This window comes from Candidatus Dorea massiliensis AP6, from assembly GCF_964245105.1.
Classification (GTDB): domain Bacteria; phylum Bacillota; class Clostridia; order Lachnospirales; family Lachnospiraceae; genus Laedolimicola; species Laedolimicola intestinihominis.
Map to the genome: position 1 here is coordinate 57,672 of NZ_CAXTKW010000010.1, position 101,852 is coordinate 159,523.

The window sequence follows — 101,852 nt, forward strand, 5'->3', positions numbered from 1 at the left end:
CTGCCATTCCATCACCTCTTTATCAGGGCAGCCCTTATCCTTACTGATTTGTTTTTGTACTGCACGTTATCAACGAATGTAATATTATAAAGTCTTCCACGGAAAACTATGCGGTAATGCTCCGTATCAAGTCCTGACACCTCACTGCAGTACCGGATAATAAAATCCAGTTCTGTTTCTGCATTGACCTGTTTTGCTTCCCAGTATTCCTTACCGGACAGATTGTTTGCATAGGAAAAACACTTATAATGATCTTCCCACACAAGCATGTGGTTTCCCGTCTTATCTGTTTTGGTACTGCTTTTCTGTATCGTGATCCTCTCACGCATGAGTTCAATCATTAGAATCTCTCCTTCCTGATCCCAAAGAGCAGATATTTCAGTGTTTCCGTCATTGTCTTATGATCGGCTTCTTCCCTGTGCTCATACAGATAAGCAATGGCATACAGTTCCGCAGTACGGATAAGTGCCTCATGCCGTTTTAGTCCTGCCCGTGTACGTCTTGTCACATTTAAGATCAGGCTGTCGGATGTCTCCATCAGACGGAGGATGAGATCATCCTCGTCTGACGAATCGACCCTGAGATAACCTTTGGCTTCCTCAAGCGTTACGAACATCCGTCCACCTACTTTCCGGCAGCCTTGATATCAAGTGTCTTAACTGCCTCGGAAAGGATCAGCTTGCCGTCCACACGCTCGGAAGCAAGGAATCCGACCTGACCCGTTGTAGCATAAAGCTCATTCAGTCTCTTGAAACTTCTGCCCTGACGATCAGCAATCCAGTAATAACTGTAATCACCAAATGCCATGACACGGCTTCCTGCTGCAAGCTCCGGCACATAAATGGATGTGCGGTACGGACGGTTGAGGATCCTGTCCGGCTCTCCTTCCCTTACGGACGGCTGCCAGATATAATTTCCGTTTCCATCCTTCAGCTTTCTGATTGCCTTTACGGTCGAATCATTAAGAAGCCACACTGCCTTGTTACGGTATGGAGCACGCAGGGAGTAATAAAGATCCATGACATCATCAAATGTAATGGAAGTATTATTGGCAGTAACCCCTGTCTCTGCACCGCCTGTGGCATTGAAGATTCCGGTAGGTTTTCCCTTGCCGTCACCGATAAAGAATGCTTCCTCTTCCTTTGTACCGATTCTTCTTCCGAACTCCCTTGAAATATACTGCTCAATATTGAACACACTGTCATTTAAGAGTTCATCGGACACCTTGATCATGGTTGCCAGCTTATAAGCACTGATGGATGTCTGACCGAAGCTGTCATCAGATTCAGGGAACTGTCCGCCCTCATCGATCCATGCAGCCTCGCCCTTTGATGTGACGATAGGGATCTTGCGGTCACCGCTTGAAGTCTTGATGACGGTTGCAAGGTTACGGAAAAATACTTCCTCTTCCAGTGCTTCCACGAGTTTCTTCTCATACTCATCCGGTACGAGATATCCGCCCTCGGAATCCGTACCAATGGAAAGGGCATTCTGTACTTCGTATGACATCTTGTTTCTCATACTGTTCCAGAATGCCTTTTTATACTCATCCGTTGCCCTTCCTGTCTTTGTATCACCGTCAGTCTTTGAATTCGGCTGATTGGTGATCGGTGTGCTTGTTGCCTTTGCAAGCTCTGCATCGATGGCAGCCTGTCTTTCCAGTCTCTCGATCTCTTTTCCGAGATTTACGACATCTGCTTCCATCTTGTCATAAGTGGCTGCATCCTCTGCGGATACAAATCCTTCCTGCGTTCTCTTGGCATCAAGGAATGCCTTTGCAGCATCCCAGGCCTTTGCTCTCTTTTCTCTTAACTCTAAAATCTTACTCATCTTGAAATCCTCCTTAATGTGTTAAAAGACTCAGTCTTTTTTCCAACTGGTTAACTGGTATCATGGCATCCGTATGGGATACCTTGGAAAGGAACGATTCATTCATCGCCTTTGTGGAAAACATCATGGAATCCTGCTGGAACGGGAGCTTCTTTTTCTTCTCCTTTTCCCCGTCATCCTTTTTCTCCTCTTCCTCTCCTTCACTGCCTTCGTCCGGCTTTTTCTCCGGCTCTTCCGGCTCTTTCTTTTTCTCATCCTCATCGGAATCAAAAAGGATCTTATCTGCAAACCCAAGCTCCACGGCTTTCTTGGCATTAAACCAAGTCTCGTCATCCATCATGTGCGAGAGCCTTGCACGGGTAAGCCCGGTCTTGGACTCATAAGCATTTAAGATGGACTCCTTGACTTCATTCAGCATTACGATTGCCTTCTGCATATCCTTTGCCTCACCCATTGCCATAGTCGCAGGATTGTGGATCATTATCATTGCCACAGGAGATACACATACTGTATTTCCCGCCATCGCAATAACGGATGCTGCCGAAGCTGCAATGCCGTCGATCTTGACGGTCACGCTTCCCTTGTAGTCACGGAGCATGTTGTAGATCTGTGCTGCTGCGAACACATCACCGCCCGGAGAATTGATCCATACCGTGATATTTCCGCTTCCGGCATTCAGCTCATCCTTGAAAAGCTGCGGGGTAACTTCATCCCCGTACCATGTTTCATCCGAGATCATGCCATTTAAAAAGAGCGTCCTTTCCATATCAGGCACGCTCTCATCTTCATTCTTTATCCAGTTCCAAAACTTCCGCTTCATCGTTTACCTCTCTTTCTGCTGTTTTCCTGTGCCGGGAGTTTTTCTTCTTCCTTCTGCTGTCCGTTGTCCGCTCCCGCAAATGCCTCTGCATCCGCAAGTTTGGTCATTGCACCGTTCACAAGATACAGGTTGCCTCCTTCCTCATCAGGGATAGGGTTCATGTTCTCCATTTCACGGATGTCATTGGCAGAAAACCAGCCGTTCTGTCTTCCGACTGCATAGCCGTTCATCCTCGACTGATAATCCCCACGGAGAAGTCCGTCCACATTCAGCTTAATGAAATACTTTCCCTTTTCTCCCGGCAGAAGGAGCGATCTCTGGAGCGACTGCTCCCACCGGATCACCCAAGGGTCCAGTGTGTATTTCACAAACTCCAAGGACTGCTGCTCTATATTCGAAAAGCTCGACTTATCAAGGTCACCGACCATGTGTGGCGGTATCCTGTAAAGTCTTGCTATTTCATTTATCTGAAATTTCCTTGTCTCAAGGAACTGTGCTTCTTCCGGCGGTATTCCTATCTGCTGGTACTTCATGCCTTCCTCAAGCACTGCGATCTTGTGTGCGTTATTCACACCACGATATACGGAGTTCCAAGATTCCCTGACCTTGGACGGATCCTTCAGCACTCCCGGATGTTCCAGAACACCGCCCGGATTCGCACCGTTTGCAAAGAAACTCGCACCGTATTCCTCACAGGCAAGCGTCATGCCGACAGCATTCTTTGCCATCGCAATCGGTGAATAACCGATCAGTCCGTCAAATCCAAGTCCCGGAATGTGAAGTACATCCTCGGCTTTCAGCTTGATGTTGCCGTATTCCTTGAACATGGGATTTTCATCACTGTTTCTGGAATACACATAATAGATATTTCCCCTGTCATCCCTCTGCACTTCCATCTTGTCAGGGAGAAGCGGATACAGACCAAGCACCCTTCCGGCACCATCCCTTATGATCTGTGCATAGGCATTTCCCCATATTAAAAGATGACTCATCAGAGTTTCCCTGAACACAAATGAAGTCATCTCCGGGTTCGGCTCATCATGGAGCAGATAATATAAAGGGTGGTCATGCACCAGCTTCTTGCCTCCGTCATCCTGATACTCATATACATGAAGCGGTAAGGATGCAATTGCTTCCGCAAGAATCCTGACACAGGCATATACTGCCGTTGTCTGCATTGCAGTTCTTTCATTTACGGGCTTTCCGCTTGTTGTCCGTCCGAACAGGAACGAATATCCGGCATCAGCCGCCTTATCCACAGGCTTATCCCTCGCCTGTCCGAAACCAAATAAACTTTTTATTCCCATTGCTTCAACCTCCGATTTCTGATATGATTTTTATGACACACGGAGTGATTCAGAATAATTTATTATTGCTGTTTCCTTGCTACACCTCCGTGTGTCTTTTTATTCTTAAAAGACCAGAATGCCGCGGTCATCATACACACTTCCGTCACTGCCCTCATTTCTGATTGCACGGTCAAGTGCCATGACGGTTGCAACGGCCCCGTCAATCTTCTCCGTGGATTTTTCCTTATCCATTTTGATATTCCCTGCCGGATCCTGACGGACAAATACATTATCCATCATCCACCGCAGCACCTTATGTCCGCCATGTGCTATCCTCTCTTCCAGTGTCAGCTTCATCAGCTCCTTGGTCGGAGGACTCATATCCTTATACCCCTGTCCGAACGGAACAACGGTAAATCCCATGCCCTCAAGGTTCTGTACCATCTGCACGGCTCCCCACCTGTCAAATGCGATCTCTTTGATATGGAATTTTGTTCCAAGCTCATCAATGAACTGCTCGATAAATCCATAATGGATGACATTGCCCTCTGTGGTCTGAAGACATCCTTCGGCTGCCCATACATCATACGGGACATGATCCCTTCTGACACGCAGCCTCATGTTATCTTCCGGTATCCAGAAATACGGAAGTATCATATATTTTTCCGTATCATTTCTTGGCGGGAACACCAGCACGAATGCCGTGATATCTGTAGAACTTGAAAGGTCAAGTCCGCCATAGCATTCCCGTCCGAGAAGTTCTTCCTCATTTACGGCAAATGCACAGGCATCCCATTTATCCATCTGCATCCATCGTGTGCTCTGCTTTACCCACTGGTTAAGACGGAGCTGACGGAATACATTCTCCTCTGCTGCATTTTCCTTTGCACTGATATAAGCATTCTGTACTTTTTCAATGTCTATCGTATAGCCGAGCGAAGGATTCGCTTTATACCACACATCCTCGCTTGACCAGTCATCATCATCGGAAGCACCATATATCACGGGATAAAATGTCGGGTCAATCTTTCTCCCCTCAATGATATCCAGAGCCTTCTGATGCTGTTCAAAACACACCGAATTTCTGTCTGTTCCGGCTGTCGTGATCAGGAAGAACAACGGCTGTGTTCTCGCATCACCGGAACCCTTGGTCATAACATCAAACAGCTCACGGTTCGGCTGTGCATGCAGCTCATCAAAGATTACCGCATGGACATTCAGACCATGCTTGGTATATGCCTCTGCCGACAACACCTGATAGAAACTGTTGGTCGGTTTATACACAAGTCTCTTTACGGACATGACAGGCTTTATCCTCTTTTTCAGTGCCGGACACTGATCCACCATGTCCACCGCAACATCAAATACGATGGAAGCCTGCTGTCTGTCGGAAGCACATCCATATACCTCTGCTCCCCACTCACCGTCACCGCATGTCATATACAGTGCGATGGCTGCTGCCAGTTCGGACTTTCCGTTTTTCTTTGGTATCTCACAATAACAGGTGTTGTACTGCCTGTATCCGTTTTCTTTTACTGTTCCATAGATCGTGCGGATGATCTCATCCTGCCAAGGCAGAAGTTCAAAAGGAACTCCCCTCCACCGTCCTTTGGTGTGTTTCAGGCAGTTGATAAAATTCACCGCATGATCTGCTTTTGCTTTATCAAACATTACTTTGCACCGCCTTTCACAAGCAGAAGCTCCATTTCATCGTTCTGCTTGTCTTCCCCGTTATCCGTTGAAATACGGCTTCTTGCAGACGGTGTAAGGCCGAACTGCTCACAGAACTTATTCATGATCTTCAGATAGGTCTGGGCTATGGATACCTGTGGTACCTGCTGCCAGTAACCGCTCGGAGTCTTCACGATTGCACCGTGCTGTGTGATGAATTCCTCTGCTTCTTTCCATCTTGCATATGCCTGACAGTATCCTGCGAATGCTGCCATGTCTATTTCAGTCAGGATGCCGAGATGCTCCAGTTGTTTCGCCATCCTTTTCCATTCTTTCTTTGCCTCATCCTCAAGCCATGCCGGACAGCGCGGGGCCTTTTTTTCAGGCTTTGGTTCGCCCGTGTTAAGGCTTCTCTTGCCCGGATTTCCCTCAAGCACCTTTACTGCCGTAGGCTTTGGTTTTCTTCCTCTCTGTGCCACTGTCCTCACCTCCTCGTAAAAATGGGCATAATAAAAGACCTCCGGAGAGGTCCTTTGCTTTGTTATCCGTGTGTTTTTAAAGTGTCATTCTGATTGCCGGGATCCTTGCTTTTTCCCCGGTCATAAAATCTGTGTATCCTGCATTCACCTCGGTAAGTCCCGCCATCTTTATTCCTTCTTTTTCAAAAGCTGCAAGTGTTTCGATAAGTCCTGAAAAGGTGCTGCTTATCGTAAATTCCTTGATTCCGTTTTCCCTTAAGGTCTCTGTGATCTCTGCAATGTCGTGATCCCAGATGGTATCCGCAAAATCGAGGTCTTCGTTTCCTGTGTATTCAAGGTTTCTGTATGCTGCAAACACCGTTGCATTGATTCCGTAATCCTTAAGGCTTCCTCCCTCTTTGATGGCTCTTTCAAAAATTTCAATCTTCTTCATGGTTTTGTTCCTCCGTTTTCTTTGTTTTCCCTTTCGGTAGGTACATATTCGCTCTAAACACTGATTATATCCAGTGATTTCATCACCATAATGTACACAAAGATAACGGCAGTACATTGTGACAATGTACATGATAAAAGGCAGGGGGATTATGCCCTGCCCTTCCTGTTATTTTACCTTGGTGAGTGCCCATGCCATCGCATGTCCGGCATCCTCAAATCCTTCTTTTCTTTCGATCCTTGAAATTCTGCACTCGCATCTTCCAAGTCCGGTTTCTTCCGGGGTCTCGACCAGCTCGTAAATCTCTGCAACGCTTCCCTTAAAGCAGTGGTCCCATACCGCAACCGTGTAATCCCCGTAATCAAGGACTGCTGAATTCATGCATCCGTAAAGTTCCATTCCTAAATTCTCTGCTGTTGTGATTTTTGTTTCCATCATATGTTCCTCCGTTTTCTTTTTTCCCTTTCGGTAGGTACATATTCGCTCTGAATGCAGATATTATCCAGTCATATCTGCCCCGTAATGTACACAAAGATCCGCCGGAGGAATTGTACATATTACCGCTGTGACCTGTGGATGGTTTCAAGGATCTGGTCCTGTTCCGTTGCCCCGACACCGATGCTCTCAAGAGCCTCACGTGTGCCACAGTCGGGGCAGATAAGCGTTGTTCCGTCAGTCCTTGATAAGGCGGGCGGTGCTGCGTATCTTTCTCCGCACCGTGGGCATATCCGTATCCGCAGTATTTCACTCTTCATGTCCTGCCACCTCCACCGCTTTTATCTGTGCTTCGGAAAGGTAGTGCTCATCAAATCCGAAACTGACATACCCCTGAAGGCATATGCTTACATAGGAAAGGGAAGGTACTCCTATCTTCCGTTCTTCATGCATGATATACACAAAGCACTTCCTTCTCCGTATCTTTCCCGTGCGTATTCCTTTGATATCCAGTTCCATTTCCTTTTTGTAATAAAATGTCGGGAATCCTTCGTAGCGGTCAAGTTCCGCCTCATCCGATTCCGTGACCTCCCATGCCGCAACGGGAACCTCTCCGCCCTTCTTGGGTTCTATCGTAAGATAGGCACCCGTAAGGCTTCCCTTGAAAAGCAGTTCATAATTTTTAATGACTGCAGTTCCGATCACCCTCGCATGCGGGCATCTCATCCGCATCTGTCTGATGTTTAGGTTGCTGCCGTAAGCAATGTAATATCTTTTCTGCATAATGTTTCCATCCTTTCCGAAGGGAACACCCTTCTACCACCTTAAGACCGCACATGGCGGTCAATGCTCCAAGGTGGCAGGAGGCTGTTCTCTTCAAGCAGCCCTTCCGCTTCTGAATGCGGTGTCTCCTGCAAGTCTCTTTGTGAGGATGTCCCTTGCCGTCTTGAATTCATCCCCGATGAATCCGAGTCTTAAAAGCCATGTCCTCATTGCGTATTTTGGATTTTCTGTCTGCTGTGGTTTCGGACTTGCCGTCCTTACTTCCTTTGCCATCTGGCTGAGTGCAAGACAGAGCTGGATGTAACTTTTAAGCTGTCCTGCATGCAGTCCGTTCAGCTTTCCATCTGCCGGGGCATCAAATTGAAAAAGTCTGAATTCAACCGTCCCCTTTGTAAAGGTTGCATGGTAGTTCAGCATATGGTATCTGCTGTCATTGTAATGCTGATTCCGTCCGTAGCTTGCACCGTTTGAGGTGTACCAGATGTCTGCAAGAGCAGCCATCGTCTTTGGCTTCTTCTTGTTGAGTTCTTTGAGGAATTTTGGGTCTACCGTTCTGCAGTAGCGGTTCATCCTTCCCCTGTCAAGGTCTAAGGCATCCGCCAGAAGGTTCTCATGCCCCGCCATGATGTTTGCAAGATTTCTGAGTGTCTGCGGTGTGTGCCCTTTTGCACCGATGTGGATGTGTACTCCGCATCCCCTTGTTGCATCGCTCTTTGCTCCCGCATGTCTGAGCTTTCTGATAAGTTCCTGCAGTGTTTCAATATCGTTGTAGGTAAGGATCGGTGTCACCAGTTCGCATTTCTTATCATCTGGTCCCGCAATGCTGACGTCCTTCTGGAATTTCCATTCCCTTCCGTCCGCATCCCATGCTGACCATGTATAATATCCGTTTCTGGAAGCCGTGTTTTCAAATCTTCCCGTTCCAAAGAATGCGGCTGCAAGCTCTGCTGCCTTATCCCTCCTGATGTTATTCATCTCGACCTCAACTCCGATGGTCTGTTTCTTCATTTCCTCAATCTGTCTTGCAATCCTTTCGTTCATGGCTTGTACCTCCGTTTGTTTTCTACCCTTTCGGTAGGTACATATTCGCTCTAAAACACACATATATCCAGTTATATATGAGCCATAAACTGCACAAACATCTGCGGTTGGAATTGTGTATATTATGACTTCTCCTGTGGCAGTTCTTCCTTTAATTTTTCTGCAAATTCCGCAAGTTCATCAAGGCTCATTTTTCCGATTGCTTCAAAGGCACGGACCTGTTCTTCCGTCTTCGGTGTCGGCAGCGGATAAGGATAATACCCAAGCAGATAATCAAGGGACACATTGAATCCATCCGCAATCTTTACCGCTTCAACAACACTCATCCTTGCCGTGCCGTCCAGCAGATTCTTTACCCTGCGCTCCTTCAGGCCGCACTGTTCTGCAAATTCTGCAGGAGTTGTCTTGTGTATCTTTGCTATCGTGTTCAGGTGCTCCGTCACCATCTTATGAAACTCCGTATTTTCCATTTCTCGGACTTCGTCCATTGGAAGGGGTTCGATATCAAACGCTTCTTCCATCGTCTGGCCGAAGGCTGCTGCGATCTGTACCGCCTCGGCCGGTGTAAGCCTTCCCCTGCTGTGAAGGATCCTTTCAAGCCTTCCCTCTTCCATACCGCATTTCTCTGCAAATTCCGTTATCCCCATCTGATGCTTCTTCATCAGTGCCATCAGCTTTCTTCTGATTTCTTTCATTATCCACCTCGTTTAAAATTCTTCATCCGTGCAGCAGGTCATCCCCATCTGCAGTTTTATGTATATATTTGTATACCGGTCCCGTTCACTTCCGTCAGAACCCATCATGGCCTGAAGGAAGAACTGCTCCGCAGCTTCCTTCGTTTCCCATGTATCTTCCTTACCGTAACATACGGTCGTTATCTTATTCATTGGTATCCGCCTTTCTCCATTCATCCACTCCGTAGATCATTGCAAGAGAACCGTGTCCCTCCCACACCGTGTGGAGCTGTCCCGCATCATCCACGAACTCGACCGTTCCTATGGTTCCTGACGGTATCTTTCTGTATGGGTCATCAAGGCGGATAAGTTCCACCTTTGTTCCCGCAGGATATTCTTTTCTGAGTCTTTCAAGTGTCTGTCTGCTTACTCCGAACATACCGTTGTCCCCCTTTCTGCCCTGCGGTTGGCTTTCCATTTTTCCGCATCTTCCGGGGTTCTGAATGCCGTATGTCCTTTCAGTCCCTTAAGGAAGAAATTTCTTACTTCCTTTCCTTCGCTTCCGCCAAATCCGATGGAAACAAGCCATGCCCTCATGTAATATTTTTCATTTTCTTCAATGGTCTGTTTCGGATTTACACGTTTCTGTTCCGATGCCTTCTTTACCATAGCTGCTGCCAGTCTGCAGTAATTCATCATGCTGTCCGTATGCGGGAATCCCGTAAAATCAATGTTTCCATCCTTAAATGCGACTCCCCTGCATCCGCCATGTTCCATAATGAAATCCGCAGCTTCTTTTGTATTTTCAAAGGTTCTTTCGGCAAGCGCATCCGTCAGCGTATCCGTAATGGAAATGCATTCCCTTCCGGCTGCCCTGTTGATAAGGTACTGCTTGGAATGCATCATGTTTATCAGGTTGATGATTCCCTGTGGTGTCATATCACCAATTGGTATTTTTATTTCCGCTTCTGGTTCTTCCGTCTGCGGTTCCTGTGTTTCTTCTGCAACATCGTTCTGAAAAAGCACTCTTCTCACCTCATCTTCCATACTGTCATCTTCGAGGATGACCTTTGCGTCCCTGTCCACCGTTATGCTTCCGATGCGGTATGCAAAACTTGGTGGTCCAAGGTACTCCGACCTCTGTCCGAAATGCCCGGATAAGGCTTTTACCAGTTCTTTTCTGTTTTCAGCGTTTGTTATAATCTCCATTCTGCTGATCTCCTTTCCTTTTGGTAGTACCATATATCACTCTGAACGCCCATATAGTCAAGCAGATAATGGTACTTTCCAAAAGAAAATGTAAGGTCAGTTTCTGGACTCCGGCAGGGACATCGCAACCGCATATGCCACGGTTGCCGTCACCGCATTCCCCGCCTGTTTATAAAGCTGTGCATCGGAGTTGACAGCTGATGCACGGTCAAACAGCTCATCGGAAAATCCCTGTAACCGGAAGCACTCCCTCGGTGTCAGTCTTCTGATGCGTCCGCCCCTCATGAGCGTACCCATCTGACCGGAACAGTCCAGCGTCTGGGAGCATCCCTTGCCTACACGGCCCCGTCTGGTCGTACTGTCTGGATACGCAAGATTGATACCGTCACCTTCACTGGCAACATCGTATCCTGTCTTTGTGGCATTCCTGACTTTCACGGAATCTGCCTTCTTACAGACATACACACCATGCCTGTCCTGGGAGGTCAGCGTGAACATTGGCTCTCCGTCATCCTTCATGCGTCTGCCGTTCTGTCTTTTCTCCATACGTTCCGGTGTCAGGACCGGATGAACCTCAAGCACCGCTGAGTTCATTGCCGTGTGGTTCGTCATCCCGGCAGTGTACCGTGCAGTCAGGCATCTTGCCGTGTCCGTGATCTTCGGATCATGGTTGCTCTGGTCGATGAAATAAAGCCCTGTCTTTGCACCCACGCCTCCGGCATTGCCGACAAGCGTTGCGGAGATGCCGTCCGTCCCGTAAACACGGTAACCCTGCATACCGCCTATAAGCTGGTTAAGAGCTGCTGCGTTTTCTCCGGTGAGAGGTAATATTTCTCGTCTACCTCTGCTTCTAAGATTTGCGATAATGAACACACGCTCACGGTTCTGTGGCACTCCGAAGTTTTTGGAGTTAAGCACCTGCCACCGACAGTCATACCCTGCTTCGTCCATTTCAGACAGAACTGAGGCAAAATCGAATCCTGCATTAATCGATAACAGGTTCTTAACGTTCTCAACAAGTAAGTATGTGGGTTTAGCACTTTCTTCTTTGCCTTTGAGGAGGTCAATAATGTTGTAATATATTCCACTTCTTTTTCCGACCAGTCCCCGCTGTTTTCCGGCAACGGAGATGTCCTGGCATGGGAATCCGAAGCACCAGATGTCTGCATAGGGGACATCTTCGGACTTGAGTTTTGTGACATCATGAGCTTTCCACTCTCCTTCCGTATCATACATTGCCTCATAGGAGGCTCTTGCAAATTTATCATATTCACAGTATCCGATGCACTTATGGCCGGCAGTTTCAAGACCGAGCCTGAAACCGCCTATGCCTGAACACAGGTCAAGAAATGTCATCTGCTTCATTATACATCCCTCCCCTGCATAAATCCTGATATGAAATTTTCATATTATCACGGAGCACATATACATCAGCATCCGAACCGCATTGTTCAATGTAGCGGTTCACGATGACATCCACAAACTTCTCATCCAGTTCGATGCCGTAGCAGATACGGTTCGTCTGCTCACAGGCAATCAGTGTGGAACCTGATCCGAGGAACGGGTCAAGCACGATACAGTTGCTCATGCATGAGTTCTGTATCGGATATGCCATAAGTGCCACGGGTTTCATGGTCGGATGATCCTTGCTTGCCTTCGGACGGTCATATTCCCAGATGGTTGTCTGCTTCCTGTCGGAATACCACTGGTGCTTACCGCCCTTCTTCCATCCAAACAGGCACGGCTCGTGCTGCCACTGGTACGGACTCCTTCCAAGCACCAGTGCATTCTTTTTCCAGATGCAGCAGCCGGAAAGGTAGAACCCGGCATCCTTAAATGCCTTTCTGAAATTCAACCCTTCCGTATCCGCATGGAAAACATAAATGGAAGCATCCTGTTCCATCGACTGCTCCATGTTGACGAATGCTGCGAACAGGAATTTATAGAAATCCTCATCCGGCATATTGTCATTTTTTATCTTTCCGGCTGTCTCCTCAACATTTACATTGTATGGAGGATCCGTCAGCACAAGGTTGGCTTTCCGTCCATCCATCAGTGCATCGTAAGTTTCCGGCAGAATGGAATCACCGCAGATGACACGGTGCTTTCCGAGCATCCACACATCACCCGCCTTGGCAACGGTCGGTTTTGCAAGCTCCGCTTCCACATCAAAATCGTCTTCCGTGATTTTCTTATCATGCACGGAATTGAAAAGCTGCTCTATCTCCGGTGGTTCAAAACCCGTGACACCGACATCAAAATCGGAATCCTCAAGGTCTTTGATAAGATCTGCCAGAAGTTCCTTATTCCATTCACCCGTGATCTTATTAAGGGCAACATTGAGTGCCTTTTCCTTGGTCTTGTCGATATCGACCATGATACACTCCACTTCAGTATATCCAAGGTCTGAAAGAACCGTGGCTCTCTGGTGTCCTCCGATAATGGTCATGTCTGAGTTGATGATGATCGGCTCGACATATCCGAACTCTTTAATGGAGTTCTTGATTTTTTCATATTCCTTATCACCCGGCTTCAGCTTCTTTCTTGGATTATAGGAAGCGGAGATAAGGTCTGCTATCTTATAACTCTGAAACTGCATCTTCCTGATCCTCCTCTGCTAAAAATCTGTGCCGGAAGTAACATTCACGGCCACAGTATTTTCTGTTCTTGTTTCCATAGGAAATAAATGGCTTCCCACACTGCTCACATACAAGCGTGTAAGAAGCCTTCTCGCTTTTCTTCACTGCTTCGGGATGTGCTTTCCACCATTCCCTTCTGCATTTTTCACAGCAGAACCGTCTCGGTCTGCCAGTCTTCGGCTGTTCGATTGGATTACCGCAGAAGTGGCATACCTCTTTACCGTCCACCATGAGTTTCATATTTTTTGAAACCACCGTGGCATATCCGGCAAGGTTATGCCGCTTGCAGTAATTCCTGACGATGTCACGGGACAGTCCGATTGCCATTCCTATGGCTTTATATCCCATGCCCCGCATACGCATCTCATTGATCTGCTTTGCCTGTGTGTCCGTCATCCTTTCTCACTCTCCTTCCGGCACACGAAAAAAGGCCGGAAAAACAGTGTTTTTACACTGTTTTCCAGCCTTAAATATTGCGTTTTTCATAATTTTCTGGCAAAAGAAAATACCCCTTTTTGCCGTGTTTTAAGTACATTCTGCGAAAATTATCCTGTCTGTTTTATATCCCCCCTGTTTAATTCTGCGAAAATTCACGCAAAGGGGGCCATCGGTCTTCAGCGGCTCGCTCCGTAGAGATTTTGATACCCCCACGGTCTGCCGTCAGAACCGATACTCAGGATTGTTATCCTCGTTCCATGTCTTTTTATCATGACAAGGTTTGCATAAGCTCTGCCAGTTCTTCTCGTCCCAAAACAGAACAGGATCACCACGGTGCGGCTTCACATGGTCGACCACGGTGGCGTTCACAGCCTTTCCTTCCTTCATGCACTGCACGCACAAAGGATGTGTTTTTAAGTACCTCACCCTTGCCTTCTGCCACTGCCTGTTGTAACCACGCTTGCTGCTGCTCGCCCTGTCACCACGGTGCAGTGCTTCATGCTCCTCACAGTACAGACCGTCTGTCAGCTTCGGACATCCGGGGTGTCTGCACGGTTTCTTTGGTTTCATCGGCATCTGCCATTCCTCCCTTCTATGTACACGGGCGGTGTGAAAGGATTGGAAAGACACCGCCTCCGAGCATAAAGAAAAGGAGCATTTCTGCTCCCTTCCATTTTTGCCATCTTAATCATAGCACCTGTAAAATAAAAAGTCAGTACACCATTAGTACACCTTTAGTGCACCTCTAGTACACCTATGCTTTCCGCTTCTCCTCCTTAGGTCCATATGCTTGATTTGCCATATCAAGAACCTTATCCACTTCTTCCTTCGGATATCCTAATTTTCTCATAGCCCACATAACAGCTATTTCTTTCTTCTCCATTCCAATTTCGATTGTTTTATTTTCCTGCTCAATCATCATCTGAAGTTTTTTCAACTCTTGTTCAGGGTCAATCTTTGGCTCTTTAAGCTTCTTATATCTGTCTGAAATCCAATCCTTAATATCTCGAAGCACCACTTTGACAGCTTCATTTCCGGCATTGGTTATTTCATCCGTGGCCGTATCCAATAATGAATTTTTAATTTTATCCCTGCGATTATTTTCTTCCATGTCCCGCTCCTTGCCTTTCAATTATTCTTCCACATCAACACAGTTGCCTTTCTTATCAATCCAGAAATAGCCTTCTTTCTTAGAAATTGCACGGCTTCCGCATTTTGGACACTGACCAAGATCCTTATACTGATTCAACGTATAAATACTTCCATAAGCAGCATTTGAAAGATTTTTTAGCTTATCGTAATCCCCATAATAAAAAACATGCTGGCACGAAGCACATACACACTTTGTCTGTTTCTGCTTTTTGCAGCCTGAATGCTTGGCTGCCTCTTCCATGCCTTCCTTGAAATTCTGCTTCACGCTTGTTTGTACAACTCCCAGTTCTTTTTTGAAATCAGCATTGTACTTTTCCACTCTTTCAAGCTGGGCATCTAATCTCGGCTGTGCTTCCGGATGGATTTTAACATATTTTTTCAAAACACCAGTATTGCTGTTAAATCCGGCACTCATGAAATTTTTGATTCCTAATTCAGCAGCACACTCCCTGCATATATACCTTGGACCGATTTTGGCCGACAGTTCAAAATATTCTTTTTTATTATCCGACTCTCTGCCACAGGTAACACATTCTCTTAACATTGTCCTGCCTCCTCGCTCTGATTCATAACATCATTTTACCATAGTACAAACAAAAAAGACAGCCGTCTGACTGCCTTAATTGTACTCTGCATATGCACCTATCTGTATCTGAAGTGCCACGGTGATCTGTTCCATGACCATGTCATCCAGCACTTCCCCGATTCTGTCACCAAGCCTTGTCTTATCAAGCGTTTCCACCTGTTCCGCAAGTGCCATGCTCGGTCTGCTTAACCCGCTGCCTTTTGGAATCTGCACATGGGTCGGAAGATACTTTTTCTTCCACACCCTTGCAGAAAGCGGAACGACCGTAACAACAGGGGAATGCCTATTTGCCTTATTGTTGCTTACCACCAGTGCCGGACGAATACCGCCCTGTTTGCTTCCTGCCTTCTCTCCAAAATCCACATAGTAAATATCTCCACGCTTACACATAAAACCTCCTATCCAAGAACAAAGGCTTCCACCTGTCTGTCCCTAAGTTCATACTGTTTATCAAGTTCCTTTAATGCTGCTTTTCTGTACTTTGCTATCATCGTGTGGCTCACATGGTATCTGTCCATCATGATGTCCCATGTCATATCCTCATCCAGAAGATCCGTGATGATGCTTCTATGTTTTTCTTCCAGTCTGCTTACCGCATGCTCAAAAAATTCCAGTTCTTCCTTCAGGAACATATATCTGTGGAAAAGGAATTCATACCACTCGTCATTCTCCCTTTCGATTGCTGTCCTGTACTTGATTGCTATGTTTGCCGTCTTATCGGAAAGAGTGCTGGTCTGCACCCTTTCCCCTTCCGGATGGGAATAGAGCATGGAATCGATCATGTCCTGTTCGCTCACTCCCTGAAACTGACAGAGCTGGAACTCAGTCACGGTCAGTTCCTTTTTCATGTTCTTATATTCCTTCATCATTACTTCTGCCGTCATCCGCCATACCTCCAATCCTTGCCTTTACTGCTTCTATCATTGCATTCTGTGTATTGTCCTTCCTCTCGATTGCACGGAGGATATCCTCATCGACCGTCCCGTCCGTTACCAAATGCTCTATGACAACCGTGTGTTTTTGTCCCTGTCTGTAAAGTCTGGCATTAAGCTGCTGATATAACTCAAGGGACCATGTAAGCGAAAACCATACAATGGTTGAACCGCCCTCCTGAAGATTCAGTCCATGTCCTGCCGATGCCGGATGGATCAGTGCAACGGGGATCTTTCCGGCATTCCAGTCATCAATGTCTTTCTTTGTATTGATATCCCTTGCCGGAAATCTCTTTAATATCCTCTCCCTGTCATGCTTGAACCAGTACGCAACCAGAAGCGGTTTCCCGTTTGCCGATTCGATAAGGTCTTCCAAAGCATCCAGTTTTCTGTCATGGATATTTCTGACATTGCCGGATTCATCATAGACAGCTCCGTTTGCCATCTGCTGGAGTTTGTTGCTTAAGGCTGCTGCGTTTACCGCATCGATGTCCTGTCCTTCTCCGTATTCAAGGATCATCTCATCTGCCATCCTGTCATAAAGAGCCTGTTCGGATTCCGACATGGAAACAGACACCCGGTTGCTTATGCATTCCGGCATATCAAGATAGTCCACGGCTTTCATGGAAATACTGATATCTGAGATCAGTTCATATATTTTTTCTTCTGCCCCTTCCCTCGGCTTATACGAAAAGATGATCTCACGATTCCGCTTATCCGGCACAAAGAACCTGTCACGGTAGCCTCCGATATATCTTCCAAGCCTCTGTCCCATATCAAGGATCCCGATTTCTGCCCATAAGTCCATGAGGTTTCCCGGTGTTCCCGTAAGCCCGACCACACGTTTTGCCATCGGTCTTACTTTTTTCAGGTCTTTGAACCTCTGTGCCTTTGGGGACTTGAAGCTCGACAGCTCATCAATGATGACCATGTCAAAATCAAAAAACATATTTTTTGTCATCCATGAAACATTGTCCCTTCCGATGATGGTCACATCGGATCCTGACAGAAGTGCTTCTTTTCTCTGTGCTGCAGTTCCCATTGCCACTGCAAATGTCATGCCGTAAAGATGCTCCCACTTTTTTATCTCTGCCGGCCATGTGGTCTCAGCTACACGTTTTGGTGCGATCACCAACACCCGCCTTACTTCAAAATAATCAAACAGCAGAATCCACAAAGCCGTAAGCGTGATGACCGTTTTCCCAAGTCCCATGTCAAGGATCAGGCAGCTCACAGGATGTTCGATTATAAAATCTGTTGCATACTGCTGATAATCATGTGCTTTGTATTTCATCAAGGATACCTCCGATCTGTTCGATGTTATCAACTACATAAACAGGAAAACCTAACCTCTCAAACATTCTCTTTCTCTTCAGCTGAAGCGGTCTCGGCTTCTTCCCCGGTGCTTTCAGTTCCACAAATGCCATTTTTCCGTCCGGCATCAGGACGATGCGGTCAGGCACTCCATTCATACCGGGTGATACGAACTTCAGTGCCATGCCTTTCCGCTTTTTTGCTTCTTCCCTCAAATGTCTCTCTACTGTACTTTCTAGCAAAACCAGATACCTCCTTTGCCGATTGCGGTTGCCATATGCCTTTAACTCCTATACGCGCATATACACATGAATTGCTCTTTTTATCTTTATTTTTAATTCTCAACTGGATTTAATGGGAAACTGGGAAACTAAGAACCGCAACCCCTTATTTTCCAAGGTGTCAACACGGTTTCCAACTACCGTTGCCCATCTGCATTTGGGAAACCCCGGAAACCGCCTAACGGGTTTCCAGTGGTTTCTCATCCATTCTTACAAAAGTCTTCTGCACTCCGTAAAGGGGGACTTTGGTCTTTCCAGTGGTGTTGGAATCATACTTCTTCCATCCCCCGATCTTGTTTAAGATGCCTTCGATCTCATAGGAATCCGCCTTCTTTAAGTTCTGGCGTTCCTTGCCGAAGCACTCCACCCATATCTCCATAATGCAGACACGCTCACGCACGACCGTTCCTTTTACACCTACTGTTTCAAACTCACCGCCTCCGAGGAATGCCCTTCTCTGGTAGATGTCCATTGATGCCCAGTTATCCGGCAGAAGCCTGTCAAGATAATCCTGCACGATGCCCTCACGGTCATCCGACTCCATTGCCTCCTGCTGCATCTTATAGGCTTCTTCTGCCTCCGCACCTTTTAAGAACAGCGCCTCGCCTTCGTTATACAGATGGATTGCCTCCGCCCAGATCTGGTCGACACAGTCAAGCTGCCACGGATGGTGCTTTCCCGTTCCCGGCACATGCACCGGCCAGAACCTTCTGTTTCCGGTCACATCACGTAAGAATCCGCCTTCAGAGTTGGTGCTTCCCACAATGATGCATTTTCTTGGGTGGGACTCCACATTTACACCGTATGCCTGACGGAACTTATCGTCCTGACGGGTGACAAAGGACTTCACTACCTCGACCTCAGTCTTGCGGATACCGTTCATCTCACTGATTTCGAGGATCCAGTTGCCGAGCAGCTTCTCGGCAGCAGTCTTATCCCTCATATCCGAAATGGATAAGGAATCCGAAAACCACTGCTTTCCGAGTATGGAAAAGAAGGTTGATTTTCCCATTCCCTGCGGACCGTTCAGCACGAGGATGGAGTCAAACTTCACTCCCGGCTTATAAATACGTGCTACCGCAGCCACCAGTGTCTTACGGATGACCGCCCTCGTGTAAGGTGTATCTTCTGCACCAAAGTAGTCGATGAGCAGTGTGTCGATACGCTCCTGTCCGTCCCAGTTAAGTGTGGCAAAATAATCCTTGATCGGATGATAAAGCCTGTCGGATGACACTACTGCAAGCAGTGCATCCTTGAACTTGGTCGGTGACCAGATCCCGTACACCCTCTCGAAATACACCTTTGCATTGGCAAGGTCTGAGTCATTCCATCCCGGCTTTACCTGTTTCCAAGGAAGAGGGCCGATAACATCAATGGTATCCTTGAACTCGTTGTATACGATATTTTTGAAGTTCTCATCATTGCGGATGATCAGTGCGATGTTCTGCAGTGTGTCCTTGATGTTTCCCCTGCGGTCGAGTGCCAGTTTATTCTGCCAGTCCTCATCCGGCTCTGAGGAAAATTCCTGTACTGCCAGCTCCTGTCTTTCTTTTGCAAGCGTGTTCTTTACTTCTTCATCTGCAGATACAAAATCCTGCATGGCTTTAAAGGACGGGAGTTTTCCGGGTTCTGTCCCTTCGGCTGCCCTTGCATCCTTGTCACCGAATTTATGAAGCCTTACCACATCAAACGCATTCATCAGCTTTCCGCAGCACGGGTCTGTTGCATGATGGCTGTATACGAACAGGTCATCATAGACAACGACTCCGGCTGCCGAGTCTGCCGGGATATAATCATATCTTCCGGGGATTGCCCTCGAATGCCTGTACACCTCCGGGATGAACTTATCGATAGCCTGTGTCACCGTGTATGTCCGGTTGAATGCCCCGATCAGTCCGTCCTTGGAAAGCGGGTCTGCCTGTTTCTTTATATCCCTCTGTACCACGGATGCCTGACGGTTGCTTACCGGCCATGCGGATACATCATGCCAGTCCTTATAACGTGCCAGCACTTCATCCGGATCCACCTCTGCCCCATCAATCTCCTGAAACACATACTCACCGTCACTTGAGGTGCTCGGCCAGTACATGAGTCTGGAAGGCTCATAGGTGGAATCATCGAAAAGTTCAATGCCTATATCCGATGCAAGCATACGGCTGACCGCACCATATTCATCCGGAGTCACATCCCTTGTCAGGAATATGATGATACGCAGTCTCGGCTTTTCCGGTGTATGCTTATGGGTGGAATACACCACCATCTTCATGTCAAAGAATATTTCCAGTTCATCAATGATGCCCTGTGTCCCGTAATCCATGTCAAGCGTGATGGCGGATCTGGATATCACGCAGTCTTTCTTTCTCCGTCCGCCCTTCAGCTTTCCAAGTACAAAGCCTCCGACATCCTTGATATTGTCCTGCTGTCCCTTCGGCATCTTCCTGTACTGCTCCATTGTTTCTGCAGTATGCTTTGTCTTGGACAGACGGCTGACAAAATCTTCATATGTCATATCCGTGCAGTTAAACTTTTTGTCCATTCTTGAGTTTCCGATTGATACGAACATCTTTTCCTGCCTCCTTCTTTTTCTTCTTTTCTTCCTTTGCCACCCTTCCGACCGCAGTATTTGCAGTCGGGTCAGGATAGCCTTCCGTATTTCGTCCTCCCATGCAGCACCTCCTAATCTTTCTTGTAAAACGGACTTTCAAATCCGGCTGCCCTAAGCGGAAGCCCCTCACACCAGTCAGGGCATACCGCCATGATCTCATTTACTTCTTCCACCGAGGATGTTCCTTCCGGCACTTCAAGCACCACTTCATCATGGATATGGCATACGATGTCAAAGCCTTTCTTTTCCAGCCTGAGCATTGCTTCCGCCAGCACATCCCTTGCGGTTGCCTGAACGATGTTCTCACAGAATTTTGCACCGTAGGATTCTATCCTTGTCCATTTGCGGTTCGTACCGACACCTTCATAGCTGACGCTTTCCGAGCCGAAACGGTTCACGGTCATCCTCGGCCTTACATATGACAGCACCCTTCCTGACGGCAGTGCGATCTTTAACATCCCGGACTGGTAATATACCGTCACCCTTCCGACCGTGGTCATCTTCCGTTCCTTCACGGCAGCCTTTACCGCACCGTCAATCTCATACCAGTAATTTACGATGTGCGGATTTGCTGTCCGCCATGACTGCACCAGACCTTTCAGTTCATCCTCTTCCACAAAGTTCAGTGCTCCCATGCTGATAAGCGCACCTTCCGCACCGCCATACTGACAAGCAAGCGATGCCACCTTTCCCCTTGCACGGTACGGGCTTCCTTTCGTGATCTCCTCTATCGGGATATGGAACATCTTCGATGCCGTCTGCTCATAGATCTTTCCGGCACAACGGAACTCCTCCATTACCCATCCCTCTCCGGCAAGGTAGCCCATGACCCTTGCCTCGATCGCGGAAAAATCGCTGACGATGAATCTGCATCCCGGCTTTGCCACAAATGTGGTACGGATCAGTTCCGAAAGCACATCCGGTATGGAATCATACAAAAGCTCCACAAGGTCATATCTGCCTTCCTTTACGATGGAGCGTGCAAGTTCGAGGTCTTCCATATGGTTCTGGGGAAGGTTATGAATCTGCACCAGTCTGCCGGCCCACCTTCCTGTACGGTTGGCCCCGTAAAACTGCAGTAATCCATGCACCCTTCCGTCCGGACAGACGGAACGTTCCATAGCTTCATACTTTTTGACTGACGTTTTTGACAGGGCAAGACGCAGCTTCATCATTTCCGCTACATCACCGTCCGTGTTTTCCACCAGTTCCTCCACGGCTGCCTTTGCAAGGGAATCGATCTCGATGCCTTTTCGTGCAAGCCATCCCTTAAGCTGTGCCACGCTGTTCGGATTCTCAAGTCCTGATATTTCATATGCCTTCTTTGTTGCCGTTTCCTTATACAGAATGTCACAGGCCACTGCATGTGTAATAAGTTCCGGATCCACCATGATGCCCCTGTCATTTATCCTCTGGTCCATGCAGTACAGTTCCTGCTCCCTGTCCGGTATGGGAAACTTCGAGAGTTTATTCCTGATCTGCTTTTCCACATCCACGTCACGGATACAGTAGGTCTTGAACAGCTCCCACTTCTCCGGCTCATCGGATGGAAGGTTTCTTGTCCTGCCGCCGTTTGACTTGGACGGCTTACACGGCATACAGAAGAACCGGATCAGTTCCTTGCCTTCCGACATCTTTTTCTTATCAAGGTTCAGTGCTTCTCCCACGCCTTCCAGTGACAGCGGAAGCGACAGCATGGATGCCTGAACGAGCGTACATCTCCACCCTTCCGGCTTTAAGGAAAGACCAAAGTAACGGTTAATACAGTTACGCTCGAATGCTGCATTATAGGCAGTCTTTATCACGGAATCATCCGTAAGCAGCTTCATGATCTCATCCGGCATTTTCTCCCCGGATGCAAGGTCAATGATCTTGGTCGGCTCATCGTTCAGACTGTATGCAAATAAAAGGATCTCAAACTGCTCCGATGCAGCATATCTATGTACCCCGCAGTCCGGGAGTGATACATCCGAGTAGGTTTCAATGTCAATTGCAAGTGTGTCCATAAGCCTGCCCCTCCGCTTTCTTCTTTATTCTGTTGATCCCCGTTCTCGCAGCATCCACGTTGCCGGACTTTATCTGTCCTTTGATGGTGCGGAACCTATTATATGGAATATATTTTTTTATGCTGTTTAACTCTTTCATCAGTTCCTTCATGGCATCTCCTTTATGTATCCGGGCGGTGTATGCCACCGCCCTTCCTATGGTTTACTGGTTCACTCCTATGAAAGGAAATCGTCCTCTGCATCCACTGCCTCGAACTCATCCTTGGCATTGGCTCTGGAACCGAGAGGCTCTCCGTCCTTTAACTTCTGGACATTGCCGAGTCCTGCTGCCACGCCTTTGTTGCCGTTGGAATTGTAGGCATAAAATGTAATGGATACCCTTCCGTAACAGCCGGAATATACCTCGCTCTGGTCAAGGATCGGCTGCACCTGTCTGTCCACGATCTGAGGGGCCTGTTTTGAATTGGCATTCAGGAACATGCTGTTCTGGTACGCTTCGTCTTCAGGTCTGTCGATGTCACCGTCTCTGAGCGGAAGTTTCAGGTTTGCCGGGATCTTGCCGCCCCACTTGCCCTTTCCTTCATCCTTTGCCACCTCGATTGCCTTCCTGATCTTAGCAATGGTCTCCTTATCATCCTTATCGATGATGCAGGATACGGAATACTTTGGTTCGCTTCCATTGATGGAATCCGGCTCCCACAGGTGTGCGTAGCTCAGTCTGCAAGGTACGATTACTTTAGTTAAGTTTGCTGTTGTCATAGTCTTAGTCCTCCTTAAAATCCGCTTCTGCGGTTGCTGTTTTAACTGCTTCTCTTTTATCTGAATCCGGCACCAGTGTGACCTTGCCGTCAGGCTTGTACACCAGTGAACCAAGGATCTCATTAAATTTCTTTTTGCCCATCAGCCTTTCCATCTCGGTAATGCCGATCAGGCTCTTTTTGAAGATATCCGTGTACCCGGCTTTTACTGCTGCCTCTGCCACATCATCTTCATCCGTGTATCTTCTGTTGCTTCTTCCGAGAACGAGCTTATACCCCGGCCATGCCTTATGATTGACCACCGCCTCGTTCTGTGCATAGGTGTAAACTTCCTCTGCCCACTTCTTCAGTGCATCCGCCTTGGAAAGCACCTCTGCGATCTCTTCATCAGACATAAGGTCCGGTTCCTTGAATTCCATCTGGGCAAGTTTCAGATATTCCTCTGCCCTTGCACGGCATGTGAATCTTGCCTTGCAGAATCGGCAGTGGTCTCCGGCTTTGAACTCGCCCTCTCCGGCAAGTGCCTTTGCTGCACCCGGTTCAAGAACGTCCTTTCCCCATGCAAGCAGCTCTCCGGCTGAAATCTCCCAGGTGGAAAAATGCTCGATTCTCGGCTGGACAATGGTAAGCTCCACCGTGTCGATCTCATATAAGAAACCGAGCATGTCCAACACTCCCAATCCATAGATCATAAGTTGGACATTCTGTTCTGCATCGACCACCACACCCTTGCCGAGCTTCAGATCGATAATATGGATCTTATGGGAATCGACCACCACCATATCTGCAGTACCGAAACATCCTTCGATCCTGTGTGCCAGGCTGACCTTCAGTTCCACTCCGATGAATGGTTCATCACAATCCTTCCTTGCCTGTTCGATCTGGGTGATGTTATATTCCACGTAATCATCCACGGCTTCGAGCAGTTCATCCGAATAATAATCAGATACAGGTCTTTTAGTCCTTTTCTTCAGATACTTATTGATGAGGTACTCTGCCATCGCATGTCCGGCACTCCCTTCTGCTGCGAAGGGAGATTCTTCATCCGGGAACTGCTCCTCCAACAGTAATGATGGAGGGCATTCCAGACGTCTTTTGCCGGACGATGGGGAGAACCTTGCGTGTCCGCCCATTAAAGCACCTGCGCTTTCTCATACAGTTCCGGCAGTTTCTCATCAGGAACATCTGACAGCTTCTGGAATCCAAACTGCTCGATCAGGTTCTTGACCTCGGATGTTTTTCCTGCTCTGGACTTTTCCGCAAGGAATGCACGGACCGTCTTTCTGTCCACTGTTTTCTCCTTCGGGGCAGCTTCATCTTTCGGTGTATCTGCCACAGGAGTTTCCTTCTTTTCTGCCTTCTTCACAGGCTTTTCTTCCTTTTTAGATATATCATTCTGTGCTGCGACCATCTTTCTGATTCCGGCAGCAATCTGCTCATAGCCCTCGGCTACTAATAACAATGCTTCACTCATAGCGGTTCTCCTTTCAAATGCGTGCCAGCTTCACATCACCTGTATACACATCGATTTTGTTTACACTGGACTTGTACTTTCCCCAGTCCATCAGAATATGAAATGGGTACTCCTTTACTACGGTTGCTCTCTTCTTTTTCTTTCCGGCAGTGACCATAAGACGGTCACCCAGATATAGTCCGTAACGGACATTAACTGCTGACATGGCGGACCTCCTACTTCAACACCTTCAGATTTCTGATGATGCCTTTGTATCTGGCATCCGCACGTTCATCCACAGGAATGGTTCTGACATTCACGGGATTGAAATCCGTATCATAAAGCCTTACAGGCTTTCTTGTTTCTTTTGCATGGTCGAGTTCAAACTTCATACCTTCCGTGATGTCGAAACCGAACACATACACCTCATCGCACATATCCATGAGTTCAATCCCCATTGCGATGCCTGTCATTCTCTCGTTTGGAATATTGTCATCGAGGAATGATGGGAAATAGAGATGTGGTACGATTGGAACGTCACCTGACATGGCAATAATCCTTGCGTAGCTCACTGCATTCTTTTTGTTTTCCTCGACTCTGCCCCGATAAGGGCTGCAGATAAAAATTTTCTTTTTCATAATAAAATCATCCTTTCTCATTCGGCTCTCATGGCCGTGGGGTACTCGTCAATAATGTACTTGGATGGCAGATCGTCATCCGCCTGTCCTAGACTGCAGGACTATACTTGTTAGAGCCGTATTCACGGAGCATCTGGTCAAGCACTTTTTTCTGTTCATCATCAGCCTTGTCCATCAACTGTTCCAAAACCGAAATCTGATCCTGTGAAAAAATATTTTTATGTGGATGATACCAGTCAGCGATACGGACACCGCCTCCGTTACCTCTAGTAGTTTCAAGAGGATACTCAGCCGTAAGCACAAGAATGTCATTTCGGATAGTTCTATCCGTAACACCAAGCTCAGCAGCTAAAACCTGCATATTCTCTTGTCTTCGTGCGACCATGATTCGCATGATCTCAGCTCTTCGCTCATTTGCACTCACAGCTTTTCACCTCCCTTCGTCCTTGTCTGATAGAAATATAAAATCCAAATAGGAAGACTAATTTCCTATTCGATTTTTTTCTTGAAATTTTTTTCCTATTACCTTCTTCTCTTTATTCGCTTTTTTATTTTGAAAAAAATCGTGTTTTGAATTTTTCAAACGGAGAATATATAAGGTTAAGTATTTTTATCTCCAATGCTGAACTGAATCTCATCGGTCAGAAGAACATCCATACTACCCAAATGCGTATCGTAATCAGGTATCTATATACTTGTTCTCCCTTCTGTTCCTGAAAATCTTTAATTCTTTGTTCACTGCAATGGAGAAAATTATCTGTGTAATTAACCTAATTCGTCAGCTTTTCATTTTTTTGAAACAAAAAAGCCAACAGGCTGTCACACAAACAGGCTGTTGGCTAAAAATGGCTGACTTTAAGAAAGCCACTAGAATCTCCGATTTTTTACAGCATTCTACTAACATCCCTGTTTCGTAGGCTACTGTAATATCAGCACATCCTAGTGGCTGTCTCTACAAGCTAGTCCGATTATTAAGTTTACTGTTCTGCCCATCATAAAACACAGGCATTTTCTGCTTTTCTTATCTGAATCGGAATATCCTCTTTCGTAACTGCACATTTATGAAGCACCACAACATTCCCTGATACTTCCGTCTCGGTTTTGCATACAAAGCATTTTTTGTTGTATGGGCACTCCTTGGTGCATCTATGTATCACTCCATCTGCCATGTGTTCTCACCTTCTTTCCATAATCTGACATCTTTCTTTTTATGATATGCCTCGTGTCGAAAAGTTATAACAAAAAGTATGCATATTTTTTCAATTCCTTCATATCTTATTCTGAAACCTATATTTTTGTGTTAATACTGATTAACCCTGTAATATATTCCATGAAGCAATATAATATTTATATTTTCCTTATGTTCATTTGTTCGCTAACTTGCTAACACATAGACCAAAAAAATATGCGGATCATTCTGTAATCCGCATACTTCAACCTTCTGCTAGTAATTACAAGCCAAATCAAAAGAAATCATGTTAAGGATATCTGTACTCAGTTGTGCCTCCTGTGGAATATATCCAAGCTGTTTCAGTCTGTATCCTGCTGCTTCAAATGAGACATTAAATACGGAAGCCACTTCTTCAGCCAGTGCATAATGACAAAAAATCTGCTGCAGTCCGGGCCGTTTAAAATTTTCAGCTACCACCCGCACCATTGAAACAGGCATCAGAACTGCAGATGATAACGCATTCGCCTGCCACTCCATCCAGTCCCTGTCTGTCCAGCTTTTCGATGTCCGGCAGTCCATCTTCTTTGTGTCCACACGGCACTGAACCATTGGTGCCGGAGTTTCTCCCATCAGGTCAAACAGTGTTATCTGGTCAGGATCATAGGCAAAATATTCTTTATGTAAAAACTCATGCCCTGCCTCGTGTCCCATCGTAAAACGATATCTGTGTTCCTGATTTTCTTCCAAGAGCATCTTGTCGATTATCACGGTATGTGCTTTTGCGCTGATATAATCTGCACAGTTATTCTGCGGATCATACACGGGTACTTTGTCCGTGTCATTGAACACCGTCATCCCAAGATAAACACCGCAGTGCGACAGGTACTGAAAATCCTGATCCATTCCCAGATAATCCTGTGCCAACAAATCGATATCTATTTCCTGTGGAGATTTTAATGCTTCCGGCATAAAATCCCCGACAATATTCTGTCCGATAACATCAATCTCTTTTCTGCTTAACACTGGTGCCCCAGATCTCTTTCTTTTAATTTCAGGTCTATACATATATAGGTTCTTACCCCTTTCGCTTTCTCAGTTCCTCGACAAACTGGTTCCATTCTTCTTCTCCTGCATCCAAGTCCCTTGCTGTCCTCAAAGCTGCACTGACATAGTCCCGTTCCATAATATATTCTGGAAGGTCCGGTGCTACGGCATTTCTCTTCTTTCCAGCAAGATCAAGCATCTGTGCGTTTTCTTCTTTTGACAAATTCAGTATCTGTGCGAGTTGTGTAAGTTTTTCCATATCGAAGGGGTTGCGTCTATCTTTTTCTACATCAGTTAAAAATGGTGCTGATACGCCTAACATATCTGCCATTTTCCTCAATGTAATTTTCTTTTCAACTCTCTTCCTGCTTATAAATTCTCCAAAATTCGCATACATCATAATTTTCACCTTTTCTTTGTTTTCACTTTTCTTTTCGTTTTCGCTTTGTTTTTCGCTTTTTAACTTTTTCGCATTTTCACTTTTATATCGGTGTTCATTTATTAGCACGCTTGCTTGTTCGCTAACTTGCTAACTAAAGTATATAAAATTTGAAGGGGATTGTCAATCACATTTTTTGCAAAATTATCCCCTTCCATTCACTTTAGTGTATGTAGTCATATGGAGAACGATATCCCGTCCTTTTTTCTGTCTTTTTATGTATGGAAGAATCCGCATCTTCATAGCTTGCAAAAAGCCTCTTGCTTCTCACTTGGATGCCGCCTCTTGTGCCAAACCGGATTATATAAAAATCTCCGTTCCGCTTAACTATAGTCACTTCACGGATAATCCGGTTGCTCTCGACAATATAAGCTGTCGAACCGATTTCAAATGTCATGTAACCATCGCCTCCTAATACTGTGGTCAGTCAAGGGAAAGTGAACCAACCTGATAGTGTTACTCTGCGATATGTATCCTAACGTAGCGATGATTTTATTATAAGAACACTTGTTCGATTTGTCAAGTTGTAAATCGTCTTCCAAAGATACTGCAGACAAATTTCTCCAGTATGGAATCAAACGTACCTCCAGCAACATCACCATTTATAACTTCTTTCCGCTTATCAGTATAAGTTATCTGAAGTTCATAACTGCATCCATCGCACACTTGACCTTCTACAATGTTCTTTTCCCACAATGGAGCACCTATGATTTTCTGTAGGGAGCATGCAAGTCTGTATGTCTTCTTTTCGGAGACCTTTTCATCAGTTTTAAACTGATATTTCCGGCTCTGCCCTTGATAGATATATTCTTTACATCTTCCATCTGGATATATTTCATACACCCATGACTGTTGGGAATCTATCGTACACGGACCATTCTCCACAACCTTGTATCGTATTTTTGTAATCTGCGTTGCTGGAAGAAGTTCCTTTGACCATCGGTATCTGCAGTCAAGGCAGCCATAATCCTCGTGTGGCATTCCGTCTATCATCTCACATCCACCCAGGATAAGTTCTCCTCGTTCCTCTGCTTCAAAGGCTTCATGAGACGGATAACCATATAATATTGGTGCAGTCCTGTCTGATCTGCATTTTGGACAAATAACCATACTGCTGTCACCTTCTGCTTATAAAATACTAATTTTCTATTTCACAGTTTTCAATTTCCCTTAAAGTGCGACCATTTTCATCTTTCCATCGAGTCAATCCATTATCACTTTTACCAACAACAAACATCGCAGCACCTGATGGGCTTGAAAAAAGCATATCATCTTGCAATATACCATCTACAATATTACTGGTACGTCTTTGCTCTTTTATTGTGTCAGGAACAGTGCTATCATCTACTGGAGATATTTGGCTTCCTTTTAGTACAATAAATCCTTCAGATGTGATAGTTCCCTGTGCCTCAATTTTCCCTATATTTTTTATGACACGCTCCAGATATAGTTTTAAATTTTCCTTTTTCTCCGTTTCACCAACTGCATCTTCTTTTGGAATAGCATTAGTATATGCATCCAATACCTTATAGCCAAGTGCATTAATTAGTACTTTTACATTATCAACAAATTCTTCCATACTTGCAACTTGGGATTCTTTTAGCACAGTATTTTTATATGTGTTTTTTGTGAGAACCTCATATCTATTACACTTTCTTGCAATTTCAACAAAGCGATTTTCAAGATACCTAATCAATGCTTTATTAAGGTCTCTTCCAATAAATATAACTGCTGTATTCCAGTAATATTTTTCTTTCTCTGCTTGTGCATCCCTTAAATGCTGAACTAATCGTTCCTTTACGTTTTCTGCTTCTCCTATATATACAGAATCTTTCCCGTTATCTTCTTTGCAGAACAAAAAATATACTCCAGCTTGCTTTATATCGTCTCTATTGCATGCAGATACCTCAATCCGTGGAATTTTGATGGCTTTACCATTCCAGTTTGACAATTCTGCCGTTATTAAGCTATCTGCAGTGCCATTGACCAGAAATAGTTCTATTGATTTACCATATGCCATATCTTAAGCCCTCCGTAATTTTTAATTAGTAAAGGTAGATGAACCACCGATACCAAAATACTTTTCAAAAAAAGTCTTCAGCTTGTCAATGACACCCTGTTTCTTCTTGGCTCTGCCACCACCGCCAAAGCGTGAAATCGGTGGCATAAGTTTATCTATGTCCGTTCCGGCTGTTTTGATTTCTCCGTCACGGAACGCATTCTCCATAAACTTCCGTGTGTCTTCCGGCTTCAGCTTTTCTTCCGTGATAATCGTATTAAGGTCATGGTCTCGCTGTTCCACCACATACTCATGCCATTCATTCATGACATCATCCACATCATTGATTCCTGCAATAAAGGTTTCAATGAGCTGCTTTTTGCTGCGCAGTTCCGGACTAGCATCAATCGCCTTATTAATGGTAATCAGGACTTCCTTATCTTCGCAATGAGTATCATGGTACTTCTTTACAAGCATGAGAATATAATCAATGTTAATTTCTATCTGCCGGATCAGTTCAATCTCAAATACTACATCATCCGTAATATCCGCACTTTCCTGACGCTTGCGTTTCCACTCATCACGCAAGTCCTGATAGCGTCCAAGGTAATCCTGTAAATCACGTTCGGAAATTAGCTCTTTCCCCTTGAAATCATCAAAGGAAAGCAACAGATTTCTCATACGGAGAATTGCACCAAACAAAGCAATAAAATCCTTCTGATTCTGTTCTCCGACAATCTGTGGCTCTAACAAAGGAAACTTATTATTCAAATCTTCCATCATGTCCACATACCCCGGCATTGGCTTACCATCCACAGATTCATATCCGTAATAATAATCCTTAAAGCTCTGTAACAGAACAATGCCTCCGGCATTCTTGTCTCCAAACAGGGAAATGGCACTATCCACTCGCTTTTGCAGATTTCGGAAACATACAATATTTCCAAAAGTCTTGATGGAATTCAAAATACGGTTGGTACGAGAAAATGCCTGTATCAGCCCGTGCATTTTTAGATTCTTGTCTACCCACAATGTATTCATGGTTGTAGCATCAAAACCCGTCAGGAACATATTTACTACGATCAAAATATCCAGTTCCTTGTTCTTCATGCGAAGCGACACATCTTTATAGTAATTTTGGAATTTATCACTTGAGGTATCATAATTCGTATGGAACATTTCATTATAATCCTTGATGGCTTCTTCCAGAAATTCTCTGGACGGCTGATCGAGTGCAGAGGTATCCTCTGAATTTTCTTCATCCAGAATACCATCTGATTCTTCCTCATTTGCACCATAACTGAAAATAGTTGCGACACGCAGTTTCTTGGTCGGGTCTGCTGCCATCTGCTTTTTAAATTCCTGATAATATAGTTTTGCCATCGGAACACTCGATACTGCAAAAATAGAGTTAAAACCGCTGATACGCTGTTTCTGTTTGATTTCCTCTACCTCATCCCGTTTGGCAGAAGCCACCTCTGCAATATTAGTCAGCGTATTATATATGTAAGTTTTATCCCCACGATAGGTCTTCTGATCAAAATGATCCAGTATATACTGTGTCACAATCTGAATTCGTTCAGGAGCCATCATGACCTTTTCACGGTTGATGTCCCAGACCATCTCGTCTGTGATTTCTTCTTCCACATCCATCGTTTTAATATAATCCACCCGGAATGGAAGAACATTTTTATCATTAATAGCATCCACAATCGTGTAGCTATGGAGCTGGTCTCCAAAGGTCTGACCTGTAGTAAAGAATTCTGGATTTTTTGCTCTGCCGGAATTAATAGAAAAAATCGGTGTTCCTGTAAATCCAAACAGATGATATTTTTTGAAATTCTTCACAATCGCAGTGTGCATATCCCCGAACTGACTACGATGGCACTCATCAAAAATAATAACGATATGTTTCGTATACACTTCATGCCCCGGATTCTTCTTTATAAAGGTAGCCAGTTTCTGAATGGTAGTAATAATGATGTGTGCGTCCGGGTCTTCCAACTGCCTTTTTAATATAGTAGTCGAAGTATTGCTGTTAGCTGCCCCTTTTTCAAAACGGTCATATTCTTTCATGGTCTGGTAGTCCAGATCCTTACGGTCAACCACAAACAGCACCTTATCAATATAAGGCAGCTTCGATGCCAGTCTTGCCGTCTTGAACGAAGTCAGCGTCTTGCCGGAACCTGTGGTATGCCAGATGTAACCTCCACCCTCGACACCGCCGTACTTCTTATAATTATTGGCAATTTCGATACGATTGAGAATTCTCTCCGTAGCCGTAATCTGGTACGGCCGCATGACCATCAGCATATCCTCAGATGTAAAAATGCAGTACTTCGTAAGGATATTCAGAATCGTATGCTTTGCGAAAAAAGTCTTTGTAAAATCAATCAGATCTGGAATTACACGGTTATTGGCATCTGCCCAGAAGCAGGTAAACTCAAAACTGTTACTGGTCTTGGTCTTACTTGCTCCCCGTTTCTCATGCTCCTTTTCCGCATTCCGTCTGGTGCTGTTGGAATAATACTTTGTATTTGTACCATTGGAAATGACAAAAATCTGAATGTACTCATACAGTCCGCATCCTGCCCAGAAGGAATCCCTCTGGTAGCGGTTAATCTGGTTGAAAGCCTCACGGATGGCAACACCTCTGCGTTTCAGTTCAATATGCACAAGAGGCAGACCGTTTACCAATACTGTAACATCATAGCGATTGTCATGCTTCGCACCATTCTCTGTGCCAACCACATATTGATTGATGACCTGCAGCCTGTTATTATGGATATTCTTTTTATCTATGAGTGTAATATTCTTGGAAGAACCGTCATCACGGGTCAAGACTTGTACATTATCCTCCTGTATCTTCCGGGTCTTTTCCACGATATGCTCATTAGGATTAGCAACGGCATTTTTGAAGAAATCATCCCATTCTGTGTCTGAAAACTGATAGTTATTCAGTTCCTCTAATTTTTTACGGAGATTGGCAATCAGGTCTTTCTCCGTGTGAATAGGCAGATATTCATATCCCTGTTCACAGAGCAGACGGATAAACTCCTGTTCCAGTTCTGCTTCGCTCTGGTAACTGTCAGAACGTTTCTTGACTGGCTCATATTCTGTGACAACGGTATTCTCCGATGTCTCCGCTATAATATTAAAGTACGGCACACTCTCGCCTCCTTACTTTGGTAATTCTTTAAAGGATAACAGCTTATCCCTGTAATATTCATATTGCTTCTGACGTGCTTCGATTTCTGCTGGAAGTCCTGCGGACAGGTCATTGCAAAGGCTATGAAATTTATTCAACACATTTACAATCTCCTGCTGTTTTTCTATACTCGGAATAGCAAGCTGATATTCTGCAATCGTTTTTCCCGTTAAGGATGCTCTGGTTGTAAATGCACAATGGCTTGTAACATACTTCCTGAAGTCTTCCGTAGCAAAGCAAAATGCACAATATTCCGGCAACAAATAATTTGTTTTTGGAGTTGCCTTAATTGTAAATCCATTAAATACACAATCGCCAATATCATCAAGCATTACCGATGACCAACCAACATCTTCTGCTGTCTCTGACGTTCTGGTAAAAAACACATCTCCACGGTGAACTCCCAACTTTTCAATTTCTGCAGGAGTGCATTCAACCAGTGCGGTAATATCCTCTCCCTTAAGAAATCTGTTATTATAAACATCCGTATATCGGATAAAAGGAATACCTGAACCAAAGAAATCCTTTCCCTTGCTCAGTCCATTACGGAAATCAAATAAACTTCCCATTGGCAGCGTAACATAACCAAACACATATTGAATGAGCTTAATTGTGCTCAGCTCTGTCTGTCTGTCTGTCTGTCTGTCTGTCTGTCTGTCTGTCTGTCTGTCTGTCTGTCTGTCTGTCTGTCTGTCTGTCATGAGCGTGCTGCCCGTTTCAGCAAATGTCAAGAGCAAATCTCGATAATATTCATATTGCTTCTGGCGTGCTTCGATTTCGGCTGGCAAGCCAATATTCAAGTCAGTACAAATAACATCAAAATGTTCGATTACCTGTACCAACCTTTTTTGCGTATCAAGCGGTGGAACAGAAATAAGCACTCTTCCAATATCATCCTTATTTATTTTCGTAGGTGTTGCATCCCACAATATCCATTTACTTAATTCTCTTCTGCCCCAACCACTTTCCAAATAATACTTCAAATATTTGCTATCAAGAATGTCTGCATTTGGACGCAACAATGCCAGCGAAACATAATAAGCTAAATCATCATTTCGCTCTACTACTGTACATTTTCCAATAATCCCTGCAGTAATCCTTGTCATAAAAACATCACCTATGCGGGGTTTAATTTTATATTTCGCATAAGCTTCTGTCGAAATGAATTTCTGTGTTCCATACAAATCATCAATGTTTTCTACACTCACAAATGGTATTCCACTGTTAGTATATTTCGGTGTTTGATGTGTTCCGTCATAAATTTCACAAACAGTATTCAGCTTAACTTTTTCAGATTTACACTCTTTTTGTATTAAAGTGTCTCTGTAAAAACTATACTGTTTCTTCCGAGCTGTAAGCTCGGCTGTAAGCTCGGCTGTAAGCTCGGCTGTAAGTAACGTGAAAGAGTCCAAAATATGGACTATTTCACGTTGTACCTCCAGAGGAGGTACAGGGAGCATAAACTCCTCTATCATAGGCTTTCTTATAGATTTCACGGTCGCACTTACGGCCTTACGCATAATAAAGTTCTTAAAAAAGGTGCGAAAATAATGATAAGCGAACTTAACATCGACTGAATTATCAGTAAAATGTATACGATACACCCTTTGATGAATAGCATATTTGCCATTCACATAATGGTATATTTCTCCAATCCCACCTTCTCCAGGTATAATAATTGCTTCTTCATCATATTCCCATTCATTTTTTCTTTTCACTGTTTGTGAACGTATAAAAAATGGATACTTTCCATCTTCCTGTGCTTCATTGCCATTACTGCTTCCAGTTCCAACTTCTGCCAATTTTTTTATTGGTTTATATTCAACTCCGTCAGGACAGAATTCTTGAATCAAATTATCAATTTTACTCATTTTTCTGCCCTCCACTTAATTTATGATATTGTTTTTTCCATGCACGAGACGGCTTTCTACAAATACCATCTTCAGATGTAAAAGCACAAATATTTGTAATGGAATTATTAGCACATATATCTGGATTATTTGCTCTGCATCCATATGTCTGCACTTCCGTGTCAAGTTCATTTAACGGGGCATTAAAAGACACTTTTAATTCTTTTGTACTCATGAGTTCACCTCGATTTCTGCGATGATCTTATCAATCTCATCACGGAGCACTTGCTCACGAACAACAATTTCCTTAATTTCTGCATTCAATTTCACGATGTCAATTTTCTCTCTTGTATCTTCTGCTTCTACATACGTGGATACAGACAAATTATAATCATTGCCAGATACTTCTTCGTAGCTTGCCAAATGCGCAAAATGTTCCACTTCTTCACGCTTAGCAAACACATCTACAATCCGATCAATGTTTTCTGGTGTCAGCTTATTATTGTTAGTCACCTTCACGCATTCACTTGTGGCATCAATAAACAGGGTCTTGTTGTCTGTCTTATTCTTTTTCATTACCATGATACAAGTCGCAATCGAAGTTCCAAAGAACAGGTTACTCGGCAACTGAATAATACAGTCGATATAGTTGTTGTCTACCAGATATTTACGGATTTTCTGCTCTGCACCGCCACGGTACATAATTCCTGGGAAACATACAATGGCAGCCGTTCCATTAGAAGCAAGCCATGATAAACTGTGCATAATAAACGCCATATCTGCTTTGCTCTTAGGTGCCAGAACTCCAGCCGGAGCAAAGCGAGGATCATTGATGAGCAATGGATTTTCGTCTCCTGCCCATTTGATAGAATAAGGCGGATTAGACACGATCAACTCAAATGGCTCATCATCCCAATGTTGTGGACTGAGCAGTGTATCTTCACAGGCTATATCAAATTTATCAAATCCCACATCATGCAGAAACATATTAATACGGCACAAATTGTAGGTTGTGATATTGATTTCCTGCCCATAAAAGCCATTACGGATAGCATCTTTTCCCAGGATTTTCTCAGCCTTCAAAAGCAATGAACCCGAACCACAAGCAGGATCATATACCTTATTGATTTCTGTTTTACCTACAGTTCCAAGCCGTGTGAGCAGTTCAGATACATCTGCAGGAGTAAAGAATTCCCCACCAGATTTTCCGGCATTTGATGCATACATAGTCATAAGGTACTCATATGCATCCCCGAAGGCATCAATGGAATGATCCTTCACATCTCCTAGATTCATCTCTCCTACACCATTCAACAGTTTAACAAGTTTTTCATTTCGCTTTGCAACTGTAGAACCCAGTTTATTGCTGTTTACATCATAGTCATCGAACAATCCGGCAAAGTCACTCTCTGCTTCACTGCCTTTTGCTGATTCTTCAATGTGACGGAACACGCACTCCAGTGTTTCATTTAAATTTTCATCATTTACAGCTTTGGCGCGGACATTACAGAAAAGCTCACTTGGAAGGATAAAAAAACCTTTTTCTTCTACCAATCCAGCTCTTGCTTCTTCTGCATCCTCATCCGGCATTTTTGCAAAATCAAAATCCGTGTTGCCCGCATCAATTTCACCATTGTTTATGTAATTACACAGGTTTTCGGAAATATAACGATAAAACATCGTACCAAGAACATAATTTTTGAAATCCCAGCCATCAACTGCTCCACGCAGTTCATCTGCAATCGCCCATATTGCACGATGAAGTTCCTCTCGTTCCTGTTCCTTTTTGGTATCAACCATTCTCTTTTCCTCCGTCATTTTTAATGTCAGACAGATCTTCCTCTTTATTCATTATACGTCTTGGATCTATCGGTTTTTCTGCATCCTTTGGTATCATCCACATTCGCCCGATAAGAACAGCGCCTTTAACTCTGCCTTCCTTGCAAAATACTGCAACTCTTCTTTGCGAAACATTCCATTTTTTTGCTATTTCCGCTGATGATAAATAATCCATTCGTTTTCCTCCATCAATTCCAACAAATGATATTAAGATTATTATATTCGAGATTGCGAATAGTTGCATGCTAATTCATGTCCCATATTTCGTTTGCTTTAGTTATAATCAATCTCCCATCTTCACACTTCACCTCAATCTGCTCTCCGATATCAAACCCCAACTCCGACAGCCACTGCCCTTTAAGTACAATACTCGGTGTCCGCTTATACTGGTATCCACTTGCTTCATAAACCTTCATTTCTCTATATTTTTTATATGCCATAGGCTTCTTCTCCTTTTGCCGATTTATTAGGCTTTTGCGGTAAGATTAACTTCCGCTAAATTATTGCTTCTTTTGCCAATTTATATATTTTTTGTGATACCCCCTTGAACAAGGGAAACGACAACGGGGAATAATTTCCTCGTCTAAGCACAGTTTTAGAATGTAAATTATAGCGATATGTAGTGGCACAAATGCCCAGTTTATGCGGGTTTCAGGCACTAGGGGGATATCCAACTTTAGAGTCTTAACACCGGAGATAGCCAGCAGATGGGACATGCCGCTTTTCTGGTACAGGCTTTTGGTCTCCGCCTCCAGATCTGTCTTATTTCCCAGCAGCATGGCCTCCAGGACGCCGCTTTTGTCCACAGGAAATAAGCCTCGGACACGGGCGCTTAAGCTCTCCTGCAATTCATACAGTAATTGCGCCATCCACCGCACATCGTCCCGGATGACCGTCGCATCCTTCGCATAGCATAATAGCCCGATTCCCTTTGTCTGATAATAGAGTTTTGCGTCAAACTGCCCCGGATTGGTGGGAGCTTCCGGCTTTCGTATTTTAAAATGATTCTCAATTCGTATGGTATTGCCGATAGAAACTGAAGGTTCGGCTTCGAAGGACACTAGGATGATCCCGGCGTCCGGATAATTGGTTTTGGTAAGCCAGACAGTCATGCCGCCCGGTTCCATCCGGCAGATGGTGCCGGTGAGAATCTCCGGATGAGCTGTGGCATCCGGTGAAGCTTTTCTGAAAAGCTCCGCCGGAAGACACAGCAGCACCACTGCAAGGGCAAGCGCCGTCAGACATAAAGGCCGCTTTCTTATTTTCATTCACTCCAAATCATATTCGCAGAACCGCTAAAATGACCGATTCATGCAGAGGCTATTCCCTCTGTTCGATAATATCCAGATTCCGTTCATAGATGGTATCCAGACGCATACTCTCCTTATAGACCAGATCCGTCTCTCCATTGACCAGAATCTGTACCTTGCTGATTCCCGACAGCTCCGTCAGGGAATCCACAATGGAGTAGATGGTAACTGCCTCTGTTACATTGTATCCCTGCTCCAGGAATCCATCGTTCAGGTTTACATAACAGATTCCATCCTTCGTAGAAATGCTTAAGATCTTTGTACCGGGCGGCAGAGTCGGATAATCCGTATCCCCAGATACCGGACCTCGAATCAGACTCTCCACCACCAGCTTCTCCACAGAAATATTACTGCTGCCGGTCACATTGACCTTTTCCTTCACCAGCTTGTCCCCGCTCTTATTGGCAAAATACAGGGTCAGTGTAGTGACGGTCTCCTCATTGATGGCGTCGCCGGTGTTTTCCACAAAGCTGTCCGCGTTCATCTGTCCCACCGGATTTTTGTCCAAATCCATCAGAGGATTATCCCCAATCAGAAATGACACATACTCCACATCCGGAATCTGGCAGAGCGTCCGCACCACTGCGGAGCGGCAGAGAATCTCCCGAATCCAATCCATATCCTGATAAGCCGGATCGAAATGCAGGGTCAGCTGCCCATTGTCCAGCGTATAATCTGTCACAAAAACGCTGTCTGTCAGCACAGCTTCCAGGGAACCGCCCTCCGGCGTCGTGGCAAGCTTCTTGAGCAGCTCCTGAATCAATCCGTCTGTATCCTTTGCCTCCGGCTGATAATTCACTGTCGCCGTAGCTGTTTCATCTTTATTCAGATAATAGATCTGATATCCTTCTTCGTCTGTTTTTGCCTCTGTATTTTCCTTTTTCTTACAGCCACCCAGCAGTGCCAGAAGCAGTAAAAGGCTCAGAAGCCCACACAGACAGATACTCTGTTTTCTCTTTTCTTTCATTCCTTGCTCCTGTCTCAGGCAATATAATTCAGCGGAATTCGTACCGAGAAGGTAGTTCCCACACCCACCTCACTGGATACCTTGATAGCCCCTTTGTGAACCAGCACCGCGCTTTTCGCGATGGCCAGTCCCAGTCCTGTTCCGTCTATCTCGCTGGAATGGGACTTATCCACCCGGTAAAACCGCTCAAAGATATAGTCCAGGGACTCCTCCGGGATGCCCTGGCCGGAATCCATAATCTTCACATAGAAGAACTTGTGATCTGCGTCCAGAGACACGTGTACCCAGCCATTTTCCTTATTATACTTAATGGCATTCTCCACCAGATTCGTAAAGGCCAGAGACAGGCGGCTCTCATCCACTTCCGCCGTCACAGGACGGAAGCTCTCCAGTACCACCTCGATATTCTTTCTGGCCGCGATGGGGCGAAGTCTTTTTAAAATCAGTTCCAGCAGATCGTTGATATCCACTTTCTCGATGTTCAGACTGGCTGCCTTCTTATCCATCTTCACCAGAGCCAGCAGATCGGTAATGATCTTATTTTCCCGCTCAATCTCCTCAGCGATATCGCCCATAAACTCCTTGTAAAGCTCGTTTGGCACCTCGTCCTGGGTAAGCAGGGAATCCGCCAGCACCTTCATGGACGTCAGCGGCGTCTTCAGTTCATGGGACACATTGGACACGAACTCCTGCCGTGATTCATCCAGGGTCCGCATCTGCGTCACGATTTTATTGAACTCCTCGGAAATCTCTTCAGTCTCCGCATAGGTCTTTACCATCAAATCCTCGTTGGAATGACCGCTGGAAATCTCATGGAGTTCCAGAATAATCCGTTGAATGGGCCGCACCAGCAATATGGACAGCAAAATAGCCGCCATGGTCACCAGGATGCCATACACCAGGGTAAATACCCAGGTATTGCTGGTCAGGGCTTCCAGATTATCCCAGATACTGTCCGTGGATACACTGACCAGCAGTACGCCCTGCACCTTGTTGGAATCTCCGGCGCGCACCGGCACGGTCATTTCAATAAACCGTTTTTCCGACAGCTGGTTCGTGGTTTCCCCCTTAAAGCAGCGGATAACCTCCTCAGATACCACATACTTATTTTCAATCAGACCGTAAGTATCCTTAATAACGCGGAAATTCTGATCAATGATAATGATCCGTCCGTCGTAAAGACTGGCCAGCTGAGCCAGCTCGCCGTCGATCAGCTCCGTGGACGGATCCTCCATATAATTATAGCTTAATAACTGATTGGATAAAATTTTACACTGATTCTGCACCTCCGTGCTGCGCACGGAGATGGCCCGATCCCGATAACTCCTTAAGATACTGGCCGACATCAGAATCATGGGAAGCCAGCCCACTGCCAGCAGCACCAGCAGGATCCGAAATTTCAGACTCTTAAAATATGTAAATACGACTTTATGCCTGGAAATAATAACCCACACCCCACTTCGTATGCACGTATTTCGGCTCGCTCGGATTGGACTCAATTTTCTCGCGAAGTCTCCGGATATGGACATCCACAGTCCGCACGTCGCCCGGGTATTCATAGCCCCAGACCGTATTCAGAAGATTCTCCCGGCTGTAGACCTTGCCCGGATTCAGCACCATCAGCTCCAGCAGGTCGAATTCTTTGGCCGTCAGATTAATTTCCCGACCGCCGATAAAAAGGCGGCGGCTGTCCAGATCGAGCTTCAGATCCGCAGCCTCGACCACCTTGCCCTTTTTCTCCTTTTCCGTACCGCCGGTACGCCGCATAATGGCCTTCATACGGGCCTTAATCTCCAGAATGTTAAAGGGCTTCGTGATGTAATCGTCCGCTCCATACTCCAGCCCCAGAATCTTATCCATATCATCGCCCTTGGCTGTCAGCATGATAATCGGCATATTGGAGAACTCCCGGATCTGCTGGCAGACCTGAAAGCCGTCCAGCTTCGGCAGCATCACATCCAGGAGTACAATATCATACTCCTTCACTCTGGCATATTCCAGCGCTTCCTCGCCGTCGTAGGCACAGTCAACTTCCATATCATCCTGTTCCAGACTAAACCGCAGTCCCTTCACAATTAATTTTTCATCGTCGACAACTAATACTTTCTTTCCCATGCTTCCCGCCTCGTTATCTTTTTTTATTCAGTCTCAAACCGTTATCTGGTCTCTGATTTTGTTAAAAACGCCCTCTTTAATACCCGGAATATTCATCAAATCCTCCGGCCTCTGAAATCCGCCCTTTGATTCCCGATAACGGATAATCTCCTTTGCCTTGGATTCGCCAATCCCGGAAAGTGTCATAAGTTCGGCCTCGGTGGCCCGGTTCAGGTTCACTAACCCGGATGTGCCCTCTGCCGCGGCTTCCTCAAGCGTCTGTGCCATTTCCACCGAGGGTACCTCGATCTTCTGCCCGTCAGATACCGTCTCCGCCAGGTTCAGATACGTCCCGGCCGCGCCTTCCGTCATACCGCCGGCTGCCTCCACCGCGTCGGTAATCCGGCTGCCCTCCGGTAGTTCGTAAACTCCGGGAGTTCTCACCTCTCCGCAGACGTAAACCCAGACGGACGCTGCCTCTTCCTCTTCCGAATCCGCCGCCTCCGCTGTCGTCCCTTCCGTCACAGTCTCCTCCGCCGCACTGTCATAGACCGCCGCCTTTTTCCCGCAGCCGGTCAGGCACAGCGCAAGCAGAACCATCATCCAAAGAAGCTTTTTTCTTTCCTGTCGATATCTCATTTTTCCGCCTTTCTGAAAATAGGCGGGTCCCCTCCGATACAGACTATCTTCATTTTAGCGGAGATTGGGCAAGAATACAAGTTCTTTTTTAAGTCATGACTGTTCAGTTCCTTCACAGTTATAACTGCAAAATCCATGAAAATCGGCTTCGCCGATGGGATTTTGCATTCCTACTCCCACTGAAACACTGCGACGCCCACGATAGCTGCCGCCATGCCAATGACCTTCCGCCAGGAAAAATCAGCCTTTTCCACGCCAAAGATCCCTGCCAGCTCAATCAGATAGGCCGCCAGCAGCTGAGCAATGACAATCAGCATCACCGCCTTCGCAGGTCCCAGGGCGTCCATGCTTTTAATGACTGTAAATGTGATAAAGGCTCCGATGACGCCGCCCAGCAGCATGTACTTCGGCGTCACCTGAAGGATGGTCAGCGGGTTTTTCCGATCCGACAGCCCCCAGGCAATGAGGCAGGTAATAAGGGCTGACAGCTGCACCCAAGCCGCAGAGGTCCATATGCTGCTCACCTTTGTGACCTCCGTATTGAAGACGCCCTGAACGCTCATCAGCGCCCCGGATAAAAGGGCAATAAAAAATCCAATCATGACAAAGACTTCCTTTCCTGTTCTGTAAGTAAGGTTTAGTCTTTCCATGACTGGATGTTCTTATTCCTGTATTATTCCGTCGCCTGAAGCTGGGACATGATTTTCCGGGTTACGGAATCCACTTCTGTATTGACATCATTGCCCTTCCAGATATTCGCAAAGGCAATCTCCATCTCGATCCAGTAGTTGCTTAAATCGGTCAGCTTCGGAACCTCCACGGAATTCTCGTACTGGTCAAGCAATACCGACATCTCCGGATTTTCATAGCTGACACCCAGGCGCACCGGCATTTTATTGGACATGGCATAAAGCTCATCTGCCTTGTCATAGGTCAGAAAACGCGCAAATCCTTTCGCGGTATCACGCTCCTTGGAATAAGCGTTGACTACTACAGAGTTGGTGACAGACAGACCCTTGGTGGACAACTCGTCCGTCAGGTTCGGTACCTCCGCGATGCCATAGAAATAGCTGTCTGCCGCAGCGTCAATCTGGGCAATGGCGTCGGTCTTCGCGATGGTATACACGGTCTTGCCGTCGATGAACTCCTGCAGCACATTGTCCGTAGTAACCTCATCCGCATCAATGGCAAAGAAAGCGTTCAGGCTCTGGTAGTAGGCCAGGCAGTCTTTGACCTCCTGGGCATCCAGAGAAACCTGCGTGGGATCATCCCCGGTTTCGCCGCCAAGGTTTACATAATTCGATATAAAGAAAAAGTTCGAGAAAATATCCGCCACATTCCATTTGAAGATATTTTCCACCTTCTCCGTGGCATCCGTCGCCTCGTAATTGTCCGCGTAATCCAGAATCTCGTCGATGGTGGACGGGGCGCTGTCTGCGTAGTTCTTATTGTACAGCAGGAAACAGGTCTCAAAATAGAAAGGATACGCCATCAGCTTTCCGCCGCAGGTGGCCGCGTCAATGGCCTTCGCCGAGAAATCCTTCGAAAGCTCCTGCTCCGTAAAGCTGTCATTTTCCACCGTCAGTCCTGCCAGACGGGCTTTCTCCAGAAGCTCGCTGGACACCACAAAAAGATCCGGGCCGCCCAGATCGGAGATACTGGCCGTGTTGATATGCTCGATATAGTCCACCGCCGTGACAAGCTGCAATGTGACATCCACGCCGGTCTGTTTTTTATAATCAGCCGCTGTCTGCACCAGATAGCTGTTCAGCTTCTCGTCAGTATACCACAGAGTCAGCGCTTTTTGCTCCATGTCCTGCCCGGCCTCCGCCGCCTCCTTCTGCTTCTGATGATAAGAAAAAGCCACCTGGCCCATCTGCGCAAATACAAGCAGAACCACCAGGATGGCGATGGCTCTGCGATAAATCGTATGTCTCATGTGTGTAAAATCCTAACCTTTCACCAAAGCCCTTTCAAGCTTCGTAACCATTTCGTCTACATGGTCCTTTGTGATAACAAGGGGCGGAACCAGACGCAGCACGTCGCTTCCGGCTGTGATCACAATCAGACCCTCATCCATAGATTTTAACACAACTTCTCCTACAGGTCTACCCTGGATTACAAGTCCCTGGATCAGGCCCTTTCCTCTGCGGGCCGCGATGCAGTCGTATTTATCCACCAGAGCATCCAGTTTTCCTTCAAGATATGCACCCACTTCTTTTACATGATCCACGATTGCGTCCTGCTCAAAGATATCCAGCACCTTGGAAACCGCCGCGCAGACAAAGGGATTGCCGCCGTAGGTGGTGCCGTGATCGCCCGGTACCAGAGAGCCCAAAGCCGTCTTCTCATCCAGCACAAAGGCGCCCACCGGAACGCCGCAGCCCAGGGCCTTGGCACAGGTCATGATGTTGGGCTTCACGCCGTACTCCTGCCATGCGAACAGGTGGCCGCTCCGGCCCATACCGCACTGGATCTCATCCAAAATCAGAAGCGCGTCGTGCTCCTCGCAGAGTGCCTTCACGCCCTTTAAGAACTCCTCCGTAGCCGGGTAAATGCCGCCCTCGCCCTGAATGGTCTCCAGAATCACCGCGCAGGTGTGCTCATTGAACTGAGCCTTTACACTCTCCAGATCGTTGTAATCAGCGAAACGGATGCCGCCGATGAGCGGACGGAAGGGCGCCTGGTATTTCTCATTGCCGGTGACGGAGAGGGCTCCCATGCTCCGTCCGTGGAAGGAATGGTTCATGGCGATGATCTCGTGATCATTTTTTCCGTCCTTCAGCCACGCGTACTTGCGGGCCGCCTTAATTGCGCCCTCGATAGCCTCGGTGCCGCTGTTGGTAAAGAATACCCGGCTCATGCCGCTCATGCGCACCAGCTTGTCGGCTGCCTCTGCGGCCGGCTCATTGTAATACAGGTTGGAGGTATGCATCAGCTTGTCGATCTGGGCCTTCAGCGCCTCGTCGTAACCCGGGTAATGATAACCCAGGGCCTGTACCGCGATGCCTGCCGCGAAATCCAGATATTTTTTGCCGTCGGTGTCGTAAAGATAGACGCCATCGCCGTGATCCAGTACCACCTGATACCGGTTGTAGGTGTGAAGCACGCTCTCTTCCGCCTCTTTGATAATCGCCTCTTTATCTTCCATCATAATAATTTTCCTCTCCTTCGCCCAGGATGGCAGTACCGATTCCCTTGTTGGTAAAGATCTCCAGAAGCAGGCAATGGGCGATACGTCCGTCCAGGATATGCACTCTGGATACGCCGTTTTCGATGGCGTCGATGCAGTTGTTGAGCTTCGGAAGCATACCGCCACCGATGTTGCCATTTTCGATAAGCTCTCTTGCCTCTTTTACATGAAGCTCAGAAATCAAGGTCGCTGAATCCTCCGGATCTCTGCGGACGCCCTCGATATCAGTCAGGAATGCCAGCTTCTCCGCATGGACGGCCCGGGCAATGGCGCAGGCCGCGTCATCGGCGTTAATATTGTAGGTGTTGAAGTCCTTGTCCATTCCCACCGGGCATACGATAGGCAGGAAATCCTTCTCCAGCAGGTCGTAGAGAATCTGGGGATCCACATCCGTCACCTCGCCCACGAAACCGATGTCCTCGCCCTTGGAATACTTCTTCTCCACCTTCAGGAGACCGCCGTCCTTGCCGCTTAGGCTAACTGCTTTCACACCCAGCTCTTCCACTAGCTGAACCAGGCTTTTTCCAACTTTTCCCAGCACCATTTCCGCGATTTCCATGGTCTCTTTGTCAGTCACACGCAGGCCGTTGATGAATTTGGGCTCCATGCCGACCTTTCCTACCCAGCGGCTGATCTCCTTGCCGCCGCCGTGTACGATGATGGGTTTGAAGCCGACCAGTTTCAGAAGGGTCACGTCCTGGATGACACTCCGCTTCAAGTTCTCGTCCACCATGGCGCTTCCGCCGTATTTCACTACGATAATCTTCCGGTTAAACCGCTGGATATAGGGAAGGGCCTCAATGAGGACCTTGGCCTTCTCCAGGTAGGTGTTCATTTCTTCTTCTCTGCTCATAATCTTTACTCCTCTGTATCTTAAGAACGATAATCCGCATTGATTTTCACATAATCATAGGTCAGGTCACAACCCCATGCGGTGGCGGTGGCGTCGCCCATCTTCACGTCCGCAATGGCCGTTACCTCCGGCTCGGAAAGGATCCTGGTAGCTTCTTCCTCGCTGTAATTCACTGCCACGCCATTTTCAATGATCTGGATCTTACCGGCTGCGCTCTCGAAGAACAGATCCACCTTCTCCGGGTCGAACTGGGCTCCTGAATAGCCCATGGCGCACAGGATACGGCCCCAGTTGGCGTCGTGACCGTAAATGGCTGCCTTGACCAGACTGGATGTAACCACGGATTTGCTCAAAATCACAGCCTGCTCCTTGCTCTCGGCTCCCACGATTTTCACCTCGAAGAGTGCTGTCGCACCCTCGCCGTCGCCTGCCATTTTCTTTGCAAGCCAAGTGTTGACTGTATTCAGCGCCTTGGCAAATGCTTTGTAATCTTCATTTTCTTCGGTGATCTCCGGGTTCTCCGCCATGCCGTTGGCCAACACCAGCAGGGTGTCGTTGGTGGAAGTATCGCCGTCCACGGAAATCATATTGAAGGTGTCTTTTACATCATTGCTTACGCATTTCTGCAGCATCTCTTTGGAAATATTCGCGTCGGTGGTCACGAAGGCCAGCATGGTACACATATTCGGATGAATCATGCCGGAGCCCTTGCACATACCGCCCACGGTGACAGTTTTTCCGCCCAGCTCCACCCGGACGGCGATTTCCTTATTGACCGTATCGGTGGTCATAATCGCCTTGGAGGCTGCGGTTCCGTGCTCCGGGGTGCTGCCCTTGGCTTCCTTTAAAAGGCTGATGCCCTTTTTCAGGCGATCCATAGGAAGCTGCATGCCAATGACGCCGGTGGACGCCACCAGAACGGCATTTTCCGGAACGCCGAGAACTTTGGCTGCCTCCTCTGCGGTCTCTTTACAGTAGCCCATGCCCTCCTCGCCGGTGCAGGCGTTGGCGATGCCGGAGTTTACGATGACTGCCTGGGCATAGGGGGATTCCTTTACGATTTTCTGATCCCATTTCACCGGGGCTGCCTTTACGATATTCGTGGTAAATGTACCTGCCGCGTGACAGGGCTTTTCGCTGTATACCAGGGCCATGTCGGTCCGTCCCTGGTATTTGATGGCTGCCGCTGCTGCCGCTGCCTCAAAGCCCTTTGCCGCGGTGACGCCGCCCTTGATTTCTGTGATGGTCATATTGCCGTCCTCCTCTTTATTCGTTAAATGCTTCGATATTTTCTTTATTTAAGACAAAATCATAGTAGTTCAGATCGAGCCTTTGTGTCCAGCCGATGCGGTTCCAGAAAGCGTTGCCGATGTCGTTCTGGGTAAAAGCGATCAGGGATACCTTGCTGATCTGCTCCTCTTTCAGGGCGTTCATGGCAAATACTACCATGGCCTTGCCGATGCCCCGCATCCGGTAATCCCGGTGGACACACACATGATAGAGACAGCCCCGACGTCCGTCGTGACCGCAGAGAATGCTGCCTACCACCTTGCCGTCTTCGATGGCCACCACGCTGGTGGTGGGGTTCCGTTTTAAAAACCGCTCCACGCCCACCCGGGAGTCGTCAATACTCCGGATGGCGAAGCCCTTGATGGTCATCCAGAGGGCGTAGACGCCGTCGTAATCGTCGATGGTCATTGTTCGGATAGTCATATTTCTGTACCTCGCCAAGTATTAAGGAAACACCATGGTCACTAAACTCATACTGCGCCTGCGGCTTGCATTCATTAAGTGTCCAGGTGGACGTTCGCACTAGGCTCGAAAATACCTCGCCAAGTGCTCACAGTCACGGGAACATGGGAACGAGCTCTAATCCTTCGCTCTCCTTCAGTCCGAACATCAGGTTCATATTCTGGACGGCCTGGCCGGCTGCGCCCTTCACCAGGTTGTCCATGGCTCCCATCATAATCACGCGCTTCGTTCTCGGGTCGATCTTAAAGTTCACGTCCACATAGTTGCTGCCCTCCACCCATTTGGTCTGGGGGCAAACGTCCTTTTCCAGAACGCGGACAAATTTCTCATTCGCATAATACTTATCGTAAGCGGCCTTTACTTCCTCATAAGAGACCTCTTTCTTCAGGGAAGCATAGGCGGTAATCAGAATACCCCGGTTCATGGGTACCAGATGGGGCGTGAAATTAATCAGCACCGGCTGGCCTGCCGCGTAGGAAAGCTGCTCCTCGATCTCCGGCGTATGACGGTGATTCGCCACGCCGTAAGCCTTGATGTTTTCATTGACCTCACAGTACAGATTGTCCACCTTCGCGCCGCGGCCTGCACCGGAGGTGCCGGACTTGGCGTCAATGATAATCGTGCCCGGGTCAATCAGCCCTTCCTTTAATAAGGGATAAATAGAAAGAGTGCTGCAGGTGGGATAGCAGCCCGGGTTGGCTACCAGTCTCGCCTTCTTCACCGCTTCCCGGTTGATCTCACAGAGTCCGTAGACCGCCTCCGGGATAAACTGGGGCGTCGGATGCTGGATCTTATACCACTCCTCGTAGGTGGCCACGTCCTTAATACGGAAATCGGCGCTTAAGTCCACGATTTTTACCTTGGACAGAATCTCCTCATTTACCAGAGACGCGCAGAGGCCCTGGGGCGTCGCTGTGAAAATCACGTCCACCTCATCTGCCAGTGCTTCCATATTATCATCCATGCATTTGTCGTCTACGATCTGAAACATGTTCTGGTAGACTTCCGCGTATTTCTTATCTATGTAGCTTCGGGAACCGTACCATTTAATCTCCACATCCTTATGTCCTGTGAGAATGCGGACCAGCTCGCCGCCTGCGTATCCGGTTGCTCCGATAATTCCTGCCTTTATCATTTCTATTTTCCTCTCTTTTTGTGGATATTTGTTCCTATTTTAGATCTGTTTGGCCAGTATTTCAAGCACTTTTCCGCTTGTATGCATTTTTATACACTTGCTTTGCATATATTATCACTTTTATGCATATTATTCAAGCACTATTTTATTTTTATTCATATTTCTGTGGAACTTTTTCTGAACTTCCGCTTGCATATTATATGGAAATGATGTATATTAGTTTTCAGTGAACAGAAACGGTGTGCATAATCATTCATACCGTATAGAAATCATAAAACACTCAGGAGGATATTTGAATATGAAAGACAAAGTAGTACTTGCCTATTCCGGCGGACTGGACACCACTGCTATTATTCCGTGGCTGAAGGAGCATTTTGATTACGATGTAGTATGTTGCTGTATCGACTGCGGCCAGGGAAATGAGCTGGACGGACTGGACGAGCGCGCGAAGCTGTCCGGCGCTTCCAAGCTGTACATCGAGGATCTGGTAGACGATTTCGCTGAAAATTATATCATGCCCTGCGTAAAGGCAGACGCTGTATACGAGAACAAGTATCTGCTGGGTACTTCCATGGCGCGTCCGGCCATCGCAAAGAAGCTGGTAGAGATTGCCCGGAAGGAGAACGCTGTCGCTATCTGCCACGGCGCTACCGGTAAGGGCAATGACCAGATTCGTTTCGAGCTGGGTATCAAGGCTCTGGCTCCGGATCTGAAGATCATCGCTCCCTGGAGAATGACCGATATCTGGACCATGCAGTCCCGTGAGGATGAGATCGCGTACTGCGAGAAGCACGGCATCCATCTTCCCTTCTCTACCGATTCCAGCTACAGCCGTGACCGGAACCTGTGGCACATCAGCCATGAGGGACTGGAGCTCGAGGATCCGGCCAACGAGCCGAACTACGAACACCTGCTGGTTCTGGGCACCACCCCGGAGAAGGCTCCGGACGAACCGGAATATGTAACCATGACCTTTGAAAAGGGCGTTCCTACTTCCGTAAACGGCAAGCAGATGAAGGTGGCTGACGTCATCCGTACTCTGAACGCTCTGGGCGGAAAGCACGGCATCGGTATCGTGGATATCGTAGAAAACCGTGTGGTAGGTATGAAGTCCCGTGGCGTATATGAGACCCCGGGCGGAACCATCCTGATGGAGGCTCACCGTCAGCTTGAGGAGCTGGTTCTGGACCGTGCTACCATGGAGACCAAGAAGGATATGGCCAACAAGTTCTCCCAGATTGTATATGAAGGAAAATGGTTTACCCCGCTGCGTGAAGCTATCCAGGCTTTCATGGAGGTAACCCAGGAGTATGTAACCGGCGAAGTGAAGTTCAAGCTCTACAAGGGCAACATCATCAAGGCCGGCACCACTTCTCCCTACTCTCTGTACAATGAGTCCCTGGCGTCCTTCACCACCGGCGACATGTACGACCACCACGACGCAGACGGATTCATCACCCTGTTTGGCCTTCCGCTGAAGGTTCGGGCTATGAAGCTGGCTGAGGTGGAGAAGAACAAGAACAATAACTAATACTTCATAACGATAAACGGAAAGGGCCCCGCGTCTGCGACGCGGAGGCCCTTTCTTTCTGTTATCCTTTTTATTTTTTTACCGTCTCATTCCCTTTTCCACGTCCATACCTCACTACTGCCACAGAGCTTCCAGACGTCTGTGCCCAGGTTATCGGTTACTTCTGTGAAGATGGCCTTTGCCTGTTCTTCTGTTTCTGCCGGATAGACCAGAAGGGCGTTTATTTCGGATCTTGGAAAACCTGCAAGAAAATAGTCCAAATCTATCTCTGTGATCACAAAGCCGGCCGGATTCTGATTGATCAAATAGGTGTCGTCATCTTCAAAAGAGCCGCCCAGATTCGCTATCGTTTCTCCGTCAATGAGGATATTGCCGGTCATATTGTCCTGATTTTTTCGGAATTTCGGAAAACGGTACTGATATTTCCAGACCTGACAGGAGACTTTCACCGGGATACCGCTCTCCGACTGTTCTCCTATAAACAGCCAGCCTGTCCCTGTCGATTCTTTTTCAGTTTTTATCGGGTAATAATAAGATTTTACAAGATACTCTGCGGCGACCAAGATGCCGAAAATGATAAGTGCCGCTATGATTTTTCGAACAATATGCCTTTCTTTCATCAAACATCTCCTCACTGTCTTTCTGATAATTTGTAATTTCATTATATTGACTTTTTTGGTATTGCAACCGATTTGTTCCTTCCTAGATTTCGGCTTCCACACAAAATCCTGAATTCTCTCCTTTTATGGGTATACCCTTTTATTTTTTTCACTATTTTACAGTATTCTTTACTGTCTCCCAAGCCGGTTCAGTACTAGCTGCGCGCACAGGCCGGTGAAGGCTCCGGCGATGCAGCCGGCGGTCATGAGGAAGGGGAGGTAGAAGATCATGCCTTTTCCGGCTATTAACACGGCTACCAGCATCTGGCCGATGTTGTGGAGGACGGCGCCCAGGACGCTGGCCAGCCAGATGGCGCGGCCGCTGACCATGTGGCGGAGAAGCAGCATGCCAAGCAGGCAAAGCAGGCTTCCGGCCAGACTGTAGAGGAAGGTCATCATGCTTCCGCCAAAGAGGGAGCCTAAGAAAATGCGGACAAGTACCACCATCAGCACCTCGCCGGGGCGGTAGCGGTAGACTGCGTAGACCGTCACGATATTGGCCAGCCCCAGCTTCGCGCCCGGAATCGGGATGGGATTCGGAATCTGGAGCTCCACCACATATAAAATCAGAGCTGCCGCTGTCAGCAGCGCCAGCTCAGTGAGTTTTCCGGTTGTCATTCTTTTTTCTGATGGATGCTCCTTCATGACGGCCCTTTCTTTTTTAACTACTAAAATATTCTTACCTACCTAAAGATTATATTATATCTTCATCTGGCATTACGAAATATATACATTTTTAGTTCGCCACCGCGTCCAGCCCGGACGCGCCCTCTCCGTCCGCATACTGAATGCTCAGCCGGTTCGGCAGACACACGATGGGCGCAGCCTCCAGCCAGTCCATGTGGACACAGATTTGATCGGGACAGTCCGCTGCTTTCACGCGGATCTGGTGATCCCGGATCTCGATTTCATTGGTTCTGCCTCCGTAGGTCACGGTAAAGGTCTGATCCTCCGCCTGAGCCAAGTCCAGTGTATACAGGATTTTCCCATCCTGCAGGATCTCCACCTGTCTGCCGTGGCTCCGGGTCAGATTCCATATCATGCCGCCGATTCCTCCAAGAAAGAGCACAGCGCAAAGCGCCGCCACGATGTAAACTGCTTTTCGATTCTGTCCCGTCTTCGTTCCTTCTTCCATTCGAACCTGTTATCCTGTTACTATTCACTCCGTTCACTATAACACGCTGTTCTAAAATAGCGCCTGTGAACAATAACTTTGATCCTTTCCTGTACTTCTTTTCTTCGTTTTTCTGTCACACAGCTCCCTACCGCTCCACGATCTCCAGCCTCTGCGCCGCGTTCCTCATCTCTATCTTATCACGCAGCCCTTCCGTTGCATAGACCTTTCCGGAAGTATCCACCAGAACCAGCTCAAAGCTGTTCCCTTCGTCATTTCCATGGATCCGCCAGTACTCTGCCGCATCTGCCTCGCCCATGATATAAAGAGAAGTAGACAGGGCGTCCGCCAGCATTCCTTTTTCCGATACGACGGTCACGGAAAGCAGGCCGGAATCTGCCGGATAGCCGGTGCGGGGATCCAGGATGTGGATATAGGTCTCCCCGTTCTCCTCAAAATACCGCTCATAGCCACCGGAGGTAATCACCGCCCGGTTCTCCACCTCCAGCGCCAGTAGCACATCCTCTGTCCCGCTTCCAATGTCAGAGGCGGCGGCAATCTCCGGATTCCGAATTCCGATTTTCCAGTCTGTCCCGTCCGGTTTCGTCCCCAGGGTCTCGATATTGCCGCCCAGGGACACCATACCCGAAGTCACGCCGTACTCCCGGTAAAGCTCCATGACCCGGTCAGATGCATATCCCTTGGCGATGCCGCCCAGATCCACCTGCTGTCCTGATCCCAATGTCACCTGTGCGCCCTCTATCTGAATCTGCGCAGCGTCCACCAGCGAAAGTGTGTTGGAAATTTCTTCCTGTGTCGGCACCCGATAGTCCCCGGTAGGGAATCCCCAGAGCTGCATCAGCGGGTAGACCGTCACGTCAAAAAGGCCGCCCGTGGACTGCCGGATGCTTTCCGCCTCTTCCAGTAATTTCAAAGTATCCTCAGATATCAGAAAAGATCCCGCAGCATTCAGCTGCGAGATCTCACTGGATTCATTTCCTGTGGAAAGCAAAGCATCCAGCCGCTCGATCTCCTTCATGGCCGCATCCACAGCCTCTTCTGCCTTCGGCCCATATGCGGTAAAGCTCATCACCGTATCCATGGCAAAAAGCTGCTTCGTACAGGACGCGTCCCTGTCTCCTTTCCGGTACTGCCAGATACAGCCCACCGTAATCATCAGAGCCAGTGCTCCCAGAATGACTGACATGCTTCGCTTCATTTTTTATAACCTCAGATATGTATGATTTATACCATTTCGATAACCTTCATCGGACACTTCTCCGCGCACTTACCACAGCCTACACACTTGGTATAATCCACGTGGGCCAGATTGCCGTCCACGGTAATCGCTTCGTGCTCGCACTGCTTTGCACAGATACCGCAGCCCAGGCAGCCTGCGGTGCAGGCCTTCTTCACAGCCGGTCCACGGTCGCGGCTTGCGCAGCGCACCGCTATCTTCTTGTCCGCCGGCACCAACTCGATCAGTCCCTTAGGACAGGCCTTGGCGCATTTTCCACAGCCGGCACATTTCGTCTCGTCTACGATGGCTACGCCGTTCTCCACGCGGAGCGCGCCGAACTTACAGGCCTCCACACAGGAACCAAAGCCCAGACAGCCATAATCACATTTCCAGACTGAGATACCGGAAAGTACCGCTGCCCGGCAATCATGAATACCCACATAATTGCACCGGACAGAGGTCTTATCACAGCTGCCTGCGCAGTGTACATAGGCCACCTTTTTCTCTGCGGCTTCCGCCTGCACGCCCATGATATCGCCGATTTTCTTTACTGCTTCCGCATTGCACACCGGACAGGCATTGACCGGAGCCTTGCCCTCCACGATGGCTGCCGCTACCGCGTCGCAGCCTGCATAACCGCAGGCACCGCAGTTATTTCCCGGAAGACTTTCTCTTACAAGGCCAACGCGCTCGTCAGTCTCCACTGCGAACTTCTTGCTGACTGCCACCAGAGCTACGCCGATCAGAAGTCCGATTACGCCTACTACCAATGTCGCTATAATAACTTCCTGCATATTCTCCTCCTTATGACAGCGCCAGACCGCCAAATCCCATGAACGCAATCGCCATCAGCGCCGCGCAAATCAGCACGATGGGCGCACCCTTTAAGGGAGCCGGCAAAGCCTCCTCATCAATACGGCTTCGGATACCTGCCAAAAGAACAATGGCAATGGTATAGCCGACTGCGGTACCGAATCCGGCCAGTACACTTTCCACAAAATTATACTCATTCTGTACGTTGGTCAGGGCCACGCCCAGAACCGCACAGTTGGTGGTAATCAGCGGCAGATAGATTCCCAGCGCCTTGTAAAGGGGCGGGGAGGTCTTCTTGGTAAACATCTCTACCATCTGTACCAGAGCCGCGATAACCAGAATAAAGACAATGGTTTTCAGATAATCCAGATTCAGCGGCGTCAGTACAAAGGTGTACAGAAGATTCGCCACTGCGGAAGCTACCGTGATGACAAAGATAACCGCTGCGCCCAGACTGAAGGACGTCTTGATATATCTGGATACGCCCAGGAAGGAACAGATTCCCAGGAACTGGCTTAATACCACGTTATTCACCAGCGCCGTTGTAATGATAATCAGAAGTAATGATTTCATTTATTTCTGCGCCTCCTTTCCTTCTTCCTTCGCATGGGCACAGGTCGCGCAGCATCCGTCGCAGCCCTGCACCATGGCGTTTGCACGATTCTTGATCTTCAGGGAATTCATAATAATAACCAGAACCGCCAGTACCAGGAACGCGCCCGGAGCCTTGATGAAAATAGCAATAGGCTTATAAGCGGACGGCATCACCTGCATGCCGAATACGGTACCTGCACCCAGAAGCTCACGGATAAGTCCGATGACAGAAAGGGAAATTGTAAATCCGAGACCCATGCCAAGTCCGTCCATGGCGGACAGAAGAGGCGGATTTTTGGAGGCATAAGCCTCCGCACGGCCCAGAATGATACAGTTTACTACGATCAGGGGAATGTAGATTCCCAGCGCGTCATAGATGTCAGGCACATAAGCCTCCATCAGAAGCTCCACTACGGTAACCAGTGAAGCTACGATGACGATATAAGCCGGCAGACGTACCGCATCCGGTATCACCTTCCGAAGCGCGGAGATGACCAGATTGGACATCACCAGTACCACCAGCGTGGATACGCCCATTCCGAATCCGTTCATACAGGAGGTGGTAACCGCCAGTGTGGGGCACATGCCGAGCATCAGAACCAGAGTGGGATTTTCTTTTATTACACCATTATAGATGCGTTCTGTACAAGGTTTCATCGCTTAATTTCCTCCCTGTATATCATTTTCAAAGAAGTCTACCGCAGCATTCACCGCATTGACTACGGCACTGGAGGAAATGGTTGCGCCGGATACGCCGTTGATCTCGCCGGGCGCGCTTGCTCCGCCGGACTTGAACAGCGTGAATTTATCCGTCTTCACACCGTCAAACTGGCTCTTGAAAGCATCCTCTCCTACCAGAGAGCCAAGACCTGCGGTCTCATTCAGAACCGTGAAGGAAATACCGGTTACGGTTCCGTCTGAAGCGATGCCTACAGACATCGTAATATTGCCGTCCATACCGTCGCCGCTGGTAGCGCTGATGACATAGCCTGCCACATTGCCGGAAGCGTCTTTTCCTACGATTACTTCATTGATATAAGCCTTACCGAAATCAGTTCCGTATACTTCACCGTTCAGAGCATCCACCTTAGCAGTAATTGCATCGTCATAAGCGAACTCTACTGCGTCCGGGCAGACCTCCTGATAAGAAGCTGCCTTTTCCGCCAGCTTTTGCTCGGCGATCCTGCCCTCGGTCAGCTTGTATACACCGCTTAAAGCCACGCCCGCAATCAGGGTAATGACGCAGAGCGCAATGGCTGCGGCCGGAATCTTCTTTCCGCCCTCTTTCTTCTTCCGGTAACCGAATGGCGTCGGAATGGAAATCTCGTCAATGAGCGGAACAAACATATTGCAGATGATGATGGCATAGCTTACAGAATCCGCGGAGCTTCCGAATACACGGAATAACGCCGCCAGAATACCGAGCACCACGCCGTAGAGCAGCTGTCCGCCGGACCCCAGAGGGCAGGTAACCGGGTCGGTCGCCATGAAGAAGGCTCCCATCACAATACCGCCGCCAGCCAGCTGCATAAGCAGGTACTGCACATCAAAGCCGTGACCGCCGAACAGAGCAATAAATGCGGTAAAGGATACCAGCACAGACACCGGAATCTCCCAGGTAATGCCGCCTACGATCAGCAGATAAATTCCGCCAAGCAGGAGTCCTGCTGTGGAACAGCCGATAACGCCGTTATTAGCTCCCAGGAAGGTCTGTACCAGGCTCACCGCATTGCCTGACGCCAGATCTGCCAGCGGTGTGGCGCTGCTGACGCCGTCTACCGTATAGGTGGACATGACGCCTGCAAAGGAAATCAGCAGAAAGCAACGTCCGGACAGGGCCGGGTTCATAAAATTATGGCCCAGACCGCCGAAGCAGCATTTGGTAAACAGAATCGCAAATACGCTTCCGAGAACCGGTATGTAAAGGGGAACGCCGTTCGGAAGGCAGAGCGCCAGGAGAAGTCCTGTGACAATGGCACTGCAGTCCGTGATCGTATTCTCTCTTCCGGTTGCCTTATCAAATAAAAACTCCGTCAAAACCGCCGCAGCAATAGACGTAAGAATCGTCACAAGCGCGGAAATTCCAAAATGGTATACGCCCATGACCGTCGCCGGAAGAAGGGCCAGAATCACGTCGCACATGACATGTCTAGTCGTAAGCTTACTCCGCACATGGGGGCTGGAGGATACATTCATCAGTTTACTCATTTCTTTGCACCTCCCTGCTGCGCCTGCGCGGCTCTCTTCTTCGCCATAATCTCAGCCTTGGTCTGCTTGAAGGTCTGCATCAGGGGCCGCTTGGCCGGACAGACATAGGTACAGGAACCGCAGGCGATACACTCCAGGCCATACAGCTTCTTCTCGTAGCGGACAAAGCGTCTTCTCTTGGCCGCGTCCATCATCTCCTGGGGAGACAGGCCCAAGGGACAGACTCTCGTACAGCGGCCACAGCGCAGACACGCCGTCTCCTGCTGCTCTGCCAGCGCCACCGGATCCTCGCCCAGCACGGTCAGCGCGTTATTGTTCTTGCAAATCGGCACATTCAAATCAGCCAGCGCCATACCCATCATCGGACCGCCGCTTAAAAGCTTCTGCGCTTCCTTTCCATCCCGGATGCCGCCTGCGGCCTCCAGGACCTCTGCCATGTTGGTTCCGATTTTCACAATCAGGTTACAGGGCTCCTTGACCGCATCGCCGGATACGGTAAAGCCACGCTCCATCAATGGTGTAGACTTGCATACAGCCTGATAAATGGCGTACATGGTCGCCACATTGTCTACCACGCAGCCCGCGTCCGCCGGGAGCATGCCAAGCTTCAGATCAATCCCTGCGATGACCTGGATAATAGAACGTTCGCCGCCCTGGGGGTACTTGCATTTCGCCGCGTGAACCTTTAGCTTCTCATCGCCTGCGCAGGCCTTTTCCATGGCTGCGATGGCTTCCGGTTTATTATCCTCTATCAGGAAGACACCCTCTGCCGCCGGGAACAGCTTCAGAAGAATCCGCATACCTTCTGCCAGCTCCATGCTCCTTGTGCGCATAAGCTGATCATCGCAGGTAATATAAGGCTCACACTCCGCGCCATTCGCAATGACATAACGAATCTCATCCGCGTTCTTCGGGGCGAGCTTCACATGAACCGGGAATCCGGCTCCTCCCATTCCCACGATACCTGCTTTCTGTATACTTCCGAGAATTTCTTCTTTGCCAAGTGTCTTGTAATCGCGCTCAGCGCCGATGCCTTCTGCCAATGTGTACTGTCCGTCATTCTCGATCACTACGGACATTACCTTCGCACCGGATGCTGTTCTTCTGTTCTCAACAGCCTTTACCGTTCCGGAACAGGAGCTGACGATGTTCGCCGATACGAAGCCGTCCGCTTCGCCGAGCAGCTGGCCTGCCAGCACCATGTCGCCCTTCTTTACCACAGGCTTCGCCGGTTTTCCGATATGCTGACTCATGGGAAATACCAGTTCGCCCTGGGGAAGATAGGTACGGTAAGACGCGTCCTTGGCGTAGCGCTTTCCGTCGTCCGGATGCACGCCGCCCTTAAATGTCTTCTTGAACATATGCTTTTTCCTTCCTTCATGCTTTTGTAGCATTTGTCTCGTATTTACTTTATCACACTTGGATTTGATATACAACTTTAGATAAAAAATAGACAATCTTAGATCAATTTCGAGATTTTTTTGACAATATTGTTAAATTTGTATCGAGAACACCATATTTATGATCACTTTATTCTAGCGCAGAATAGAACCATATTCCAGTTTTTTTTTCAGTACAATTCTGTTTTTTACCGGAATTTCAGAACGAAAAAGATTATTTCTATATCCACATCGTAAAAAAACAGGATATCCTTCCTCTGTATTATCCAGATTTTGGAAATCCTGTTTGTATACAATTTATCTTTCTCCCAGTTTATTCCAGTTCAAACTGTCCGGTATACAGCTGGTAATACCTTCCTTTGTTCGCAAGCAGCGCTTCGTGATCGCCCCGCTCGATGATTTCACCCTTCTCCAGCACCATGATAGCCTTGGAATTACGGACCGTGGAAAGCCGGTGGGCGATAACAAAGACCGTCCGGCCATCCATAATAGCGTCCATGCCCTTCTCGATGAGCCGCTCCGTTCTGGTATCGATGGAACTGGTGGCCTCGTCGAGGATCAGCACCGGCGGCTTCGCTATGGCCGCACGGGCAATGGCGATGAGCTGCCGCTGCCCCTGGGACAGATTGCTGCCGTCGCTGTAAAGCATGGTGTCATAGCCGTCCGGAAGACGCCGGATAAAGGAATCCGCATTGGCAATCCGGGCTGCCTCCCGCACCTCCTCGTCGGTGGCGTCGAGCTTTCCGTAACGGATATTATCGGCAATGGTTCCGGTAAACAGATGAGTCTCCTGGATAACCATAGCCAGGGAATGGCGCAGATCATCTTTTCGAATCCGCCGAATGTCGATGCCGTCATAGGTGATGGTGCCGGATTCCATCTCATAAAACCGGTTAATTAGATTGATAATCGTAGTCTTCCCGGCTCCGGTGCTGCCCACGAACGCAATCTTCTGACCCGGCTTGGCATACAGGGAGATCCCATTTAAAATATGCTTTCCCGGCATATAGCCGAAGACCACATTGTCGAATTTCACATCACCCCGGAGTTTCCGCAGCTCCGTCCTGCCGCCCGGCTCCTCCGCCGGAAGCTTCCACGCGAAATGACCGGTGTGCTCCGCGATTTCTTTGAGCGTTCCATTTTCTTCCAATACATTGCAGAGGGTCACATCGCCCTCGTCCGCCTCAGGCTCGGCCTCCATCAGATCGAAGATCCGCTCTGCCCCGGCAAGAGCCGTCAGAATCTGGTTAATCTGAGCCGTAAACTGGTTCATAGGCAGGGCGCTCTGGCGCACAAACACCAGATAGGATGACAGGCTTCCGATATCCAGAAAGCCGTTCAGAGTAAAGATACCGCCCACACAGGCCGATACCGCGTAATTCAGATAGGAAAGGCTGACCACCGTGGGCACCTGCATACCTGTGTAGGTCAGGGCGTCTGTGGACTCCTTCCGCAGATTTTCATTGAGACCGCAGAAAATATCGAAATTGATTTTCTCATGATTGAAGATTTTCTCCACCTTCTGACCCGCCATCATTTCCTCCGCAAAGCCATTAATTTTGCCAAGCTCTGCCTGCTGCCGCTGATAATATTTCCGGCTCCGCTTACTGTTTGTCCGGATAAAAATGCCCATCATAACCAGAAACACCATAACAATCAGAGACAGCCTTACGCTCAGAACCATCATCATTACAATGGTGCCCACCAGGGTCAGAAAGCTCTGGATCGCCATGGCGAAGCTGTTGTTCATGGCCTCCTGCACCGTGTCCACATCATTGGTGAAGCGGCTCATCAGCTCCCCGTGGGTATGGGCGTCAAAATACTGTAACGGCAGGGTCTGCACATGGGCAAAGAGGTCGCTTCGAATCTCCTGCACCACAGTCTGGGCCGATTTAATCATGAGCTGGTTGTAGGCCAGGGTCGCAAGCGCGCCGCAGAAATACATGACGCCCATGGCTGCCACCGCGCTGACCAGCCCCTTCATATCCCCGGGCATGATAAAGCGGTTGATGACCGGCTTTAAGAGATAGGTTCCCATGACGCTGGCCCCGGTGCTGATACACACCAGAACTCCCACCAGCAGAAACATCCATTTATGAAGTCCCATATAATGAAGGAGATGCTTCAGGGTATTTTTCGTATTTTTAGGCCGCTTGTAGCCCACATAACTATACCGTGCCATTAAAGCTCCACTCCTTCCTTCTGAGATTCGTATATCTGCTGATAAATTTCACTGCGGGCCAGCAGCTCCTCGTGAGTGCCGATGGCGCTGACCCGGCCATCGTCCAGAATGATAATCTGATCCGCGTGCCGGACAGAGGAAATCCGCTGTCCGATGATGATTTTCGTCATATCAGGCAGAGCCGCGCCCATGCGCTCCCGAATCTTCGCCTCTGTAGCCGTATCCACAGCGCTGGTGGAATCGTCGAGAATCAGGATTTTCGGTTTCTTCAAAAGCGCACGGGCGATGCAGATCCGCTGCTTCTGGCCGCCGGACACATTGACGCCGCCCTGACCCATCTCGGTCTCATACCCCTCTGGCAGCCGTTCCAACACCTCGTCCACGCAGGCGATGCGGCAGGCTTCCTCGATCTCTTCCATGGAAGCGTCCTCCTTTCCCCAGCGCAGATTGTCCAGGAGGCTTCCGGAAAACAGGGTATTTTTCTGCAGTACCATGGCAATTGCCTCCCTAAGATGCGCCATCGGATACTCCTGTACCGGAACGCCGTCCACCTTCACCACGCCTTCGGTGGCGTCATAAAGTCTCGGGATCAACTGCACCAGCGTGGACTTGGCCGCGCCGGTCTGTCCGATGACGCCCACGGTCTGGCCCGCTTCTATATGGAAGGAAATGTCCGAAAGTACATATTCCTTCGCCTCTTTTTTATACTTGAACCACACATGTTCAAAGTCCACGCTGCCGCGTTCCACTTCGATATTCCGGACTTTTTCGTCCGTCAGATCCACCTTTTCGTCGATAACCTCCAGAATTCTGGCGCCGGACGCCATGGAACGGGTCAGCAACAGAAATACATTGGAAATCATCATCAAGGAATTCAGAATTTGCAGCACATAGCTTAAAAATCCCGTGAGCTCGCCCACCTTCATACTGCCCTTCTGAATCAGATAACCGCCAAAAAGCAGAATCGCCAGAATTGTGCCGTACATGACGAACTGCATGGCCGGCATGTTCAGGGCGGCTAACCGAAAGGCCGTCTCGGATTCCTGACGCAGATTCTGATTGCCTTCCTCAAACTTTTCTACTTCATAGTCGCCCCGGACACAGGCCTTGACGATACGCACCGCCGTCAGGTTTTCCTGGATGATCCGGTTCACGGTGTCGATAGCTGTCTGCATCCGGGAATACAAAGGCCGCACCTTCATGGTAATAGCAAACAGGGCTGCCGCCAGGATGGGTAATGCCACAAAGAACACCAACGCCAGGGTATGGTTGATGGAAAATGCCACGCCGGTGGCCACCACCAGCATCATGGGTCCACGGCAGAAGGGGCGCATGCCCATGGACACTGCGTTCTGAATATTGGTCACGTCGCTGGTGAGACGGGTCACCAGGGAAGACGAACGGAAATGGTCGATATTGGCAAAGGAGTAGCCCTGAAGCTTCTCATACTCGGCCTTCCTCAGCTCCGCGCCCAATCCCTGACCGGTCAGCGCCGCAAACCGGGCGCTTCCCACGCCCAGCACCAGCGCGATCAGTGCGCAGCCCACCATCTGCAGTCCCTTCATATAGATATAAGCCCGGTCGCCGCTCGACACACCCACGTCGATGAGGTCGGCCATGATGAGCGGTACCAGCAGCTCAAATACCCCCTCTGTCATAATGCAGACGACCGCCAGGGCGGCGTATTTTTTATATTGATTCATGTAGGAAAATAAGCGTATCAGCATCGTTCTGTTCCTCCGAATGTTGTCTTTCTATCCTTATATTAATTTCAGGAAGCTCTCCGCCGTCCGCATCAGCAGCCTATCCGGATATTCGTAAGCCGCCGTGTGAAGCCCCGGATGCTCCACGCCTGCTCCGATGCCGAAGAACGCCCCCCGGCAATGATTCAGGTAATGGCCGAAGTCCTCACTCCAGCGCATAGGCTCCGGCAGGATGCGGCCGCCACAGACTTTTAATACCTTTTTGGCGCAGGCGCTGTCATTTTCGGTAGCCGGAAAGACGTCCTGCTCCTCTGTCTCCAGGATAAGGCCGTCCTGTGCCGCCAGTTCTTCCGCACGGGTCAGTACCATTTGACGCAATTTTTTCAGATCCGCGCCCCGCTCCGCCCGGAGGGTCAGCCAGACTTCCGCCTTCTCAGCCGCCGCACCGAAGGCTTTCTCGCCCATCTGTACGCCGATAACGGTGCAAAGGACCATACCGCTGTAGCCGTGTTCTTTCTTATTTAAAAATGACGGGATCCCGGTCAACAGCTGTCCCACAGCAGGGGCCGGGGAGACGCCCAGCTCCGGATAGGCTGCGTGGGTGGGCTTTCCGAGGAATCGTAAGGTCAGCCCTTCCGAACCGCAGGCAAAGGTTCCTTCCTTTGTATACACTTCACCGAAGGCAAAACCCGGAAGATTATGCGCGCCGTAGATTTCTTCGATCTCTTCCTTATCAAAGAGTTCACAGCAGGGCGCCGCGCCCGCGCCGGTCTCCTCGGCGGGCTGGAACAGAAAGAATACATTTCTTCCCGGTTCCTGCCCCTCTTTTATCTGCTGCTCCAACAGAAGCGCCGCGCCACAGAGGGCAGACGCATGACCGTCATGGCCGCAGAGATGGGCCGCGCCGCCCTCCGGCAATGCCAGTGCGTCATAGTCCGCCCGGAACGCGACGCCCTTTTTCGCCTGCTCCGGCATGCTGCTTCGGTAAGCCGCATAAAAACCTCCGCCACAGTCGTAAAGTTCCAAATTGGTACTTTCTTCCAGAAATTGCTTTAAGGCGGCCTTCGTCTTCCGTTCCTGCCCGGAGATCTCCGGGCAGATATGGAGCCGATGGCGAAGTTCCTTTATCTGATTCTCGATTCGGCTTCTTGCAGAATTCCTTTCTTCTGTCTGTTTCATCGCTTCACTCTTCTCTCTTTTTATCCCCTGTCCATCCCGTTTTGCCATGGACTCTTGTTTCTTTTCTTCTGATACAGGCCTATTTTAGCAGAAGCATTTTCCCTTTTCAAGTTTTTAGAGGCTGCGCCTGTTCTTCCTGTTCTTCGGCAGATCGTCCTTATCCTTTTCTGTTTTTGTAAATTTTACATTGAATTTTCATAAAAATGCAGTTAAGGGATTGTAAAATCCGCATAAACTATCATATAATAGAAATGTTCGTGTAAATGAAAAAACACTTAGGAGAAAAAAACAATGAATGGAATATCACTTATCCTGACACTGTTAAGCGGCGTCGCTTTGTTCCTGTTCGGTATGTCCATGATGGGCGACGGACTGAAACGGGTGGCAGGAAATAAGCTGGAGCTGGTGCTCTACAAGCTCACCAGCACGCCCTTAAAGGGTATTCTTCTGGGAACTGCCGTGACCGCCATCATCCAGTCCTCCTCCGCTACCACCGTCATGGTGGTCGGATTTGTAAACTCCGGTATGATGAAGGTGGCCCAGGCCATCGGTATCATCATGGGAGCCAACATCGGTACCAGTGTGACCGGCTGGATCCTCTGCCTGTCTTACATCGACGGTTCCAGCGGCATCGCCCAGCTTCTGTCCACCGCTACCATTTCCGCGGTGGTGGCTATCATCGGTATCATTTTCAAGATGTTCGTGAAGAAGACCACTTATAAAAATGTGGGCGACATCATGCTGGGCTTCTCGATTCTGATGGTAGGCATGCAGACCATGAGCGGCGCTGTCTCTCCCTTAAAGGAGAGTCCCCAGTTCGTCAATCTGCTGACCACCTTTGAGAACCCGTTCATGGGTATTCTGGTGGGTATCGCTTTCACCGCCGTGCTGCAGAGCGCGTCCGCTTCCGTCGGCATCCTGCAGGCCCTGTCCATGACCGGCAGCATCAGCTTTGCGGCGGCTCTTCCGATTACCATGGGTATCGGTGTCGGCGCGGCATGTCCGGTGCTTCTCTCTTCCATCGGAACCAATAAGAACGGCAAGCGTACCGCTCTTATCTATCTGCTGAACGACCTGTTCGGTATGATTTTCTGGTCCATTGTATTCTACACGGTCAATGCTTTCGTGCATTTCCCGTTCATGGATATGAATATGCGGCCTGTGACCATCGCGCTTATGAACTCCGTGTTCCGTATGGCGACCATTCTGGTATTGGTGCCCTTTATCGGACTCATCGAGAAATTCGTCTTCTGGCTTGTGAAGGATGACCCGGAGGAGCTGGAGGATCAGGCAGACTTCGATCTGCTGGAGGAGCGTTTCCTGGCTTACCCGGCCCTGGCTATCACCCAGAGCCATACCGCTATGAACGGCATGGCCAAAAAGGCCCGCAAGAATCTGAGCCGTTCCTTCGCCCTTCTGAAGGATTTCTCCCAGGAGAAATACAACAAGATTCAGGAAAAGGAAAACCTCATTGATAAATACGAGGACAAGCTGGGAACCTACCTGATGCAGCTGACCGGTCAGCCCATGAACAGCACCCAGACCCAGCAGGTATCCGAATTTCTGCACACCTTAAGCGACTTTGAGCGTCTGGGCGACCACGCCGTCAATATTTCCAAGGTGGCCCTGGAGCTGGCAGAGAAGAAGATCAGCTTCTCCGAATCTGCCCAGTATGAAATCAGCGTATTGAGCGCTTCTATCCGGGAAATCACAGACCTGACGGTAGACGCCTTCTGTACCGACTCTCTGGAGATGGCGAAAAAGGTAGAGCCTCTGCGCGAGCTCATCGGTATGCTCTGTAACGAGCTGAAGAACCGTCACATTACCCGTCTCCGGGAGGGCAAATGTGAATTCCAGCAGGGCTTCGCGTTCAACGATCTGCTGACCAACCTGGAGCGTATCGCAGCCCACTGCTCCAACGTGGCCGTCGCCATGATTGAGACCAACAGCTCTGAGTTCGATACCCACGAGTACGTCAAGAGCGTCCGTCATATGCGGGATGAGGCTTATCAGGAGTGTTTCAATGCTTATGCGGAGAAGTATAATATTGCAGCTCCGGAAAAGAACGAGAAAAGCGAGAAGAAAGAGAATAAAGAAGCTAAAAAAGCCAAATAATTTTACCCAAAAGATTCGCGCAAAAGTGTGCGAATCTTTTTTTACGCAAAAACCGCATGTCGGAATGGCATGCGGTTTTCTTCATCTTCCATATACAAATATTCTGTCCCTACTGCTGCAATGTGTTCACATACTCATCAATCGCCGTAGTGGTGATCGCTACATCTGAGGTATCCGGTTTGTTAGCACTATCGTAGATGGAATAGCCAAGCCAGCAAACCAGCGCCAGCGCTACCAGGCCTGCGCAAAGCTTCACGAGGAACTTCTCGTGCTTTTCTCTTGCCATAATCTGCTTGCGGTTGGCTTTCTGCTCTTTATAACGATCTACTTTTTCCTGACTCATAATCTCGATTTCCTCTCTCACTTTTTCACAAAATCCAGCCGGACTTTGTCCTACTTTTTCTTATTATAGCATAACTTTGTGAAAAAGCCATGAAAAAATTTATTCTTTTTCCTTACGCCACCACAATAATGCCGCCGTCGCTGGCATAGAGGCTGCTGACTCCGGCTGTATCCAGAATCAGGAAATCCTTCACAGAAATCCGTTTTGCAATCTCTTCTTTCACAAACTGCGCCCGCTCGGGACAATTGCAGTGGGAAATCGCCACAATCTTCTCTGCCGGATTCTTTATCTCCTCTGCCACGTAATCGGCCATACGCTTCAGCGCCCGGTTCACGCCCCTGGCCTGATCCTTCTGGCAGATGGTTCCCTGGGGGGTAGCTCCCATGACCGGCTTGATATTCAGGGCATTTGCCACAAAGGCCTTCAGATTACTCAGGCGGCCGTTCTTCCGGAGCGCTTCCAGAGATTCCAGTACAAAATACGTATGCTGTTCCGCAATGTACGCGTCCACGGCAGCAATCACATCCTCAAAGCTCATGCCGGCCTTTTCGCAGGCTTCAATCTTCAGGGCAATCAACGTCTCTCCGATGGAGGCAGAGCGGGAATTAAAGATATGGATTTTCTTTTCCCCATATTCCTCCTCGTACAGCTTCTTACCCAGCTCTGCGCTGTTATAGGAGCCGCTCAGCTCTGCGGAAAGCGTCACCGCGTATACGTGATCCGCGTCGCAGGTATAGGCTTCCAGGTACCGGTGCGGAGACGGACAGGAGGACTTGGGACAATTGGGGCTGGCAGCCACTCTTTTCAGAAAGTCTGCCTGATCAAAGGTCTCATCGTCCACTACCAGATGTCCATCAATATCCAGGGTCAGCGGCACACGTTCAAAATGCCCGTCCTTCTTATAGCTTTCCGGCAGTTCACCGCAGCTGTCCATGACAATCTTATAACTCATAACGTTCCCATTCCTCCACTGTCTCTATTTTCAACCGCTCAACATCTTCACGGTTTCCATACAAAATCTCATAATCTCAAAATTATTTTATGTAGTTTTAAATACTACATTACATATTAGCACAACGCTATGAGCTTTTCAATACCTTTTATGATAAACTGTAAAATGCCTGCACCAGTCGCACCAGACTCTCCTGGTCGGAGGTTCCCATCAGCTCTCGGCTGGAATGCATGGCCAGAAGCGGAACGCCGATATCCACGGTCCGGATGGGCAGAATGGAGGACGCGATGGAGCCCAGGGTACTGCCGCCCGCACTGTCGGAGCGGTTCACAAACTTCTGACAGGGAATCTCCCCGCTGTCACAGATCTGCTGGACGATGGCCACGGCCTCGCTGTCGGTGGCGTAGGACTGACTACAGGCCTCCTTGATGCAGACGCCCTTTCCCAGCACGTTCTGATTGGTGGGATCATGCTTGTCCGTATGATTGGGATGGATTCCGTGGGCCACGTCCACGGAGAGCAGCATGCTGTCCCCGTAGGCCTCCAGAAACTGGTCTCGGCCTCCGTCCAGAGCCAGCAGAATCCGCTCCAGCACCGCCGACAGGAAGGTGGAACCTGCGCCCTGCTTGGTACGGCTGCCGATCTCCTCGTGGTCGAAATAGGCAGCCACATTGATTCCCCGCTCCCGACCGCCTTCTATCATAGCTGTAGTAATGGCCTGGACGCTGGTCAGATTGTCCAGACGGGGTGAGGAAATAAATTCCTCGGAAAGGCCCAGATAATCGCCGGTATCCGTATTGTAAAGTCCCAGCTCGTACTCCAGGATATCTTCTTTCTTCACCTGCAGCCGCTCCGCCAGACGGGTCAGGAACTCCTCGGAATCCTCCAGGCCGAAGACCGGAAGCATATCCTTCTGGCGGTTCAGCTCCACGCCCTTATTGACCTCCCGGTTCATATGGATAGCCAGATTCGGGATAGTCAGGAAAGGCTTTTTAAAGTCCACTAAGCGCATCTGGGGATGGAAGACGTCGTCGCTTCGCAGCGCCACCTGTCCAGAAGCAGACAGGGGACGATCCAGCCAGGTATTTAAAATGGCTCCGCCGTAGACTTCCACATTCAGCTGTCGGTAGCCCGCCTTCTTCACCTCCGGCGAGGGCTTGATCCGCAGTCCCGGGAAGTCTGTATGAGCCGCCGCCATGCGGAAGGCGTCACCGGTTCGGTAGCATTTCCCGATGGCAAACGCCACCAGACTGGTTCCATGGTGAACCAGATAGTAACGGCCTCCCTTTTCCAGTTTCCAGTTTTTTCCCAACTGCACTTTTTTAAAACCTGCCTCCTGAAGCTGCCGCTCCACACTGGCGGTCACATGGAAGGGCGAAGTCCCCTCCTCGGTGAGCTGCAGGAGTTTTTCGGCGTGATCAATTTTATTCATAGGGATGTTCCTCCTTTGTCGTGTTTTTCTATCTCACAGTATACATGAATTTTTACTTTCTGTGAACTATTTATCAGAGAGCTCTACTACCTATAAAACGAGTATAAAACGATATTTTCAAATCCAGGCTCTGTTTTCATTGAATTTACGGTTCGTTCTGTGTATACTAAAAACAGACTGTATTCTATTTTCACAGGAGGTTTCTATGATTTCTTTTCAGATGGAAGACGTAAAAGCGTTCATGAATAAGCTTTTACTTTCTCAGACATTCGATGCGTTCCATGTGGTGGAGGGCAGTGTCATCACCTACAGTACCTTCCACTTCGACGGTCATCTGCATCCGGATTATTATACAAAAGAAGAACAGGAAGCCCTGGGCCTTGAAAGCCGCCGCTTCGCGCGCTGGCCGGAACTCCGGCCTTTCTGCCTGGAGCTTATTAAAGGAAAACGCACGCCCCTGGGCTTTCGCTTTACTTTTCAGCTCTCGCCGGAAAATACGGAGAAATTGTTAAACCAGACCGCCTCCCCATTTTCCACAGGGGATGTGAACGGCCTGGCTTTAAATATCCGTTATGAGGACGGTAAAGTCATCTGCACCACCGCCGTCTCGCTGAACTTATTTACCATGGATAAGTCTCTGGAGCACGCCTGGGATCAGATGGTGCAGAAGTTCTTTTTAAAGCAGGAGCTGGCGTTTCAACTCTTATAAGTAGTTATATCCAGGGAAACGACTTATTTTGTCGGCTATTATTCCAATACATACTGTAACACGTCGTCTTCCAAAAACGTATTTAAATTATAGAGAAACAGCACATCCGTGAACCCATACTGCCCCATCAGCTTTTCCAGATTGTCGTAATAATACCTGGGATCCACCAGCACAATCTCTTCGAAGCCGTCGGTCAGATAAGGCACGAAGCAGTTGGCGTAGGAATCCTTCACAAGAAGCAGCTTCCGGCCCGTGGAGGCCATGGTTCGGATCTCGGTCAACGGATGGTTGCCGTTTAAAAACATGCCATATTTGTCTTTGGTACTCAGCTTCTCTGACGCATACAGGGAAGCTGATTTTGTCTGCTCCTGCACGTAGGTGACCACCAATTCAGTCTCCGGCTCCGGCCAGTAGACCTCGATGGTATCGTCCGAAACCTGATAACCACTCCTTGCGGACAAGGTTCCCTGAAACTGCGCGGTCACCGGATACAGGTTTTCCCCGATGTTCTCCGCCTTTTCCGCCACTCCCGGAATGTTCATCACCTCCGCCGCCTTTTCATAGGCGTACCAGGCCCCCAGCGTGGTCCAGTGGTGGTCGCTCCGGTAATAGAGGTATTCGTCCTTATGCGCCCGCAACGTCTCATACAGGGGGATTTCCGTCACCGAACTGTTCTGTTCCTCCTGATACCTCTGAAGCGTTTGAAGCTGCTGCTCCTGTTCTGCCACCGGCACGTATCCCGGCAGCCGCTCCTTCTGTACAGACGCCGCGTCCGGAGCCAGCATCAGATAGGAATGCACGTCCGGATACTGGCTGCAAAAGTGATTGATGGCATCCAGATTTTTCCACACCTCGTTTCCGATTTCCGACGGTTCCTCAAAAAGCTGATTTTCTCCCAGATATACATCCCCGGATTTATTTTTGCCAAGCAGCTGATCCGCCGCCGTCTGCAGGCGAATCCACTGATCCCGGAAGGCGAACTGATCGGTCTGGTATTTTTCAAAGCTGCTCATAAAGCGACCGTCCACCAGCTCCGCCAGGCCGAAGGCAGGCTTTTGCTGCAGCATCCGGTTTTCCGTGTCGGAGAATTTCATATCCTTATGAAGGAAATTGGCTGCAGTAAAACCGGCCAGCACCAGCACGAAGCCAAGTCCCAATATTTTATTCAAATTTTTTCTGTCTCTCATCGTAAGCCTCTGTCCATCTATTTTCCCGTTTTCAGAATCGGAAATACAAAAACGGATTATACGTATCCCGAATCAGATATGCCACTGCCAACAAAAACAGCGCCAGATATCCGACTAAAATCAGACCGTCCCACCAGTCGTTTTCCTGCAGCTTCCGCCAGATTCCAAATGGCAGCGGCGTGGAAAATAATGCCGCCAGGATAAACAGAACAAGTCCTGTGGTCAGGTAATAAAGCCCCGCCGCATCCGCCAGGCCGGCTGCGCCCCGTCCGAACAGCGCCGCCAGATATTGCCCCGCCGCCGTGAGACTGGGGCTGAAGAAGAACACCCAGCCTGTCATCACCAGGAACAGCGTGTACACCCGTCTTAGTACCGGCCATTGTTCGATTTTTCCTTTTAATACATATTTTTCGAAAATCAGCAAAATTCCGTAATACAGGCCCCAGACCACAAAATTCCAGCTGGCCCCGTGCCAGAGCCCGGTCAGCATCCAGACCACCAGCAGATTGAACATATGCCGTCCTGCTTTCACCCGGTTACCGCCCAGCGGGATGTACACATACTCCCGGAACCAGGAGCTTAAGGACATATGCCACCGCCGCCAGAAATCCGTAATGCTTTTCGCACAGTAGGGATAGTTAAAATTGGGCCGGAATTCAAAGCCCAGCATTTTCCCAAGGCCGATGGCCATATCGGAATAGCCGCTGAAATCAAAATAAATCTGAAGAGTATAGGCCAGCACGCCAAGCCAGGCTGACAGCACCGACAGGCCGGAAAGGGCCGTAATTTCCTGAAATATAACGCCCAGATTGTTGGCCAGAAGCACCTTCTTCGAAAGGCCGCTTATAAAATACCGGACTCCGTTTCCAAACTTCTCCGGGGACATTTCCCGCTTCTGAAGCTGGGCATCCACATCCGCGTACTGGACGATGGGACCCGCCACCAGCTGTGGGAACATGGAGATATAGAGACCAAAGGAAATGAGATTCGTCTGCCGCTTCGCTTTCCCCCTGTACACATCCGCCAGGTAGGAAATGGACTGAAAGGTATAAAAGGACAGTCCGATGGGCAGGCGGGGCGCCAGCTCCGGCAGCTTTACCGGAAGCAGTGCCTCCAGATTCTCCGCCAAAAATCCGTAATATTTAAAGAATCCGAGAATCAGTAAATTCACCGCCACGCCAAGTGCGAGACTCCATTTTCCAGATTTTCCCTTTTTCTTAAATCTCGCAATATCCAGTCCCATCACGTAATTCCACAGGATACTGTAGCCCATGAGCCCGATATAGACCGGCTCGCCCCAGGCATAAAAAATCAGGCTTGCCACCAGAAGCACCAGATTCCGAAGCTTCACCGGAGCCAGATAATAAACCGCCAGAACCGGCGGCAGAAACGCAAAGAGAAAGACAATACTGCTGAAAACCATTTTTATGCTCCTAATTTCTCATTTATTCTGTCTGAAACAGGTCTTTTCGGTATGCCTTTTTGATATCCGATACGTGATCCGATACCGCAAACAGCACGTACACATCGTCGCTTCGAAGGGCGCTCTGGTTCAACAGCTGCACCTGTTCCGGACCGTAACCATCGAAATTCCGAATCTGCGTGGCTTTTCGATCCCGGGCCGCCTGAAGCACCTGATCCGCCTGTGCGGTCGAGGTACACTCCGCTAAAAGCAGCTCCTCTACGGCCATATTGTCAGAAGAAATATAGAGTACCCAATGGGCCAGTTCCCCACCGTTCAGCCCGTAAAGCCTTCTCAGAAGCTGCGCGTCGCCCTGCTTCATATCCGATGCATCCGCTGCGGCCTCCACATCGGCCCGGAGCTTTCCGAAGTCCACATGCCGGACGGTTCCCTTAACCACCAGGACACCGCCATACACCAGAAGCCCCAGAAGGATAAGCTTCGCTATCCGCAAAATCCAGTCTCTCATAAGCCAGCCGCCTCCTCCATGCGCTCCAGCCACAGCGGATAGGGCGTACTTTTCAGGTGTACTGCATCCTTCTGATACCAGTCCGCGTGATCCTGCAGCAGCTCACTGTTGTCAATATAGGTCAGGTTCCATTTTTTACACATATCCCGAAGGGCCTGATTAAAGGTATCCACATTCTGAAGGGCAGGCTTCTTCTCCACGGCCTCCGGAAGCACCGGCAAAATTCCATTGATGTAAACGGGCAGATCGGGCGCCTGAGCCCGGATCTCTGTGAGCCGCTCCTCATAATGCCGGATAAAAAGCCTGCTGTCACCCCGGCAGTATTCCAGATCATTTAACCCGATGGATAAAAATAAGACCTTCGGCGCAAGCGAAAGCGCTTTTTCGATCTCCGGTCCGGCTGAGTCAGTCCGCAGTCCCCGAAGCGCCACGATTTCTGTGGCGTCCAGAATCTCATAATCCAGAAAGCCTGTCGCCACCGAATCACCCACCAGAACCGCGCCCGCAAAGCGCTCTTTTAACGTACCTTTGTCCGGATTTCCCGGATCTGACAGCTGCTGCTCTGCCGCTTCTTTCTGTTCCAGCTTTACTTCTATTTTATTTACATCTGCATTTTCCTGCGCTTCTATCCATGCCACCGCCGGGAAACCACCTTCCGGTTCTGTCTTTTTTTCGTCCGCCCTGCCGTGCGCAAACCATACGCCGACAAGCAGCGCCAGCACCAGAAAATACCAGGCAATTCTCACATTCTGTCTCATCCTACAAGCACTCCTACCTTTATAGTATATAGACGGATCCGCATTACAAAAAGTTTCAGCCTACAGCCAGAATTCGATCAGATGCTCTACCCTGTAGAACCAGACCGGATTCATATCCTTCACTTTATCATAGATATCTGTAAATATGGTCAGGAAATGGAACAGCATGGCCTGAATAAACAAAAGCAGAAACAGACCGTACAGAAGCTTCCATCGCTCCATACCCACGCTTTCTTCCAACGCTCCCAGCACCACCGGCACCACTGCCAGGTAAAACAGCCAGATTACATCCACCGTATAACGGGGAATCAGACCGCCAATCTGGATATCAATAAAAGCTGTCACAAGCCCCAGAATCAGAAACATCCACGCCCAGAGATACGCTTCCTTCTGCCGAATCAGCTTCTTACATTTCCACGGAATCAGACTGAGGAACAAAATCAGATTGTTGACCATGATGCCGCCGAAGCCGCTCTCAATGATGGCCTGGCCGTAAAACTGACTCTTCACCGCCACCTGCTCATAATAGGGAAATACGCCCGTAATTACCGGCGGCTGAAACAGCATGGTAAAATAGCCGAATACCGTCCTGCCCATTTCCAGCTTCCGCCTGGTCATATCCTGCAGGGTGAGATTGTAGGCGGCTCCGAAATCCGTGACGCTGCCGAAGCGAATCTGATTGTAATACATCAGGCCCGCCGCCACCAGAAGCACCGGAAACGCAAAGGCAAATAAATCTAATACCTTCTTTTCTTTCAGAACCTTTCCCTGTCGAATCGCAGTTCCGTACAGCGGCAGCGCCAGCGCGCTCACCAGCACCAGCTGGGGTCTGCAGCCCGCAATTAGCGCAATCAGAAAAGAACCTGCCGCCATTTCCAACCGATTGACCCGTTCCCCTTTCAGCGATTTCATCCAGAAAGCCAGTCCCCAGACGCCGCAGGCCATGCCCAGCATCAATGGGATGTCATAGAAGGTGGGATATCGGTAAAAGCTCCAGACACCGCTGCCATTGGCAATCAAAAGGCTCAAAAGCAACCAGACCGAATAGGACGTATTGCGATACCATTTTTTTACAATTTCTCCAAGTAATACAAATACACCGGCCATAAACAGGCTGCAGGACAGCCAAACTGCCGTAAGCGTCGAAAAATCCGCGCCTGTGAGCAGATAACAGGGCAGGAAAAACAGAAGCTCCGGTACGACTCCAAAATAGACGTAATAATGTTCCCTGTAATAAGCGGTATCCCACATATAGCTCTCATCCGCATTTTCCATCATCGCGCTCCGCATCCGGTAATCGTAAGGGTTCTCCAGGGATTTTAATGTCTCACCCGGCTCTATTTCAAGCCGTGTCTCGCCCTTCGCCAGGGAATGGACCAGCAGCTGGTACTGGGTCATCCAGGTCATGGTGGGCGCCTGCTCCACCGCCGTCAGATTCTCCTGCTGCACCGCAAAGGCCGCCGCGAATTCCAGTCCGAGAAGCACTGCCGCAAAAAGAACTCCCTTATAGCCGCATTCCACATATTTTTTCCGGTGAACCTCCGAAGACGGGCGCAGATACCAGCCAGCGATAAGCAGCCCCCATACAGCCAGCAGTCGCGCCAGAGAGAAGAAAAACGGCACGGACACATTGCCGCTGATGTCGGAAATCCGAATGAGCTGTCCTTTGGACGCGTGAATGATAATCAGCATTTCCGGAGAGCTTCCGCTCAGATGCAGCCGCATATACTGGCTTTTTTCCACACCATTTACGATCTTACGTTCCGGCAGACGAAAATATTTTTCATTGGCCTCGTCCGACGCCTTCACCTGAACACTGACAGCCCGGTCTTCCGGTGAAACCGGATTTTCCACACGCATATCAATCTGAATATTGTAAAGCTTCTGCTGTATATTGAGCAGTTCGATACAGGATGTCTCCTCTCCATTCTCCGCTGTAACACGATACAGGCTATCATTCACCTGCACCAGGCCTTCGCCCAGTATCTGCTCCTCAAAATTCCTATGCTCGTCCTTCCACAGATATGCTTCCCAATGTCGGAAATTAAATACGAATATTTCCAGAAGAATGCCCACTAAAATCAACAGTAGCGGCATCAGCCATCTGCTTTTCTTCCACTCTTTCATCCTTTGTATCTCCCTCACTCATATATGTTTTATTATACCAGATCTTCTTTTTCCTGTTTATAGAATTTTTATAAACTTTACGGAATTTTTGTTAGCACTCGCCTGCTTAGAGTGCTGATTTTCTATTGACTTTTCCGTTCCGCCGCGTTACAATATTTATCAGTTACGAAACATACTTACTTAAAGGAGTGAACGAAAATGGCAAATACACATGGAAGTCTTTCCATTAACAGCGAAAATATTTTCCCGATTATCAAGAAGTGGCTCTATTCCGACCACGACATCTTCTTCCGCGAGCTGATTTCCAACGGCTGCGACGCGATTACGAAGCTTCATAAGCTTGCCCTGATTGGTGAATACAACTATCCGGAAGGCCACAAGGACAGCGTCCGCGTGATTGTGAACCCGGAAGAGAAAACTCTGAAATTCATCGATACCGGACTTGGTATGACCGCAGAAGAAGTCGAGGAATACATCAACCAGATCGCATTTTCCGGAGCGGCTGATTTCCTGGAGAAGTACAAGGATAAGGCCAATGACGACCAGATCATCGGTCATTTCGGACTGGGCTTCTACTCCGCATTCATGGTAGCAGACGAGGTTCACATCGACACCCTTTCCTATCAGGATGGCGCGAAAGCCGTTCACTGGGAATGCGATGGCGGTACCGAATACGATATGTCTGAGGGAACCCGTACTGAGATCGGTACCGAGATTACCCTGTTCCTGAACGAGGACTGTCTGGAGTTCGCCAACGAATACCGTGCCCGCGAGGTCATCAGCAAGTACTGCTCCTTCATGCCTGTAGAGATTTTCCTGGAGAAGGCAAATGCGGAACAGGAATACGAAACCATCGACGAGTCCGAGCTTCGTGACGACGACGTGGTGGTCGAGCATATTCATGAGGACGCCAAGACGGAGGAGATCGAAAAAGAGGACGGCACCAAGGAGACCAAAGAGGTATCCCCGGCCCGGGATCGGGTCAAGATCAACAAGCGTCCTGTTTCCTTAAGCGATATCCACCCGCTGTGGACCAAGCACCCCAATGAGTGCTCTGATGAGGAATACAAGGCCTTTTACCGCAAGGTGTTCCAGGATTATAAGGAGCCTCTGTTCTGGATTCACCTGAACATGGATTATCCCTTTAACCTGAAGGGTATCCTGTACTTCCCGAAGATCAATACGGAGTATGACTCCATCGAGGGAACCATCAAGCTGTACAACAACCAGGTATTTATCGCCGACAATATCAAGGAGGTCATTCCGGAATTCCTGATGCTCTTAAAGGGCGTCATCGACTGTCCGGATCTGCCGCTGAATGTATCCCGAAGCGCCCTGCAGAATGACGGCTTTGTAAAGAAGATTTCCGATTACATCTCCAAGAAGGTAGCAGACAAGCTGACCGGTATGTGCAAAACCGATCGGGAAACCTATGAGAAGTACTGGGACGACATCAGCCCGTTTATCAAATTCGGCTGCCTGAAGGATGAGAAGTTCTGTGACAAGATGAGCGATTATATCCTGTTCAAGGATCTGGACGGCAAGTATCAGACTCTGAAGGATCTGGTTCCGGAGGAGGAGGCCGCCGATGTGGACGTGGTAGAAAACCCGGACGACAAGCAGGAGGATACCGAGGAGAAGGAGCCGGAAAAGACGACCATCTTCTACGTAACCGACGAGGTACAGCAGAGCCAGTATATCAATCTCTTCCGCGAGGAAGGCAAGAACGCTGTCATCCTGAAGCACAATATCGACGCTCCCTTCATTTCCCATCTGGAAATGAAGAATGACAAGATCAAGTTCCAGCGGATCGACGCAGATCTGACCGAGGACTTCGTGGAAGCCACCGACGAGGCAGAGCTGAAGGAGACCACCGATTCCCTGACTGAAATCTTCCGGAAGGCTCTGGGCAATGACAAGCTGGACGTGAAAGTAGAGAAGATGAAGAACGAGAATATCTCCTCCATGATTACCCTCTCCGAGGAAAGCCGCAGAATGCAGGATATGATGAAGATGTACAGCATGAACGGTATGGATATGGGCATGTTCGGCGGCGGAGAGACCCTGGTTCTGAACGCGAACAACAAGCTGGTTCAGTACATCCTCGCGCACAAGGACGGCGAAAACGTCAACCTGTTCTGCGAGCAGCTCTACGACCTGGCCATGATCAGCCACCAGCCGCTGGCTCCGGAGAAGATGACGAAGTTTATCAGCAGAAGTAATGAGATTATGATGTTGCTGGCGAAATAAATTACTAATTCACTTACAAAAGAGAGACAACAGATGAATGTTCTGTTGCCTCTCTTTTTCAACTCTGACAAAATAATTTCTTTATTCAGCATATTAGTAACTATCCAGTCCTTGACTTTTTTTCTATATCCAAATATAATTGTATTATAAACCAATATATTTATATTTGAAAGGAGTGTTTTTATGGCTACAAGTGTAATGCAAGTGCGTGTTGATAATGAACTGCGTACCCAGGCTACCGCTGTCTACGAGGAGCTAGGCATCGACCTTCCCACTGCCATCCGCATGTTTTTAAAACGTTCTGTTGCTGTGAACGGCGTTCCATTTTCCATGACGCTGCCCAGACAGGACTACAACGCCGAGCGGGCAATTCGCGCCATGCAAAGCCTGAGTGAAGCTGCACAGCAAAATGACACATCCGATATGACATTGGACGAGATCAATGCTGAAATTGCCGCATCCAGAGCCACCCGGGCAGCAAGAACTGTTCAGAATGGAGTGTAACTATGAAATACTATGCTGTCCTTGACACAAATGTGGTTGTTTCCGCTTTATTTAATTTTTCCTCCGTTCCCGGTATGATTCTGCAGGAAGCGCTCGCAGGCCGTGTGATTCCTTTGTTGCATGAAGATATTCTGGACGAATACAAAGAAGTTCTACATCGTCCTAAATTTAAATTTGATCGACATAATATCGAACTCATATTGACAGGCTTAATTAAACGGAGCATCTTTTTGGATGCAGCTACCACTCAGGAGTCCATTCCTGACCCCGATGACGCAATTTTTTATGAAGTCGTTATGGAAGCAAGGAAAAACGCTGACGCTTATCTTGTAACCGGCAATACTAAGCATTTCCCAGTTAAGCCTTATGTGGTGACTCCAAAAGAAATGTTGGATATTCTGAATGAAAATGAGACTTAAAGCTATGATACTTTCCAAAAGAGAGACAACAGATATGATCTGCTGCCTCTCTTTTTCAGTTCTGGCAAATGTTATAGCTCTTCGCCATTCGTCTCAATAACTCTCTGATACCAGTAGAAGGAATCCTTTTTCCTGCGCTTACCACTTCCCTGCCCCAAATCGTCCAGGTCTACGTGAATATAGCCATAGCGCTTGCTCATCTCCGCGCTGGAGCTGGACACCAGATCGATGGGACCCCAGCTCAAGTAAGCGAGAATTTCCACTCCATCCTTTACGCACTCTTTCAGCTGCGCAATATGCTTACGCAGATAATCGATGCGGTAATCGTCGTGGATACTGCCATCCTCTTCTACCTTATCCAACGCGCCAAAACCATTCTCCGCAATCATCAACGGCTTTTCATAACGATCCCAATACTGGGACAGACAGTTGTAGAAGCCCAGTGGATCCGCTCTCCACTCCCATGGCGTCGGATCCAGATACGGGTTCTGGCAGGTATCAAAGGGCTTCATGGTATTTTTCTCTGCGTCTACGATACCGCTGTAGTAATAGGAAATAGCCAGGAACTCCATCGTATTCTTTTTTAACAGTTCCTCATCTCCGTCTTCCATCCGGATGCAGATATCATGATCCTTGAAATAACGAAGCGCGAATACCGGATACTCGCCTCTCAGCTGCACATCGGTGAAGAAATACTGCATACGGTTTTTCTTCATTGTCATGACCACATCGGCAGGCTTGCAGCTCGCCGGATATGCCGTGCCATCAGCAACCATGGTTCCCATTACAGCGTCCGGATCAATCTCTTTTGCCAGCGCCACCACCTTCGCACCGGCAATAAACTGATTATGTACCGCCTGATACATTAATTCTTCCATCTTTTCCGGCGCCGCCTGATCATCGTAGATTCCCAGGCTTCCGAACTGCACTGTGGGCACCAGGTTTACCTGATTGCATACAATCCAGTATTTTACTTTTCCCTTGTACCTTTTTAATAACACCTCTGCGTAGCGCACAAAGAAATCAATCATTTTCCGGTTCGCAAAACCGCCATATTCTGTCACCAGATGCAACGGAATATCGTAGTGCGACATGGTGATAATCGGCTCCATGCCGTCTTTCTTGATCTCGTCAATCAGACGATCGTAAAACTCCAACCCCTTTTCATTCGGTGTCTCTTCATCGCCGTTCGGGAAGATCCGGGACCAGGAAATACTGGTGCGGAACGCGCGGAAGCCCATTTCCTTCATCAGTGCCAGATCTTCTTTATAGGTATGGTAAAAATCAATGCCGTGGCGTTTCGGAAAATAGCTTTCTTTATCCTCCATCGCTGCCTTAATAGCCGCCAGCGTTCCTCCGCCTTCTTTTTTGATGTGCGCCCGATCCAGGTGCTTGTCAAAGGCATGGATATCGGATGTGGACAGCCCTCTGCCATCCACATCATACGCGCCCTCTATCTGGCAGGCCGCCACAGCGCCGCCCCACATAAAATTCTCCGGAAATCCGGTCGGTACTTTTTTCATTACTTCTCCTCCTGCTTTCTCAATCCAACTCCGTTCCCCTGGACTGAATCACTTTCTGATACCAATAAAAGGAATCCTTGCGCAGACGGGCGCATTCCTTCGGATCGTCGTCTGTACGGTCCACATAGATAAAACCGTAGCGTTTTTTGACTCCGTTGCTGGTGGATAACAGATCCACTGCGGACCACGGACAATACGCCAGTACCTCCACGCCATAATCCATGGCTCTTTTCATGGCCTTGATATGATCCCGCAGATACGCAATCCGATATTTATCGTGGATATGTCCGTCCTCAGTCAGCGTATCATAAGCGCCCAGACCATTTTCCGTAATCATCAGGGGCTTATTGTAGCGCGTATAAATATCCCGGAAGATATATTCCAGACCAGTCGGATCGATGGCCCAATCCCAGTCCGTCGTATCCAGATTCGGATTTTTACACATCTCATAGAAACCGGGGTGGGTTTCAAAGCCGTTCATATCGCCCTTTTTACCGGACCAGTTCACGCCGCTGTAACGAATCTCTTTTCCTTCTTCCATCGGACACGCCTTCGCGCATTCGCTGGCATAATAATTCAGTGCCAGGAAATCGGAATAGCCTTCTTTAATCAGCTCCATGTCGCCTTCTTCAATCACTGGTGCCAGTCCATGCTCCTCCAGATAAATCATCGCGGATTTTGTATACATGCCCTTGAAATAGATATCCAGATAATAGGCGTTGCGCAGGTCGTGGGCGTTCTGGGCCGCCATCACATCCTCCGGCTTCGACGTCAACGGATACACCGGCGCGTAGCCAAGGGCCGCGCCCACCAGTCCGCCCGGTACCAGCTCGTGAACCAGCTTGCAGGCAATGGCGTGGGCCAGATTCATATGATGGTTGATCTGGTAACGCAGCTGATTATTTCCCCGCAGTTCTTCCGGAATATAGCACTTCTGTGTCCAGAACTGTACAATGATGCTCTGTTCGTTGATTGTGGTCCAGTATTTGACCTTATCCTTAAATTCATTGATAATATAGCGGGCATAATACGCGAAGTCATCCACCACTTGACGGCTCAGCCATCCGTTATACTTTTCCACCAGCGCCCAGGGCAAATCATAATGGTAAAGCGTCACGATAGGCTCGATCCCGTTTGCCCGCAGTTCGTCGATCAGATTACGATAGTATTGGATACCGGCCTCATTGACCTCGCCGACACCGTCCGGGAATACCCGGGACCAGGCGATGGAAAAGCGGTAGGCCGTAAATCCCATCTCTTTCATCAGCGCCACATCTTCTTTGTAGTGATGATACTGATCGCTGGCAATATCCGCCGTGGCAAATCCACGCTTTTCATAATTCTCTTTATTGATCACGTCCTGCTGACTGGCCTTCTTGCCGTCTTCATAGGCGGCGCCCTCTACCTGATAGGCGCTGGTAGCGGCACCCCACAAAAAATTATCGGGAAATGCTTTGTTCATACTCTCTCCTCTTTGTCTCACTTTGTTTTTTCTTCTATAATCTTCAGAATATCGACCATTTCCTTCGCCATACGCAGCTCGGAGTGAATGGTCATCAGCGTATCTTGCGCATGAGCAAACAGAAGAGAAAACTCATAACTCTCGCCGCTCGCTTCATTCTGGATGATTTCTGTCTGCGCCTTGTGCGCCAATACGAATGCCTTTTCCGCTTCCTCCATCAAAGCTTCCGCTTTCTCAAAGTCAAATCGTTTTGCTTCCTGCAGGCCCTCTGTCACCTTGACTCTGGCGTCTCCCGCATGCAAAATAATCTGCATCGCCACGGATATTAATTCATTTTCTTCTGCAAATTCGCCCATTGCAATTCCTCCTATGTCATATAACGGCTACGCTTCTGCGACAGCCTCTTCTTCCAGCTTCTGCTTCTCATATGCCTTAAAGAACGGATACCAGATCGCCAGGTAAATCACGAACAGGATCGCCCACCACAGCAGCGCGCGGATATCCTCCGTAACCATCACACTGCAAATCGGAGCCGGAATCTGTCCCACCTGAATCATCTTGGACGGGATGTTCAGCAGACCGGTACTCATCAGAATCCATACGTACACCGGTCCCACAACGGAATTGATCCAGGCCGGAAGCATCAACAACGGATTAAACACAACCGAAGCGCCGTACATCACCGGCTCATTGATATTAAAGATGGACGGAGCGATAAAGATACGTCCCAGTGTCTTTAACTGCTTGGATTTGGAAAAGCACATTAAAACATTCAGTCCCAGTGTAGCGCACATGCCGCCCATGGTAACAAAGGCCAGTGTAAAGGTGGATTCGCTTGTCACGATGTTGGTCGCAATGCCTCCTGCGGCAACCGCATCAATGTTCGCCTGAATACCAGCCATGAAAATCGGCGTTGTAACCGCTCCGAACATCCAGCTGGAGATACCCATGGTATAGAAGAACGCCGGAAGCAGGCAGCACAGAATAAAGCCCGGAAGCGTCTGTCCGATGTTCGCGATGGGCATGAATACAGAAATAATCGCATTATATAAATTGATATGCAGAACATGAACCAGAATCATCGCAATTCCCAGGGAAACCACGTTCGGCACGATGGTATTGATCCAGGCTGTTACGAAATCCGGAATGCTGCTGTCCTGTAAAAAACGGAGTTTTCCCCAGTTATGGAAGATCACTGCCACATACAGACCGACTACCATACCAACGGCGATTCCCGAAGGTCCCAGGTTCGAAAGCAGTGCGGAAATGCTGTCCGCGCTTTCTCCCACCGGCATTGCGACCATCAGCAGGATTCCGATGGAAGTGATTCCCGCATTGATGACATAAGCCGGATGATTCAGTTTCTCCATGCACTGATTTGCCATCATAAATGCGACGATCAGGGTAATGACGCCGAAACTGTAATTCAGAATCGGTGATAAATCCGGAAGCGCCGGTATAAACGATACAAATACGTTATAGAAATAAATCAGGGATCCGGTTAAGATAAACGGAATAATCTTCTGCATACAGCTTGAGATGGCCGACGGCCAGGGTTTGCTGAAAAGTTTGTTCATGGTTGGCGCGAAGGATTCCGACAGCCATTTCATAATATTTTTCATTTGTAAAATGTCCCCCTTTTTCAGTAGTCATTCAGTAGTCTCTTTCTGCTTTATCTTGCACATTTTCTCCTGATAGGGTATAATAGGCAGAAAGAAGTCTTACGCAATTTTTGATTTCTTTTAAGGGCTAAGATGGCGGTCTTAGCTCTTACTTTTGTTTTGCCAGTTCCATAGCAATCTCCAGAATCCGCGCGCCGTCCAACGCTCCATACACATCCTGGGGTATCACGGCTACAGCCACCCCATACGGCTTCGCCAGATCCTGAAACTTGTCCAGATCCACTGCGTAGTGCGGTCCCAGAAGCAGGACATCAATGGAGGATAAATATTCCGCTACTTCCGATTGACTTCTCGCCTCTATGCTGACTGCCAGCTTCTGCTTCTTTGCGACCTTCCGCGCGTTGCTTGCCAGAAATCCGCTGGACATTCCCGCGCCGCAGCAAAGCATTACCTTCAGGTTTTCCATGTTTCTTTCTCCTTTCTTGTTTTTGTCTGTGTCCACAGTATACCTCACGAAATTCTTTTTTTCATCCTGTCTTTTGCACCCTGACGGGCAATTAAAAAACTCTCCGTTTGCCCCTTAAAGTGAAAAAAAATGGTTGCTAAGCCAAATCGGACTTTTTATAATATAAGAAGCTTGTTTTTATATACGTACTTAAACAGTGTAAAAAACGAAGTACCTGTTTTTGCACCTGTATGTTATAGAAAAAGGAAAGGAAGAGAACTGTTTATGAAAAAGAAACAGCATGATCTGCTGAAATATCTCTTATCCCAGAGCAAACCCATAACCAGTACAGAAATCGCCAACGCGCTGTCCATCTCCACGCGTTCTGTAAAGAATTATGTCAGCGATATCAATTCCTTATACAATACCAAGCTCATTCTGTCCTCCAGAAACGGGTATGAACTCAACCGTCAGGCTTCCTCTCTTCTGACCCTCGACAACAGCGAGAGTATTCCTCAGACCGGTGAAGAGCGCGCCTTTTTTATCATCAAAGAACTGATTCTCTATCATACCTCACATCTGGATTTATTCGAGCTATGCGAAAACCTGTGTATCAGCTATTCCACGGTAAAGGCCGTGATTTCCAAAATGAATAAAGCCTTTTCTACTTATGGCGTGGAGTTTCTCTGTGAGAACGACTGTCTGTATATCAAAGGGGAAGAAAAGAATAAGCGGAAACTTATCAGCTATGTCCTCAGCGAGGAATCCAAGAACTGCTTTATCACCCTGCAGCAACTGAAGCAATGTTTCCCTGACCTGGATATCGATCAGTTACATAACATTGTCGTCAGCTCCTTTAAGGCGCATAACTTTTATCTGAACGATTTTGCCACCGCTAATTTACTGCTGCACATCGTCATTATTATCGATCGGAAGCTCAACGGCAACCCGTTAGATTCCAGCGCATTTACCTTTTCCATAAAAACTGAACAGGAAAACGCGTTACTTCAGCAGCTGATAGCGGAATTGGATTCTCTGTTCGGTATTTCGCTGAATTCTTATGAGCGCTATGAGATTTATATGCTGATCAAAGCCAACGCCAACTATTCCATCGTGGACTCAAAAGCGGAGCTTAAAAGTCTTGTAGGCAATGAAGTCATATCCCTGACGGAATATTATATCCGACAAATCAATACCCTTTATTTGATTGATTTATCCGATGAATCCTTTGTGACTCCGTTTTCCCTGCATTTGAAGAACCTCCTGTTCCGACTGCGCAACGGACAGAATATCGCGAATCCACTGACAAAATCCATTAAGCTGAACAGCCCGGTGGTCTTCGATATGGCAATTTATATCACTCTGGATATCATGGAACGCTACCATTTCTATGTCTCAGAGGATGAAACAGCTTTTCTGGCCATGCATATCGGCGCGGAGATTGAACGTCAGACTATCAACCGTTCCAAAATTCCCACTGTATTGTTGTGTCCGGAATACCGTAATCTCGGCGTGGACCTTCTGAACAAACTGTTGCTGAATTTCGGAAATCAGATCAATATCGTGTCCAGCGTCCACAGCGAGGAGGCTTTACAGTCCCTGGACATCTCGTCCTTCGGTCTGTTGTTCACGACTGTTCCGCTGTATCACACCTATGACTGCGATACCATTCAGATTTCACCGTTCAATCTGTCGCAGCAATACAGTGTCATTCAGGAAACCATTGTCAACAGTCAGAACCGTTATAAGAATCATAAGCTGAAGACCAACTTCCACGCTTTCTTCGAAAAAGATCTGTTTGTGGCCAACACGAACATGACAAGCAAAAATCAAATTCTTACCTATCTCTGTGATCTTTTGCAAGTGAAGCGTTACACAGACGCCGGCTTCGAAGAAAAGGTCTACAAGCGGGAAAATGCCTCTACCACCGCCTTCGGCCATATTGCCATCCCCCATTCGACGGATATGGACGCCATCAAAACCAGCATTGCCGTCGCCGTCAGCAAGAAGGGCTTTCAATGGGACAACAATACCGTCCATCTGGTATTTCTTCTGGCTATCAACAAGGCGGATAAGAAAACATTCCGGGAATTGTATGAATCTCTGATTTCACTGTTCAGCAACGATTCTATCCTGCAGGAGGCCCGCAGCTGTACCACCTTCGAGGAGTTTGAGACCCTGGTCTACAGCAACATCAATCAAGAATAAAGGAGCACCTTATGAATAAAAAAATCATATTTGCCGACATCGACGGCACCTTATTTGACCATGAAACCGGGAAAATTCCGGCATCCGCATGCGAGGCGCTGCGGCAGGCCAGGGAGAACGGGCATCGCATCTTTCTGTGTACCGGGCGGCCTCTTCCTGATATTACCGGGGATCTGCGCCAGCTCCCCTTAAGCGGTATGGTGCTTGCCTGCGGTGCGCATATCATTGCAGAGGGCGAGACTATCTTCGAGCAGAACTTTCCCACCGGGGATCTGAAGCGGCTGATCGCTTTTATGCAGGAGCACCACATCGAATTTAAGCTGGAGGGCAGCAGGCGAAATTATCTGACTCCCCTTGCGTATTCCCTCTTTCAGGGAATCTTCACGGAACAGCCGGATGACAGCGAACTGGCAAGGGCCGCTATGGCAGACGTAGGGATGTTTCCTTTTTCCGACATCGCAGAGGCAGACCTCGGGCAGATTCTGAAGCTCTATCTCTTTTCGAAAGACCCCAGCGCCCTCGAAGCGCTGAGTCAGGCTCTGCCGCCTCATATCCAATGCTTTCTCTATGAAAATATGGAGCGTGACCTCGCCAATGGCGAAATTACGCTGCGCAATATCACGAAAGCGGCTGGCATCGACCGGGTGCTTTCGTTTTATGGGGATTGTGGGCTGAAGGATACGATTGCGCTGGGCGACAGCCTGAACGACATGGAAATGATTCGCCACGCGGGCGTCGGCATCGCCATGGGAAATGCCGTGGATGCGTTGAAAGAAAACGCCGATTACGTTACAAAGGATATCGCAGACGACGGGTTCGCGCACGCTCTACGACAACTGTGTCTGATATAAGATTCCTGCGTTTTTTCAAAAAACTCCCGGGTGAATCAACTCACCCGGGAATTTTTATATACTTTTACAATTTTGCAAACTTCTCATACAACGGCACCAGGCACTGATAAGCCTCATCAAAGATGGGCTTCAGCTCCTCATAGGCCTTCTGGTTCTCTTTCTTGGGCTCCACATGCTTCTCAAACTTCAGGAAGCGCTTGATCTCGTCGAAGCTGTCGAAGACGCCTACGCCGACGCCTGCTATAACCGCCGCGCCGATGGAGGTGGCTGCTTCTACGCAGTCGGGCATGTCGAAGTCCACGTTCAGGACGTCTGCCAGAATCTGGGAGACTACCTCGCCCTTGGCTCCGCCGCCGGTCAGGTTCATGCGCTCGATCTTGGCCTGCTTGCGGTAAGCCTTCAGAATCAGCTCCATGTTCATGGCCACGCCCTCGATGACCGCGCGGATGTAATCCTTCTTTTCATGCTCCGGCTTAATGCCGAGGAAGGCCGCGCTGGTGTTCGGGTTCCATCTGGGGCTTCTTTCTCCCAGCATATAGGGCAGGAAAATCAGGTTCTGAGCCCCTGCCGGGGATTTTTCAATGAGCTTGTTCATCTCATCATAGGACATACCATCGCACAACGCACGGCGGATGTAAGCATAGGAACTTCCTGCAGCCTGCATGGTTCCGCAGGGCATGTATTTGCCCGGAATGACATGGGCGAAGCAGAATACGGTCTTGTCCGGATCAATGAAAGGCTCGGTGGTGGTTCCGCCAATCCATGCTGAGGTTCCGTAGGTCAGGTAGAACTCGCCGTCCCTGATGCAGGCCGCGCCCACCGCAGATACCGGGCCGTCGCCGCCGCCGCAGACCACAGGAGTCCCTGCCGGAAGTCCGATTTCACCGGCTACCCTGTCCTGAATATAGCCTGCCACATCGATAGAGCGCTTTAAGGCCGGCAGCTTCTCCCTGTCAATGCCTGCCGCATTTAAAATCTCGTCTGACCACTCCAGTCTCCGAAGATCCAGCGCCTGGGTGCCGGACGCGTCGGAATAATCGGTCACAAACTCACCGGTCGCTCTCTGGATAATATAATCCTTGGCCTGCAGCATTTTATAGGTTTTCTCATAGACCTCCGGCTCATTGGCTTTCAGCCACATCAGCTTCTCAATGCTGTAGCTGGCAGCTACCCGGTGTCCGGTAATCTGATAAATCCGGTCGGCGCCGATGGCGTCCTCCAGCTGCTTCGCCTCTTTTACCGCGCGCATATCCGCCCAGATCATAGAATCCCTGAGGGGTATTCCGTTCTTATCCACCGGCAGGCAACCCTGCATCTGGGCGCTGAAGGACATGGCCGCCACACGGCTTGCGTCTTCCCCTTCCAGCACTGCCTTTGTGGCCTCGCAGACTGCGTCCCACCAGTTTTCCGGATCCTGCTCCGCGTAATTGCCATTAAAAAAGTGTACGTCATAGGACGCCGTGTAGCTCCGCACCTGCCGTCCCTCCGTGGTAAAAAGCGTCGCCTTATCCCCCGATGTACCCAAATCGTGGGCGATCAGAAACTGTTCCATTTTATCTTCTCCTCCTTGTAGTCGTGGTAAACCCCATTTCTGGTTTCTATTATACCCCCTTGCATGTGCTTCTGTAAACCTCTTGAAAAGACCTTTCTGTTTTTATTGACAACTTTTCAGCACTGTACTATGCTTTTTTTAGTGTGTTTTTCACAAAAGAAAGGATTTATTTTATGAGAAATAACAAGTTTCATTCTGCTCGGGTACTCTCCTATTTCCAGGCAGAATGGAAGGTACTGCTGGCCGTCACGGTGTCGGGCCTTATCTACAATCTGGGCCTGCTGGCCGGTCCCTGGTTCGAGGGAAAAATAGCGGCCTGCCTCATTGATATTTTAAATGGGAAGAAGTTCTTCTCAGATATGCTGGCGCTGGTCGCAGCCTATGTGCCTGCCATCGGTGTGGTGCAAATCGCCCGCTATATTAAGCGCTTCTACGTGCGCCGCTTCGCCAACAATGTAAACCGGCGGATGAAGCATACCCTCTACAGCAGTCTGGTGCAGAAAAGCCGCCGAGCACTCTCCGAGGAAGGAGCCGGAAATGTAATGACCAAGGCTATTCTGGACGTAGATGACTGTGCCGAGGGCATGCGGAAATTCACGACGGAAATCTTCGATACCGGCGTGGCGCTGCTGGCCTACGCAGGCATGCTGTTCTTCTACGACTGGCGGCTGGCTCTGATTAGCCTCATTTTCCCACCGGTTTCCTATGTGATCGCGGAGAAAATGAAGGTCATCGTCCAACGGACCGGCGCGGCTTTCAAGGAGCAGTCCGGACATTTAAGCGCCGCCACCCTTGACCGGGCCACCAACGCCGTAACCTACCGGGTCTTCGGCTGCGAAAGGGAACGCTCCGAGGCTTACGAGGCAAATCTCTCCGCTTACGAGCGCTCCGCCGTCCGGGCCAACATCTGGAACGCTTCCCTGCCGCCCGTGTACCGGATTATCTCCATGGCCGGACTTATGTTCATCCTGTATTTCGGCGGTCGAAATGTGCTGGGCGCGGGCTGGACAGCCTGGAATATCGCAGCCTTCACCACCTTTATTTCCTGCTTTACCAGGCTTTCGGTGAAGTCCTCCAGCGCCGCCAAGCTCTTTAACGCAGTACATAAGGCGCAGGTATCCTGGAAGCGGATCAAGCCGCTCATGTACGCACCGGAGACGCCTGCGACGCCGGAGACGGGCGCGCCTTCTGCTCTTACCGTGCAGGATCTTGGCTTTTCCTATCCCGGAAGTAAGGGGTTATTTACAAACATTTCCTTTTCAGCCATTCCCGGACAGATTATCGGCGTCACCGGGCCGGTAGCCTGCGGGAAATCCTCCCTTGGCAAGACCTTTTTATGTGAATATCCTTATCAGGGCAGCATCCATCTGGGAAAGGAAGATCTTACGGAAATGGACGAACGAACCCGGCTCGGGAATATCGGGTATCTTGGACATGATCCGGAGCTTTTCAACGATACCATCGAGCAAAATGTCCGGATGGGTGATGCGGGCGACGCCTGGGAATACCTGCGTCTGGTCTGCCTGGATGAAGAAATCCGCAGGATGCCGGATGGCATAAAGACCTTGGTGGGAAATGGCGGTGTGCGGCTTTCCGGCGGCCAGGCCCAGCGACTGGCGCTGGCCCGGACCCTCTGTCATAAAAAGCCTCTGCTGATACTGGACGACCCGTTTTCCGCCCTTGATCGGGATACGGAGAGGCGGATTTTCGAAAATCTGCGGGCTTACGCGGCGGATTCGGTGGTACTGCTGATTTCCCATCGGCTCTATCTGTTCCCGGAGATGGCGCAGGTGATCTGGTTGAATGAGGGACACGCGGTCGTGGGAACCCACGAAGAGGTAAGAGAGAAAGTACCAGAGTATGCACAGCTTATCTCTATGGAAGCCGAAACAACTCAAGGACAGGAGGTATAAAACCATGCAGCATGCAAAAAAAGGAAACGAGGTATCTCCCGTCTGCCAGATTATTCTATCCACCCTGGCCCGGCACCGGCTCCTTGCCCTCGGCATTCTGCTCTCGGTCTGCGGCGCTATCCTGACTGCCCTGGTGCCGCCGCTGGTGCTGGCACGCATCATCGACACCCTGACACTGGGAACCCTGCCCCCGCTCTTTCTGGTTCTGTTCTATTTCATCATGCTGACCCTTACCGGACTTCTGGAATCTGCAAGAGAGGGCCTTCTGACCGTCTGTGGCCAGAAAATTACCCACGCGCTTCGCAGCCGCCTGATGGGTAAATTTGTCCGCCTCTCCGCCGAAGATCTGAACCGTCAGGAGCCTGGCGCGGTAGTCTCCCGCTTCGTGGGCGATGTGGATACCGTGGAGAACCTTTTCACTTCCGGAATCATCAGCATGTTCGCAGACGCCTGTAAGATTATCAGTATCCTGGTTGTCGTCTGGTTTCAGACGAAGGGCCTCGCTCTGATTTTCCTGCTGCTTCTGCCCCTTCTCTTTCTTTTTACCCGGCATGTGCAGAAAAATATGCTGGCTGCCCAGATCGAAAACCGGAGAGCCGTCAGCCGCGCCTCCGCCCATGTGCCGGAAACCCTGCACAACATCCGCACCATTCAAACGCTGGGCAAAGAGCGCTATATGGAGCAGCAGTATGACCGTTATATCGGCGACAGCTACCGGGCCATGGAACGGACGAATTTCTACGATGCCATTTACTCGCCCATTATCCTGATTCTGAACGCAGTAGTCGTGGCCGCCGTTATGTTGCTGTCCGCCTCCGGAGGCCCCCGGATTCTGACACTTTTCGGTATGTCTGCCGGTACCGCCGTGGCTGTCATGAACTATATTTCCCAGATCTTCTCCCCGGTAGAGAGCCTGGGCATGGAGATTCAGACCATTCAGTCGGCGATGGCGGGTATCCACCGGATACAGGAATTTCTGGAACTGCCGGAGAAGGAACGCCCGGAAACCGGTGCTTCCGATTCTCCCGCTTTTACTGAAAATGGGGGAAGGGCGGCTGCCGACGCTCCCATCGTGGAATTCCGTGACGTTTCCTTTGCCTACGAGGATGGCAATCCCGTTCTGAAGCACCTGAACCTGACCGTCGAAGCCGGAGACCAGCTGACGCTCCTGGGCCGCACCGGAGCCGGAAAAAGTACGCTCTTCAAGCTGCTCCTGGGTCTTTACCGGCCCACCTCCGGACAGGTCCTAATTCACGGCGTCCCGGCGGCCTTCATTCCGGAAGCGAGACGCCGGAAGCTCTTCGGCTACGTGGAGCAGTCCTTCCACATGGTTCCCGGAACCGTGCGGGACCAGATTACGCTGTTCGATCCGGCCATTTCCGACGAAGCCGTCCGAAAAGCGGCAGAGCTGACCGGCCTCTCCAACACCATTTCCCATCTGGAGCAAGGCTATGATACCCCCTGCGCGCCGGAGCTCTTTTCCCAGGGCCAGTGGCAGCTTCTTTCCATCGCACGGGCAGCCGCTTCCGACCCGGACCTTCTGCTGCTGGACGAAATCACCGCCAACCTGGATGCGGAGACCGAGCAGCATGTACTGCGGGCCCTGCGCCGTGTCTGTGCGCACCGCACCGTGCTTTCCATCTCCCACCGTACCTCGGCAGAATTTGGACGCACCTTCACTCTTCACGGTAACGCAGATATTCCCGAAATTTAAGGCAGGCTATCCAGCCTGCCTTTCCTCACAGAAGATTAAATTTTAAGCTCCGCTATGGCTTTTCCAAGCGCTGCCGTCTCCACCGGCTTCACCACATAGCCATCCATACCGGCTGCCAGGGCTGCCCTTCGATCTTCCTCAAAAGCATTGGCCGTCATGGCAATGATTGGTATGGACGCTTTGGCGTCAGGAAGTGCCCGAATGGTCTTCGCCATCTCATATCCATTCATCCGCGGCATCTGAATATCCGTCAGGATCAAATCATAATACCCTTCCGGCACCTCCCGAAGTTTCTGAATTGCGCAGACGCCATCCTCCGCAAGGTCCACCTCCGCCTGGGCGTCCGCAAGCAGCGTCATGGCAATCTCCGCGTTCAGCACATTATCCTCCGCCAGAAGAATTCGTTTTCCCGAAAGCATAAGTCTGTCCGTGGAGGCTTCCTTCTGCTTCAGATCATTTTTCTCCGCAATCCGGCAGGAAAGTAAAACTGTGAACCGGGTTCCTTTTCCCTGCTCGCTTTCTACCAGGATGCTTCCGTCCATCATATCCACAAAGGACTTCACAATTCGCAGTCCCAGACCTGTTCCCTGAATTCCGCTTTCCGATGAATTCCGTTCTCTTGTGAATTCCTCAAAAATGTGGGGTAGATATTCCGCGCTGATACCGATGCCGCTGTCCTCTACAATCCCGCGAAACTGCGCATATCCAGCTTTCTCAGAGGGCAGTTCTTCCATTGTCAGGCAGACATTTCCTCCTGCAGGCGTATATTTCACTGCGTTACTCATGAGATTCATCAGAATCTCCCGCAGCTTCATGGCGTCGCAATAGATATAGGGATGCGTCACACGCATATGCTTTTCCAGCTTCAGATGCTTTCTGACTATCTCATCATTCAGAAGCATATCAATGGTATCTTCCAGCTTCCGCATATCCCAGACCTCTTCGCTTAAGCTTTCTTTTCCGCTCTCAATCCGCGCAAGCTCCAACACATTTCCGATAAGACCAAGCAAAAACTGACTGGCCTCTTTCAGCTTCTTCAGATATCCAGCGGTAAGCTCCTTCTCCCCCCAGTGGGTCTCCATCAGATTCGCGTAGCCGATAATCGCGTTCATGGGCGTCCGAAGATCATGGGACATGGCAAAGAGGAAGGCTGATTTGGCCCGGCTCCCCTCCTCTGCCTGCCGCAGGGCGTTTTTCAGAACCATCATTTCTGAGATATCCACAAAGGTGGTAAGGGCAGCCCGCTCCCCGGTCGGAATCTGCACAATCTTCGTCTTGGCCACAATATGGCTCTCATTGGAACTGCCTTTTCCGATGATACACTCGTAATCCACGGAATCATCTTCTTTCTGAAGCTTTCTCAATCTTTCCACCGTCCCCGGTTTCGGATAGTATACGCTCCGCAAGGCATTCCCGATTTTTTCCTGTGCATCACCTATATTCTTTATCCCGTACATGCGAAGTGCTTCCGCATTCATATGGACGACCCGGTGATCCGGTATGGTATAGGCAAGAATTCCACAGCTCTGTATATCCAGAAGCTCACGATAATAATCCTCCCGGCGTTCCCGATCCCTCTGAAGGCTCTTATTCATCTCCTTCAGCCGCCGCTCCATCTCCCGTTCCCGCTCCAGCCTTACGGTTTCAGAGATATCCTGATGCGTCCCCATGGTATAGATAAAGCCCTTCTCCGACATGTCCCGCACACCGCCGCAGCGCACGATCATTTCCCCTTTTAAGGGGTGCAGATACCGGTATACAATCTCTGTCCGTACTTCCGCCAGTTTATCCGCATATTCCTGAAACATGGACATATCTGCCGGATGCACATGGGCGATATGGAACCGGAAGCGCTCCTCCGGCGTCACATCCCCGGTCACACCCAGCAGCTCGTCCATCACTGCGTCCGCATAAAAACGGGTCGGTTTTCCTTCCTCAAATTCCACCCGCCACAGACCGATCCGGACCGCGGAAAGTATCATCTCAGCATCTGTCTCATTCAGCTGATTCATATAAAATCCCCCTCGAATACACGATGATTTTTCGCGTCTTTCGCTAAGATTATCATAGTATATCCGAGGGGGATTTGCAAGCCAGTCACTCCTCATTTTTTACTTTTTCAGGCTGCCCTTCCGGATATTTTCCTGAAGAATGCGATCGGTTTCTTCATAGAGCCGTTCGGAACCAAGCCGGGTTTTCCGCTGTCTTCCGTAGACCTGCTCCGCCGATACGTCATGCTCCTTCCAGTCTCCGCCGCCATTGCTGTTGTTCAGGAGCAACGGCTGCAGGTTGTCCATGGCATGGGCAAATTTGGACTCCGGGGTTGCAAATTCTTCAAATTCATCAAACAATTGCATCAATTCCTGCTTCTGTTCATCCGGAAGCAGAGAGAAAATACGCTCCTTAGCCGCGTTCTCCCGGGCTTTCTGGGTCTTCAGGCCCTCCGCGTCGTAGGCGTAGGTGTCGCCTGCGTCGATTTCCACGATATCGTGAACCAGGCACATGAGCATGACCCGCGCGATATCCACCGGTTCGTTGGCGTACTCCCGCAGAACATAAGCCATAATCGCCATATGCCAGGCATGCTCCGCGTCATTCTCATTTCTCCCGTGTCCGGACAGGTGGGTCTGTCGGAAGATATTTTTCTCTTTATCGATTTCCAGGGCAAACTCGAGCTGTTGTTTCAGGCGTTCATCCATGAGTTTTCCACTCCCTTACTTCCATAAATATCGGTATTTATCCATCTGCAGATATAAAATTGTCTCTTCACGATTTCGGATTTCTTCTTCATATTCTACCGTATCTGCCAGTAATACTACAGAAAAACAGAATTTTTATAAATTTCTACTCACCCAGTCCGCCAATGTCGGGCCTGCCTCAGCCGCCATGCTTCCATGTACGGGCAGTCCCTCTTTCACTTCCGCCGTCGGACAGAGCTTCTTGATCACGCCTTCGCTCCGGCCCATGCCGCTTCCTTCGTTGGTGCAGAAGGGCAGAATCTTCTTCCCTGTAAAATCAAAGGCCGTCAGAAATGTGGTGACCGCCTGCGGCATGCTTCCACAGTAATTGGGATAGCCCAGAACGATCGTATCATAGGGTTCGATACTCTCCGGCAATTTTTTCAGCTCCGGGCGCCTCTTAATGGTCATATCCTTCATGGCCTGCGCCACACATTTTTTATATTTGTCCGAATAGGGCTCTTTCATCTCGATTTTGAAAAGATCCGCCTCGATAGCCTTCTTAAGCTCCTTTGCGCAAATTTCGGTATTGCCCACTTCTACGCTTTTGATTTTACCTCCGAAATAATTTTCTCCGGCTCTGGAGAAATAAGCGATTAAAATATGGTTCATAGCTTTACTCCTTTTTATTCTTTATTTGTATTGATAATTCCTTCTATTACAAATACGGTATACAAAAAAATGCGGTATTACCAAAATTCCGACTCCAGCTGTCAGACTTTCTTTTACACAGCTTATATATTGCACTGTTTCCAGTATAATCCTCAAGGACATAACATGTAAACAGATAAAGTATAATTTTGATACCTACAATTCTTTAACACCTAACTGGTATTATAAAGTGTTACGATAAAATCCGCAATGCCTTGATTTTACTACAGTTTTGGCAAGTGAGCTTTCCCTTAGACTTTCCCTTATGTTATATCCTTTTCCCTTGTGTTACGACACCTCATAAGGGCAAAAACAAGGGAAGCAAAATCCGGTAACAGCTAATAACATTATATAAATCACATAATCGGCTGGAACTGGTCAAGATGCTTCTACAACTGAAACAGATAAGAGAAAGGACTTTGCAATATGAATATCGTTCATGCAGAATATAATAAATATCACAACATCATAGACATCAATTATTACAATGGCTACATACTTCGGATTGACTGTGGCAAGGCAGAAGATGGATTGATTACTACTCCTAACTCTCAACGAATGTTGGATGCACTGGCGATTGACAATCCACTAGAATATGCCCGTTTGTATCTTGATTCAGAAATGCAAGATTGGGTGAATGCGATGAATATGGAATGGTATAGCACTTGATAAAAGAACATAAAAATGAGAAGAAATCTGTCAAAAGTATTTCTATAAAATACGATATTTCTTTAGCCCTTCCATAAATAATGAAATAGAGCCGATAACTCACAATCGAAATAACGAGTGATTCATCGGCTCTATATTTTATGGTTATGGATATCATGAGTATCGCTTTATATGCAATTGCTATTTTGTTAATTCCCAATATTTATGACCCATAAAGAAGATTGTTAATTCGTTTTGATCTACTTCTATCTCAAAATTCACGCTATTATCTCTCTGTTCCACAAAAATCATATTTGAGGAAGATATGCTATATAATGCATTGCCACAGGTAATACCCAATTCGGGCATATCTTTGTTTACAACAAGTCCTCCATTTTCTTGAAAGGTAAACACTTCCTCTGCATTTGCATTCTTCCATGTACCAATAATATTTTTTTTATTCTGAATGTGCTTTATTTTTCCAACACATACAACGATAAGTATAGCTACACTTACAATTAAAGCAATGCCTACAACACTCTTTGCCAATTTCTTTTTATTCAATTTCTATTATCTCCATTTTTAGTTTCTTTAAGATTGAATGATTCCATATTGCTTAATTCAGTATCTCCATGAATTTCTAACATTGATACGCTTCTCACAGGAAATAGAATAGGAGAGATTCATTCATAAATTATATATGTCTTTTTGACTATCTTTTTATATCTTCTTAAATGTCCGCAAAGCCTTATTTTATCGGCTCTACGGGCATTTTTGCTTTTGTGGTAAACCTCACATATCTAGGTCTATCTTCTTATATTTTCGCTATCAAACGTGGTTAAAATCGTGGTAAATACTTCTATGCAATTAGACGCTGAACCTCTGATTTTGCGGTATCTATGGACGCATGAGCGTACCAGTTCATTGTGATACTGATATTTGAATGCCCCATGATATACTGTAAATCTTTCGGGTTCATGTTCTTGCTTGCCAGTCTTGTACAGAACGTATGGCGTAGCGTGTGCGGTGTGATATGTGGCAAGGGGTTATCCTTATGGTGCTTGTTGTATTTCTTTACCATACGGACAAATAAGGCGTTGTAATCAATGGCAACTTTGGGCTTGCCTTTCTGATTGACAAATAGGAAGTTGCCCCGTCCGTCTATCACAAATGGTTCTGCCTTTGGGCGTTTCTTCATCAATCGTTGAAATGCTTTGATTGTTTCCTCACTCAACGGTACTTGCCTTGTTCCGCTCTTTGTTTTAGGCGTTTCAATATAATAGCCTTGTTCCTTGCTCTTTAATAACTGGTGGTCGATAATCACAACCTCATGGTTAAAATCAACGTCCATGATTGTCAATCCGCACAGTTCCGAGATACGAAGTCCAGTCTTTAACAGTATCAGCACATCATCAAAATACTTATGATACACATTGTCCGTCTTGATGAATGACAGTAGGGATTGTTCTTGTTCCTCTGTCAATGCGACTTTCTCTTTTGTATCATTTTCTAAGACTTCACTTAACTTGAAATCAAAAGGATTTTTCCTTACATAATCGTCTTGTATGGCGATATAGAATGACGCTTTTAACGAGCGTTTATGGTTGTTAATGGTGTTATAGGAAAAGCCTTTGTCTTTCATGCGTAACGCCCATTCTTTAGCGTCAGAGGGTTTTATCGTATCAATACTCCTAGCACCTAACTTGTCCTCTTTCAATAACCGCATGAGCTGTTCCCGTTGTTTCTGTGTGCTTTTCTTCACGTTTGCCCTCTGTGCGTTCTGTTTGGCGTAGAGTTGGCAAAGCGTCATTTTCTTGCCTGTGCTGTCGATACCGTCCTCAATATCCCGTCTTATCTGCTGTTCCAGTTCACGAAGTGAGGGTTTTTCCCGTTTTCCCTTTGGTGTCGGGTCTGTGGGTGTCAATCTCCAGGCATACACATATTTTGTGTTTCCAAATGCGTCCACATATTTATATAAGTATTTCCCGTCTGTTCGTTGGCTCTCTCCAGTATGCAGGATACGTCCTTTGCTATCCCGTCTTTTTTCTTTCATGGTGTCTGCTCCTTTCCTTGTTGGAAAGAGCCTTGATATGACTTGTGTTCATCATAACACATACAAGGCTCATTTGCATTAGATTGCGTCCAATTTATCAATGACCTTTTCAAACTGTCGGCGTTTAATCTGTATGCGGTTGCCATTCATAATGAGCCAGCCAGCGTCCTTGTTTTCCTCTGCCAAGCGTCTTAGCTTGTTTTCTCCGATACGGAAATATTTTGACGCTTCTTCAATGGTAAGGGTGTATTTTTCCCATACGGGAATATCGTTGTTATTCATCAGATACCCCCTTTCCCATGTTTCGTGTCATACTGGATATAGGGGATAAGGTCGGTGCGGTTTATCCTCTGTAAATGGGCGGTCAGTTTACTGGAAAGGGAAGTGCTGTATCTTGCCTTATCAAGCATAGTTCCCACCCGTTCCAGTCCACCTAATGCGTCATGTTCTTCCAAGAAATAAAAACTTTTGACAGCAGAAATCACGCCACCCTCTGTGAGCCATTGCTGTGTTTCCTCAAGGGAATTTTGCTGTTTTGGTACTTGCAGTTTCAAGACTTCCACAGCCCCTAAAAAGCGTTCCCAAAACCGACACGTTTTCCATCTGCTTTTATTACTTTCGTTTCTGTTTGGCACAACAAAGCGTAGGTTGTTTGCCAATAACCCGAAAGCCAGTTTCCCAAGTTCCAGCGGTCTGTCTTTGAATGTCATGGCAAAGACATGAGCCTTATCATCACGCAGTTGCATTTCTGTCCGTTTCCAACTGCCGACTTCATTAAGTGTCTTATTATGTTTTGAACATACTTCCTTATCCTTGTCATAAAAGCGGTAAGACAATCCCGATTTACCAGCACCGATATAAACAGTCTTTGCGGTGTCGAAATCATCAAACTTGCTTTCATCAAAGTGGTAGCCCTCACTATTCGAGATAAATTCCTCTTTTTCGCATTTCTTCTTTATCTGCTCTATGGTAAAGAATGGCTTTTCGTTCTTATCATCAATGGCAATATCAAGCCTTGTGAAATGGAAATTATCCAGTCCGTATCTTCGCTCACAATGTTTGAACATATCCCCAAAGGTATAATTCCTACTGTCGAGAATACGGAAAATATCATCACACCCTCTGCCAGTCATAACAAGATAACAGCCTAGCCCTTGTGGGTTGTCCTCTGTCTTTCTTGCGTCCCCTGATACATAAATATCTCCAATCTGCCAGCGTGCTTGATAAGTCTTGAATTTAACGCTTGCCGGATAGACATTGAAAATGTCAGTCGGTAAACCTAAAATGTGCATGATGACATCTTCTGCGGTTGCGGTTTCAAATACAATGCTGATGTAATCAATCTTAACGGATAAATTTTTGTGTGTAGTTATAGTGCATTACTCCTTTCGTACTTCCCGTTTTTTTGCGGGGTAAAAATCGTGTTTTTTCCTTTATTTATCACAGTTTCTAGGTACTATGACATGTATGCGCAGGGCGGTGTTACATGTATGCGCAGGGCGGTGTTACATATACGCCCTCTGCGAACGCCTTTAGGCGTTCCTTTTCCAAAAGGAACTGTCTGTCCGAACACGTCTGGGGGACGTGCCCCGTCCAGCCAGCCCCTTTTGGAAACCACTACTTTCGGTCTGATAGTCCATGCTTATTCATGCTATCAAAGTGAAAATGTATCTTCTCTATGCTTACTCAAGCGTGTGATTGACCCTATCGTGCTTAATCACTCTATCTGATACGATAATAACGCCATTAGAATTACTTGTCAAGAAGTTTTTGTTGACTTTTAGATGTAGATTAAGTATGATATGCTTATAAATACCAAGAAAAGTAACGAAAGGAGCGGTTATACTAAGTTATGGAGCATTATGAAAAGAAAATCAGTTTCTTAGGAGAAAACATACAGACCATAAGAAAACACAGAGGAATGAAACAACAGGAACTTGCGGATAAAATCGGTATCAATATGCAGAGCCTTTCCAAGATTGAACGAGGTGTGAATTTTCCTACCTTTGATACATTAGAAAAGATAATGGACGTGCTGGGTGTAATGCCCAATGAATTATTATCGGGAGAATGGAAGTATGTTAATCAATCCGAAAAGGAAGTCTGCCAGTTTTTAAGAATTGAAGAACGATTAAATGCAGAACTAAAACATGGACATTATGACAACTTCTTTGACAGCGAGGAAGAATGGCTGGAATATGAGTTGGAAAAGTTACGGGAATATATTACCGACTACATCAACGGGAAAAGTATTGTAGCGTCCGACCTTTATCCAATCAAAGAATTTATCCAGCATTTGAAGTTTCAAAAACTGTTAGACCGCTATGATGATTTATACAGCATGGATATGTTCGGGGAAAGCATAGAGGGACATAAATATAGGACACCTTATCAAGTCGTAAAAATGATAAACCCAAATGCAAAAGAAGATATGGAATTATTACGGGAAGTATTGAAAAATAACCATTTTGATGATGAGGACGAATAACTTTTTTCCTCTTTGTAGAAGATACAGCAAACAAAAAGCCCAGTAAAGAGTGCAAAGCACCACCAATGGTGGCAAGGCTCTTGACAGGGCTTTTTCTTTTCTGTGGAGGGTAATCAAGAGGAAGAAAAGATAAAATTTGATTTGTGGTAAATCGGATAATATCAATGAAATTGTCACGGTACAAGTTTGGGCTATATAAGGAATAGTAACTGGAAGATTGTTGGATAAAAGAAAAAGGCTTGCAGTTCTGTATTGATTTGCAAGCCTAAATATATTATTTATACTTCTGGAAAATCCCGACTAATAAAGTATCTATCGCTTCAGCTAATTCAAATCTAACTTTATCTGAGGCAGAAAAAGCGTTTCCTAATTGCAAAGTTGTATAACCGTGAATTATTCCAGTAAGCATATTTAATATTTCAAGTGTTTTGTCTTTGTTAAGACTGCACGATTGGATAAGAGTAGTTAATAATGAAAGATAGTTGTTAAAAATGGTTGCTGTTTCCTCTGTTCCGTGCCACACAGCCCATTGAATTGTTTCATAAACTCCGGGGTGTTCAATCATATAGTTTAGGTATTCGATAGAAACTAACTTAATTGCTTCTTTCCCTATTTTTCCAACGGCAATTTTCATCATTCTTTCATTCATGTCACGCATACCATTATGAGCAACTTCTAAAAGAAGATTATCTAAACTTTCTATGTGATTATATAAAGATGGTGTACGAATGTTTAATTTTTGAGCAACAGCTTTTAACGAAACGTTATTTAATCCTTTTTCATCTGCTAAGTCTGATGTTGCTTTTATTACTGCTTCTTTAGTGGTTTTCATAGTTATGCACCTCATTCAAAATATCATACAAACACAATTCTAGCTAATTGAATTAGTGTAGTCAATAACACAATTAGAAAATTATGATTATTTATTGACTTTCCTACAAAAACATTTTAAAATACTAATTGAATTAGTTAAATAACTATTTGAAGTAGTATTTTGAGGAGTGATTATATGTGTACAAGATTTGTTTACAATGGTATAGATAAAATTGTTGGTTTTAATTTTGATATTGACCTTTCTGTATGGGATCATACTGTAATTACCGAAGAAAATAGATTTTATATTGGTATTAAAATGCCTGACGGTATGTATCATTCATTTCATGGGATAAATAAAAATGGTAATGTAGGAACACTTCTTTATGTTCATGGTAATGAAAATGCAAGGTATATAGAAAGCGAGGATTGCTTTATATAAGTTATCGAATAAAGAGCGTGATGTAATTCTATTACGCTATTTTCAAAGTATGAGCGACCAAGAAATAGCCGAATTATATCATGTATCACGTTCTGCTATTTATCGCAGAAGAAGTAACGGATTGAAGAAACTAAAAACAGTATTGAAAGAAAGGAATTGAACCAATGAAAAAAGAATATGGCTACCCTACATTAAAAGTAATATGTCAAGCGTCTGCTGGAAATGAAACTGCCATAAGAGAGATTTTGAAGTTTTATGACGCTTATATATGTAAATTATGCTTGCGTCCGTTTTACCACTCTGAAAGTGGTAAAATCATTATGCAGGTTGATGAAGAATTAAAGATAGTGTCAATAGTTTTTCGCAAATTTAATTTCTGCCGTTCAGCAGCTGTCAGTTAACCAGCTATGATATCAGACA

110 protein-coding genes and 1 pseudogene (1 of these 111 only partly in view) are annotated in these 101,852 nt (G+C 48.0%); 15 read left to right on the top strand and 96 right to left on the bottom strand.

Annotated elements, in window-relative coordinates:
- The 60 genes from ACESZP_RS11325 to argC all read right to left on the bottom strand — a co-directional run.
- Window positions 1–7: the beginning of an HK97 gp10 family phage protein gene (locus tag ACESZP_RS11325; protein WP_186994121.1), read on the bottom strand. The gene continues 377 nt to the left of window position 1, outside the view; the window shows 7 of its 384 coding nt (coding positions 1–7); its start codon is at window positions 5–7; its stop codon lies beyond the left edge, outside the window.
- 4 nt (window positions 8–11) lie between these two features.
- Entirely contained in the window at window positions 12–341 is a 330-nt protein-coding gene (locus ACESZP_RS11330) for a phage head closure protein (protein ID WP_117682657.1), read from the bottom strand.
- A complete protein-coding gene (locus tag ACESZP_RS11335) occupies window positions 341–616 on the bottom strand; it encodes a head-tail connector protein (RefSeq protein ID WP_117795909.1) in 276 nt (91 codons plus the stop codon). Before ACESZP_RS11335 ends, ACESZP_RS11330 begins: the two co-directional genes overlap by 1 nt.
- Window positions 617–624: 8 nt before the next feature.
- The gene (locus ACESZP_RS11340; protein ID WP_117795910.1) at window positions 625–1,830 is read right to left on the bottom strand and encodes a phage major capsid protein; all 1,206 of its coding nucleotides are present in this window, start codon (window positions 1,828–1,830) and stop codon (window positions 625–627) included.
- 13 nt (window positions 1,831–1,843) lie between these two features.
- Window positions 1,844–2,650: a head maturation protease, ClpP-related gene (locus tag ACESZP_RS11345; protein ID WP_499709055.1), complete on the bottom strand. Its 807-nt coding sequence runs from the start codon at window positions 2,648–2,650 to the stop codon at window positions 1,844–1,846.
- The gene (locus tag ACESZP_RS11350; protein ID WP_499709056.1) at window positions 2,647–3,957 is read right to left on the bottom strand and encodes a phage portal protein; all 1,311 of its coding nucleotides are present in this window, start codon (window positions 3,955–3,957) and stop codon (window positions 2,647–2,649) included. Before ACESZP_RS11350 ends, ACESZP_RS11345 begins: the two co-directional genes overlap by 4 nt.
- Window positions 3,958–4,062: 105 nt before the next feature.
- Window positions 4,063–5,610, bottom strand: a complete 1,548-nt coding sequence (locus tag ACESZP_RS11355; protein WP_117682662.1) for a terminase large subunit — start codon at window positions 5,608–5,610, stop codon at window positions 4,063–4,065.
- Entirely contained in the window at window positions 5,610–6,089 is a 480-nt protein-coding gene (locus ACESZP_RS11360) for a phage terminase small subunit P27 family (RefSeq protein ID WP_117781596.1), read from the bottom strand. The genes ACESZP_RS11355 and ACESZP_RS11360 overlap by 1 nt, the downstream gene beginning before the upstream one ends.
- 76 nt (window positions 6,090–6,165) lie before the next feature.
- Entirely contained in the window at window positions 6,166–6,522 is a 357-nt protein-coding gene (locus ACESZP_RS11365; protein ID WP_186994119.1) for a DUF7698 family protein, read from the bottom strand.
- Between the two features lie 168 nt (window positions 6,523–6,690).
- Entirely contained in the window at window positions 6,691–6,960 is a 270-nt protein-coding gene (locus ACESZP_RS11370; protein WP_242995415.1) for an Nmad4 family putative nucleotide modification protein, read from the bottom strand.
- A 306-nt stretch (window positions 6,961–7,266) separates the two neighbouring features.
- Window positions 7,267–7,740, bottom strand: coding sequence for a gamma-glutamylcyclotransferase family protein (locus ACESZP_RS11375; protein ID WP_186994118.1), 474 nt, complete (start codon window positions 7,738–7,740; stop codon window positions 7,267–7,269).
- A 93-nt stretch (window positions 7,741–7,833) separates the two neighbouring features.
- Window positions 7,834–8,781: an amidoligase family protein gene (locus ACESZP_RS11380; protein ID WP_499709057.1), complete on the bottom strand. Its 948-nt coding sequence runs from the start codon at window positions 8,779–8,781 to the stop codon at window positions 7,834–7,836.
- A 122-nt stretch (window positions 8,782–8,903) separates the two neighbouring features.
- On the bottom strand, window positions 8,904–9,476 hold the full coding sequence (locus tag ACESZP_RS11385; protein WP_118691679.1) for a helix-turn-helix transcriptional regulator: 573 nt from the start codon (window positions 9,474–9,476) through the stop codon (window positions 8,904–8,906).
- Between the two features lie 12 nt (window positions 9,477–9,488).
- The gene (locus ACESZP_RS11390) at window positions 9,489–9,668 is read right to left on the bottom strand and encodes a hypothetical protein (protein ID WP_118691680.1); all 180 of its coding nucleotides are present in this window, start codon (window positions 9,666–9,668) and stop codon (window positions 9,489–9,491) included.
- Complete coding sequence (locus ACESZP_RS11395) at window positions 9,661–9,894, bottom strand: DUF4314 domain-containing protein (protein WP_118606108.1); 234 nt, start codon at window positions 9,892–9,894, stop codon at window positions 9,661–9,663. Before ACESZP_RS11395 ends, ACESZP_RS11390 begins: the two co-directional genes overlap by 8 nt.
- A complete protein-coding gene (locus tag ACESZP_RS11400; protein ID WP_243176375.1) occupies window positions 9,882–10,664 on the bottom strand; it encodes a hypothetical protein in 783 nt (260 codons plus the stop codon). The genes ACESZP_RS11395 and ACESZP_RS11400 overlap by 13 nt, the downstream gene beginning before the upstream one ends.
- Window positions 10,665–10,760: 96 nt before the next feature.
- Window positions 10,761–12,029 carry a DNA cytosine methyltransferase gene (locus ACESZP_RS11405; protein WP_186994114.1) on the bottom strand — a complete coding sequence of 423 codons (1,269 nt, stop codon included), beginning with the start codon at window positions 12,027–12,029 and terminating at the stop codon, window positions 10,761–10,763.
- Entirely contained in the window at window positions 12,007–13,263 is a 1,257-nt protein-coding gene (locus tag ACESZP_RS11410; RefSeq protein WP_499709058.1) for a site-specific DNA-methyltransferase, read from the bottom strand. Before ACESZP_RS11410 ends, ACESZP_RS11405 begins: the two co-directional genes overlap by 23 nt.
- Window positions 13,244–13,699, bottom strand: coding sequence for an RNA polymerase subunit sigma-70 (locus tag ACESZP_RS11415; protein ID WP_117781585.1), 456 nt, complete (start codon window positions 13,697–13,699; stop codon window positions 13,244–13,246). The genes ACESZP_RS11410 and ACESZP_RS11415 overlap by 20 nt, the downstream gene beginning before the upstream one ends.
- Window positions 13,700–13,963: 264 nt before the next feature.
- Window positions 13,964–14,317 (bottom strand): HNH endonuclease, encoded by a 354-nt coding sequence (locus ACESZP_RS11420; protein ID WP_499709059.1) that lies wholly within the window; start codon window positions 14,315–14,317, stop codon window positions 13,964–13,966.
- 178 nt (window positions 14,318–14,495) lie between these two features.
- Window positions 14,496–14,852 carry a hypothetical protein gene (locus ACESZP_RS11425; protein ID WP_499709060.1) on the bottom strand — a complete coding sequence of 119 codons (357 nt, stop codon included), beginning with the start codon at window positions 14,850–14,852 and terminating at the stop codon, window positions 14,496–14,498.
- Between the two features lie 21 nt (window positions 14,853–14,873).
- Entirely contained in the window at window positions 14,874–15,437 is a 564-nt protein-coding gene (locus ACESZP_RS11430; RefSeq protein ID WP_499709061.1) for a hypothetical protein, read from the bottom strand.
- A gap of 75 nt (window positions 15,438–15,512) precedes the next feature.
- Window positions 15,513–15,869 (bottom strand): type II toxin-antitoxin system PemK/MazF family toxin, encoded by a 357-nt coding sequence (locus ACESZP_RS11435; protein ID WP_499709062.1) that lies wholly within the window; start codon window positions 15,867–15,869, stop codon window positions 15,513–15,515.
- 8 nt (window positions 15,870–15,877) lie between these two features.
- The gene (locus ACESZP_RS11440; protein WP_499709107.1) at window positions 15,878–16,348 is read right to left on the bottom strand and encodes a hypothetical protein; all 471 of its coding nucleotides are present in this window, start codon (window positions 16,346–16,348) and stop codon (window positions 15,878–15,880) included.
- Window positions 16,332–17,705 carry an SNF2-related protein gene (locus ACESZP_RS11445; RefSeq protein WP_499709063.1) on the bottom strand — a complete coding sequence of 458 codons (1,374 nt, stop codon included), beginning with the start codon at window positions 17,703–17,705 and terminating at the stop codon, window positions 16,332–16,334. Before ACESZP_RS11445 ends, ACESZP_RS11440 begins: the two co-directional genes overlap by 17 nt.
- Entirely contained in the window at window positions 17,686–17,967 is a 282-nt protein-coding gene (locus tag ACESZP_RS11450; RefSeq protein WP_117717894.1) for a VRR-NUC domain-containing protein, read from the bottom strand. Before ACESZP_RS11450 ends, ACESZP_RS11445 begins: the two co-directional genes overlap by 20 nt.
- A gap of 217 nt (window positions 17,968–18,184) precedes the next feature.
- On the bottom strand, window positions 18,185–20,542 hold the full coding sequence (locus tag ACESZP_RS11455; RefSeq protein ID WP_499709064.1) for a virulence-associated E family protein: 2,358 nt from the start codon (window positions 20,540–20,542) through the stop codon (window positions 18,185–18,187).
- Window positions 20,526–20,672 (bottom strand): hypothetical protein, encoded by a 147-nt coding sequence (locus ACESZP_RS11460; protein ID WP_181972373.1) that lies wholly within the window; start codon window positions 20,670–20,672, stop codon window positions 20,526–20,528. Before ACESZP_RS11460 ends, ACESZP_RS11455 begins: the two co-directional genes overlap by 17 nt.
- A 10-nt stretch (window positions 20,673–20,682) precedes the next feature.
- Window positions 20,683–22,617: a DNA polymerase gene (locus ACESZP_RS11465; RefSeq protein WP_499709065.1), complete on the bottom strand. Its 1,935-nt coding sequence runs from the start codon at window positions 22,615–22,617 to the stop codon at window positions 20,683–20,685.
- Window positions 22,598–22,768 carry a hypothetical protein gene (locus ACESZP_RS11470; RefSeq protein ID WP_499709067.1) on the bottom strand — a complete coding sequence of 57 codons (171 nt, stop codon included), beginning with the start codon at window positions 22,766–22,768 and terminating at the stop codon, window positions 22,598–22,600. Before ACESZP_RS11470 ends, ACESZP_RS11465 begins: the two co-directional genes overlap by 20 nt.
- Before the next feature lie 65 nt (window positions 22,769–22,833).
- Window positions 22,834–23,376 carry a DUF2815 family protein gene (locus tag ACESZP_RS11475; RefSeq protein WP_118084977.1) on the bottom strand — a complete coding sequence of 181 codons (543 nt, stop codon included), beginning with the start codon at window positions 23,374–23,376 and terminating at the stop codon, window positions 22,834–22,836.
- A 4-nt stretch (window positions 23,377–23,380) separates the two neighbouring features.
- On the bottom strand, window positions 23,381–24,508 hold the full coding sequence (locus ACESZP_RS11480) for a DUF2800 domain-containing protein (protein ID WP_118084976.1): 1,128 nt from the start codon (window positions 24,506–24,508) through the stop codon (window positions 23,381–23,383).
- A complete protein-coding gene (locus ACESZP_RS11485) occupies window positions 24,508–24,849 on the bottom strand; it encodes a hypothetical protein (protein WP_118084975.1) in 342 nt (113 codons plus the stop codon). Before ACESZP_RS11485 ends, ACESZP_RS11480 begins: the two co-directional genes overlap by 1 nt.
- A gap of 13 nt (window positions 24,850–24,862) precedes the next feature.
- On the bottom strand, window positions 24,863–25,054 hold the full coding sequence (locus tag ACESZP_RS11490; RefSeq protein WP_499709068.1) for a hypothetical protein: 192 nt from the start codon (window positions 25,052–25,054) through the stop codon (window positions 24,863–24,865).
- Between the two features lie 10 nt (window positions 25,055–25,064).
- A complete protein-coding gene (locus ACESZP_RS11495) occupies window positions 25,065–25,466 on the bottom strand; it encodes a DUF7768 domain-containing protein (protein WP_499709069.1) in 402 nt (133 codons plus the stop codon).
- Between the two features lie 88 nt (window positions 25,467–25,554).
- The gene (locus tag ACESZP_RS11500) at window positions 25,555–25,890 is read right to left on the bottom strand and encodes an HTH domain-containing protein (RefSeq protein WP_004843290.1); all 336 of its coding nucleotides are present in this window, start codon (window positions 25,888–25,890) and stop codon (window positions 25,555–25,557) included.
- Window positions 25,891–26,458: 568 nt separating this feature from the next.
- A complete protein-coding gene (locus tag ACESZP_RS11505) occupies window positions 26,459–26,635 on the bottom strand; it encodes a hypothetical protein (RefSeq protein ID WP_499709070.1) in 177 nt (58 codons plus the stop codon).
- Window positions 26,636–26,910: 275 nt separating this feature from the next.
- On the bottom strand, window positions 26,911–27,702 hold the full coding sequence (locus tag ACESZP_RS11510; protein WP_118084973.1) for an ImmA/IrrE family metallo-endopeptidase: 792 nt from the start codon (window positions 27,700–27,702) through the stop codon (window positions 26,911–26,913).
- Between the two features lie 10 nt (window positions 27,703–27,712).
- A complete protein-coding gene (locus tag ACESZP_RS11515; protein WP_499709071.1) occupies window positions 27,713–28,189 on the bottom strand; it encodes a helix-turn-helix domain-containing protein in 477 nt (158 codons plus the stop codon).
- Window positions 28,190–28,283: 94 nt separating this feature from the next.
- Window positions 28,284–28,517: a hypothetical protein gene (locus tag ACESZP_RS11520; protein WP_118084972.1), complete on the bottom strand. Its 234-nt coding sequence runs from the start codon at window positions 28,515–28,517 to the stop codon at window positions 28,284–28,286.
- Between the two features lie 122 nt (window positions 28,518–28,639).
- Entirely contained in the window at window positions 28,640–29,230 is a 591-nt protein-coding gene (locus ACESZP_RS11525) for a hypothetical protein (protein WP_118084971.1), read from the bottom strand.
- Window positions 29,231–29,258: 28 nt separating this feature from the next.
- Window positions 29,259–30,140: a GIY-YIG nuclease family protein gene (locus ACESZP_RS11530; protein WP_118084970.1), complete on the bottom strand. Its 882-nt coding sequence runs from the start codon at window positions 30,138–30,140 to the stop codon at window positions 29,259–29,261.
- A gap of 21 nt (window positions 30,141–30,161) precedes the next feature.
- Entirely contained in the window at window positions 30,162–33,287 is a 3,126-nt protein-coding gene (locus ACESZP_RS11535) for a type I restriction endonuclease subunit R (RefSeq protein ID WP_349126300.1), read from the bottom strand.
- Window positions 33,288–33,299: 12 nt separating this feature from the next.
- Window positions 33,300–35,198: a restriction endonuclease subunit S gene (locus tag ACESZP_RS11540; protein WP_499709072.1), complete on the bottom strand. Its 1,899-nt coding sequence runs from the start codon at window positions 35,196–35,198 to the stop codon at window positions 33,300–33,302.
- Window positions 35,191–35,412, bottom strand: coding sequence for a hypothetical protein (locus ACESZP_RS11545; RefSeq protein ID WP_021885192.1), 222 nt, complete (start codon window positions 35,410–35,412; stop codon window positions 35,191–35,193). Before ACESZP_RS11545 ends, ACESZP_RS11540 begins: the two co-directional genes overlap by 8 nt.
- Window positions 35,409–36,977, bottom strand: a complete 1,569-nt coding sequence (locus tag ACESZP_RS11550; RefSeq protein WP_118084966.1) for a type I restriction-modification system subunit M — start codon at window positions 36,975–36,977, stop codon at window positions 35,409–35,411. The genes ACESZP_RS11545 and ACESZP_RS11550 overlap by 4 nt, the downstream gene beginning before the upstream one ends.
- Window positions 36,970–37,191, bottom strand: coding sequence for a helix-turn-helix domain-containing protein (locus tag ACESZP_RS11555; RefSeq protein WP_021885190.1), 222 nt, complete (start codon window positions 37,189–37,191; stop codon window positions 36,970–36,972). The genes ACESZP_RS11550 and ACESZP_RS11555 overlap by 8 nt, the downstream gene beginning before the upstream one ends.
- Before the next feature lie 70 nt (window positions 37,192–37,261).
- The gene (locus tag ACESZP_RS11560) at window positions 37,262–37,456 is read right to left on the bottom strand and encodes a SymE family type I addiction module toxin (protein ID WP_499709073.1); all 195 of its coding nucleotides are present in this window, start codon (window positions 37,454–37,456) and stop codon (window positions 37,262–37,264) included.
- Window positions 37,457–37,516: 60 nt separating this feature from the next.
- Window positions 37,517–38,284 carry a ComEC/Rec2 family competence protein gene (locus ACESZP_RS11565; RefSeq protein ID WP_499709074.1) on the bottom strand — a complete coding sequence of 256 codons (768 nt, stop codon included), beginning with the start codon at window positions 38,282–38,284 and terminating at the stop codon, window positions 37,517–37,519.
- Between the two features lie 52 nt (window positions 38,285–38,336).
- Entirely contained in the window at window positions 38,337–39,293 is a 957-nt protein-coding gene (locus tag ACESZP_RS11570; RefSeq protein ID WP_499709075.1) for a GerMN domain-containing protein, read from the bottom strand.
- 14 nt (window positions 39,294–39,307) lie between these two features.
- Window positions 39,308–40,747 carry a sensor histidine kinase gene (locus ACESZP_RS11575; RefSeq protein WP_499709076.1) on the bottom strand — a complete coding sequence of 480 codons (1,440 nt, stop codon included), beginning with the start codon at window positions 40,745–40,747 and terminating at the stop codon, window positions 39,308–39,310.
- A complete protein-coding gene (locus ACESZP_RS11580; RefSeq protein ID WP_499709077.1) occupies window positions 40,722–41,408 on the bottom strand; it encodes a response regulator transcription factor in 687 nt (228 codons plus the stop codon). Before ACESZP_RS11580 ends, ACESZP_RS11575 begins: the two co-directional genes overlap by 26 nt.
- Window positions 41,409–41,441: 33 nt before the next feature.
- Window positions 41,442–42,026 (bottom strand): helix-hairpin-helix domain-containing protein, encoded by a 585-nt coding sequence (locus tag ACESZP_RS11585; protein ID WP_499709078.1) that lies wholly within the window; start codon window positions 42,024–42,026, stop codon window positions 41,442–41,444.
- A 170-nt stretch (window positions 42,027–42,196) separates the two neighbouring features.
- Window positions 42,197–42,628, bottom strand: a complete 432-nt coding sequence (locus tag ACESZP_RS11590; RefSeq protein WP_349164966.1) for a DMT family transporter — start codon at window positions 42,626–42,628, stop codon at window positions 42,197–42,199.
- A gap of 71 nt (window positions 42,629–42,699) precedes the next feature.
- Window positions 42,700–43,965, bottom strand: a complete 1,266-nt coding sequence (locus ACESZP_RS11595; RefSeq protein ID WP_499709079.1) for a sugar ABC transporter substrate-binding protein — start codon at window positions 43,963–43,965, stop codon at window positions 42,700–42,702.
- Between the two features lie 12 nt (window positions 43,966–43,977).
- On the bottom strand, window positions 43,978–45,180 hold the full coding sequence (locus ACESZP_RS11600; RefSeq protein ID WP_499709080.1) for an aspartate aminotransferase family protein: 1,203 nt from the start codon (window positions 45,178–45,180) through the stop codon (window positions 43,978–43,980).
- Entirely contained in the window at window positions 45,167–46,072 is a 906-nt protein-coding gene (argB, locus tag ACESZP_RS11605; protein ID WP_499709081.1) for an acetylglutamate kinase, read from the bottom strand. The genes ACESZP_RS11600 and argB overlap by 14 nt, the downstream gene beginning before the upstream one ends.
- Window positions 46,073–46,092: 20 nt before the next feature.
- Complete coding sequence (gene argJ, locus ACESZP_RS11610) at window positions 46,093–47,322, bottom strand: bifunctional glutamate N-acetyltransferase/amino-acid acetyltransferase ArgJ (RefSeq protein ID WP_499709082.1); 1,230 nt, start codon at window positions 47,320–47,322, stop codon at window positions 46,093–46,095.
- A gap of 16 nt (window positions 47,323–47,338) precedes the next feature.
- Entirely contained in the window at window positions 47,339–47,785 is a 447-nt protein-coding gene (locus ACESZP_RS11615; RefSeq protein WP_178039556.1) for a GNAT family N-acetyltransferase, read from the bottom strand.
- 133 nt (window positions 47,786–47,918) lie between these two features.
- Window positions 47,919–48,959: an N-acetyl-gamma-glutamyl-phosphate reductase gene (gene argC / locus ACESZP_RS11620; RefSeq protein WP_440322016.1), complete on the bottom strand. Its 1,041-nt coding sequence runs from the start codon at window positions 48,957–48,959 to the stop codon at window positions 47,919–47,921.
- Window positions 48,960–49,257: 298 nt separating this feature from the next.
- Here argC and ACESZP_RS11625 point away from each other — a divergent pair, with 298 nt between their 5' ends.
- Window positions 49,258–50,490, top strand: coding sequence for an argininosuccinate synthase (locus ACESZP_RS11625; protein ID WP_158363797.1), 1,233 nt, complete (start codon window positions 49,258–49,260; stop codon window positions 50,488–50,490).
- Window positions 50,491–50,576: 86 nt separating this feature from the next.
- Here ACESZP_RS11625 and ACESZP_RS11630 read toward each other — a convergent pair whose 3' ends face one another.
- The 13 genes and pseudogenes from ACESZP_RS11630 to ACESZP_RS11690 all read right to left on the bottom strand — a co-directional run bounded on the left by ACESZP_RS11630 (window position 50,577) and on the right by ACESZP_RS11690 (window position 63,630).
- On the bottom strand, window positions 50,577–51,110 hold the full coding sequence (locus ACESZP_RS11630) for a hypothetical protein (protein WP_178039554.1): 534 nt from the start codon (window positions 51,108–51,110) through the stop codon (window positions 50,577–50,579).
- A gap of 168 nt (window positions 51,111–51,278) precedes the next feature.
- Window positions 51,279–51,767, bottom strand: a complete 489-nt coding sequence (locus tag ACESZP_RS11635) for a Gx transporter family protein (RefSeq protein WP_178039553.1) — start codon at window positions 51,765–51,767, stop codon at window positions 51,279–51,281.
- A 118-nt stretch (window positions 51,768–51,885) separates the two neighbouring features.
- A complete protein-coding gene (locus tag ACESZP_RS11640; RefSeq protein ID WP_349165472.1) occupies window positions 51,886–52,284 on the bottom strand; it encodes a NusG domain II-containing protein in 399 nt (132 codons plus the stop codon).
- Between the two features lie 127 nt (window positions 52,285–52,411).
- Window positions 52,412–53,482 carry an FAD:protein FMN transferase gene (locus ACESZP_RS11645; RefSeq protein ID WP_499709083.1) on the bottom strand — a complete coding sequence of 357 codons (1,071 nt, stop codon included), beginning with the start codon at window positions 53,480–53,482 and terminating at the stop codon, window positions 52,412–52,414.
- Between the two features lie 26 nt (window positions 53,483–53,508).
- Window positions 53,509–54,297, bottom strand: coding sequence for an RnfABCDGE type electron transport complex subunit B (locus tag ACESZP_RS11650; RefSeq protein WP_499709084.1), 789 nt, complete (start codon window positions 54,295–54,297; stop codon window positions 53,509–53,511).
- 10 nt (window positions 54,298–54,307) lie between these two features.
- A complete protein-coding gene (gene rsxA / locus ACESZP_RS11655) occupies window positions 54,308–54,889 on the bottom strand; it encodes an electron transport complex subunit RsxA (protein WP_178039549.1) in 582 nt (193 codons plus the stop codon).
- A complete protein-coding gene (gene rsxE / locus ACESZP_RS11660) occupies window positions 54,890–55,567 on the bottom strand; it encodes an electron transport complex subunit RsxE (protein ID WP_349165469.1) in 678 nt (225 codons plus the stop codon). It lies immediately after the preceding gene.
- Between the two features lie 3 nt (window positions 55,568–55,570).
- Window positions 55,571–56,179 carry an RnfABCDGE type electron transport complex subunit G gene (locus ACESZP_RS11665; protein ID WP_499709108.1) on the bottom strand — a complete coding sequence of 203 codons (609 nt, stop codon included), beginning with the start codon at window positions 56,177–56,179 and terminating at the stop codon, window positions 55,571–55,573.
- An 18-nt stretch (window positions 56,180–56,197) separates the two neighbouring features.
- Window positions 56,198–57,118: pseudogene (locus tag ACESZP_RS11670) on the bottom strand (RnfABCDGE type electron transport complex subunit D); the annotation flags it as partial.
- Window positions 57,115–58,479, bottom strand: a complete 1,365-nt coding sequence (gene rsxC, locus ACESZP_RS11675) for an electron transport complex subunit RsxC (RefSeq protein WP_499709085.1) — start codon at window positions 58,477–58,479, stop codon at window positions 57,115–57,117. The pseudogene ACESZP_RS11670 and the gene rsxC, both read right to left, overlap by 4 nt.
- Window positions 58,480–58,831: 352 nt before the next feature.
- Window positions 58,832–60,700, bottom strand: a complete 1,869-nt coding sequence (locus ACESZP_RS11680) for an ABC transporter ATP-binding protein (RefSeq protein ID WP_499709086.1) — start codon at window positions 60,698–60,700, stop codon at window positions 58,832–58,834.
- The gene (locus ACESZP_RS11685; RefSeq protein ID WP_499709087.1) at window positions 60,700–62,427 is read right to left on the bottom strand and encodes an ABC transporter ATP-binding protein; all 1,728 of its coding nucleotides are present in this window, start codon (window positions 62,425–62,427) and stop codon (window positions 60,700–60,702) included. The genes ACESZP_RS11680 and ACESZP_RS11685 overlap by 1 nt, the downstream gene beginning before the upstream one ends.
- Window positions 62,428–62,460: 33 nt before the next feature.
- Window positions 62,461–63,630: a M20 metallopeptidase family protein gene (locus tag ACESZP_RS11690; protein WP_499709088.1), complete on the bottom strand. Its 1,170-nt coding sequence runs from the start codon at window positions 63,628–63,630 to the stop codon at window positions 62,461–62,463.
- 243 nt (window positions 63,631–63,873) lie between these two features.
- On the opposite strand from ACESZP_RS11690, the gene ACESZP_RS11695 reads away from it, so the two are divergent.
- Entirely contained in the window at window positions 63,874–65,697 is a 1,824-nt protein-coding gene (locus ACESZP_RS11695) for a Na/Pi cotransporter family protein (protein WP_499709089.1), read from the top strand.
- Between the two features lie 109 nt (window positions 65,698–65,806).
- Here the strand turns inward: ACESZP_RS11695 and ACESZP_RS11700 are convergent, their stop codons facing one another.
- The 3 genes from ACESZP_RS11700 to ACESZP_RS11710 form a co-directional block, all read right to left on the bottom strand.
- Window positions 65,807–66,040, bottom strand: a complete 234-nt coding sequence (locus ACESZP_RS11700; RefSeq protein WP_178039541.1) for a hypothetical protein — start codon at window positions 66,038–66,040, stop codon at window positions 65,807–65,809.
- 112 nt (window positions 66,041–66,152) lie between these two features.
- Window positions 66,153–66,992, bottom strand: a complete 840-nt coding sequence (locus ACESZP_RS11705) for a DegV family protein (RefSeq protein ID WP_178039540.1) — start codon at window positions 66,990–66,992, stop codon at window positions 66,153–66,155.
- A 148-nt stretch (window positions 66,993–67,140) separates the two neighbouring features.
- A complete protein-coding gene (locus ACESZP_RS11710) occupies window positions 67,141–68,424 on the bottom strand; it encodes a M18 family aminopeptidase (protein ID WP_499709090.1) in 1,284 nt (427 codons plus the stop codon).
- Window positions 68,425–68,629: 205 nt separating this feature from the next.
- Between ACESZP_RS11710 and ACESZP_RS11715 the strand changes: the two genes are divergently transcribed.
- Window positions 68,630–69,133: a DUF5721 family protein gene (locus ACESZP_RS11715; protein WP_499709091.1), complete on the top strand. Its 504-nt coding sequence runs from the start codon at window positions 68,630–68,632 to the stop codon at window positions 69,131–69,133.
- Window positions 69,134–69,171: 38 nt separating this feature from the next.
- Here ACESZP_RS11715 and ACESZP_RS11720 read toward each other — a convergent pair whose 3' ends face one another.
- Genes ACESZP_RS11720 through ACESZP_RS11740 form a run of 5 tightly spaced genes read right to left on the bottom strand, consistent with a single transcriptional unit; the run spans window position 69,172 to window position 75,136 of the window.
- A complete protein-coding gene (locus tag ACESZP_RS11720) occupies window positions 69,172–70,302 on the bottom strand; it encodes a DHHW family protein (protein WP_499709092.1) in 1,131 nt (376 codons plus the stop codon).
- Window positions 70,303–70,351: 49 nt separating this feature from the next.
- Window positions 70,352–71,743 (bottom strand): MBOAT family O-acyltransferase, encoded by a 1,392-nt coding sequence (locus ACESZP_RS11725; RefSeq protein WP_499709093.1) that lies wholly within the window; start codon window positions 71,741–71,743, stop codon window positions 70,352–70,354.
- A gap of 22 nt (window positions 71,744–71,765) precedes the next feature.
- Window positions 71,766–72,251 (bottom strand): DUF4358 domain-containing protein, encoded by a 486-nt coding sequence (locus ACESZP_RS11730; RefSeq protein ID WP_499709094.1) that lies wholly within the window; start codon window positions 72,249–72,251, stop codon window positions 71,766–71,768.
- Window positions 72,248–73,009, bottom strand: coding sequence for a GDSL-type esterase/lipase family protein (locus ACESZP_RS11735; protein WP_349165458.1), 762 nt, complete (start codon window positions 73,007–73,009; stop codon window positions 72,248–72,250). The genes ACESZP_RS11730 and ACESZP_RS11735 overlap by 4 nt, the downstream gene beginning before the upstream one ends.
- A 60-nt stretch (window positions 73,010–73,069) precedes the next feature.
- Complete coding sequence (locus tag ACESZP_RS11740; RefSeq protein ID WP_499709095.1) at window positions 73,070–75,136, bottom strand: hypothetical protein; 2,067 nt, start codon at window positions 75,134–75,136, stop codon at window positions 73,070–73,072.
- A 198-nt stretch (window positions 75,137–75,334) separates the two neighbouring features.
- On the opposite strand from ACESZP_RS11740, the gene htpG reads away from it, so the two are divergent.
- The 3 genes from htpG to ACESZP_RS11755 all read left to right on the top strand — a co-directional run bounded on the left by htpG (window position 75,335) and on the right by ACESZP_RS11755 (window position 78,309).
- Window positions 75,335–77,386: a molecular chaperone HtpG gene (gene htpG, locus ACESZP_RS11745; RefSeq protein ID WP_499709096.1), complete on the top strand. Its 2,052-nt coding sequence runs from the start codon at window positions 75,335–75,337 to the stop codon at window positions 77,384–77,386.
- 183 nt (window positions 77,387–77,569) lie between these two features.
- Window positions 77,570–77,890 carry a type II toxin-antitoxin system RelB/DinJ family antitoxin gene (locus ACESZP_RS11750; protein ID WP_178039532.1) on the top strand — a complete coding sequence of 107 codons (321 nt, stop codon included), beginning with the start codon at window positions 77,570–77,572 and terminating at the stop codon, window positions 77,888–77,890.
- A 2-nt stretch (window positions 77,891–77,892) separates the two neighbouring features.
- Window positions 77,893–78,309, top strand: a complete 417-nt coding sequence (locus ACESZP_RS11755) for a putative toxin-antitoxin system toxin component, PIN family (protein ID WP_178039531.1) — start codon at window positions 77,893–77,895, stop codon at window positions 78,307–78,309.
- 71 nt (window positions 78,310–78,380) lie between these two features.
- Here ACESZP_RS11755 and ACESZP_RS11760 read toward each other — a convergent pair whose 3' ends face one another.
- The 6 genes from ACESZP_RS11760 to ACESZP_RS11785 form a co-directional block, all read right to left on the bottom strand.
- A complete protein-coding gene (locus ACESZP_RS11760; RefSeq protein WP_349165455.1) occupies window positions 78,381–79,832 on the bottom strand; it encodes a glycoside hydrolase family 1 protein in 1,452 nt (483 codons plus the stop codon).
- A gap of 19 nt (window positions 79,833–79,851) precedes the next feature.
- Window positions 79,852–81,294: a family 1 glycosylhydrolase gene (locus tag ACESZP_RS11765; RefSeq protein ID WP_178039529.1), complete on the bottom strand. Its 1,443-nt coding sequence runs from the start codon at window positions 81,292–81,294 to the stop codon at window positions 79,852–79,854.
- 17 nt (window positions 81,295–81,311) lie between these two features.
- The gene (locus tag ACESZP_RS11770) at window positions 81,312–81,650 is read right to left on the bottom strand and encodes a PTS sugar transporter subunit IIA (protein ID WP_349165454.1); all 339 of its coding nucleotides are present in this window, start codon (window positions 81,648–81,650) and stop codon (window positions 81,312–81,314) included.
- Between the two features lie 27 nt (window positions 81,651–81,677).
- Complete coding sequence (locus ACESZP_RS11775; RefSeq protein ID WP_499709097.1) at window positions 81,678–82,823, bottom strand: PTS transporter subunit EIIC; 1,146 nt, start codon at window positions 82,821–82,823, stop codon at window positions 81,678–81,680.
- On the bottom strand, window positions 82,771–82,947 hold the full coding sequence (locus ACESZP_RS11780) for a hypothetical protein (protein WP_499709098.1): 177 nt from the start codon (window positions 82,945–82,947) through the stop codon (window positions 82,771–82,773). The genes ACESZP_RS11775 and ACESZP_RS11780 overlap by 53 nt, the downstream gene beginning before the upstream one ends.
- Window positions 82,948–83,064: 117 nt before the next feature.
- Window positions 83,065–83,382: a PTS sugar transporter subunit IIB gene (locus tag ACESZP_RS11785; RefSeq protein ID WP_178039526.1), complete on the bottom strand. Its 318-nt coding sequence runs from the start codon at window positions 83,380–83,382 to the stop codon at window positions 83,065–83,067.
- A 264-nt stretch (window positions 83,383–83,646) separates the two neighbouring features.
- On the opposite strand from ACESZP_RS11785, the gene ACESZP_RS11790 reads away from it, so the two are divergent.
- A complete protein-coding gene (locus ACESZP_RS11790; RefSeq protein ID WP_178039525.1) occupies window positions 83,647–85,569 on the top strand; it encodes a PTS sugar transporter subunit IIA in 1,923 nt (640 codons plus the stop codon).
- Window positions 85,570–85,580: 11 nt separating this feature from the next.
- Window positions 85,581–86,420, top strand: coding sequence for a Cof-type HAD-IIB family hydrolase (locus ACESZP_RS11795; protein ID WP_178039524.1), 840 nt, complete (start codon window positions 85,581–85,583; stop codon window positions 86,418–86,420).
- Between the two features lie 64 nt (window positions 86,421–86,484).
- Here the strand turns inward: ACESZP_RS11795 and xylB are convergent, their stop codons facing one another.
- The gene (gene xylB, locus ACESZP_RS11800; RefSeq protein WP_499709099.1) at window positions 86,485–87,972 is read right to left on the bottom strand and encodes a xylulokinase; all 1,488 of its coding nucleotides are present in this window, start codon (window positions 87,970–87,972) and stop codon (window positions 86,485–86,487) included.
- A gap of 173 nt (window positions 87,973–88,145) precedes the next feature.
- Between xylB and ACESZP_RS11805 the strand changes: the two genes are divergently transcribed.
- Together ACESZP_RS11805 and ACESZP_RS11810 are read left to right on the top strand one after the other, a co-directional pair.
- Entirely contained in the window at window positions 88,146–89,885 is a 1,740-nt protein-coding gene (locus ACESZP_RS11805; RefSeq protein ID WP_499709100.1) for an ABC transporter ATP-binding protein, read from the top strand.
- Window positions 89,886–89,889: 4 nt separating this feature from the next.
- Window positions 89,890–91,599 carry an ABC transporter ATP-binding protein gene (locus ACESZP_RS11810; RefSeq protein WP_499709101.1) on the top strand — a complete coding sequence of 570 codons (1,710 nt, stop codon included), beginning with the start codon at window positions 89,890–89,892 and terminating at the stop codon, window positions 91,597–91,599.
- A gap of 35 nt (window positions 91,600–91,634) precedes the next feature.
- Here ACESZP_RS11810 and ACESZP_RS11815 read toward each other — a convergent pair whose 3' ends face one another.
- From ACESZP_RS11815 to ACESZP_RS11825, 3 genes are all read right to left on the bottom strand, one after another.
- Window positions 91,635–93,611, bottom strand: a complete 1,977-nt coding sequence (locus ACESZP_RS11815) for a hybrid sensor histidine kinase/response regulator (protein ID WP_499709102.1) — start codon at window positions 93,609–93,611, stop codon at window positions 91,635–91,637.
- A 99-nt stretch (window positions 93,612–93,710) separates the two neighbouring features.
- The gene (locus tag ACESZP_RS11820) at window positions 93,711–94,298 is read right to left on the bottom strand and encodes an HD domain-containing protein (RefSeq protein ID WP_440322444.1); all 588 of its coding nucleotides are present in this window, start codon (window positions 94,296–94,298) and stop codon (window positions 93,711–93,713) included.
- A 135-nt stretch (window positions 94,299–94,433) separates the two neighbouring features.
- Window positions 94,434–94,949, bottom strand: coding sequence for a flavodoxin (locus tag ACESZP_RS11825; protein WP_499709103.1), 516 nt, complete (start codon window positions 94,947–94,949; stop codon window positions 94,434–94,436).
- Window positions 94,950–95,414: 465 nt separating this feature from the next.
- Between ACESZP_RS11825 and ACESZP_RS11830 the strand changes: the two genes are divergently transcribed.
- Window positions 95,415–95,657 (top strand): DUF6061 family protein, encoded by a 243-nt coding sequence (locus tag ACESZP_RS11830; RefSeq protein ID WP_008397019.1) that lies wholly within the window; start codon window positions 95,415–95,417, stop codon window positions 95,655–95,657.
- 180 nt (window positions 95,658–95,837) lie between these two features.
- Here ACESZP_RS11830 and ACESZP_RS11835 read toward each other — a convergent pair whose 3' ends face one another.
- The 4 genes from ACESZP_RS11835 to ACESZP_RS11850 all read right to left on the bottom strand — a co-directional run bounded on the left by ACESZP_RS11835 (window position 95,838) and on the right by ACESZP_RS11850 (window position 99,032).
- A complete protein-coding gene (locus ACESZP_RS11835; protein WP_008397018.1) occupies window positions 95,838–96,200 on the bottom strand; it encodes a hypothetical protein in 363 nt (120 codons plus the stop codon).
- A gap of 295 nt (window positions 96,201–96,495) precedes the next feature.
- The gene (locus tag ACESZP_RS11840) at window positions 96,496–97,689 is read right to left on the bottom strand and encodes a site-specific integrase (protein WP_025301273.1); all 1,194 of its coding nucleotides are present in this window, start codon (window positions 97,687–97,689) and stop codon (window positions 96,496–96,498) included.
- A 78-nt stretch (window positions 97,690–97,767) separates the two neighbouring features.
- Window positions 97,768–97,971, bottom strand: a complete 204-nt coding sequence (locus tag ACESZP_RS11845; protein ID WP_002610247.1) for an excisionase — start codon at window positions 97,969–97,971, stop codon at window positions 97,768–97,770.
- A complete protein-coding gene (locus ACESZP_RS11850) occupies window positions 97,971–99,032 on the bottom strand; it encodes a replication initiation factor domain-containing protein (RefSeq protein WP_256756141.1) in 1,062 nt (353 codons plus the stop codon). Before ACESZP_RS11850 ends, ACESZP_RS11845 begins: the two co-directional genes overlap by 1 nt.
- 509 nt (window positions 99,033–99,541) lie before the next feature.
- On the opposite strand from ACESZP_RS11850, the gene ACESZP_RS11855 reads away from it, so the two are divergent.
- The gene (locus ACESZP_RS11855) at window positions 99,542–100,177 is read left to right on the top strand and encodes a helix-turn-helix domain-containing protein (protein ID WP_373129976.1); all 636 of its coding nucleotides are present in this window, start codon (window positions 99,542–99,544) and stop codon (window positions 100,175–100,177) included.
- A 274-nt stretch (window positions 100,178–100,451) separates the two neighbouring features.
- On the opposite strand, the gene ACESZP_RS11860 is transcribed toward ACESZP_RS11855, so the two are convergent.
- Window positions 100,452–101,009 carry a TetR/AcrR family transcriptional regulator gene (locus ACESZP_RS11860; RefSeq protein WP_005946872.1) on the bottom strand — a complete coding sequence of 186 codons (558 nt, stop codon included), beginning with the start codon at window positions 101,007–101,009 and terminating at the stop codon, window positions 100,452–100,454.
- 177 nt (window positions 101,010–101,186) lie between these two features.
- Here ACESZP_RS11860 and ACESZP_RS11865 point away from each other — a divergent pair, with 177 nt between their 5' ends.
- The 3 genes from ACESZP_RS11865 to ACESZP_RS11875 are packed head-to-tail and all read left to right on the top strand — an operon-like array spanning window position 101,187 to window position 101,833.
- Window positions 101,187–101,432: a hypothetical protein gene (locus ACESZP_RS11865; RefSeq protein ID WP_499709104.1), complete on the top strand. Its 246-nt coding sequence runs from the start codon at window positions 101,187–101,189 to the stop codon at window positions 101,430–101,432.
- Window positions 101,419–101,592 (top strand): RNA polymerase sigma factor, encoded by a 174-nt coding sequence (locus tag ACESZP_RS11870; RefSeq protein WP_499709109.1) that lies wholly within the window; start codon window positions 101,419–101,421, stop codon window positions 101,590–101,592. Before ACESZP_RS11865 ends, ACESZP_RS11870 begins: the two co-directional genes overlap by 14 nt.
- Window positions 101,593–101,596: 4 nt before the next feature.
- The gene (locus tag ACESZP_RS11875; RefSeq protein ID WP_499709105.1) at window positions 101,597–101,833 is read left to right on the top strand and encodes a helix-turn-helix domain-containing protein; all 237 of its coding nucleotides are present in this window, start codon (window positions 101,597–101,599) and stop codon (window positions 101,831–101,833) included.
- The last annotated feature ends 19 nt before the right edge of the window (window positions 101,834–101,852 follow it).

Coding starts and splice junctions, on each gene's coding strand:
- ACESZP_RS11330 (WP_117682657.1), bottom strand. CDS start 341: ATGATTGAACTCATGCGTGAGAGGATCACGATACAGAAAAGCAGTACC.
- ACESZP_RS11335 (WP_117795909.1), bottom strand. CDS start 616: ATGTTCGTAACGCTTGAGGAAGCCAAAGGTTATCTCAGGGTCGATTCG.
- ACESZP_RS11340 (WP_117795910.1), bottom strand. CDS start 1,830: ATGAGTAAGATTTTAGAGTTAAGAGAAAAGAGAGCAAAGGCCTGGGAT.
- ACESZP_RS11345 (WP_499709055.1), bottom strand. CDS start 2,650: ATGAAGCGGAAGTTTTGGAACTGGATAAAGAATGAAGATGAGAGCGTG.
- ACESZP_RS11350 (WP_499709056.1), bottom strand. CDS start 3,957: ATGGGAATAAAAAGTTTATTTGGTTTCGGACAGGCGAGGGATAAGCCT.
- ACESZP_RS11355 (WP_117682662.1), bottom strand. CDS start 5,610: ATGTTTGATAAAGCAAAAGCAGATCATGCGGTGAATTTTATCAACTGC.
- ACESZP_RS11365 (WP_186994119.1), bottom strand. CDS start 6,522: ATGAAGAAGATTGAAATTTTTGAAAGAGCCATCAAAGAGGGAGGAAGC.
- ACESZP_RS11370 (WP_242995415.1), bottom strand. CDS start 6,960: ATGATGGAAACAAAAATCACAACAGCAGAGAATTTAGGAATGGAACTT.
- ACESZP_RS11375 (WP_186994118.1), bottom strand. CDS start 7,740: ATGCAGAAAAGATATTACATTGCTTACGGCAGCAACCTAAACATCAGA.
- ACESZP_RS11380 (WP_499709057.1), bottom strand. CDS start 8,781: ATGAACGAAAGGATTGCAAGACAGATTGAGGAAATGAAGAAACAGACC.
- ACESZP_RS11385 (WP_118691679.1), bottom strand. CDS start 9,476: ATGAAAGAAATCAGAAGAAAGCTGATGGCACTGATGAAGAAGCATCAG.
- ACESZP_RS11390 (WP_118691680.1), bottom strand. CDS start 9,668: ATGAATAAGATAACGACCGTATGTTACGGTAAGGAAGATACATGGGAA.
- ACESZP_RS11395 (WP_118606108.1), bottom strand. CDS start 9,894: ATGTTCGGAGTAAGCAGACAGACACTTGAAAGACTCAGAAAAGAATAT.
- ACESZP_RS11400 (WP_243176375.1), bottom strand. CDS start 10,664: ATGGAGATTATAACAAACGCTGAAAACAGAAAAGAACTGGTAAAAGCC.
- ACESZP_RS11405 (WP_186994114.1), bottom strand. CDS start 12,029: ATGAAGCAGATGACATTTCTTGACCTGTGTTCAGGCATAGGCGGTTTC.
- ACESZP_RS11410 (WP_499709058.1), bottom strand. CDS start 13,263: ATGCAGTTTCAGAGTTATAAGATAGCAGACCTTATCTCCGCTTCCTAT.
- ACESZP_RS11415 (WP_117781585.1), bottom strand. CDS start 13,699: ATGACGGACACACAGGCAAAGCAGATCAATGAGATGCGTATGCGGGGC.
- ACESZP_RS11420 (WP_499709059.1), bottom strand. CDS start 14,317: ATGCCGATGAAACCAAAGAAACCGTGCAGACACCCCGGATGTCCGAAG.
- ACESZP_RS11425 (WP_499709060.1), bottom strand. CDS start 14,852: ATGGAAGAAAATAATCGCAGGGATAAAATTAAAAATTCATTATTGGAT.
- ACESZP_RS11430 (WP_499709061.1), bottom strand. CDS start 15,437: ATGTTAAGAGAATGTGTTACCTGTGGCAGAGAGTCGGATAATAAAAAA.
- ACESZP_RS11435 (WP_499709062.1), bottom strand. CDS start 15,869: ATGTGTAAGCGTGGAGATATTTACTATGTGGATTTTGGAGAGAAGGCA.
- ACESZP_RS11440 (WP_499709107.1), bottom strand. CDS start 16,348: ATGATGAAGGAATATAAGAACATGAAAAAGGAACTGACCGTGACTGAG.
- ACESZP_RS11445 (WP_499709063.1), bottom strand. CDS start 17,705: ATGAAATACAAAGCACATGATTATCAGCAGTATGCAACAGATTTTATA.
- ACESZP_RS11455 (WP_499709064.1), bottom strand. CDS start 20,542: ATGGACAAAAAGTTTAACTGCACGGATATGACATATGAAGATTTTGTC.
- ACESZP_RS11460 (WP_181972373.1), bottom strand. CDS start 20,672: ATGGGAGGACGAAATACGGAAGGCTATCCTGACCCGACTGCAAATACT.
- ACESZP_RS11465 (WP_499709065.1), bottom strand. CDS start 22,617: ATGGACACACTTGCAATTGACATTGAAACCTACTCGGATGTATCACTC.
- ACESZP_RS11470 (WP_499709067.1), bottom strand. CDS start 22,768: ATGAAGGAACTGATGAAAGAGTTAAACAGCATAAAAAAATATATTCCA.
- ACESZP_RS11475 (WP_118084977.1), bottom strand. CDS start 23,376: ATGACAACAGCAAACTTAACTAAAGTAATCGTACCTTGCAGACTGAGC.
- ACESZP_RS11480 (WP_118084976.1), bottom strand. CDS start 24,508: ATGGGCGGACACGCAAGGTTCTCCCCATCGTCCGGCAAAAGACGTCTG.
- ACESZP_RS11485 (WP_118084975.1), bottom strand. CDS start 24,849: ATGAGTGAAGCATTGTTATTAGTAGCCGAGGGCTATGAGCAGATTGCT.
- ACESZP_RS11490 (WP_499709068.1), bottom strand. CDS start 25,054: ATGTCAGCAGTTAATGTCCGTTACGGACTATATCTGGGTGACCGTCTT.
- ACESZP_RS11495 (WP_499709069.1), bottom strand. CDS start 25,466: ATGAAAAAGAAAATTTTTATCTGCAGCCCTTATCGGGGCAGAGTCGAG.
- ACESZP_RS11505 (WP_499709070.1), bottom strand. CDS start 26,635: ATGGCAGATGGAGTGATACATAGATGCACCAAGGAGTGCCCATACAAC.
- ACESZP_RS11510 (WP_118084973.1), bottom strand. CDS start 27,702: ATGTATAGACCTGAAATTAAAAGAAAGAGATCTGGGGCACCAGTGTTA.
- ACESZP_RS11520 (WP_118084972.1), bottom strand. CDS start 28,517: ATGACATTTGAAATCGGTTCGACAGCTTATATTGTCGAGAGCAACCGG.
- ACESZP_RS11525 (WP_118084971.1), bottom strand. CDS start 29,230: ATGGTTATTTGTCCAAAATGCAGATCAGACAGGACTGCACCAATATTA.
- ACESZP_RS11530 (WP_118084970.1), bottom strand. CDS start 30,140: ATGGCATATGGTAAATCAATAGAACTATTTCTGGTCAATGGCACTGCA.
- ACESZP_RS11540 (WP_499709072.1), bottom strand. CDS start 35,198: ATGAGTAAAATTGATAATTTGATTCAAGAATTCTGTCCTGACGGAGTT.
- ACESZP_RS11545 (WP_021885192.1), bottom strand. CDS start 35,412: ATGAGTACAAAAGAATTAAAAGTGTCTTTTAATGCCCCGTTAAATGAA.
- ACESZP_RS11550 (WP_118084966.1), bottom strand. CDS start 36,977: ATGGTTGATACCAAAAAGGAACAGGAACGAGAGGAACTTCATCGTGCA.
- ACESZP_RS11555 (WP_021885190.1), bottom strand. CDS start 37,191: ATGGATTATTTATCATCAGCGGAAATAGCAAAAAAATGGAATGTTTCG.
- ACESZP_RS11560 (WP_499709073.1), bottom strand. CDS start 37,456: ATGGCATATAAAAAATATAGAGAAATGAAGGTTTATGAAGCAAGTGGA.
- ACESZP_RS11565 (WP_499709074.1), bottom strand. CDS start 38,284: ATGAAAATAAGAAAGCGGCCTTTATGTCTGACGGCGCTTGCCCTTGCA.
- ACESZP_RS11570 (WP_499709075.1), bottom strand. CDS start 39,293: ATGAAAGAAAAGAGAAAACAGAGTATCTGTCTGTGTGGGCTTCTGAGC.
- ACESZP_RS11580 (WP_499709077.1), bottom strand. CDS start 41,408: ATGGGAAAGAAAGTATTAGTTGTCGACGATGAAAAATTAATTGTGAAG.
- ACESZP_RS11585 (WP_499709078.1), bottom strand. CDS start 42,026: ATGAGATATCGACAGGAAAGAAAAAAGCTTCTTTGGATGATGGTTCTG.
- ACESZP_RS11590 (WP_349164966.1), bottom strand. CDS start 42,628: ATGATTGGATTTTTTATTGCCCTTTTATCCGGGGCGCTGATGAGCGTT.
- ACESZP_RS11595 (WP_499709079.1), bottom strand. CDS start 43,965: ATGAGACATACGATTTATCGCAGAGCCATCGCCATCCTGGTGGTTCTG.
- ACESZP_RS11600 (WP_499709080.1), bottom strand. CDS start 45,180: ATGATGGAAGATAAAGAGGCGATTATCAAAGAGGCGGAAGAGAGCGTG.
- argB (WP_499709081.1), bottom strand. CDS start 46,072: ATGAGCAGAGAAGAAGAAATGAACACCTACCTGGAGAAGGCCAAGGTC.
- argJ (WP_499709082.1), bottom strand. CDS start 47,322: ATGACCATCACAGAAATCAAGGGCGGCGTCACCGCGGCAAAGGGCTTT.
- ACESZP_RS11615 (WP_178039556.1), bottom strand. CDS start 47,785: ATGACTATCCGAACAATGACCATCGACGATTACGACGGCGTCTACGCC.
- argC (WP_440322016.1), bottom strand. CDS start 48,959: ATGATAAAGGCAGGAATTATCGGAGCAACCGGATACGCAGGCGGCGAG.
- ACESZP_RS11625 (WP_158363797.1), top strand. CDS start 49,258: ATGAAAGACAAAGTAGTACTTGCCTATTCCGGCGGACTGGACACCACT.
- ACESZP_RS11630 (WP_178039554.1), bottom strand. CDS start 51,110: ATGAAAGAAAGGCATATTGTTCGAAAAATCATAGCGGCACTTATCATT.
- ACESZP_RS11635 (WP_178039553.1), bottom strand. CDS start 51,767: ATGACAACCGGAAAACTCACTGAGCTGGCGCTGCTGACAGCGGCAGCT.
- ACESZP_RS11640 (WP_349165472.1), bottom strand. CDS start 52,284: ATGGAAGAAGGAACGAAGACGGGACAGAATCGAAAAGCAGTTTACATC.
- ACESZP_RS11645 (WP_499709083.1), bottom strand. CDS start 53,482: ATGAAGCGAAGCATGTCAGTCATTCTGGGAGCACTGGCTCTGATGATT.
- ACESZP_RS11650 (WP_499709084.1), bottom strand. CDS start 54,297: ATGCAGGAAGTTATTATAGCGACATTGGTAGTAGGCGTAATCGGACTT.
- rsxA (WP_178039549.1), bottom strand. CDS start 54,889: ATGAAATCATTACTTCTGATTATCATTACAACGGCGCTGGTGAATAAC.
- rsxE (WP_349165469.1), bottom strand. CDS start 55,567: ATGAAACCTTGTACAGAACGCATCTATAATGGTGTAATAAAAGAAAAT.
- rsxC (WP_499709085.1), bottom strand. CDS start 58,479: ATGTTCAAGAAGACATTTAAGGGCGGCGTGCATCCGGACGACGGAAAG.
- ACESZP_RS11680 (WP_499709086.1), bottom strand. CDS start 60,700: ATGGCACGGTATAGTTATGTGGGCTACAAGCGGCCTAAAAATACGAAA.
- ACESZP_RS11685 (WP_499709087.1), bottom strand. CDS start 62,427: ATGCTGATACGCTTATTTTCCTACATGAATCAATATAAAAAATACGCC.
- ACESZP_RS11690 (WP_499709088.1), bottom strand. CDS start 63,630: ATGGCAAAACGGGATGGACAGGGGATAAAAAGAGAGAAGAGTGAAGCG.
- ACESZP_RS11695 (WP_499709089.1), top strand. CDS start 63,874: ATGAATGGAATATCACTTATCCTGACACTGTTAAGCGGCGTCGCTTTG.
- ACESZP_RS11700 (WP_178039541.1), bottom strand. CDS start 66,040: ATGAGTCAGGAAAAAGTAGATCGTTATAAAGAGCAGAAAGCCAACCGC.
- ACESZP_RS11705 (WP_178039540.1), bottom strand. CDS start 66,992: ATGAGTTATAAGATTGTCATGGACAGCTGCGGTGAACTGCCGGAAAGC.
- ACESZP_RS11710 (WP_499709090.1), bottom strand. CDS start 68,424: ATGAATAAAATTGATCACGCCGAAAAACTCCTGCAGCTCACCGAGGAG.
- ACESZP_RS11715 (WP_499709091.1), top strand. CDS start 68,630: ATGATTTCTTTTCAGATGGAAGACGTAAAAGCGTTCATGAATAAGCTT.
- ACESZP_RS11725 (WP_499709093.1), bottom strand. CDS start 71,743: ATGGTTTTCAGCAGTATTGTCTTTCTCTTTGCGTTTCTGCCGCCGGTT.
- ACESZP_RS11730 (WP_499709094.1), bottom strand. CDS start 72,251: ATGAGAGACTGGATTTTGCGGATAGCGAAGCTTATCCTTCTGGGGCTT.
- ACESZP_RS11735 (WP_349165458.1), bottom strand. CDS start 73,009: ATGAGACAGAATGTGAGAATTGCCTGGTATTTTCTGGTGCTGGCGCTG.
- ACESZP_RS11740 (WP_499709095.1), bottom strand. CDS start 75,136: ATGAAAGAGTGGAAGAAAAGCAGATGGCTGATGCCGCTACTGTTGATT.
- htpG (WP_499709096.1), top strand. CDS start 75,335: ATGGCAAATACACATGGAAGTCTTTCCATTAACAGCGAAAATATTTTC.
- ACESZP_RS11750 (WP_178039532.1), top strand. CDS start 77,570: ATGGCTACAAGTGTAATGCAAGTGCGTGTTGATAATGAACTGCGTACC.
- ACESZP_RS11755 (WP_178039531.1), top strand. CDS start 77,893: ATGAAATACTATGCTGTCCTTGACACAAATGTGGTTGTTTCCGCTTTA.
- ACESZP_RS11760 (WP_349165455.1), bottom strand. CDS start 79,832: ATGAAAAAAGTACCGACCGGATTTCCGGAGAATTTTATGTGGGGCGGC.
- ACESZP_RS11765 (WP_178039529.1), bottom strand. CDS start 81,294: ATGAACAAAGCATTTCCCGATAATTTTTTGTGGGGTGCCGCTACCAGC.
- ACESZP_RS11770 (WP_349165454.1), bottom strand. CDS start 81,650: ATGGGCGAATTTGCAGAAGAAAATGAATTAATATCCGTGGCGATGCAG.
- ACESZP_RS11775 (WP_499709097.1), bottom strand. CDS start 82,823: ATGCAGAAGATTATTCCGTTTATCTTAACCGGATCCCTGATTTATTTC.
- ACESZP_RS11780 (WP_499709098.1), bottom strand. CDS start 82,947: ATGACTACTGAAAAAGGGGGACATTTTACAAATGAAAAATATTATGAA.
- ACESZP_RS11785 (WP_178039526.1), bottom strand. CDS start 83,382: ATGGAAAACCTGAAGGTAATGCTTTGCTGCGGCGCGGGAATGTCCAGC.
- ACESZP_RS11790 (WP_178039525.1), top strand. CDS start 83,647: ATGAAAAAGAAACAGCATGATCTGCTGAAATATCTCTTATCCCAGAGC.
- ACESZP_RS11795 (WP_178039524.1), top strand. CDS start 85,581: ATGAATAAAAAAATCATATTTGCCGACATCGACGGCACCTTATTTGAC.
- xylB (WP_499709099.1), bottom strand. CDS start 87,972: ATGGAACAGTTTCTGATCGCCCACGATTTGGGTACATCGGGGGATAAG.
- ACESZP_RS11805 (WP_499709100.1), top strand. CDS start 88,146: ATGAGAAATAACAAGTTTCATTCTGCTCGGGTACTCTCCTATTTCCAG.
- ACESZP_RS11810 (WP_499709101.1), top strand. CDS start 89,890: ATGCAGCATGCAAAAAAAGGAAACGAGGTATCTCCCGTCTGCCAGATT.
- ACESZP_RS11815 (WP_499709102.1), bottom strand. CDS start 93,611: ATGAATCAGCTGAATGAGACAGATGCTGAGATGATACTTTCCGCGGTC.
- ACESZP_RS11820 (WP_440322444.1), bottom strand. CDS start 94,298: ATGGATGAACGCCTGAAACAACAGCTCGAGTTTGCCCTGGAAATCGAT.
- ACESZP_RS11825 (WP_499709103.1), bottom strand. CDS start 94,949: ATGAACCATATTTTAATCGCTTATTTCTCCAGAGCCGGAGAAAATTAT.
- ACESZP_RS11830 (WP_008397019.1), top strand. CDS start 95,415: ATGAATATCGTTCATGCAGAATATAATAAATATCACAACATCATAGAC.
- ACESZP_RS11840 (WP_025301273.1), bottom strand. CDS start 97,689: ATGAAAGAAAAAAGACGGGATAGCAAAGGACGTATCCTGCATACTGGA.
- ACESZP_RS11845 (WP_002610247.1), bottom strand. CDS start 97,971: ATGAATAACAACGATATTCCCGTATGGGAAAAATACACCCTTACCATT.
- ACESZP_RS11855 (WP_373129976.1), top strand. CDS start 99,542: ATGGAGCATTATGAAAAGAAAATCAGTTTCTTAGGAGAAAACATACAG.
- ACESZP_RS11860 (WP_005946872.1), bottom strand. CDS start 101,009: ATGAAAACCACTAAAGAAGCAGTAATAAAAGCAACATCAGACTTAGCA.
- ACESZP_RS11865 (WP_499709104.1), top strand. CDS start 101,187: ATGTGTACAAGATTTGTTTACAATGGTATAGATAAAATTGTTGGTTTT.
- ACESZP_RS11875 (WP_499709105.1), top strand. CDS start 101,597: ATGAAAAAAGAATATGGCTACCCTACATTAAAAGTAATATGTCAAGCG.